Annotated in this window: 97 protein-coding genes, 1 tRNA gene, 1 rRNA gene and 1 pseudogene (1 of these 100 running past the window's edge); 22 read left to right on the top strand and 78 right to left on the bottom strand. The window is 53.1% G+C overall.

The window, feature by feature from the left end:
- Together AC0YNU_RS26145 and AC0YNU_RS26140 are read right to left on the bottom strand one after the other, a co-directional pair.
- Window positions 1–1,308, bottom strand: the 5' portion of a protein-coding gene (locus AC0YNU_RS26145; protein WP_475761739.1) for an ABC transporter ATP-binding protein. The gene continues 561 nt to the left of window position 1, outside the view; 1,308 of the gene's 1,869 nt are visible here — the first part of the coding sequence; the start codon lies at window positions 1,306–1,308; the stop codon falls past the left edge of the window.
- Window positions 1,298–3,046: an ABC transporter ATP-binding protein gene (locus AC0YNU_RS26140; protein WP_475761737.1), complete on the bottom strand. Its 1,749-nt coding sequence runs from the start codon at window positions 3,044–3,046 to the stop codon at window positions 1,298–1,300. The genes AC0YNU_RS26145 and AC0YNU_RS26140 overlap by 11 nt, the downstream gene beginning before the upstream one ends.
- Before the next feature lie 224 nt (window positions 3,047–3,270).
- Between AC0YNU_RS26140 and AC0YNU_RS26135 the strand changes: the two genes are divergently transcribed.
- Both AC0YNU_RS26135 and AC0YNU_RS26130 read left to right on the top strand, forming a co-directional pair.
- A complete protein-coding gene (locus AC0YNU_RS26135) occupies window positions 3,271–4,200 on the top strand; it encodes a phosphodiester glycosidase family protein (protein ID WP_475761735.1) in 930 nt (309 codons plus the stop codon).
- Between the two features lie 20 nt (window positions 4,201–4,220).
- Complete coding sequence (locus AC0YNU_RS26130; protein WP_475761733.1) at window positions 4,221–5,231, top strand: GtrA family protein; 1,011 nt, start codon at window positions 4,221–4,223, stop codon at window positions 5,229–5,231.
- A gap of 66 nt (window positions 5,232–5,297) precedes the next feature.
- Here AC0YNU_RS26130 and AC0YNU_RS26125 read toward each other — a convergent pair whose 3' ends face one another.
- Both AC0YNU_RS26125 and AC0YNU_RS26120 read right to left on the bottom strand, forming a co-directional pair.
- Window positions 5,298–5,951 carry an MBL fold metallo-hydrolase gene (locus AC0YNU_RS26125; protein WP_475761731.1) on the bottom strand — a complete coding sequence of 218 codons (654 nt, stop codon included), beginning with the start codon at window positions 5,949–5,951 and terminating at the stop codon, window positions 5,298–5,300.
- A 30-nt stretch (window positions 5,952–5,981) separates the two neighbouring features.
- Complete coding sequence (locus AC0YNU_RS26120) at window positions 5,982–7,193, bottom strand: multidrug efflux MFS transporter (protein WP_475761729.1); 1,212 nt, start codon at window positions 7,191–7,193, stop codon at window positions 5,982–5,984.
- 142 nt (window positions 7,194–7,335) lie between these two features.
- Here AC0YNU_RS26120 and AC0YNU_RS26115 point away from each other — a divergent pair, with 142 nt between their 5' ends.
- The gene (locus AC0YNU_RS26115; RefSeq protein WP_475761727.1) at window positions 7,336–7,944 is read left to right on the top strand and encodes a TetR/AcrR family transcriptional regulator; all 609 of its coding nucleotides are present in this window, start codon (window positions 7,336–7,338) and stop codon (window positions 7,942–7,944) included.
- 130 nt (window positions 7,945–8,074) lie between these two features.
- Here AC0YNU_RS26115 and AC0YNU_RS26110 read toward each other — a convergent pair whose 3' ends face one another.
- From AC0YNU_RS26110 to AC0YNU_RS26010, 21 genes are all read right to left on the bottom strand, one after another.
- A complete protein-coding gene (locus AC0YNU_RS26110) occupies window positions 8,075–8,572 on the bottom strand; it encodes a DUF2798 domain-containing protein (RefSeq protein WP_475761725.1) in 498 nt (165 codons plus the stop codon).
- A gap of 167 nt (window positions 8,573–8,739) precedes the next feature.
- Window positions 8,740–9,270: a hypothetical protein gene (locus AC0YNU_RS26105; RefSeq protein WP_475761723.1), complete on the bottom strand. Its 531-nt coding sequence runs from the start codon at window positions 9,268–9,270 to the stop codon at window positions 8,740–8,742.
- A gap of 254 nt (window positions 9,271–9,524) precedes the next feature.
- Window positions 9,525–11,039, bottom strand: a complete 1,515-nt coding sequence (locus AC0YNU_RS26100) for a sulfatase family protein (RefSeq protein WP_475761721.1) — start codon at window positions 11,037–11,039, stop codon at window positions 9,525–9,527.
- Window positions 11,040–11,136: 97 nt separating this feature from the next.
- Window positions 11,137–12,702 carry an extracellular solute-binding protein gene (locus tag AC0YNU_RS26095; RefSeq protein WP_475761719.1) on the bottom strand — a complete coding sequence of 522 codons (1,566 nt, stop codon included), beginning with the start codon at window positions 12,700–12,702 and terminating at the stop codon, window positions 11,137–11,139.
- Window positions 12,703–12,785: 83 nt separating this feature from the next.
- Complete coding sequence (locus AC0YNU_RS26090; RefSeq protein WP_475761717.1) at window positions 12,786–13,667, bottom strand: carbohydrate ABC transporter permease; 882 nt, start codon at window positions 13,665–13,667, stop codon at window positions 12,786–12,788.
- Between the two features lie 24 nt (window positions 13,668–13,691).
- Window positions 13,692–14,615, bottom strand: coding sequence for an ABC transporter permease (locus tag AC0YNU_RS26085; RefSeq protein WP_475761715.1), 924 nt, complete (start codon window positions 14,613–14,615; stop codon window positions 13,692–13,694).
- A gap of 145 nt (window positions 14,616–14,760) precedes the next feature.
- Window positions 14,761–15,621, bottom strand: a complete 861-nt coding sequence (locus tag AC0YNU_RS26080) for an AraC family transcriptional regulator (protein ID WP_475761713.1) — start codon at window positions 15,619–15,621, stop codon at window positions 14,761–14,763.
- Between the two features lie 198 nt (window positions 15,622–15,819).
- Window positions 15,820–16,596, bottom strand: a complete 777-nt coding sequence (locus AC0YNU_RS26075; RefSeq protein WP_475761711.1) for a TerC family protein — start codon at window positions 16,594–16,596, stop codon at window positions 15,820–15,822.
- Window positions 16,597–16,865: 269 nt separating this feature from the next.
- Window positions 16,866–18,233 carry a DEAD/DEAH box helicase gene (locus tag AC0YNU_RS26070; protein WP_475761710.1) on the bottom strand — a complete coding sequence of 456 codons (1,368 nt, stop codon included), beginning with the start codon at window positions 18,231–18,233 and terminating at the stop codon, window positions 16,866–16,868.
- Window positions 18,234–18,399: 166 nt separating this feature from the next.
- Window positions 18,400–19,959 (bottom strand): SAM-dependent methyltransferase, encoded by a 1,560-nt coding sequence (locus AC0YNU_RS26065; protein ID WP_475761708.1) that lies wholly within the window; start codon window positions 19,957–19,959, stop codon window positions 18,400–18,402.
- 232 nt (window positions 19,960–20,191) lie between these two features.
- Window positions 20,192–20,896 carry a DUF5666 domain-containing protein gene (locus AC0YNU_RS26060; RefSeq protein WP_475761706.1) on the bottom strand — a complete coding sequence of 235 codons (705 nt, stop codon included), beginning with the start codon at window positions 20,894–20,896 and terminating at the stop codon, window positions 20,192–20,194.
- 127 nt (window positions 20,897–21,023) lie between these two features.
- Window positions 21,024–21,521, bottom strand: coding sequence for an RNA polymerase sigma factor (locus AC0YNU_RS26055; protein WP_475761704.1), 498 nt, complete (start codon window positions 21,519–21,521; stop codon window positions 21,024–21,026).
- 404 nt (window positions 21,522–21,925) lie between these two features.
- The gene (locus AC0YNU_RS26050; RefSeq protein ID WP_475761702.1) at window positions 21,926–22,282 is read right to left on the bottom strand and encodes a VOC family protein; all 357 of its coding nucleotides are present in this window, start codon (window positions 22,280–22,282) and stop codon (window positions 21,926–21,928) included.
- 153 nt (window positions 22,283–22,435) lie between these two features.
- Complete coding sequence (gene abc-f / locus AC0YNU_RS26045; RefSeq protein ID WP_475761700.1) at window positions 22,436–24,367, bottom strand: ribosomal protection-like ABC-F family protein; 1,932 nt, start codon at window positions 24,365–24,367, stop codon at window positions 22,436–22,438.
- A gap of 404 nt (window positions 24,368–24,771) precedes the next feature.
- Complete coding sequence (locus AC0YNU_RS26040) at window positions 24,772–25,365, bottom strand: YdeI/OmpD-associated family protein (RefSeq protein ID WP_475761698.1); 594 nt, start codon at window positions 25,363–25,365, stop codon at window positions 24,772–24,774.
- 170 nt (window positions 25,366–25,535) lie between these two features.
- Window positions 25,536–26,960 carry a DHA2 family efflux MFS transporter permease subunit gene (locus AC0YNU_RS26035; protein ID WP_475761696.1) on the bottom strand — a complete coding sequence of 475 codons (1,425 nt, stop codon included), beginning with the start codon at window positions 26,958–26,960 and terminating at the stop codon, window positions 25,536–25,538.
- Window positions 26,961–27,283: 323 nt separating this feature from the next.
- Window positions 27,284–28,201, bottom strand: a complete 918-nt coding sequence (locus AC0YNU_RS26030; protein ID WP_475761695.1) for an RNA polymerase sigma-70 factor — start codon at window positions 28,199–28,201, stop codon at window positions 27,284–27,286.
- A complete protein-coding gene (locus AC0YNU_RS26025) occupies window positions 28,191–29,510 on the bottom strand; it encodes a phytoene desaturase family protein (RefSeq protein WP_475761694.1) in 1,320 nt (439 codons plus the stop codon). The genes AC0YNU_RS26030 and AC0YNU_RS26025 overlap by 11 nt, the downstream gene beginning before the upstream one ends.
- A 93-nt stretch (window positions 29,511–29,603) precedes the next feature.
- The gene (locus AC0YNU_RS26020; RefSeq protein ID WP_475761693.1) at window positions 29,604–30,101 is read right to left on the bottom strand and encodes a DinB family protein; all 498 of its coding nucleotides are present in this window, start codon (window positions 30,099–30,101) and stop codon (window positions 29,604–29,606) included.
- 15 nt (window positions 30,102–30,116) lie between these two features.
- Window positions 30,117–30,929 carry an alpha/beta fold hydrolase gene (locus tag AC0YNU_RS26015; RefSeq protein ID WP_475761692.1) on the bottom strand — a complete coding sequence of 271 codons (813 nt, stop codon included), beginning with the start codon at window positions 30,927–30,929 and terminating at the stop codon, window positions 30,117–30,119.
- Window positions 30,930–31,018: 89 nt separating this feature from the next.
- Window positions 31,019–32,353: a YbfB/YjiJ family MFS transporter gene (locus AC0YNU_RS26010; protein ID WP_475761690.1), complete on the bottom strand. Its 1,335-nt coding sequence runs from the start codon at window positions 32,351–32,353 to the stop codon at window positions 31,019–31,021.
- 115 nt (window positions 32,354–32,468) lie between these two features.
- Here AC0YNU_RS26010 and AC0YNU_RS26005 point away from each other — a divergent pair, with 115 nt between their 5' ends.
- Window positions 32,469–33,362, top strand: coding sequence for a LysR family transcriptional regulator (locus AC0YNU_RS26005; protein ID WP_475761688.1), 894 nt, complete (start codon window positions 32,469–32,471; stop codon window positions 33,360–33,362).
- A 135-nt stretch (window positions 33,363–33,497) separates the two neighbouring features.
- Here the strand turns inward: AC0YNU_RS26005 and AC0YNU_RS26000 are convergent, their stop codons facing one another.
- The gene (locus AC0YNU_RS26000) at window positions 33,498–33,962 is read right to left on the bottom strand and encodes a phage tail protein (RefSeq protein ID WP_475761687.1); all 465 of its coding nucleotides are present in this window, start codon (window positions 33,960–33,962) and stop codon (window positions 33,498–33,500) included.
- Between the two features lie 192 nt (window positions 33,963–34,154).
- Between AC0YNU_RS26000 and AC0YNU_RS25995 the strand changes: the two genes are divergently transcribed.
- Entirely contained in the window at window positions 34,155–34,838 is a 684-nt protein-coding gene (locus AC0YNU_RS25995; RefSeq protein WP_475761685.1) for a TVP38/TMEM64 family protein, read from the top strand.
- 44 nt (window positions 34,839–34,882) lie between these two features.
- Here the strand turns inward: AC0YNU_RS25995 and AC0YNU_RS25990 are convergent, their stop codons facing one another.
- The 8 genes from AC0YNU_RS25990 to AC0YNU_RS25955 form a co-directional block, all read right to left on the bottom strand.
- Complete coding sequence (locus tag AC0YNU_RS25990; RefSeq protein ID WP_475761683.1) at window positions 34,883–36,847, bottom strand: AraC family transcriptional regulator; 1,965 nt, start codon at window positions 36,845–36,847, stop codon at window positions 34,883–34,885.
- 137 nt (window positions 36,848–36,984) lie between these two features.
- On the bottom strand, window positions 36,985–37,905 hold the full coding sequence (locus tag AC0YNU_RS25985) for an MBL fold metallo-hydrolase (RefSeq protein ID WP_475761681.1): 921 nt from the start codon (window positions 37,903–37,905) through the stop codon (window positions 36,985–36,987).
- 25 nt (window positions 37,906–37,930) lie between these two features.
- Window positions 37,931–38,977: an ABC transporter substrate-binding protein gene (locus tag AC0YNU_RS25980; RefSeq protein WP_475761680.1), complete on the bottom strand. Its 1,047-nt coding sequence runs from the start codon at window positions 38,975–38,977 to the stop codon at window positions 37,931–37,933.
- A gap of 27 nt (window positions 38,978–39,004) precedes the next feature.
- Entirely contained in the window at window positions 39,005–39,769 is a 765-nt protein-coding gene (locus tag AC0YNU_RS25975; RefSeq protein ID WP_475761678.1) for an ABC transporter permease, read from the bottom strand.
- Window positions 39,702–40,541 (bottom strand): ABC transporter ATP-binding protein, encoded by an 840-nt coding sequence (locus tag AC0YNU_RS25970; protein ID WP_475761676.1) that lies wholly within the window; start codon window positions 40,539–40,541, stop codon window positions 39,702–39,704. Before AC0YNU_RS25970 ends, AC0YNU_RS25975 begins: the two co-directional genes overlap by 68 nt.
- 28 nt (window positions 40,542–40,569) lie before the next feature.
- Window positions 40,570–41,250 (bottom strand): Crp/Fnr family transcriptional regulator, encoded by a 681-nt coding sequence (locus AC0YNU_RS25965; RefSeq protein ID WP_475761674.1) that lies wholly within the window; start codon window positions 41,248–41,250, stop codon window positions 40,570–40,572.
- A gap of 436 nt (window positions 41,251–41,686) precedes the next feature.
- Window positions 41,687–45,370 (bottom strand): InlB B-repeat-containing protein, encoded by a 3,684-nt coding sequence (locus tag AC0YNU_RS25960; protein WP_475761672.1) that lies wholly within the window; start codon window positions 45,368–45,370, stop codon window positions 41,687–41,689.
- 206 nt (window positions 45,371–45,576) lie between these two features.
- A complete protein-coding gene (locus tag AC0YNU_RS25955; RefSeq protein WP_475761670.1) occupies window positions 45,577–46,497 on the bottom strand; it encodes a DMT family transporter in 921 nt (306 codons plus the stop codon).
- Between the two features lie 112 nt (window positions 46,498–46,609).
- On the opposite strand from AC0YNU_RS25955, the gene AC0YNU_RS25950 reads away from it, so the two are divergent.
- Window positions 46,610–48,010, top strand: coding sequence for an aminotransferase-like domain-containing protein (locus AC0YNU_RS25950; RefSeq protein WP_475761668.1), 1,401 nt, complete (start codon window positions 46,610–46,612; stop codon window positions 48,008–48,010).
- Window positions 48,011–48,053: 43 nt separating this feature from the next.
- Here AC0YNU_RS25950 and AC0YNU_RS25945 read toward each other — a convergent pair.
- Window positions 48,054–48,350, bottom strand: a pseudogene (locus AC0YNU_RS25945) (BBE domain-containing protein); the annotation flags it as partial.
- 261 nt (window positions 48,351–48,611) lie between these two features.
- Entirely contained in the window at window positions 48,612–50,492 is a 1,881-nt protein-coding gene (locus AC0YNU_RS25940; RefSeq protein ID WP_475761666.1) for a discoidin domain-containing protein, read from the bottom strand.
- Window positions 50,493–51,111: 619 nt separating this feature from the next.
- Here AC0YNU_RS25940 and AC0YNU_RS25935 point away from each other — a divergent pair.
- Window positions 51,112–53,022, top strand: coding sequence for a copper amine oxidase N-terminal domain-containing protein (locus AC0YNU_RS25935; protein ID WP_475761664.1), 1,911 nt, complete (start codon window positions 51,112–51,114; stop codon window positions 53,020–53,022).
- Window positions 53,023–53,107: 85 nt separating this feature from the next.
- On the opposite strand, the gene AC0YNU_RS25930 is transcribed toward AC0YNU_RS25935, so the two are convergent.
- The gene (locus AC0YNU_RS25930) at window positions 53,108–54,565 is read right to left on the bottom strand and encodes a DHA2 family efflux MFS transporter permease subunit (protein ID WP_475761662.1); all 1,458 of its coding nucleotides are present in this window, start codon (window positions 54,563–54,565) and stop codon (window positions 53,108–53,110) included.
- Window positions 54,566–54,727: 162 nt separating this feature from the next.
- Here AC0YNU_RS25930 and AC0YNU_RS25925 point away from each other — a divergent pair, with 162 nt between their 5' ends.
- A complete protein-coding gene (locus tag AC0YNU_RS25925) occupies window positions 54,728–55,423 on the top strand; it encodes a TetR/AcrR family transcriptional regulator (protein WP_475761660.1) in 696 nt (231 codons plus the stop codon).
- A 75-nt stretch (window positions 55,424–55,498) separates the two neighbouring features.
- Here AC0YNU_RS25925 and AC0YNU_RS25920 read toward each other — a convergent pair whose 3' ends face one another.
- Window positions 55,499–57,238 carry an ABC-F family ATP-binding cassette domain-containing protein gene (locus AC0YNU_RS25920; protein ID WP_475761658.1) on the bottom strand — a complete coding sequence of 580 codons (1,740 nt, stop codon included), beginning with the start codon at window positions 57,236–57,238 and terminating at the stop codon, window positions 55,499–55,501.
- Between the two features lie 417 nt (window positions 57,239–57,655).
- Here AC0YNU_RS25920 and AC0YNU_RS25915 point away from each other — a divergent pair, with 417 nt between their 5' ends.
- Window positions 57,656–57,895, top strand: coding sequence for a hypothetical protein (locus AC0YNU_RS25915; protein WP_475761656.1), 240 nt, complete (start codon window positions 57,656–57,658; stop codon window positions 57,893–57,895).
- Window positions 57,896–58,053: 158 nt separating this feature from the next.
- Here AC0YNU_RS25915 and AC0YNU_RS25910 read toward each other — a convergent pair whose 3' ends face one another.
- From AC0YNU_RS25910 to AC0YNU_RS25880, 7 genes are all read right to left on the bottom strand, one after another.
- On the bottom strand, window positions 58,054–58,521 hold the full coding sequence (locus AC0YNU_RS25910) for a phage tail protein (RefSeq protein ID WP_475761654.1): 468 nt from the start codon (window positions 58,519–58,521) through the stop codon (window positions 58,054–58,056).
- 138 nt (window positions 58,522–58,659) lie between these two features.
- Entirely contained in the window at window positions 58,660–59,073 is a 414-nt protein-coding gene (locus AC0YNU_RS25905; RefSeq protein ID WP_475761786.1) for a DoxX family protein, read from the bottom strand.
- Between the two features lie 422 nt (window positions 59,074–59,495).
- Window positions 59,496–65,210 carry an InlB B-repeat-containing protein gene (locus tag AC0YNU_RS25900; protein ID WP_475761653.1) on the bottom strand — a complete coding sequence of 1,905 codons (5,715 nt, stop codon included), beginning with the start codon at window positions 65,208–65,210 and terminating at the stop codon, window positions 59,496–59,498.
- Between the two features lie 206 nt (window positions 65,211–65,416).
- A complete protein-coding gene (locus AC0YNU_RS25895; RefSeq protein WP_475761651.1) occupies window positions 65,417–68,515 on the bottom strand; it encodes a winged helix-turn-helix domain-containing protein in 3,099 nt (1,032 codons plus the stop codon).
- A 262-nt stretch (window positions 68,516–68,777) separates the two neighbouring features.
- The gene (gene rlmH / locus AC0YNU_RS25890) at window positions 68,778–69,257 is read right to left on the bottom strand and encodes a 23S rRNA (pseudouridine(1915)-N(3))-methyltransferase RlmH (protein WP_475761649.1); all 480 of its coding nucleotides are present in this window, start codon (window positions 69,255–69,257) and stop codon (window positions 68,778–68,780) included.
- A gap of 3 nt (window positions 69,258–69,260) precedes the next feature.
- On the bottom strand, window positions 69,261–69,434 hold the full coding sequence (locus AC0YNU_RS25885) for a CxxH/CxxC protein (RefSeq protein WP_475761647.1): 174 nt from the start codon (window positions 69,432–69,434) through the stop codon (window positions 69,261–69,263).
- A 155-nt stretch (window positions 69,435–69,589) separates the two neighbouring features.
- Complete coding sequence (locus AC0YNU_RS25880; RefSeq protein ID WP_475761645.1) at window positions 69,590–71,032, bottom strand: S1C family serine protease; 1,443 nt, start codon at window positions 71,030–71,032, stop codon at window positions 69,590–69,592.
- Window positions 71,033–71,262: 230 nt separating this feature from the next.
- Here AC0YNU_RS25880 and AC0YNU_RS25875 point away from each other — a divergent pair, with 230 nt between their 5' ends.
- Window positions 71,263–71,484: a hypothetical protein gene (locus AC0YNU_RS25875; RefSeq protein ID WP_475761643.1), complete on the top strand. Its 222-nt coding sequence runs from the start codon at window positions 71,263–71,265 to the stop codon at window positions 71,482–71,484.
- On the opposite strand, the gene AC0YNU_RS25870 is transcribed toward AC0YNU_RS25875, so the two are convergent.
- From AC0YNU_RS25870 to AC0YNU_RS25805, 14 genes are all read right to left on the bottom strand, one after another.
- The gene (locus AC0YNU_RS25870; protein ID WP_475761641.1) at window positions 71,453–72,259 is read right to left on the bottom strand and encodes an MBL fold metallo-hydrolase; all 807 of its coding nucleotides are present in this window, start codon (window positions 72,257–72,259) and stop codon (window positions 71,453–71,455) included. The genes AC0YNU_RS25875 and AC0YNU_RS25870 overlap by 32 nt on opposite strands.
- Before the next feature lie 71 nt (window positions 72,260–72,330).
- Window positions 72,331–73,056: a two-component system regulatory protein YycI gene (gene yycI, locus AC0YNU_RS25865; protein ID WP_475761639.1), complete on the bottom strand. Its 726-nt coding sequence runs from the start codon at window positions 73,054–73,056 to the stop codon at window positions 72,331–72,333.
- Window positions 73,057–73,119: 63 nt separating this feature from the next.
- Window positions 73,120–74,568 carry a YycH family regulatory protein gene (locus AC0YNU_RS25860; RefSeq protein WP_475761637.1) on the bottom strand — a complete coding sequence of 483 codons (1,449 nt, stop codon included), beginning with the start codon at window positions 74,566–74,568 and terminating at the stop codon, window positions 73,120–73,122.
- Window positions 74,565–76,442, bottom strand: a complete 1,878-nt coding sequence (walK, locus tag AC0YNU_RS25855) for a cell wall metabolism sensor histidine kinase WalK (protein ID WP_475761635.1) — start codon at window positions 76,440–76,442, stop codon at window positions 74,565–74,567. The genes AC0YNU_RS25860 and walK overlap by 4 nt, the downstream gene beginning before the upstream one ends.
- Window positions 76,439–77,194 (bottom strand): response regulator YycF, encoded by a 756-nt coding sequence (gene yycF / locus AC0YNU_RS25850; RefSeq protein ID WP_475761634.1) that lies wholly within the window; start codon window positions 77,192–77,194, stop codon window positions 76,439–76,441. Before yycF ends, walK begins: the two co-directional genes overlap by 4 nt.
- Window positions 77,195–77,398: 204 nt before the next feature.
- Window positions 77,399–78,793: a peptidoglycan DD-metalloendopeptidase family protein gene (locus AC0YNU_RS25845; RefSeq protein WP_475761632.1), complete on the bottom strand. Its 1,395-nt coding sequence runs from the start codon at window positions 78,791–78,793 to the stop codon at window positions 77,399–77,401.
- A 269-nt stretch (window positions 78,794–79,062) separates the two neighbouring features.
- Window positions 79,063–79,857: a hypothetical protein gene (locus AC0YNU_RS25840; protein ID WP_475761630.1), complete on the bottom strand. Its 795-nt coding sequence runs from the start codon at window positions 79,855–79,857 to the stop codon at window positions 79,063–79,065.
- A gap of 219 nt (window positions 79,858–80,076) precedes the next feature.
- Window positions 80,077–81,363 (bottom strand): adenylosuccinate synthase, encoded by a 1,287-nt coding sequence (locus AC0YNU_RS25835; protein ID WP_475761629.1) that lies wholly within the window; start codon window positions 81,361–81,363, stop codon window positions 80,077–80,079.
- A gap of 172 nt (window positions 81,364–81,535) precedes the next feature.
- Window positions 81,536–82,900, bottom strand: a complete 1,365-nt coding sequence (gene dnaB, locus AC0YNU_RS25830; RefSeq protein WP_475761627.1) for a replicative DNA helicase — start codon at window positions 82,898–82,900, stop codon at window positions 81,536–81,538.
- 31 nt (window positions 82,901–82,931) lie between these two features.
- Window positions 82,932–83,375 carry a 50S ribosomal protein L9 gene (gene rplI / locus AC0YNU_RS25825; RefSeq protein WP_475761625.1) on the bottom strand — a complete coding sequence of 148 codons (444 nt, stop codon included), beginning with the start codon at window positions 83,373–83,375 and terminating at the stop codon, window positions 82,932–82,934.
- Window positions 83,372–85,333, bottom strand: coding sequence for a DHH family phosphoesterase (locus AC0YNU_RS25820; RefSeq protein WP_475761623.1), 1,962 nt, complete (start codon window positions 85,331–85,333; stop codon window positions 83,372–83,374). Before AC0YNU_RS25820 ends, rplI begins: the two co-directional genes overlap by 4 nt.
- A 19-nt stretch (window positions 85,334–85,352) precedes the next feature.
- Window positions 85,353–86,255 (bottom strand): DUF2232 domain-containing protein, encoded by a 903-nt coding sequence (locus AC0YNU_RS25815; protein WP_475761621.1) that lies wholly within the window; start codon window positions 86,253–86,255, stop codon window positions 85,353–85,355.
- 276 nt (window positions 86,256–86,531) lie between these two features.
- On the bottom strand, window positions 86,532–86,969 hold the full coding sequence (locus tag AC0YNU_RS25810; RefSeq protein WP_475761619.1) for a CBS domain-containing protein: 438 nt from the start codon (window positions 86,967–86,969) through the stop codon (window positions 86,532–86,534).
- A 66-nt stretch (window positions 86,970–87,035) separates the two neighbouring features.
- Complete coding sequence (locus tag AC0YNU_RS25805; protein WP_475761617.1) at window positions 87,036–88,130, bottom strand: LCP family protein; 1,095 nt, start codon at window positions 88,128–88,130, stop codon at window positions 87,036–87,038.
- A 205-nt stretch (window positions 88,131–88,335) separates the two neighbouring features.
- Here AC0YNU_RS25805 and AC0YNU_RS25800 point away from each other — a divergent pair, with 205 nt between their 5' ends.
- Entirely contained in the window at window positions 88,336–88,689 is a 354-nt protein-coding gene (locus AC0YNU_RS25800) for a DUF4870 domain-containing protein (RefSeq protein ID WP_475761615.1), read from the top strand.
- 61 nt (window positions 88,690–88,750) lie between these two features.
- Here the strand turns inward: AC0YNU_RS25800 and rpsR are convergent, their stop codons facing one another.
- The 3 genes from rpsR to rpsF are packed head-to-tail and all read right to left on the bottom strand — an operon-like array spanning window position 88,751 to window position 89,924.
- Entirely contained in the window at window positions 88,751–89,029 is a 279-nt protein-coding gene (gene rpsR, locus AC0YNU_RS25795) for a 30S ribosomal protein S18 (RefSeq protein WP_090649321.1), read from the bottom strand.
- Between the two features lie 18 nt (window positions 89,030–89,047).
- Window positions 89,048–89,596: a single-stranded DNA-binding protein gene (gene ssb, locus AC0YNU_RS25790; RefSeq protein ID WP_475761613.1), complete on the bottom strand. Its 549-nt coding sequence runs from the start codon at window positions 89,594–89,596 to the stop codon at window positions 89,048–89,050.
- A 43-nt stretch (window positions 89,597–89,639) separates the two neighbouring features.
- On the bottom strand, window positions 89,640–89,924 hold the full coding sequence (rpsF, locus tag AC0YNU_RS25785; protein ID WP_475761611.1) for a 30S ribosomal protein S6: 285 nt from the start codon (window positions 89,922–89,924) through the stop codon (window positions 89,640–89,642).
- Window positions 89,925–90,160: 236 nt separating this feature from the next.
- Here rpsF and AC0YNU_RS25780 point away from each other — a divergent pair, with 236 nt between their 5' ends.
- Window positions 90,161–90,340, top strand: coding sequence for a YjzC family protein (locus AC0YNU_RS25780; protein ID WP_475761609.1), 180 nt, complete (start codon window positions 90,161–90,163; stop codon window positions 90,338–90,340).
- A 447-nt stretch (window positions 90,341–90,787) separates the two neighbouring features.
- Here the strand turns inward: AC0YNU_RS25780 and AC0YNU_RS25775 are convergent.
- From AC0YNU_RS25775 to AC0YNU_RS25765, 3 genes are all read right to left on the bottom strand, one after another.
- Window positions 90,788–90,878: transfer RNA gene (locus AC0YNU_RS25775), tRNA-Ser, on the bottom strand.
- Window positions 90,879–90,943: 65 nt separating this feature from the next.
- Window positions 90,944–91,180, bottom strand: a complete 237-nt coding sequence (locus AC0YNU_RS25770; protein WP_475761608.1) for a DUF951 domain-containing protein — start codon at window positions 91,178–91,180, stop codon at window positions 90,944–90,946.
- Between the two features lie 46 nt (window positions 91,181–91,226).
- Window positions 91,227–91,466, bottom strand: coding sequence for a putative Se/S carrier protein (locus tag AC0YNU_RS25765; protein WP_475761606.1), 240 nt, complete (start codon window positions 91,464–91,466; stop codon window positions 91,227–91,229).
- Window positions 91,467–91,640: 174 nt separating this feature from the next.
- On the opposite strand from AC0YNU_RS25765, the gene yyaC reads away from it, so the two are divergent.
- Window positions 91,641–92,234, top strand: coding sequence for a spore protease YyaC (gene yyaC, locus AC0YNU_RS25760; RefSeq protein WP_475761604.1), 594 nt, complete (start codon window positions 91,641–91,643; stop codon window positions 92,232–92,234).
- On the opposite strand, the gene AC0YNU_RS25755 is transcribed toward yyaC, so the two are convergent.
- The 12 genes from AC0YNU_RS25755 to rpmH form a co-directional block, all read right to left on the bottom strand.
- On the bottom strand, window positions 92,206–92,700 hold the full coding sequence (locus tag AC0YNU_RS25755) for a DUF4446 family protein (RefSeq protein ID WP_475761602.1): 495 nt from the start codon (window positions 92,698–92,700) through the stop codon (window positions 92,206–92,208). The two genes, yyaC and AC0YNU_RS25755, sit on opposite strands and share 29 nt — an antisense overlap.
- Window positions 92,701–92,728: 28 nt before the next feature.
- A complete protein-coding gene (locus tag AC0YNU_RS25750) occupies window positions 92,729–93,952 on the bottom strand; it encodes an aminotransferase class V-fold PLP-dependent enzyme (protein WP_475761784.1) in 1,224 nt (407 codons plus the stop codon).
- A gap of 57 nt (window positions 93,953–94,009) precedes the next feature.
- Entirely contained in the window at window positions 94,010–94,864 is an 855-nt protein-coding gene (locus AC0YNU_RS25745; RefSeq protein ID WP_475761600.1) for a ParB/RepB/Spo0J family partition protein, read from the bottom strand.
- Window positions 94,845–95,618 carry a ParA family protein gene (locus AC0YNU_RS25740; protein WP_161700148.1) on the bottom strand — a complete coding sequence of 258 codons (774 nt, stop codon included), beginning with the start codon at window positions 95,616–95,618 and terminating at the stop codon, window positions 94,845–94,847. The genes AC0YNU_RS25745 and AC0YNU_RS25740 overlap by 20 nt, the downstream gene beginning before the upstream one ends.
- 146 nt (window positions 95,619–95,764) lie before the next feature.
- Entirely contained in the window at window positions 95,765–96,592 is an 828-nt protein-coding gene (gene noc, locus AC0YNU_RS25735; protein WP_475761598.1) for a nucleoid occlusion protein, read from the bottom strand.
- 159 nt (window positions 96,593–96,751) lie between these two features.
- Entirely contained in the window at window positions 96,752–97,474 is a 723-nt protein-coding gene (gene rsmG, locus AC0YNU_RS25730) for a 16S rRNA (guanine(527)-N(7))-methyltransferase RsmG (RefSeq protein ID WP_475761596.1), read from the bottom strand.
- Window positions 97,475–97,477: 3 nt separating this feature from the next.
- Window positions 97,478–99,367, bottom strand: a complete 1,890-nt coding sequence (gene mnmG, locus AC0YNU_RS25725; RefSeq protein ID WP_475761594.1) for a tRNA uridine-5-carboxymethylaminomethyl(34) synthesis enzyme MnmG — start codon at window positions 99,365–99,367, stop codon at window positions 97,478–97,480.
- Window positions 99,368–99,397: 30 nt separating this feature from the next.
- Complete coding sequence (gene mnmE, locus AC0YNU_RS25720; protein WP_475761783.1) at window positions 99,398–100,777, bottom strand: tRNA uridine-5-carboxymethylaminomethyl(34) synthesis GTPase MnmE; 1,380 nt, start codon at window positions 100,775–100,777, stop codon at window positions 99,398–99,400.
- Between the two features lie 85 nt (window positions 100,778–100,862).
- Complete coding sequence (gene jag, locus AC0YNU_RS25715; RefSeq protein ID WP_475761592.1) at window positions 100,863–101,570, bottom strand: RNA-binding cell elongation regulator Jag/EloR; 708 nt, start codon at window positions 101,568–101,570, stop codon at window positions 100,863–100,865.
- On the bottom strand, window positions 101,567–102,343 hold the full coding sequence (locus tag AC0YNU_RS25710; protein ID WP_475761590.1) for a YidC/Oxa1 family membrane protein insertase: 777 nt from the start codon (window positions 102,341–102,343) through the stop codon (window positions 101,567–101,569). The genes jag and AC0YNU_RS25710 overlap by 4 nt, the downstream gene beginning before the upstream one ends.
- A 136-nt stretch (window positions 102,344–102,479) precedes the next feature.
- Window positions 102,480–102,827 carry a ribonuclease P protein component gene (gene rnpA, locus AC0YNU_RS25705; protein WP_475761588.1) on the bottom strand — a complete coding sequence of 116 codons (348 nt, stop codon included), beginning with the start codon at window positions 102,825–102,827 and terminating at the stop codon, window positions 102,480–102,482.
- 78 nt (window positions 102,828–102,905) lie between these two features.
- A complete protein-coding gene (gene rpmH / locus AC0YNU_RS25700; RefSeq protein ID WP_090574515.1) occupies window positions 102,906–103,040 on the bottom strand; it encodes a 50S ribosomal protein L34 in 135 nt (44 codons plus the stop codon).
- A gap of 647 nt (window positions 103,041–103,687) precedes the next feature.
- Between rpmH and dnaA the strand changes: the two genes are divergently transcribed.
- From dnaA to gyrB, 6 genes are all read left to right on the top strand, one after another.
- The gene (gene dnaA, locus AC0YNU_RS25695; protein ID WP_475761585.1) at window positions 103,688–105,040 is read left to right on the top strand and encodes a chromosomal replication initiator protein DnaA; all 1,353 of its coding nucleotides are present in this window, start codon (window positions 103,688–103,690) and stop codon (window positions 105,038–105,040) included.
- Window positions 105,041–105,291: 251 nt separating this feature from the next.
- Entirely contained in the window at window positions 105,292–106,434 is a 1,143-nt protein-coding gene (gene dnaN / locus AC0YNU_RS25690; RefSeq protein WP_475761583.1) for a DNA polymerase III subunit beta, read from the top strand.
- Window positions 106,435–106,450: 16 nt separating this feature from the next.
- Complete coding sequence (gene yaaA / locus AC0YNU_RS25685) at window positions 106,451–106,666, top strand: S4 domain-containing protein YaaA (RefSeq protein WP_475761581.1); 216 nt, start codon at window positions 106,451–106,453, stop codon at window positions 106,664–106,666.
- Window positions 106,667–106,712: 46 nt separating this feature from the next.
- Entirely contained in the window at window positions 106,713–107,822 is a 1,110-nt protein-coding gene (recF, locus tag AC0YNU_RS25680; protein WP_475761579.1) for a DNA replication/repair protein RecF, read from the top strand.
- A gap of 32 nt (window positions 107,823–107,854) precedes the next feature.
- Window positions 107,855–108,103, top strand: a complete 249-nt coding sequence (gene remB, locus AC0YNU_RS25675) for an extracellular matrix regulator RemB (protein WP_161700170.1) — start codon at window positions 107,855–107,857, stop codon at window positions 108,101–108,103.
- A gap of 104 nt (window positions 108,104–108,207) precedes the next feature.
- On the top strand, window positions 108,208–110,124 hold the full coding sequence (gene gyrB / locus AC0YNU_RS25670) for a DNA topoisomerase (ATP-hydrolyzing) subunit B (protein ID WP_475761577.1): 1,917 nt from the start codon (window positions 108,208–108,210) through the stop codon (window positions 110,122–110,124).
- 44 nt (window positions 110,125–110,168) lie between these two features.
- On the opposite strand, the gene AC0YNU_RS25665 is transcribed toward gyrB, so the two are convergent.
- A complete protein-coding gene (locus AC0YNU_RS25665; protein ID WP_475761576.1) occupies window positions 110,169–110,921 on the bottom strand; it encodes a YheC/YheD family protein in 753 nt (250 codons plus the stop codon).
- A gap of 386 nt (window positions 110,922–111,307) precedes the next feature.
- Between AC0YNU_RS25665 and gyrA the strand changes: the two genes are divergently transcribed.
- The 3 genes from gyrA to AC0YNU_RS25650 form a co-directional block, all read left to right on the top strand.
- The gene (gyrA, locus tag AC0YNU_RS25660; RefSeq protein ID WP_475761574.1) at window positions 111,308–113,797 is read left to right on the top strand and encodes a DNA gyrase subunit A; all 2,490 of its coding nucleotides are present in this window, start codon (window positions 111,308–111,310) and stop codon (window positions 113,795–113,797) included.
- A 44-nt stretch (window positions 113,798–113,841) separates the two neighbouring features.
- The gene (locus AC0YNU_RS25655) at window positions 113,842–114,927 is read left to right on the top strand and encodes an HD-GYP domain-containing protein (RefSeq protein WP_475761572.1); all 1,086 of its coding nucleotides are present in this window, start codon (window positions 113,842–113,844) and stop codon (window positions 114,925–114,927) included.
- 310 nt (window positions 114,928–115,237) lie between these two features.
- A 16S ribosomal RNA gene (locus tag AC0YNU_RS25650) occupies window positions 115,238–115,343 on the top strand; the annotation flags it as partial.

Raw genomic sequence — 115,343 nt, 5'->3', positions numbered from 1 at the left:
CCGCCCGGACTGGATGTCGTAGAATCGCGTCAGCAAATTAATGATCGTCGTCTTCCCCGCGCCCGTCGGCCCTACCAGCGCGATCATCTGACCCGCCTCCGCATGCAGAGACAGATTCTTGAGCACCGGCACATCCGGCTTATAACCGAAATGGACATGATCGAACCGGACCTCTCCCCGGATCGGGGAATTCGAGACAACGTCTGCCTCATCCAGCTGCTCCGGCTGCATATCCAACACCTCGAACACGCGCTCCGCGCCGGCAATGGCGGACTGAAGCATATTATATTGGTTGGCCAGCTGATTGATGGGTTGGCTGAACAAGTTCGAATAATTCAGGAAGCTGATGATCACGCCGATCGTAATCATGTCATGGTAGGCGAAGAAGCCGCCGGAGACGGCAATGACGACGAAGCTCAGATTGCGCATCGCGTTCATGAGAGGTCCCATCGAGCCGGAGAAGCTTTGGGCTTTCACGCCGATGGTCCGCAGTTTCTCGTTCATCTCGCGGAATCGTTCAACGGACTGCGCTTCCCTGCCGAACACCTTCACGACCTTCAAGCCCGAGATGTTCTCCTGAACGAAGCCGTTCACTTCCCCTAGACGCTTCTGCTGTTCCGAAAAATACTGACGGGTGTACTTCGTGATTCTCGTCGTGATATAAGCGATGACGGGCACCGTCAGCATCGTCACGAGCGTCATCCACAGGCTCAGGCTGAGCATCATGACCACGCTGCCCACCAGCATCAAGACGCTGGAGATCAGTTGAACCACCGTTTGGTTCAACGTATTGGACACATTGGAGATATCGTTGGTTGCCCGGCTCATCAGCTCGCCGTGCGTCCGCCCGTCGAAGAACGGAATCGGCAGCCGCTGGTAATGGTTGAACAGATCCTGCCGCATGTCGCGAACGGTATTCTGGGCCAAGCTCGAAGCCATGTATTGCTGGATCCACGTGCAAACGGCCGCAAGCAAATACACGCCCATTAATAGCATGCCCATGCGCACAAATCCGGCCCAACGATGCGGAATGATATAGTCGTCGATCGTCTTGCCGATCAGATAAGGCCCGAGTAGGGTGAAGCAGGACGTCAGCGCCGTAAACGCAACCACGACCATTAAAGCGCGGCGCTGCAGCTTGAGATATATCCATATTCTTCGCAGCGTGCCTTTGGCATCCTTCGACCTGACCTTCGGAGCGCCCCCTTGGTGAGGACCCGGGCCATTCCGAAAGCCCATTTGGGCAAAATCCGCCGCGGCCGGTTTCTCACTCGCATTAGCGTGATTCGAATGCTTGCTATCGGACATAAGACGTCGCCTCCTGTCTGCCGAATTGGGAGCGATAAATATCTTGATACACGTCGCAAGTCTCCAACAACGCTTCATGAGTTCCATTGCCGACAATAGCGCCTTCGTCGATCACGACGATCTTCTGGGCGTCCATGACGGATGTGATGCGCTGCGCGATCAAGAACGTAATCGTGTCTTTCATTACGCCCTGGAGCGCGGTCCGCAGCTCTCTCTCGGTTCCAAGATCGAGCGCGCTCGTGCTGTCATCCATAATCAGGATCGGCGGCTTCATTAACAGCGCCCTTGCAATCGAGATTCGCTGTTTCTGTCCCCCGGACAAATTGACGCCTTTCTGACCGAGTCTCGTGTCATACCCTTCAGGCAGCTTGGCGATAAAATCATGCGCCTGCGCGATCTTGGCGACCGCCTCGATCTCCTCTTGCGTCGCGTCTGTTTTGCCGAAAGCGATATTGTCCCGAATGGAGCCGGTGAATAGAAAGGTATCCTGGAGAATCATCCCCACGCTGCACCTTAGCTCGGCAAGCGGGATGTTACGAATATCCTTCCCGTCGATCTGAATCGAACCGGCCGTGACATCGTACAGCCTCGGAATCAATTGAACGAGCGAGGATTTCCCGGACCCCGTAGCCCCGATGATGGCGATCGTCTCCCCGTGGCAAGCTTCGATATGAATCCCCCGGATCACCAGGTCCTTGGCATTAGCCGAACCGGTGTACGAGAACGCCACGTCTTGAAACCTCACCTGCCTGGCCGGAATCGGTTCGGCCTTCTCTTGCCGCGCGTTTTCGATCGTTGCCTGGGTGTTCAGCACCTCATGGATGCGCTTGGCGGAGACGTTGGCCTGGGCAACGTTCATCAGCAGACCGCTCACCATCAGCAAGGAAGAGAGCACCTGCACCACATAGTTGACGAATGCGACCAGATCCCCCACCTGAACCGTGTCATTCCACACGAGATTGCCGCCATAGAGCAGAATGACCACCAAGCACAAATTCATAATGAAAGTCACGATCGGGGAGTTGAGCGCAATGAAGCGCGCCGCGCGAATCGAGATGTGCGTGTAGTCCTCATTGACCTCTTGGAACCGCTTCGTCTCGTGCTTGGATCGGACGAAAGCTTTCACCACCCGAATGCCGGCCAAATTCTCCTCGATCCTGGTATTCACGGCATCAAGCTTGGTCTGAATGCTTGCGAATAAAGGAGAAGAGAATCGGATGAGTACGGCGAGCACCGCAACGAGAACGACCAGCGTACCGAGCAAAATCAGACCGAGCTGCAGATTCATGAGCAGTGCCATCACCACGCTGCCGATGAGCAGGCTGGGCGCTCGCACGAGACCTTGAAGCGCGATCTGCAGCAGGTTCTGCACTTGCACCACGTCGTTCGTCATCCGCGTAATGAGCGACCCTGCCTTAAAATGGTCTTTATTCTCGAACGAGAAGGTTTGCACCTTCGTAAACAGCGCCTCCCGGATGTCGGCGCCGAAATTTTGCGAGGCGCGGCTGGCGAATAAATTGCAGCCCACGCCGGTGACGAGCGAGAGCAGCGTCACTCCAAGCATAATGAGTCCCGTATGCTCGATCATCGCGAAATCGCGCTTCACGACGCCGAGATTCACAATATCGGCGGCTAACCGGGGCTGGAGTAAATCGAAAAACACTTCGAAGATCATGAAGAGCGGGCCGAGAATAATGAATATCCAGTACGGCTTCATATAGGTTTTCAATCCCCACATGCAGATGTTTTCCTCCTTTGCATACATTTGTATACAAATTAATGTATACAAATGTATGCATGGTGTCAAAGAAAAATTACGCCTTCGCTCCGGTCAGCCTTCCACCCCTCCGGTTATCTCTTCGTCCTCCGTCCTGCTTCCTTCATCTTCTCGATCACAATTAAGTTTCGCTAAAGGTAGCCGCTCTAAGATAAAGGCAAGAACCGCACGAAGGAGTGATACCCATGTTCCGCCGACGAAAGAAAACCAAGATTATCGCCATCATAGCCTTGTTCCTGCTGATCGTCGCCGCGATCCTGTATCGGCTGGCCGATCGTTATCTGATCGAGCATGTCGAGGTCGTCGTCGCCCCGAGCACCCCCGCCGCCCAAGAGGCATCCGCGGCACCGTCCAGCGCCCAATCGGACGATTGGAATTATGAAGATGACAACCAAACGATTCGGATCAAGCAGGTGCAGACCGGATCCGGATCGGATACGATCACGTATTTCGTGGCTGATGTGACATTCGACAAAAACAGCAATCTATCGACCGCTTTCGCCAAGAATGCTTTCGGGACAAATATCATCGAGGACACCTCGACGATCGCGGCCAACAACAACGCCGTGTTCGCGATTAACGGCGATTACTACGGCTTCCGCAATGACGGCGTCGTCATACGCAACGGCACCGTTTACCGCGACGATCCTGCGCGAGACGGCTTGGCTCTGCTCGAGAACGGCACGCTTCAGCCCTATAACGAAGAGGAGACCTCTTCGGACGCGCTGCTTGCCGAAGGCGTGACGGACACCTTCTCCTTTGGTCCAATTCTGATCAATAACGGCAAAATCGCCAGCGATTTCAGCAGTGTGCGAATCGACAAAAACTTCGGCAATCATTCGATCCAAGCCGCCAATCCGCGCACGGGTATCGGGATGATTGCGCCGAATCACTTTCTGTTTATCGTGGTCGACGGGAGGAAGAGCGGCTACAGCCGGGGCATGACGCTGACCGAGTTCGCGAACCTATTCCATGAGCTGGGGGCCACAGAGGCCTATAATCTAGACGGCGGCGGCTCGTCCACGATGTATTTCATGGGCAGAGTGGTGAACGATCCGCTGGGCCGAGGCAATGAGCGGGGCGTCAGCGATATTATCTACATTCCCAAAACCTAAAAAAGAGGGAGGCTAACAGCATGACGATCATTATCCCCTCCTACGAGCCGGACGAGCGGTTAATCGGACTCATTCACAAGTTGAAGGAAGTGAGCGATACTTCGATCCTTGTCGTGGACGACGGCAGCGGCGAAGACTATCGGGGTATTTTCGATTCGGCCGAGCAAGCAGGCTGCACGGTGCTGACGCATCGGATCAACCAGGGCAAGGGCAGTGCGCTCAAGACAGGATTTGACTATATAAGGCAGCATGGCAGAGGCGAAGGGGTCGTCTGCGCGGACAGCGACGGACAGCATCTGCCGAGCGATATCCTGCGGATTACGGACGCCGTTCGCGAGCACCGAGGTCACATCGTGCTGGGGAGCAGGCAATTCACGGGCAAAGTCCCCTTGCGCAGCCGCTTCGGCAACTCCGCTACGCGGATGGCGTACACGCTGGCGACGGGCAAGCCCATTCAAGATACGCAGACCGGCTTGCGGGGCTATTCTTCCGATATGCTGGACTGGTTGTGCCGGGTTCCAGGCGATCGCTTCGAGTATGAGATGAACATGCTGCTCGAGGCTCGGCATGCCGGATACGAACTGGTGGAGGTGCCGATCGACACGGTGTACCTGGACGACAATAAGTCTTCTCACTTTCGTCCGCTCGCCGATTCCGCCCGCGTCTATTTTCCGTTCCTGAAGTTCTGCACTTCTTCGGGGTTCGCCGCCTGCTTGGACTTCGTGCTGCTGTTCCTGCTGCAGTGGATGACCTCGAATCTGCTCGCGGCCGTCATCGGAGCACGCGTATGCAGCTCGATCTTCAATTACGCGATGAATCGCAGATTCGTGTTTACGCATGCGGGAGGAGCCGCGATTCGCAAGTCACTGCCCCGATACTTCTCGCTCGTGATCGTTATCCTCGTGTTGAATTACGGGATCATGCACTTCTTTCACGAGAACATCGGTCTTCCGCTCATCGCGGCCAAGCTCCTGACGGAAGGCATCTTATTCTTGTTCAGTTACGGGGCGCAGCGCCGATTCGTCTATTGACGACGAGCGCCGAACAGCACGCAAGGCATCCTTCGGCCAGGATGCCTTGCGTGCTTGTTTGTGTATTTAATGATACTGCATCGTAACGACACCCGCATATTGGGTCAGGCTTTCCCTGGATAAATTCAGAAGCTGCACATTGGGCGTCGTCCGCGTGCCGGCCGCCGTCAGGAACGGATCCGCCTTCGCGAAGATGATTCTTCCGAGAAGGCCCAGCGCCTTCGTGCTGTAATGCATCGGAATCGCCACGGTCGCCTCCAGCTGCCGCATAACGTGAGCGGCCTCCGCTCCATCCAGTGTCATCCTCCCGCCTACGGGAACGATGAGCACGTCCGTCCTGCCGATCGCTTCGACTTGTTCCGCCGTTAGCAAGTGCCCCAAGTCTCCGCAATGGCAGATCGTCAGACCGTCGATTTGGAAACGGAAAACAATATTCGGCCCCCGCTTCTTCCCGTTCACCTTGTCGTGGAACGTCTTGAACCCGCTGATCCGCACGTCGCCGCGGCTGTATTCCTTCGGCTCGTTCACGAGCAAGTAATCGCCCGATGCCGCTTTAATTTTATTGTGATCGCTATGATTATGCGTGACGACGACGATATCCGATTCCACCGGAACCGGCATCCGATAGCCGAGAAACTTATAGTAGGGATCGATGAGAATCCTCATTCCGGCATCCGAAGTGAGAAGAAATGAAGAGTGACCAAACCATTTGATCTGCATGCATGCAGCGCTCCTTCTCCTTCGTTTGAGTTAGTGGGCGATATTCGCCGTTTGGCGGCTTTGCAGCTTCTTGAACACTTTCTGATACACCCATACCGCGTTCGCCAACAGCAGCACGCCCGTCACGATAAATACGTACCGGCTGCCGAACCAATCCGCTACCTCGCCTCCGAGGATCGCTCCTCCGAAGACGCCCAGGTAACCGGCCGACATCGTGAAGCCGAACACCCGGCCAGTGATGGCAGGCGGCGTAATTTTCTTGATCATGATATTGACGGCAGGGGTCAGTCCCGCCGATGTAAGCCCCAATAAGAACCGAAGCGCCATTAACTGCCAGGGACTCGTCACGAAAGCTTGCGGAATGAAAATAATGCCGGCCGCTATGAGGGCGATCAACATCACTTTATGCGCGCCTATCCGGTCGGACAGCTTGCCAAGCCGCGGGGCGGCTACGATATTCGCAAGTCCGGAAGCCGAGAACGTGATGCCCGCGATCAGCGCGACATGACTGAGATTGCGGGACAGCTGGGTAATATAGACGGTAATGATCGGCTCCACCGAATACAGGGCCACCGTCAAGACGAAGAACGTCACGAACATCGTAATCGTCAAGCTTTTCTCGGGCAGCAATGCCCAGATTTCCTTGGCGCCTTGAACCTGCTTCGTTTGTCGCGTGAACGATTCCTGGACGAATAGCGCCGTCGTCAGGAAGGCGATCAGCATCAGCGCCCCCGTGATGAAGAATACGTTTTGCATGCCGAAATTCTCTTCCACGAATCCGCCGACCATCGGTCCGAGCAGCGCGCCCGCGATGCTTGCCGTCGACAGCGTGCCCAGCGCATAGCCTGCGTGCTCCTTATCGGTCTGCGTCGCGATCAACGTCGTGCAGGCCGTACCGTATCCGGTGATGATGCCCTGTACGAATCTTAGCGCGATCAGCACGTACACATGATGGGCGAAGCCCATGCAGCCGATCACGATTGCCATCCCGAGACTGGCCCGCAGCAGCATCGGCTTGCGCCCGAATCGGTCTGCTGCCGCTCCCCAGATCGGGGAGAATATCGCCGAGATGATGAAGGTCACGCCGAACGCGATACCGGACAATTCTGCTATCGATCCCGAATCCTGAACGCCAAGATGCTTAATAAACAGCGGCAATACGGGCGCGATCTGACTCATGCCAATGCCGGTCACGAACATGCCGAACCAGCAGACGATTAAATTTCTTTTCCATATCGGCACGGATAAAGCCTTCTTTCCGCATAGGTTGTACCCGCCTATATCGTATGCTACAATCAAGCGGAGACGTCTCCACTTGATGATAAACGGAGACATCTCCGCTTGTCAAGGCGTTGACTTCGCATGCAAGGAAGTGAGCTTATTCATGTTTGATTCGCAGACACCCCCGCCCCGTTCCGAACGCCGCGATGCCGCGGAGAACCGCCAGCGCATCCTGGATGCGGCGCTTCGGCTGTTCGAGCAGCATGGCGTGGAACAGGTCAGTATGAACCAAATCGCCGCGGAAGCGCAGATCGGTCCGGGCACGCTGTACCGCCGTTACCGCAACAAAAGCGAATTATGCACGGACTTGATGAAGGAGAACATCATTCTCCTCTTCGATAATATCGAAGCGTACTTGAACGACAACCGGACGGAAGCGCCTATCGGCCGCCTAAAGGGCATTCTTAACTTGTTCCTCGGCTTCCGGGAGAAGAAGTCCCAGCTGCTTGCGGGCGTCGAGGAATCCACGCCCGCCAACCGGTCGCGGTCGCGCACCCATGGCCCGCTCTATCTCGAGCTGCATCAACTGCTGGTCGATCTGTTCGACGAGATGGCCGTTCAGGGGAAACCGCAGCCGAACAGCGTCTTCAAGGCCGATATGCTCTTGATGGCGATGAGCAGCGACTCGTACTCGTTCCAACGCACGGAGCGCGGCTATTCGCCCGAGTCGTTTCTGGAGCAGATCTGTCTGACGTTCGATTTGAACCTTTGATCCTCGCTCAAACTGATCAAACCGCACAAACCGCTCAAAAAAGCGCCGATCTAAGATGATCACTCTCATCTAGATTGGCGCTTTCTTAGCGTCCTGCTCCATCACGAAGCATAGCGGTTCATAGTTGCGACTATCCAACTCGCAGCTTATTGTCTTGGGCATCATGCAGCTTGACCATCACATAACGGGCAAAGGGTTGAATGGCGATCGCTTCGGCAATCAATGCGACCAGGAAATTCCTAGGCCAGCTCGATAGGAAGTGACGGCCGATGGCATCGTGAAATCCATTGCCAATAATATCGCCGATCAGCGTCATGCAGATCGACATGCCGATGACCGTGAACAAGATGCGGAACATGATTCGCGCATTGAAGCTGTCCGTAGGCGCCGTGAATGCTGCAGCCAGCTTTTCCGCCAGCCGTCCGATCAAGACGGGCTCGATCACCATCACGATGACCCAAATAATCGGCAATGCCTTCACAATTTCCTTGGCGACATTCGAATTGAACTCCCCTGCCGACAGCATGATATTCAATGACGTCATCAGCAATACGGTCAACGTACATATAATCGCGCCGTACAACAATCCTTCTTTTCCGTTTCTAGGCAGCCTGGCTTCCGTGTTCATGGTGTCGTCCTCTCCGGGTGTTCCCTTAAGTCTGTGTGAAGTATAGCAAAATCGCAAAACGCGGTGTAAGTGACAATTTCTTGTCTTTCGCCAATATTGCGATAGCATCAAAAAAAGAGATGACCCCCTGGTTGCGGGAATCATCTCCAACCGTTCCACACGGCCTGCTACACCGACCAATATCGAATTAAACCTAGCACCGCGAAGACAAACAGCGACGTGCCGGAGCCGATTCCCGTAATCGCGCTGCTTGCTACCCGAAGCAGGGGCGCCACGATCATCGCGAGGATGGAGACCAGCACCAGCAGTCCGGCCAGCACGTACAAGCTCGGATCGTCGAAGACGTTGACCAGTCCGATAAAATGGATGCCGACGATGAACGTGATCCAAGGCGCGACGTATTCTTTTGCCTTATTGCGAATGAATACGTACGCCCCTATACCGGCCACGATAAACTCCGCATAGACGGTGATGATATAGACGGTGAGCGACGAATCGTCCGATAAGGCCGAGGGTTCATTCCAATTGTTGATGCTTAAATACACGCCCAGCAGGCAAACGAGAAGCGCACAGCCGGAAGCGATCCCGAGATAGAGGCGCCAACTGTCCCTCGGCCTCTCCTGCGCCCACCCGAACCAGCTGAAGCTGAACATGCCGAACACCGCCGCATACATCGTATAATCACGAATATAGTCCATGATTCGCCCCCTGTAACGAATTCGCGCTGCCCGCATGCCAACGGGAGACACAATAACACCCATTTCCTTCCTGTCTTATCACCGATCATAGCATGATTGGCACCTGCTCGCATCGGTCTCGCCGGATCGGACACCGTACCTGCACATAAAAAGGGCCGCCAGCAAGGGCGCCCTTATCCAATCTTTTAATCACAGAGATGACCCTGAACAACTGAACAGGATCATCTCCATAGGAGTTGAAGCTAACTCCCCATCTAAGCCCCAGAGACCCGAGGCATCCACATCGGCTCCTTGCCCAGCTCCGCCCAGATGTAACGGAGCAGGAGCTTGGACTTCAGCTCCGCCGCCTCCGGATCGCTCCACAGGTTGCGCAGCTCCCCGGGGTCGGCCTGAAGGTCGAACAGCTCGCCGTATTCTTGGTTATAGTAGACCGTCAGCTTGTACCGGTCCTCCACGTACGTTTTCAAATGGATGGTGGTCGGCTCGTGATGGTTCTCGCACAGGATATGGTCCCGAAGGCGAGCCTCCTCCCCTTGCCATACCGCGCTTTGGTCAAGGCCCGTCATTGCGTTCGGAATCGGTAATCCTGCCAGGCCGAGGAACGTCGGCGCGTAATCGACGAGCGACTGCAGCGCGTCCGAGACTTGCCCCTGCTCCTGCTGATCCGGATGCCTGACGATCATCGGTACGCGGATCAGATCCTCGTAATGGAAAGGGCCCTTCGCGATCAGGCCGTGATGACCGAACGCGTGCCCATGGTCGGAGGTGAACACGACGACCGTGTCGTCCGCAAGTCCGAGCCGCTCCAGCTGATCGAGAATCGTGCCGATGTACTTGTCCATCAGGCTGATCATGCCATAGTAAACAGCGATGTTCTTCCGCAGCTCCTGCTCGTCATGCAAGTGGGAATGCATCCCATGGATGCCTTTGCCCGATTCGCGGTAAGCCGTGAAGTCCGGATCGCGCTGCTGCGTCAAGCCGAAGTGCGGCGGATTGGCCTCATGCTCGCCCGGAGCAACGGCAGGAAGCGTAACCTTGTCGGGATCGTACATCGTATCCCAAGGCTCAGGAACAAGATACGGCGGATGGGGATCGAAGAAGCTGGACCAGAGGAAGAAAGGCTCCTCGTTCTCGGTATATTCCGCCAGCAGCGCGTTCGTCCGCTCGGCAATCCAGGCGTCGTAATGGTACTGCTCCGGGATCCGCCACTTATGCTTCTCCGACGGATCCATCGTACCCGCCGGCTGCAGGAAGTAATCGCGCCAATTATCGCAGCCGTTATCCTCCAGCCATATTCCGTAATGCTGCCCCGCATGTCCTTCGTTCGTATGGTTCCGCGCCAGCTCGACGCGCTGGAAGCCGTAGAACGGTCCGGTGAACGTCCGCCAGTAATCGAGGTCCTGAAGCAACGGGTACGACTCGCTGGACGCGTATTCTTCGGTGGTTGCAAGCGGCTGGAAATGCGCCTTCCCGACGAGCGCCGTCCGATAGCCAGCGGCCGTGAAGTCCTCGCCGACCGTATGCTGCGCTTCGGACAGCTTCGTGCCGAGCGTCCATGCGCCGTGCTGGCTCGGGTATTGGCCGGTGATCAGGGAAGAACGGGTCGGCGTGCAGGTCGGATTCGGGCAATAGGCGCGGCTGAAGGTCGTCCCCTGCGCCGCGAGGCGGTCCAAGTTCGGCGTCGACACCTCCGAATTACGAAATCCAAGCGTGTTCCAATGCTGCTGGTCGCTCGTAATGAGCAAAATATTTTTACGTTTACGTGGCACGGTTCGCGCACTTCCTTTCACTAGGTCAGTTAGCTGATCGTCTGCATGGAAAGCTAGATTAGGCTGATCGTCTCATCGGGTCGTCGGCTGCAATCGATTAGGGGTTCAGCTTGGCGTTCTCGGCTTCGTACTCCGCGATAACCTTGTCTCCGCCTTGCTTGCGCCATTGCTCCACGGCCTTATTCCAGCCCGCTTCGTCCAGTGCTCCCGTCACGTATTGCGTTCTGGCGTCGTTAATGATCTTGTCGAGCTCCGGACCGTTCTGAACGAACGTATCGGAGATAAGCGCCTGCACCGGATTCGATATCGCGTTCGGCAGGTTGTCCTTCTGCATCTGCAGCGCCTTCTCCACGACCGGCTCGAGCGTTCCCGGGGTTGCGGCGTCGTATTCCGTGTACTGAAGGAAATCCAGCTGGGACACGTCCTGCGTGAATTTCTGCGCATCCGTCCGGACCGCCTTGCCGTTATCCAGCTTGTAATGGACGCCTTCGATTCCCCACTTCAGGAGATTCTGCGCCTGCGGATCGGCCAGCTTGTCCATGTAACCGAGAATTTGCTTCAATTGCTCCTCCGACTTGATGCTCGTTCTCGGGAACATGAACTGCGGCGGGAGCACGCCGCGCGTCGGTACCCGTGCGCCCTGCGGTCCTTCGATTAAGCTGACGACCTCAAGCTTTGCCTCCGGGTGGCTCTTGTACAGGTCCGCGTACCGGCTCTGCACGTCATCGAGCGCGCCGATGATCATGCCCGACTTGCCTTTGTTGAACAGCTCGAAATCATTGGTGACGCTAGGGAAATCTTGATTAATGATGTTCTTCTCGTAGAAGCCCCGATATAAGTCGAGCGTCTGCTTATAAGCGTCGGTCAAGAAACTCGGCGTCAGCTTGCCGCCGTCCTGCGTGCCCCACTGGTTCGGGCCGCCGTTGAACAGCACGAAGTTGTTAAAGCCGTTGATACCCGAACCCGATCCGATGGCGTAGGTATCATTCTTCCCGTTCTTGTCGGGGTCCTGCAGCGCGAAGGCTTCCATGACCTTGACCAGTTCGTCAAGCGTCTTCGGAGCCTGCAAGTGAAGGGCATCCAGCCAATCCTGGCGAATGGTGATGCCGTCGCGGGCTTGCGGGAACGCCTTGAAGATGCCGTACACCTTGCCGTCGATGGCGCTCTGCTTCAGCAGATCGTCGCTAATCTTGCTCAGGTTCGGATACTCCTTCAAGTAAGGGCCGACTTCCCAGAACATGCCCGAGCGCACGGCGTTGATGAGTCCGGAATTTTTGTTGCCGTTGGCGAGTACGTAGACGATCTGCGGCACGTCCTGGGACGCGATCAGCGCGTTCAACTTATCGTTGTACGAGCTTGCCGGCACCCAGGATACGTTCAGCTTCGTGTTCGTGAAGGTCTGCAGCTGCTGGAACACCTCGCTGTCCGCCTTCGGAGCCTCCGGATTCCAGTACGGAATCATCAGGCTGATCGGCAGCGGCTCGCCCTGCGGGGCCGGATCGTTCGTAGTCGCCGACTCATTCTGCGGTGCATTGGCCGGCGGGGTCGATGCCCCTTCTCCGTTATTGTTGCCGTTGTTGCTGCCGCAGCCCGCGAGAAGCGCGGCTGTCAGGGCGAACACGGCGGTCACGCCGAGCGACTTGCGTTTCCATGCTGTTTTCATCGGTTTTCTCTCCCTTACATTCTCTTCTTCCCTCTTGAAAGCCTGTCTGATCGAGCCTCTGGTCGAGCTTCTGGTCGAGCCGGCTACCCTTTCATCGCGCCGAGCATCATCCCTTGCGTGAAGTGCCGCTGCAGGAACGGATAGATAAGCAGCACGGGCGCCGTCGCCACGACGATCGCGGCCAGCTTCACCGTCTGCGCCGGCGGCACGAAGTTCACGTCGAACGCGTTGGAATCTCCGATCCCGCCCATGGACAAAATCACGATTTGCCGAAGCAGCACTTGGATGGGCCATTTCGTCGAATCGTTGATGTACAGAATGGCATTGAAGTACGTGTTCCAATGCCCGACCGCGTAGAACAGCGCGAACGTCGCGATAATCGGCATCGACAGCGGAAGCACGATCCGGACGAGAATCTGCAGATCGTTATAGCCGTCGATCTTGGCCGATTCCTCCAGCCCGTCGGGCAGCTGCTGGAAGAAGTTCCGGATGACGATCAGGTTGAAGGCGCTGACGGCGCCGGGAACGACGAGCGACCAATACGTGTCCAGCAAGCCGAACGATTTTACGACGAGATAAGTCGGGATCATGCCGCCGCTGAATATCATCGAGAACACGATGAGCATCATGACGAGCTTCTGGCCCCTCAGCTCGCTCTTCGACAACGGATACGCCGTCAGAATGGTCATCATAAGATTGATCGCCGTGCCGAGCACCGTAATCCAGACGGTCACGAGCAGGCTGTGCGAGAAGGTCGACGTCGAGAAAATATACTTGTAGCCGTCCAGCGAGAATTGCGTCGGGAAGAACACGACTCCTTTCTCGAGCAGCTCCTTCGTCGAAGCGAACGATCCTCCCAGGACGAGCAGCACCGGGATGAGCGTCGCGAGCGTCATCAGCAGCAGCAGCGCATAAACGACGGTATCGTACAAGTTGAAGCGGAGCGTTCCGCGTCCGTTCGGCATAGCGGTTTCACCTCAATTGCGGGATTAGTAGATGCCTCGTTCCCCGAAGCGCTTCGCCAACTGGTTCGACGAGACGACGAGCGCGAGGCCGATGACCGACTTGAACACGTTCACCGCGGTGCTGTAGCTGAACTGTCCCGTCGTAATGCCGACCCGGTAGACGTAGGTGTCGAACACCTCTCCGACGTCGCTGTTCGTGGCGTTGAGCATGAGGAAGATCTGTTCGAAGCCGTTGTCCATGAACTTGCCCAGCTGCAGAATCAGCAGGATGACGATGACCGAACGCATCGCCGGCAGCGAGATATGCCAGACGAGCCGAAGCCGGCTGGCGCCGTCCATTCTCGCCGCCTCGTACAGCTGCGGGTCCACGCCGGCGAGCGCCGCGAGGAAGATGATCGTGCCCCATCCGGTTTCCTTCCAGACGACCTCGGACGTAATCATCGTGCGGAACCATGCCGAGCTCGTCAGAAATTCGAACTTGACGCCGAACCAGCTTTCCAGGAGCGAATTAACCGTCCCGTCCTCCGTCGTGAAGAGAACGTACACGATGCCGACGACGACGACCCAGGACATGAAGTGCGGCAAGTAAATAATCGTCTGCACCCATCGCTTGAAGGCCGCCTTCCGGACTTCATGCAGCAGCAAAGCGAGCACGATCGGCAGCGGGAAGAAGAAGACGATGTTATAGATCGCGAGCACGAACGTGTTCCGAAGGAGCCTCGGGAAGCTCGGATCGTCGAACAACCGCTCGAAATGCGCGAACCCGACCCACTCGCTGCCTCCGAATCCGAGAAACGGCTGATAGTTTTTGAAGGCGAGCAGAATGCCCCACATCGGCAAATATTTGAAGAGGATGAAGTAGGCCACGCCCGGCAGCAGCATGAGATAAAGCCAGCGATTTCTGCTAGCGGACCGCGCGAATCGGACAATTCCTCCGCTTGGCGACATGGACAGGTTCCCCCTCTCGAATTGCGAACGAATGCGCAAAAAGTTTGCTTATTATTCATACCTATTTACTGTGGATTATTGGCATGACTCTATCTTAATCGGATATTTCGGGGAATAAAATATCACGATGTCTAGTCAGCAATTGTCATTTTGTTGGGTCCTGGTCATGAGGATATCGGCTGGGCGGCGTCCCGTAATGCTTGCAGAAGGCGCGCGAGAAGGAGTACAGATCCGGGTACCCCAGCGACAAAGCGATCTCCGTGATGCTGTACGCCCGCAGCTTCAGCATCTCGGCGGCCCGTTCCATGCGCAGCTTCGTCAGGTATTGCTGCGGACCCATACCCGTTAGGCGCGTCAGCTCGCTGTACAAATGAGAGCGATGAACGCCGGCCACCCGCACGACGTCCGCGACCGTAATGCCTTCCATGTAGTGCGTGTGCATATGATTAAGCGTTCTAGCCGTCCATTTCTCTTCGCCCGTGTCCGTCTGCGCGCAAGCCGACGTGTCGTGCAGCGCTCCGAATACGCGATAAATAGACGCCGACAAGTGGTACTCTTCGCCGGCGTTCCCACTCCGCATGAAGCGCAGCATCTCCTGCAGCTCCGCTTCCGTCTCCGGCGTCAACCGACTGCGGAGGTACGGCTTCTCGCGGCTTATGCCGAGACGGTCCAGCAGATATGGCGCCTGCGTACCGTTGAAGGCAAGCCAGTACATGCGCAGCTGCGCGACTTCCCTCTTGTTGAGCTCATATCGGTATTTGTGGTGAGGATACAGGCAGAACAAGTCGCCGGCCTCGAGCGTCACCGCGCCGTCTTTGAATTCGAATTCGACGGCCCCCGCCACGACAAAATGAATCGAGTAGCACTCGATGATCTTCGGCCCGATGGAATAACCCGGCTTCGCTTGATTCCTGCCAGCGCGAATGGGCCAGATCCCGCCTTTCTTCTCGAATTCCGAGGCCGTATAGTACAGGCTCTCCGCGAATTCGTGTTCGAATTCTCTCATATCCGTCGCCTCCCCGATTGTTCGAAATAAGAAAAGAGACCCTTCACGTTGCGTGAAAAGCCTCTATCGGTTGTTATCTTTTGCTTATGCTTGTTCGAGCTTGTTCGCGTTTATTCTGCTTTATCACAGTATAATGCTTGGTTTTAACGATCGTACCATGCCGCATCGCGATTTCGCAACCCATGATCGTATACGGCTTTAGTTCGCGTCCGCTTGCACTTGTTTCTTGTTCGAAGGCGTAAACCACCCGATAACGGCAATGGCGATCAAGACACCGTAGAAGATCAGGGTCCAGGCGGTGCTATGCGGGAACTCATGGTCGAGCGCCGCGATATCTTCATGGGCTAGCGTAATGACGGCGAGCTTCACGCCGACCCATGCCACGATCGCATACGCCGTGGTCTCGAGTGCCGGCCGCTCCGCGAGCAGCTTGACGAACCATGTTGCCGCGAATTTGATCAGGACGAGTCCCGCGATTCCACCAAGCAGGACAATCAGGAATTTTCCGCCGTCCATGCCGCCGAAATCGCCAAGCGGCGAATCCGGGAGACCCAGCGCCAGCGCGACTGCCGCAAGAATGGAATCGATCGCAAACGCGAGATCCGCAAGGCCGATTTTCCCGACGGTCGGCCAGAATGCTTTTCCGGCCGCATCTTTCTTGACGTCCTTATGAATATCCTCGTTCTTCTTGCCGAAACGCGCTTGGATGATGTGCTTTAACCCCAGGTACAGCAGGTAAGCGGCTCCGATCGCTTGAATTTGCCAGACGTTCGCGATGAAGGAAATCGCAAACAAAGCCGCGAAGCGGAAAACAAATGCCATCAGAATCCCGTAATTGATGGCCTTCTTCTTCTGTTCCTCCGGCAAATGCTTGGCGATGACCGCCAATACAAGGGCATTATCCGCCGACAGCAAGCCTTCCAGTCCGATAAGAATCAATAAAGCCCATGCGTACTCCAACCAAAGTGAATCCACGAATACCTCTCCTCGCTATTTCTAAATGATAGCTGAACGAATCGTCGCTTATATCACGTATTACGGCGGTACCGGCCTTCCGTTTCAGGAGGAATGGCGAATCGATCGTAATCCTGCTCTTCTCCTCCTTAGACTGTCCTTGATGAACAGGACCTATCACCTGTCGGCCAACGCAAAAAGAGGGGTTACCCCTGGCGGTCCGATTGAACCGCCATACGGGTAACCCCTCTAATGTCCTCTACGTTCGATTCAAAAAGCGCGTGCCCCGCTTACTTGCCAGCGTTAGGGCGTCTTCCGCGGTGGCGGAAACCGCTTTTGCTGCCGCCGGCACTACTGCCGGAACCGCCGCCGTTTCCTTCTTTTCCCGATGCTCCTCCGCGTGGAGTGCCTCCGCCTTTGCCACGGGGAGCGCCGCCGCCATTGCCGCGCGGCGCGCCGTTCCCGGACGGTGCCCGGTTAACATTGGCTGCCGCGGCTGCTACGGGAGCAGGCGCCGTCATGGACATCGGATACGGATGATCCTGGATCACCGGAATCCGCTGCTTGATTAGCTTCTCGATATCCTTCAGGAACGGAATTTCCTCGTGCTCGCAGAACGAGATCGCGATCCCGCTTAATCCGGCGCGTCCCGTACGGCCAATCCGATGGACGTACGTCTCCGGAATGTTCGGCAGGTTGATGTTGATGACATGCGACAGCTCATCGATATCGATGCCCCGCGCCGCGATGTCCGTCGCCACCAGCAGGCGCGTCGAGCCGTTCTTGAAATTGTTCAGCGCCGTCTGGCGGGCGGTCTGCGACTTGTCGCCATGAATCGCCTGCGCGGTGATATTCGCCTTCGTCAAGCCGCGAACGATCCGGTCCGCGCCGCGTTTCGTGCGGGTGAAGACGAGCGCGCTGCTGATCGATTTGTCCTGCATGATGTCGATCAACAGCGGCAGTTTATTCGTCTTATCCACGTAGTAAAGCGATTGTTGAATGCGCTCCGCCGTCGTAGAGACGGGCGTAATCTCGATTTTCACCGGATTGGTCAGCAGCGAATCGACGAGCGACTTGATTTCGTTGGGCATCGTCGCCGAGAAGAACAGCGTCTGCCGCTTGGCAGGCAGCTTGGCGATAATCCGCTTCATGTCATGAATGAAGCCCATGTCGAGCATCCGGTCGGCTTCATCGAGCACCAGAATCTGCACATGCCGCAGATCCGCGAATCCTTGATTCATCAGATCGATCAGCCGGCCCGGCGTCGCGATCAGAATATCCATGCCTTGCGCGAGCTCCTGCTCCTGCGCCCTCTGCGAGACGCCGCCTACGATGACGGCGCTGCGCAGATTCAAGAAACGGCCGTAGGCCTTGCAATTATCGGCAATCTGAATCGCCAGCTCTCGCGTAGGCGTCAGAATCAACGAACGAATGACGCGCTTGCCGTTCGGGCGGTCCTGCTTCGCGCTCAGCTGCTGGAGAATCGGCAGCAAGAAGGCCGCCGTCTTGCCGGTTCCCGTCTGGGCGCAGCCAAATATGTCGCGGCCTGCCAGCACCGGCGGAATCGCCTGCGTTTGAATCGGCGTCGGCTCCGTATAATTTTCCTTGGTTAACGCTTTAAGAATAGGCGGAATAAGTTGCAATTGTTCGAATGTCATAAGCTCTCCTTCGTTCAGCCGCCGTCCATGCGGAGGCTTCCTACTAGCATTATACACTAGATGAGGCCCGGAGCTTGCTTTAACAATTATCCATCGGTTATCGTGCTGCCTATTTTAGGCCGCATTCGCGCCAGAATGCCGTCCGTTTCGTTAAAGCGATCCCAATTTATACCGACTCGAATCGGTGGATCAACGCCAACGCTTCTTCATGATCCGGCTCGAGCTTGATTAATTCTCTCGTGTACTGCAGCCCCTCTTCCTCCATGCCCATCTCGAAGCAGCAAATCGCGAGGCAATAATAGACGGTAGGTACGATCTCCTCCTGGTCTTGCCGTACCGATATCTCGAGGAACCGCTTGGAATCCGCGTACATGTCCATTTCGAACAGCAGCAAGCCGGCTTCAAGCGCCAAGTCGTACCGCTGCTCCATGACGTAGTACGACGTCCACATGATCTCAATGCCTCTGACGATATCCTCTAGTTCTTTGTCCGCGGCCTCTCCGAGCAGACTCGAGATCCGCTCCGTGCTCTGCATGAAGAATTCCGCGTCATAGCCGCCCAGCCGCCAGAAGCTTACGAGCTGCTGCAGCTCCATGCCCTCGATATTGGGGTCTATCCATTCCTTCAAGCTGAAAAATTCGTCCGGCCCGAAACGTTCGATCACCCGACGATAGGCCAGTCTGGTCTGGACGCAGCTCATGGGCTTGTCCACCTGGATGATACAGCCTACATTAATATTTCGATAATGATGCGGAGGGAATAACGCGAGCGCGCCGTTCCCCTTCATTACCTGCTCGATCGCATGGTAGTTGGCCGTCAGAGAAAACGCGCTTCCGTGCAGCGTCAGCTCGGGCGGCTCCATGAAGGTCCAGTCTTCAAGCAGGTGATCCCCTTTGTCCGCGGTAAGTAATACCATGCCCGCCTGGGACAGCCGGTTCAAGCGCGCCAAGCAATTCAATCCGGCATCCGGAAATAAAACATGCGAATCTTCCAATTGGTCCCGATAGAGCGCGATGACATCCCGGTAGGGATACGATTCCTGCTCATATTCCGGCGCCTGCCGATGCGTATAGTGAAAGGAGAGCTGATCGAGCAATTCGGCGGAATGAAGGGTATCGCTGCGTTCCGGATATTCGATGAGCACATCGGCTTCATAAATGCGGCCATCCTTCACGTAAAGCAGCTCTTGCGGAATGCTGTCGAAGAAATAGTTGGCCACGACGACCATCGGCTGCTTCAGATCCCCTCTGCGAATGGTTTCGCCGGACACGATCAGATTCAGCTCCGTGTCTTGCACCGCATCGAATCCAGCGAAATCGAGCACGCCTCGGGCAATGAAAGATTGCAGCGCGGGATGCTCCCTCCAAGCTAACACATTGCTCATCGCCAAATCCGTCATGATATATCGAAACGAAGGCAGGTCGATCCCCGCATAGTCGATCAACCGGCTTAGCTCATGGATCACATGGAAAGCGAATCGACCCGCTCCCGCGCCAAGCTCCACGATTTGAACGGCCGCGGCGTGATCCTCCTTATTGGCCCGATCTTGAAGAAACCCGAATATCATTTCCGCATACGCCCCGGCAATTAGGGGATTGCTTGTCGCATACTGAGGAATTTGGTCATTGTTCCATGCTTGCAAGCCCAATTCTTCATAGTACGTGCGCTGCATATTCCAGATCGGCGCTTCGCTGAAGCGGTAACGCTGTTTATGATCAACTGTCATGTCAACCTATCCTGTCCTTGGAGGTTAATCGATCCCTGTCCATTATTTTGTCTAACCTAGGTCAATAATAACCTTTACGCCGCGCAATGCCATCCCCTTTCTTGGGAACGCCAAGAAAACGACGACGAACGCAAAGAAGAACCCCTGCATGCAAAGGGTTCTTCCTCCGTACTCTGATTCTAATCTGCCGCCAGCCTATGAATCACATGGCGCTCCGGCAGCCGTGCTTCGATTACTTTTGCGGAGCAAAGTTGTTGTAGATGCGCGTTGCATTCACTTTACCCGTGCTAACGTCTTCGGACGTAAATCCGGATACGAAGTTGCCGACTTTATATTCTTTCTGCAGCAGCTCTTCGGATGGTGCCGCAGCCGTTGGACCATCGATGCCGAGTTGCGTGTCCGGCGTTACCGTTACCCACAGATCGCCAACCTTGAAGCTCTTGCCGTCCGCGCTTACTTCCGTGATTTGGCCGTCGATATTGGCTACGGCTTTGCCTTTAATCGCCGTGTTCGAAGCCGCGTCCTTCTGAGGCGCGATGTTGTTATAGATCACGTCTGCAGTCACCTTGCCGGTGCTGATATCCTGGGAAGTGAAGCCCGATACCGTGTTGCCTACTTTGAACTCTTTGCCCAGCAATTCTTCCGTCGGCTTCGCCGCCGTAGGTTCTTTGCTGCCCATCGCCGTTTGATCCGTTACCGTTACCCACAGATCGCCGACCTTGAAGCTCTTGCCGTCCGCGCTCACTTCGGAGATCACGCCATCGATATTGACGGCCACTTTACCCATGATCGGCGGCTTCGTGCCTACATTGGTCGTTGGAGGCGCCGTAGGCGTCGCCGAATGCGGCAGCATCGAGAATACCCCAACCGATAATACTGCTGCTGCTGCAATTCCGACTGTCCAACCTGTTAGCTTTCTTTTCATTACGTTTTCCATTTTCACTCTCTCCTTTTGATTGCTTGTATTTGTATGGGTTTGCGTTGTCTTATCCATCTCCGACATCAACTTCTCATAAGTGGCTTCGTTGAAATCTTCGCTTGTTTTCAAACGGTCCATTGCGGATTTATATAACGACTTCTTCATCCCCCTGGCCTCCAATCTGTTCTTTCAGGATAAACCGTCCTCTGGCCAGCCATGTCCCGACCGTAGCGGGTTTGGCTTGAAGGATCTCCGCGATTTCCTGGATCGAATAACCCTCGTAGTAGTGCAGATGAATCGGAATGCGATATTTCTTGTCCAGAGCAAGCACGGCCTGCAGAACCTCGCTTTCTTCTCTGGGGAGGTAGCTCAGGTCCTCGGGAACTGGATTTCTGCTTTTGAACCAACCGGCTTTCAGCATGTTTTTGCTTTTATTGATCGTCGTGCGAATCAGCCACGCTTTTTCATGCTCGCTATTCTCGAATACGGGCCGTTTCTGCAAGTAAGCGAGGAACACTTCCTGCGTCACTTCTTCCGCATCCGCTGTGTTTTTCAAGTAGGCAAAGGCAATTTTTATCATGCTTTGAGAGTATAGCTCCAAGGCCTTTCGTACAGATTCATTGAGCTCATATGAATTGTACACCTCAGCACCTCCTTTCACTTGTAATACAACTGAGCGCGCTCTTATTTTTCATTGCGGTCAAAAATTTTTTTAGGATGCGATTTAACTAGTGTGCCCGCCGAAGATATTGTCATATCCGAGATCGAACAACGCATAACGCCAAAAAGGCCACCCTTTGTCGGATGGCCTCTCGCTATGTTTCGTTTTAACTAGCTGCGTGACGATTGAAATTAAAAGCAATTACTTCATCGACGGCCTGACGGTACCCGCCCGTTCGGCGAAGGGCTTCCCCCACGGCGGCGGCCGCCTGCTTGAACGAGGGACGGCTCAACACGCGATCGGCGGCTTCGCGCAGTTGATCGGCAGTCAGGCTTTGCTTGGCGGGATGGCCTGCTCTGATTATTACAAGCCCATCGGGCTTCAACTCAACCCTTCAAATTATAGGCTGTCGGATGGAGCGGCTGGTAGATGGGAAGATCGGCACCGCTCGGCAGCTTGATGGAAGCAAGCAGCCCCCAGCGCTGGTCGCTGATCGGCTCCGAGATCGTGACGCCCTTGGCGGTCAACTCCTTCAGCGTGGCCTCGATGTCCTCGCACATAAAATAGAACTCCTGCTTGCTTGGCCCATCCGTAGGATGCACGGCGATCTCGGCAGGAGGCAGTTTGTAGATCAGCCAGCCGCCTCCGGCGTCGATGCCGGCTAATCCGAGCACATCCCGGATGAACACACGGTCCGCCTCAGCGTCTGAACTGTAAAGAATAATGTGTGCCGCGTTGATCATGCGATTTTCCTCACTTCCTTTTCCATCGATTGGTTTCTATTCGTTGCTTGGCCGTTCACAACACTAGGATAACCACTCTTCGCGAAACTTGAAAGTCGGCACGAAAAAAAAAGGCGCAGCCTCGTCAAACCGCGAGGAACTGCACCTTAGCTATCATTCTCCCTGCTCCGCCATCCACTGCTCGATCAGCCGATCCAGCTTCTCCTGAAGCGCTTCTCTCTCCGACCAAGCCTTCTCCATGCGCTCGGTTAGAGATGCCGGTTCCGCACCCTGCTCCGTCTCCTCATAGAGCGCAGCGTCAAGCTCGGCCAGCCGTCGCTCCGTCTCTTTGATTTCGGCTTCAAGCTTTGTGCTGTCCCGGCCGCTCTTCTCGTTAGGCGCGCTGATCGACGGCGCACGGCTCGGCTCCGGCCGTGATCGGCGACGCTCTTCCGCTTCGCCGGCAGCGGCCAGGGCCTTCCTCCGCCCGCTCTCCGTCCTGTATTCGCTGAAGCTGCCCAGGTAGACGCCGAGACGTCCAAGGTCCAGCTCCCAAATTTTCTGCGCCAGCCGGTTGATGAGATACCGGTCGTGCGTCACGATCAGAATCGTACCCGGATAATCCTCCAGCGCTTCCTCGAGCGCCTCCCTCGACGCGATGTCCATATGGTTCGTCGGTTCGTCCAGAATGAGCAGGTTCGGCTTCCGCAGCACGAGCAGCGCCAGCCTCAGACGCGTCCATTCCCCGCCGGACAGCAGGCCGACAGGCTTGAAAACATCCGCGCCGTAGAACAGGTAAGCCGCCAGCCGATTGCGGGCTTCGCCTTCCTCCATCCCGGCTTCCCCTCGGAAGTAGCCCAGCACGGACTGTTCCGGATGCTCGGGGAGCTGCTGCTGCGCGAGATAGCCGACTTCGACTCTCGAACCGAGCCGCGCTTCTCCGCTGTCCGCAGTGTCCTCCCCAAGAATAAGCTTCAATAAAGTCGACTTGCCGGAACCGTTGTCGCCGATCAGCATCACCTTCTCGCCATAGAGAAGCTCTCCCGTCACTCCGCCCAAGACCGCTTTCGTCCCGAATCGCTTCTCCACGTCATGCAAGACGACGACTTGTTTGCCGGACCGTTCGGAAGGCCGCAGCTCGAACTCCGCCTCTTTGCGGTCGACCGGAGGTCGCTTCAGCTTCTCCATCCGGTCGAGCGCTCGCTGCATGTTGGCCGCCCTGCGGAAGAATTTCCCGTTATCGCCCATTCTCCCCCATTCCAACAGCTGCTTGATCGTCTCGCGCATTTTCTTGAGCTTCTTCTGCTGCTCCTGGTAATCCGCGAACTGGCGGAGGATCAGCTCTTCCTTCTCCTTCGTGTATCTGGAGTAGTTGCCATGGAACACCGTCGACTCCCCGTCCTCGAGCTCCACGATCTTAGTGACGACCCGGTCGAGGAAGTAGCGGTCATGCGATACGATCAGGCATGCGCCCGCATACTTCAGCAGAAATTCCTCCAGCCACTCTACGGCACCCATGTCGAGATGATTCGTCGGCTCGTCGAGCAGCAGAAGCTCAGGCTCCCGCAGCAGCTGCGAGGCGAGGCCTACCTTCGTCTTCTCCCCGCCGGACAGCGACGCGTATTCCCTCGCATACCACTCCCGGGGGATGCGCAAGCCTTCGGCAACCTGATCGATCCGGGCCTCGAGCTCGTAGCCTCCGTCCCGCTCGAAGCGTTCCTGCAGCTTCGCGTACTCCGCAAGCAGGGACTCCAAATGTTCCGGGCTCAGGTCCGGCGACGACATCTCGGATTCGATCCCCGTCATCCGCTCCCGGCATTCAATCAAGTCCTGGAAGCCCGCCACCAGCAGGTCGCGGACCGTCATGGCGGCTTCCAAGCTCGGAACTTGCTGGAGATAGCCGATGCGCGCGTTCTTCCGGACAGCTACCGATCCTTCGTCCGGGCTGTCCAGCTTGGCAAGCATGCGCAGCAGCGTCGTCTTGCCGCAACCGTTGCGGCCGACAAGCCCCGCCTTCTCGCCGTGATGGAGCTCGAAGGTGACGTTTTCCAGCACAAGCTGGGCGGCATTGTATTTTTTGACGCGTTGGCAATTTATCGTTAACATGAGGGTTCCTCCTAATTTGGAGGCCCTACCGCTCTCTATAGACCCATATAAAAAGGACGCAGGGAAAAATCCCTACGTCCTCTCCGGTTCGATCCGTTCAGGTTAAGGTAGGAGCCTCTTCGCGAGTTGTGAAATCGTATGGTTAGAAAAAGACAGAGTTCTCGCGTCTTGAGCAAAACCATGAACGATGCCAGCCATCGCGATGGGCAGCCGGCTTACTTGATTATTCACATACTCCCGATTCATCCTACCTTCACCTCCTTGTATATACTTAGTTCGAGTATACTACATCCTTGTCTACTGCCGCAAACCCTCGTACCGCGCCACGGAGCGCTTTCCTTCAGGTAATAAATACCATCCATATATATTGATATTCATCCGTTCACGATCCTGTTCTTCTTCCTCTAATCATTCAGTCCCTTTCCATCAAGGATGTGCGGCATGTATTTCTCCACCCTTGCCGTACGCGTCTTGGATTGCTTCGGCTCCGAGAAATGAAGCAGGTAGGCTCTTTGCCGTCCCGGCGTCAACGCTTCGAAAGCCGTCTTCAATTCAGGGACCTCGTCTAGCTTCGCTTGAAACTCCTCGGATACGGCGAATTCGGTCGGCTTCTTGAATTCGACCTCCAGGCCGGCTTTCTCGACCTCGATCGCTTCGTAGATATAGGCTCTTATGGTGAGTTCCAGGTCGACGATTTCTTGCGCGTTCTTGAATCGAATCTGGCGCGCCGACTGTACGTTCTCCGTTTGTTGAATGAGGATACCATGCTTGTCCTTCAACAGGACGCCTTTGTGGAACAGGAGCGCGCAATATTCTTTGAACCCATGGATCAACACGATGTTCTTATCCTCGTACATGTAGCAAGGATGCATCCACTTGATATCCTCGGCCAGCCCGCAGTCCAGCACGATATTTCGGAGCAGCTCGAATTCTTCTTTCCATTGCTTCGCTTTCCTTATGAAGCCGTCCACCTTGGGATTCCTGACTTGCTGCGTCATCAACGAACACTCCTCTTCCGCATCATCATATTTTCAGCATACACCGTTTATTTCTAAAAGCCTATCCAAAACGCGAGGCCAGCTTACGCATGAAGGTTCCGCGAGAATAAACCAACAAAAAAAGCCTTATGAAGGCTGCGATTCTCGCGGCCATCATAAGGCTTTTCGCTTTATTGATCGGCTTCTCGTGCTACGGCACCGGCTTTCGCGGAAGAAACCCACCAGAACGGAAGCACCATGATGACGACGAGTATTCCAAGCAAGAGGAACAAGCCATTAGCCGCCTTCAAGCTCGCTGCTTCCAAGGAAAGATGCCGAGTGGCCACGGATACGCCTCTCCATGTGACGAAGGCGACCAGACAAATGACGATCGCCGCGGCAGCCGCGAGCTGCTCGACCAGATCATTCAATACGGATCCTTCTACCAGGTCGTTCTCCGGCAAAGCTCCCATTCCGGCGGTAGTGGCGGGAATGCTGGACAGCCCGAACCCGGCTCCGCGTATGGCCATCAGCAAGGTGACCCACCAGAACGGCGTGCGGGGAGTTAAACACCCGAGCAGCACTGTCGTTACTCCCGTTATCGCCAAGCCCCAGGCAACGACGCCCCTCGCGCCTTTTCGGTCCAGCAGTTTGCCGCCCGCCAGCATGAATAGTCCGGTCATCACCGCATCGGGAATAAACAGCAGTCCGGTCGTCGTCGCACTGTAATGATAGACGTTTTGCATCAAGATCGGGATCAGGAAGAATGATAAATAATAACCGATGGCGATCGAAGTCGTTACGATCGTGGCCATCCGAAACTGCCTGATTTTCAGCAGGGACAACTTCAATAAGGCGTGCGCATTGTTCCGCCGTCCTGCCACAAATAGCAGCATACAGGCTATTCCAGCGCCCAGCAGTCCCCAATGAAACAGATTCATGACCTGCTCCATCGTATTCATGGCCCCAAGCGCATACAGAGACAATCCGATGCCGGCCGATAAATATGCATATCCCTTTGCATCGAACGGAGATGTTCGTGCTGCCTCGGCAGCCGAGGGCTTCAGAAACCATGCGCCCATGATCAATCCGACGATTCCCGTAGGAAGGTTAATCAAGAACAACAGCCCGGGCTCCCCATGATCGATAATCAAACCGCCCACGGTGGGACCGATTGTCGGGGCCAGCATGCTGACCACGCCCCAAATTCCGGTTGCAATCCCTCTTTCTTCGGCGGGGACGGCCGCGAAAATAAGCGTAATCGACAAAGGCGTCAACAGTCCCGCACCGAATCCCTGCAGTCCTCTGCACGCAATAAGCGCCGCCAGGTTCCCGGCCGCCGCTGCTGCTGCGGAACCAATCAGGAACAGGACCAGGCCTGCCAAGTACACCTTCTTGGAACCGAAGCGTCTGCTGCAATACCCGGTTAGCGGGAGCGTGAGGCCCATGACCAGTACATAGATGTTAATCACCCAACCGACGACTAATTCATTCGCTTGAAATCGTTCCGCAAAAGCAGGCAAGGCCGGATTAAGCAGGCTCGTATTTAAAATAACCGTAAACGTTCCTAGCAGCACGGCCAGAATGACCGGCCATTTTCGCATTTCTTGTTTCATGTTTTCTCCTCCAGGCGGTACCCCGGGGAAAAAGCGAATCCACGATTTCGTTCAGCGCTGACATGATGCGCAACGTAGAATAATATGCTATTCGCCCGAGGCCCATTGAATGTATGAATGGGTTCGCTCTGGCGAAAAGATGATGAGCTGGTACATAGACCGGGTCACTTCCTTCCTCGACAAAGTATAAAGAGCGGCTATGCATAAGTCCACCGGAAAGATTGTTGCCTCGCAAGCAAATTCTTCATGCTTGGGAGAGCGGAATAATAGCAAATTGAAAAGGCCATCCCCGGTCGGAATGGCCATTGTCTACTGCTCCTTATTCAACTTAAAGCGCTCAAATTCAAATGCCGCATTTTATCCGGGTTGCGCAGGACATACATTCGCTGCACGCGGCCGTCTTGCAGCTCCAGGCTGACGATCGTCGGATACGTCTCGGAAGGGTTGCTAAGCACAACGCCCAATTGTCCGTTGATCTTGACCAGCTTCATGCTGCCCAAGCCATTCGCCTTGGACGCGAGCCCCTGGATAAATGCAAGTACGCGCTGGCTCGATATAATCGGTCTGACCGCCGCGAATACTTTGCCGCCGCCGTCATTGTACAGCACGATGTCGTCGGCGAGCATCGCGAACAGCCCTTCCATGTCGCCGGTAGCCGTCGCATGGAGAAATTGCAGGACGAGCTGCTCGGACCGTTCGCTGGCCGATGCTTCCGACTGCGGCCGATCTTCTTGGATTTTAGCTTTGAGGCGACTGTAGATTTTGCGGCAGCCGAGCTCGGTTTTGTTGACGAAGTCCGCGATATCGCGATACTCGAACTCGAAGGCCTCCCGCAGAATGAATACGGCCCGTTCGATCGGGGTCAGCCTCTCCAGCAAGACGAGGAAGGCGTACGATATCGTATCCTCGAGGACGATCCGTTGGAGTGGATCCTGTCCCGCGGCAGCGCCCGGGCGGAGCTCGTAGCTCTGCACGAGAGGCTCAGGCAGCCAAGGTCCGACGTAGACTTCCCTTTTCTTCCGTGCGGATTTCAAATAATCGAGACAGCGGTTCGTCACGATTTTGCACAAATACGACTTCAGGTTGCGGACGGAACCGCCCTCTTGATGGATGTCCTGCTGCTGTACCGTTACGAACGCGTCCTGCACCAAATCCTCGGCATGCGTGACTGACCCCAGCATGCGGTACGCGATGGAGAGAAGAAGCGGTCTGTACGTCTTATATACGGAATCAAGCTCCACGGTGCATCCCTTCCTTAACGGTATCGTTCCATGCCAGTATACCACTTGCCGCTTCTTTGGCACTGGCCAAGGAAGCGTTAAGCAGCATCCCGGATGCTCCGACCCAATCGCCGCATACGTATAATCCCGGCCGGCCATCGACTGCAGGCCCTGGTCTGCCCGGGAGTCCGCCGTTCGCGGCCGCGACGAGGCCGTGCGAGACTGTCATATGCGGCAGGAAGCGCTGCTGAACGACGTGCTTGCGCCATCCCGGCTGAACGGTATCGAGGAAGCCTTCAAGCTCCCGTTCATCCTGCTTGGGATCCGAGTTATCCCCCGGGGTCAAATACTTCATGACATGGATGACCGCATGCGCCGGATGATCGGAGAACGTCGCGACGGCGGAATGATTCGAGTAATACCACGGATAATCCGCGCCTAAAACAAACTTCACTTTGGGCTGCGGCATCCCGTTTACGACGAGATCCAGGCAGGCGGCATGCACCGGAACGAGCTGCTGATAAACGGCGGCTTCCTTCGGGCTAAGCGCGGGTTGGAGGAGCGCCATCGTGTCCGCCGGCCCGGCGGTAGCGATCACATGGCGGGCCATCAATCGTTCCCCGTCCTTGAGCGTGACGGTCATGCTGGGATTGCTGCCTGCAATTTCCTTGACCGGCGCGCTTGTGCGGATCGTTACCCCTGCCTGCTTCGCTTGATCCGCCAGATCGTTCACGATCGTCTGCCAACCTCTGTCGATATACAAGACCTGAGCTTGTTTCAGCTGCTCGATCACGGCTCCGGCGCTTATCCGGTCAGGAGCCTCGCAGTAGGTGGATACGCGCACGAGCGCGCCCACTGCGCTGCGCACGCGAGGACTGGTGATATGGGCGTCCAAGTAGGCCTGAAGCGTGACATCATGCAGGGCGGAGGCATCTTCCTTGCGAATGCGGCCATAGAAACGGATCAACTGCATTTTCTCGCGAAACGACAGGAACGATCCGAGCAATAATTGCAATAGCGGCACAGCCTTGCTCTTGCCGTTTGCGCCTTTGAATAGGAGCAGGCCTTGTGGTTTCGCAGCCGCTCCTGCAGGCTTGACGCCTACTTCCTCTAAAATGGTAAGCGCGCTTCTATAGAGCGCATGCGCACCCATATTCACGCGCGCAGCCGCCATCTCCGTGGAAGCGGCACGGCCTCCGACATGCGTGCCTCTCTCAAGCAGAAGCACGGACTTGCCTGCCCGTGCCAGGTAGATGGAGGCCGTTAATCCCGCCGCCCCCGCTCCGATAACGACCACATCCCACGCGGTCTCGCTGCTATTGTGCGTCATGTACATCATTCCTCTCCAGACGGATACGTACATGACGATTAACGGAATCGGTTTGTGACGGCGGGGCTTGTCATCATCGTCCTTGCCGAGCCCTCAAAGCGGCGGCGTCACGCCCATTTTCTCCCATCCCTCCTTGGAGGGACCGTATACGGCTGGAATAAGCAGCCCCGCTTGGCGCATCAGCACCGTAACCTGGCCCCGATGATGAACGATGTGCTTGATCAATCCCATAAAGATCGTCGCGTTGGATTCCGTTCTTCCGAACGCTCGTTGGGTATGCGTCAACGTATCGTCCGTCCATTGCGCTTGAAGCGCACTGACGACCTGAGCGCTTACCGCCGTGAACACGTCCGCGATTTCCTTGGCGGGCGGCACATCGTTCGAATGCGGCACTTTCGCGATCGAGACGCCGAATTCTATCAAATAATCCGGAATATTCGATACGAAATGCCATGCGATCCTGCCCATCGTGCGCCCCTCGGGATAAACCTGCTGCGAGAGCGCCTCATCGGTCAAGCTGTCCAAGATCTTCTGCGTCAGCCCGGCTTCCCGCTTCCACTCCGCGATCATATCTTCGATTGTGCAATACATCGTGTCATCTCCTCCTTAGTTCAGTCCCGTTAGAAAATCGTTCGCCGCGCGATAATAACCGTTCAAATCCTCGGCGTGGACACCATGACCGCATTGTTCGAACACGATCAGCTTCGTACCCGGTCTTCGCGCCTCCATCCGTCTTGCCTGTTCGGTATCCAGAATGAAGCTCTTCCCGCCATGAATAAGCAGAATCGGGCAGCTGGAGCCCAACCAATCCGTCCACCACACCCCATTGGACTGGGGAACGGATACTTGCAGTCCCTTCAGGTCCGTCCGGAATCCCCAGCCGCGTTCATCCTCCAGCACGCTTTCCGCAAAATAATCGATGGTCCGCAGCCCTGCGCTTGCAAGCGAGGCTCGCAGCTCCTTTAAGGAAGCCGACCGGAACGGAAGCTTGTCGGCGAAGGAGAAATCGGCGTTAATCTCCGCCCCGATATCCTCAACGATAACGGCTTGCACCAATTCCGGATAACGCGCCGCGAATTGATACCCATTCAGCCCGCCCAAGGAATGCCCGAGAATCGTGACTGCCTGCCCCCCAAGCTCCGATTGGATCAAATGCAGAATATCGTTCACGTAATCCTCTCTTGCGTAGTCGCTGGGAGAGTGGTCGCTCCAGCCGTGTCCTCGTTGATCGAGCGCAATGACCCGCCAATCGTTGAACCGCACGGCCAACTCCGAGAAAGATCTCGCATTAGCCATATACCCATGCAGCATAAGGAGCACTCGTTCGCGATCCCCGCCAAAATCAAGGTACGAAAGCCGCAGCTTGCCCGAGTGAAAAAACTTCCTTACCGGCAAATCGTTAGGACTGGCATGTACCATCGTAGTCACTCCTCTTGGTTCATTTGTAATCTCCACAGACCCATCATAATCGTTAATAGTGACAGCTATTGTCATGGTTATGCTTATCATTAACCGCCATGGGGAAAACCTTGGCTGTCTAGCCGTTGTTGGCTTTGTTGTCGGTGTTCTATTTCTTGTCGGTGTTGTCTTTCTTGTCGTTGTTCTATTTCATATCGTTGTTCTCTTTCTTGTCGCCGCTGTATTTGTCCATGGATGCCAGCCAGCACGGCGGCGATCGCCATGAAAATCGCACTGGACGCGACCCCGAACTGCAGGCCGTACCTTCCAACCGCGGCGCCTCCAACGATCGGACCTATAATCTGCCCGGAAGCAAAACAGGCCGTGGCCAGGCTGAGGCATGCCGCATAGGCATGATGAGGGACATGGCGCCGAAGAAGCGCGGTCGTCATCAGCGGAGGGGTGATAAAGGAGACCAGCCCAATCGTAACGGCGCCCACTGCCGTACAAATCATATTGCCGGTGGTCACGCCGAACACGCCGATCGTCCCCAGCGTTAACCCCACCGCAAGCGTATAGCCGCTCGGCCAGCGGTCGATCGCCTTTCCTCCGATCCATCCGTTGAATAACCCCGCGGCTCCTATCCCCGACCAGACCAACCCGGCATCGAGAGACGGAATACCTTTGCTCACCAGATAAGGAATCAGATACGTGAAATAGATGATGTAGCCCCAGCCGAAGAAGAAATACGAACCGATTAAGAAGAGCAGCTTCTTCGGATGCAACAGAAGACGGTACACATTGATGCGCTCACGGTCTCGCGGACTCGATTCCGCACTTGAGGGCATAGGCGCGGATCCGCGCTTGCTTGTTCTTGTGACGCACTCGAAACCGAATGCGGCGATGACGCCGAACACCCCCATGGCCGTCCACGCATACCGCCAGCCCTCCACGTGCGAAGGGTCGATGGCAAAGGGGGCGAATACGCCCGTCACCAGAATGCCGGCGGAACCCCCCAGCCAGATGAGACCCGACGCCGCGCCTCGTTCGACAGGTCGGACGGCATCCATGGCAATGGACAGGACGAGCACCGTGGCGATGGCCGACAACAAGCCGATCACGAACCGCCAAAGTCCGAGCTGAATGAAATGCTGGCTGCTAGCCGAGCCGATCATGGCCAATCCGAGCAGGAAACACGTGATGCGATTGAGAATCGGCTTGCAATCCGGGAACCGCGAGATGAAGGGAGAAAGGCACAAGGTACCGACCAAATACCCGATAAAGTTGACCGTGCCCAATATGCCCAATTGACTGTAGCTCCCCCCGATTTCCCTCTGTATGCCTGGCAAGAACATGCCATAGGAGAGGCGGGAGAAACCGAGAATGACGACAAACATAAGCGATGCCCATAGCGTGATCCAACTGAATGCCGATTTCGTACCCATAGCCCATCTTCCCCTAAAAAAATTTGATGACCCTAGTGTAAATTTGTAGGGAAGTTTTGTAAAATTGAATTATATGAATAAATCGTTCATAAAACTTAAATCAAAGGTGATGACAATGGATCTTCGAGCGCTCAAAACCTTCGAAGCTTGCGTGCGACTTGGCCATTTTCAGAAAGCTGCCGAGGAGCTCCAATTTGCGCCTTCTACGGTAACCCTCCAGATTCAGCGTCTCGAAGCCGATCTCGGCGTATCGTTATTCGTGCGCGACGGCAAGCGCGTGATCGTGTCCGAGGCCGGCCGCTGGCTGCATCAGGAGGCAGCGGTGCTGCTGAAATCGATCGGGGCCATGAGGCAGACCGTCTCCGATATCGCGACGGGCGACGACGGCTCCGTTCGTTTCGCGGCCATCGAGCCCATCGCCAGCCAGGGGCTGGCGGCCGTTATCGCCGACTTTTACAGGGCGCGTCCGAAAGTGGCGTTAACGATGGAAGTGGGCGGCAGCAAATCGATCTTGGACAGGGTTCGAGCCGGCGAATTGGACTTCGGCCTATGCTCGGCTCCGCCGGCGAATCTCATGCTGGAATTCGAGCCGCTGCTCGAGGAACGATTAGGGGTTATGCTGCCCGTGAATCATCCTTTGGCCGAGCAGGACAGCATCGCGGCGAGCGACCTCGCTGGGCTGACCGTTCTGGTCAAAGAACCGACTTGCATCTACAGGGAGCTTTGGGAAACGACGTTAAGTCCATCCGGCCAAAATCGATTCACGAGCATCGAGGTCGGCAGTTTCTTCGTGATTCAACAAATGGTCAAAGCAGCGGTCGGCGTGGGCATCGTTCCGATTTACAGCGGTCTGGAGCTTGAGGGCTCCTCGGTCATCAAACCGTTCGCCGACCTGAATCCTGTACTCGGGATAGGCATCGTATATAGAGACAAGAACCTCTTGGGGAAGGCAGCGTTGTTATTGATCAACGCCATAAGAGACGTCTGCGTGCCCGAATCTGTCACGTAAAGAAGCTTGGCATGCGGTTGCAGGCACAAATAAAGCCTCTATTCCACACTCGGAATAGAGGCTTCTATTTCGTGCTCTCATAAGGAGCGAGTAAGAATTAGCTGGACGAGTCCTCCAATAGCGCTTCGGCTTGGACTAGTATTGCCCTTTAATGACAAAAAACGAGCCCCGAATCGTTCCCGCCAGCTTGGACTTCTGCCGAGCGAACTTGAATTTCTCCGCCAGTTCGGCCGGAATCTCCATCCCCTCGGAAAGCTTGAAGCCGACGGCCCGCTTCTTAGGGTCATCCACCGTATACATGACATTGATCGAAAGGCCGTCCTCATAAAAAACATAGGTAAATTGGATATTTTCCACTTGAAAACGCGACGTTTCCAATGGTTTGGCCGCAAATACGATATCGCGTTCTTCTTTCAAAATGCGGTGCGCGTAATCAAGGTCCTCCTGGCTTTCGCTAGCGGGGACAACCGTAAATTCATGCTTGTATTTGTTCATAAAGTAACGGGCTTCATTCGCGCGTAAACCGGCAAGCGCTTCTGCTACGGGCGAAGACTCCAGCCCTACCGTGGACACGTTTTTAAAATCAACGATATACGACATTTCCATCCCTCGTTTTCTCAAATGATTTCCCAAAACAGAAACTGAATCTTCTTCATCTACCAAATATTATACCAAAAATGATTCGATATAAACGTTTGCTTCGAATTGCTGTTAATTGTATCTTACATCTGCCTGGCGTTTCGATATAATATAGTTAGTTAGTTTGGTAACCTAAAGGAGTTCGAGTTCAATATGAATAAACGCAAATTGATCCTTCGCGCGGTCGGCTACCTCGCCTTTCTGCTTTGCGTTTTCTTGTTATTAAAGAATAGCGGTCTTACCGTCGCAGACATCACGCCGGATACCATCCGAGAGATCGCGCACGATGATATCTTGCTGCTCATGCTTATCATGCTCGTCATTATGACGCTGCAGAACATCTTCACCTTCATACCGCTTATTCTCGTCATCACGGCGAATATCACCTTATTCGGTTTTTGGCGAGGGTACTTGTTCGGTTGTTTATGCAGCGTTATCGGCAGCACATTGGTCTTCCTATCGATTCGTCATTTGTTCCGCGGCGTATTCGCGGACTTGAAGAAGCTGCAGCAGTTCCAAGCGAGGATCGAGAAGAACGGCTTTGCCTTCGTTCTATTCGGTCGTATTCTGCCGCTCATGCCCACGAACCTCATCAATATTACGTCCGGACTAAGTTCGATCAAGACGCTGCACTTTATTTCCGCCACGACGATCGGCAATTTAGTCTACGGTCTTGTCCTCTCATCCGTGTCCTTCGGCATGCTGTCCGCGACCGACCATCATCGTTTGTATCTGCTGCTGACGGTCGCTGCGGTCTTAGCGGTCGTGGCAGGCTATCGATTAAACAAACGCAGGCTGAAACAAATAACGGCAATGGACACAACAAAGGCGCCCTAACGGGCGCCTTTGTTGTGTGCTGCTGTCTGTCTCCGAGTGCCCTGTTAGAGGCTCGTCAGCCAAGCAGCCAATTCCTCGGTCTGACTCAATATCGCGATCGGATCCCAATAGCCGGAGCGATCGCTGGTCCATAGAAACACGTGATCGTTCTTGACTGCCGGAAGCGAGCCCCAGATCGGGTCTGCTTTAATATCGGCCAGCTTTTCCGTATCGGAGGTAAGGATGATATAATCCCCCGCGTACTTCGTCAACACTTCGGCAGAGAATGCAGCCCAGCCGGGATCGGCCATCTCGGCGGCGATCTCCGCAGGAGGCTTGAAGCCGAATCCATTGTAGATCGGCTGTCCTCCTTTGCCGTAATCGGTTCCGACGGCCATCAAGCTTTTATCGCTGGCGATTTCAATGACGGAGAACGTGCTGTCCGCGGGAATAACCTTCAATACGTCGGCCTTGGCGTTCGCGATTCGACTGTCATAGTCCGCGAGCCAGCTTTTCGCTTTATCCTCTTGGCCCAGCAGTTCGCCGAAATAAGCAACCTCTTCGTGTACCGTTTTCAGGGAAGCATACGGAATGACGACGGTGGGCGCTATCTTCGCCATCTGCTCGTTCAGCTCCGGATACATGTCGTCCATAATAATTAAATCCGGTTTAAGCGCCAGTATCTTCTCTACATTGCCATTGCCGTCGCCAATATTCTCAACGTCCTTCAAGTATTGTTGGAAATACGGATTCTTGATATGGTGATCGGATGTGCCGATCGGCGTAATGCCAAGCGCGATCAAGCTGCCGAGATACTCGCCTGCAACGATACGTTCGGGATGCAAAGGAACCTCCACCTCGCCGTTGACCGTTTGAACGGTTTTCGTCTTCGGCTGCTCCGTGTTTGCCGGCAATGTATTATCGCTGGGACTTGGCTGCGAGGCCGTCGTCTCCGCTGCGCCGTTCGTACCGCATGCGCTTAGCAGCAGCATGAGGCTCAGCAGCAAGGCCGCCAGCGCAGGTCTTGAATGATTAAGCATGAACAAATCTTCCTCTCCGTCACCCTGAGACTGATAATCGTTTTCAATACCATCAGTATAGTGAACGGGCTTGAAGGGGACAATGGACGATTCCATGATTATAGCCGGACAATCTGCTTGCTCCTTCTTCGCGTTCTTCGCGTTCTTCGCGTTCTTCGTGGCCCGGGCTTCTCTGTAGCTGATCGGAGAAACTCCCTTGTGCTTTTTGAACAGCCTGCCCAAGTAGCTCGGGTCCTGATAACCGACGCCGGCCGCAATATCCTTCAAGGCAGCATCCGTTTCAAGCAGCAGCGCCGCCGCCTTATCGATGCGTATTTTGATCAAGTAGTCGATCGGGCTAAGCCCCGTGCGAATTTTGAAATAGGAAGAGAGATGAGGCACGCTATAGTTCAGACTTTCCGATAACGATTCGAGCGTAATGGGATCCGCATAATACTCATGAATGAAGGCCGCTACCTGGGCGGCCAAATCGCGCTTGGCCAAGCCTGCGCCGTTCGCCGAAATTTGATGAGCCAGCTCATGCACGAACTGATATAGCAGCGTCCGAACGCGCAAATTCGCAAGCGGCGACTGCCTCCCCCATTCCTTGTGCATGTCGCTCACGATCCGATACAGCTTAACCGCATTGTCCGGCGTTATGCTATACGCATGATCAAAGGGCTTCGTTCGCTCTGCTAGCTCGGCAATCTCTGCGGGTAACGGGGGATTCAGACTCGCTTTATAATAGATGCTATAGTAATCCACGCCTTCGCTTCCGGCGACGATGTCGAGCAAGGCGCCTTTGCCTGCATGGAGCACCGTAAAGCGCTGCATGCTATGATATTGGCCTCCGCAAGCAGCCGTAGCATGACCGCGAACCGACATCAGATATAGGCTTGAGGGCACCTGATAAGCACGCAAGGCTTCGCCGGCTTTGAGCGTGACGCGCCGAACGTCCATCACTTTTCCGTTCGCGTGATTCCATAGCACGATAAGCTCGTTGATGTCCATATCGTCGCCTCCTCCCATTCACCGGCAATCCGGTTGGCGTTCCAGACAGATTACCGCCTATTATACCAAAACGATTCCATCCATAGCGCGAAAAAAGAAGGGCACCCGGCCGGTGCCCTTCCTCGAGCGGTTACCCGCTATTTTAATTCGAAGACCATCAAGTCGCGGCCGACCGTGATCGGTCCGTCGTAAATGTCGGCCATCCCTTCGATATAGGCTTGCTCCGCCGCCTCGTTGGGCTCCGGCGCGGGAATGTGATGCGTGAGCACGAGATGCTTGACGCCGGCCCGCTTCGCGATATCCGCCGCTTCCAGCGTCGTCGTATGATACTTCGCGGGGTTCGACAGCGCCTTCTCGTGCGCCGGATATTGCGCGATCAGAGCGTCGAGCCACGGCTTGTTGTACGCTTCATGAACGAGCAGATCCGCCCCGGCCGCTTGTTTCTCCATGCTGGCCACCGGAATCGTATCGCCGGAGATCACGACCGTCTTGCCGTTATATTCGAACTTGTACGCGATCGCCGGATAGACAGGGCGATGGTCCACTTCGAAGGCGGTAATCCGGATGCCGTCCTTGTCGTAGACGACGCCCTCGTTGCATTCCGTATACTCGATTCGCGAGCCCGCTTCGTCCGACAGGTTATAGCTGATGCGGAGCTTGACGTCGAACTCGAAGGACTCCCGCATTTTGCCGATGATCGCCTTCGTCGTGTCCGGACCGTACACTTGCATGGGCACCGAACGGCCCTCGAAGACGCGTTCGGCGGTAATATGCGTGCGCCAGCTCGTGATGAACACGTCGAAGAATCCGCCGTTATGATCGTAATGGTGATGGGTGAACAAGACATCGGATATCCGCTGGGGCATGATGCCGGCTTTGATTAGTTGGTCCACCGCGGCTCCCCCGCAATCGACGAGAAACGTTTTGTCTCCCGCGAGCACCACGGCTCCGGGCTTCGCTCGCCCATAGAAGGCGCGCGGAGAACCCGTTCCGAGCAGAACGACGGTCAGGTCCGGGTGGTAGTCTGGCCGCAAATTCTCTTGTGGTTGGATATGCATCGCTGTCACTCCTCTCCGCTTCGCTTTATTTGCCTTCCTGCGTCTCCTCCAGCAGCGACAGATCGTACAGGCCTGACAGATCCAAGCCATCTGCTTTGACTCCCTTGATGTAGCCGGCATCTGCCGCTACCTGAGCCATGACCTTCAAGGCGTCTTGGTCGATGTTCGTCGTCAGGGTTAGATGGGCAAGCGCGGCCTTGATCAATTCGGTGTCCAAGCCCTTGCCTGTCAGTTCTTTCAGCTCATCGCTGACGAGAGGATACGTATCGTCCGGACTATCCTTGATAAACTTTATTGCGTCCTCGTTGGCGAGCAGAACGGATTTGGCCAGATCCCGATGATTCTTCAGGAAGTCGTCGCTCGATACGATGATCGTGAGCGGGTAGTTCCCCTTATTCGGCGGAACTTGATCCCAATCGACGGCGATCTCGCCGATGCCTTCGTTCGCGATCTGCGTGCCCCATGGTTCCGGCAACAGCGCCGCGTCAACCTGACCCTGCTTCATCGCCGTCAGCGTATCTGCCGGAGCCATCGCGATGAGCTGCGCCCCGCTCTTGTCCGTCGTCACCTTCAGGCCCTGCTCTTGAAGCAGCAAACGGAGAGAGATCTCGTTCGTGCTTCCCTTCGTCGGGATGGCGACCAGCTTGCCCGCCAAGTCCTTGACGCTCTTCACGCCGGAGCCCTTCCTCGCCACGAGCACGGCACCGCCGTTGTTCGCCCCGGACAGAATCTTGATGTTCTTGCTCCTTACGTATTGGTTGATTACCGGGCTTGGACCAACGTAGCCAATGTCGATCTGGCCTGTCGCCATCGCGGTCGAGAAGTCGGAGCCGTTATTGAAGCCCTGTACTTCGATCTTTACATTAGCGCCAAGACGTTCCTGCAGATAGCCCTTCTTGATCGCTACGAAGGCCGGTGCATGGGTCACGTTCTTGAGCACGCCGATCTTCACCGTAATGGGGCTGGCCGAATTGGAGCCCCCGTTATTCCCCGAATCAGAGGAGCCGCAGCCGGATAGCAGAGTCAGAATCAAGATGATTGCAAGACTAGAAAACACCGCTTTTTTGAACATGGACCATTCCCCTTTTCTTAAATGAGCTTACGTTTTGGCAGCATTCAGGCCGTATTGGGTCCAGATCCGGTCCTCTATGCGCTTGAAGACGAGATGGTCGGAGATCGTGCCGAGAATCGCGATCACGAGCACGATGCAGAGCATGAGCGAGGTGTCGCCGAGGCTTCGTCCCTCCTCCAACAGCTGCCCCAGCCCTATGCCTCGCGCAATGAGTTCGCCGGAGACGAGCGCGCGCCAAGCGAACGCCCAGGCCATGCGCATGCCCGTAATGAGCTGAGGAATAGAGGCGGGAATCATCACTTGGTAGAAGAGCTTGAACCCGCGGCCCGTTCCGAACATCTGCGCCGACTTCAGATAGATCGGAGGAATGTTCTTGATCCCGCTTCGGCTCGCGATCGTCATCGTCCACGTGGCCCCGATCGTCGTAATGAACACGACGGCGAAATCGTTCAGCCCGAACCAGATAATGGCGAAAGGCAGCCAAGCGATGCTCGGTACCGTCTGCAGCGCGACGACGACAAAGCCGAATGTCTCGTCCAGCACTCGGCTCCGAGCGAACAGGACCCCGAGCGTCGTGCCGATGACGCACGACAGGGCGAACGCGACGAGGATTCGCCTCAAGCTGCTAAGCGTCGCTTCGAGCAGCTGGCCATTTGCCATCCCATCGTAGAACGTATGCATCGTCTGCAGCGCCGACGGGAAGCGCCAGCCCCAATGCATCGTCCTATATGCCGTCTCCCAGATTACGAGCAGCAGAATGAGAAAGAGGGCTTTTCTCAAGCGTGTAGTCATTGCCGTATTCCTCCTTCGCCACCTTCTCCAGTTCGGCGGCCAACGTATCCATGATCTGACTCTCGATATGGTGCAGCACGGAATCGCCGGGCGCCCGCGGCCGTGACGCCTGTACGCGAAACTCCTTCTTGATCCGTCCCGGCCGGGTGGACATCACGAGCACCCGTTCCGACAGCGTGACCGCCTCCCGGATGTTATGCGTAATGAACAGAATGGTCTTCCGCGTGTTCAGCCATATCTGCTCCAATTCCTTGTGCAGCAGCAGCCTCGTCTGTTCGTCGAGCGCGGCGAACGGCTCATCCATGAGCAGAATCTCAGGATCCATGACGAGCGCCCGCGCGATCGCCACCCGCTGCTTCATCCCGCCCGACAATTCATGGGGATAACGGTCCGCGAACTTGCCCAAATGAACGGCCCGGATCTGCTCCATGGCCCGCTCGCGGCGCTCCTTCTTGTTGATCCCCTTCTGCTTGAGACCGAAAGCGACGTTCTCCAGCACGGTGAGCCACGGATACAGCGCATGGTCTTGGAACACGACGATACGGTCGGGCCCCGGGGCCGTGACTTCCTTCCCGTTCGCTTCGACGCGGCCGCGATCCGCGAGCTCCAGCCCAGCCACCAAATTAAGCAGCGTAGACTTGCCGCATCCGGAAGGACCTAGAATGGAGACGAACTCCCCCTTGCTTATCTCGAATGAGATGTCATCCAATGCGGTGTAGCCCGCTCCGCCCCGTTGCGCGAACGTCTTGCCGACTCCTTCTACCCGGATCATGCTCCGCCCCCCTTGGCTTCCCATATCGTTACGCCTGCTGTTCGAACTCGTCGGTATCGAGAATGACAACCAACTTCTTCTCATAGCGAATGCGGCCTTCGTCCCGCCATCGTCCCAATGTCTCCGTAACCGTCTGCCTGCTGCAGCCGATGACGTAGGAGATTTCCTCGTGGCTAAGCGGAAGCGTGACGACCGTCTCCTTCCCCGCGCGAACTCCGAGCTGCAGGAGCAGTTGAGCCAGCCTCCAGGCAACCGGCCGCGAGATGAGCGTTTCCACGTACCGCTGCGTCTGCAGCAAACGGCTGGCGTTGGCCACCGTTAGCGCGTAGAGGGCATCCGGATGTCTCTTCAGCAAGTCGGTGAATTGGGAAGCCGGAATCGAGAGGATGCGACTGTCGGTGATGCACCGCGCATAACGCTGCCTCTTCTGCCCCGTCAGCACCTCGGCCGCGCCGAACACCTCGCCCTTGTGCCGCAGGAACAAGGTGATGCTCTGGCCCTCTTGGGCAAACTGCGAGATCTTCACCAGTCCGTCCTGGACAAAATAGATCTCCTGGCTTTCCTCTTCGCTCCTGAAAATAAAGGCGTTCTTCTTCATCACGCGAGAAGTGCCGAATTCCTCGAAGAGCTTCGCTAACGCGAGTTGCTCGGCTTCACCGTTATCCGTTACGGTTCCTTCCGAATAGGAGGACATTCCCTCTTGGTCCATCGTCGCCGCGCCCCTCTCTAGCTGTCTAGGTAATCCTTAGTTTACTTATCGGTATTTACGATTATAGTTCATAGTTTATAACAAAACAGTCGGCTAGCCGACAAAATATGAAGCATGGCATCGGTTTATTGGTCGGAGACGGCAGTGAAGGCAGAAAAATAAGGTTGTCCCGAAGGCCTGCAGAACCTTAGAGGCAACCAATATGAGATTCATAGGAGCTTTACTTGCTTAGCAAACCTTACATCCACTAAGATGCATCCCAGCGATTTCCCTTTAAAAAGCTTCCACCCGTGAGTATCGCACTAAACTCCGCATCTATACGGAACCCCAGTTTACCGTTCAGAGTTAAATTCCAGCCATGCGGAGCTGCGGATTTATAAAAATAGAGCAAGGCTGCTTTGAATTTGACTTCAAAGCAGCCTTGCTCTGCATTTCTTTACTTGCTCTTTTGCGCCAGCATTTTCAAGAGTACCGTTACCGCTTCTGCTCTTGTAGTCTTATCTTGAGGAGCAAATCGGTTCGCTCCCTTGCCTTCGATAATGCTCAGGTTTTTCATTGCCACCACTGCGCCTTTCGCCCAGTCCGGAATGTCTTGGTCATCCGCAAAGCCAGACGCCGCAGCCGTTGCGCTAGGCAGGCTTAAGGCCTTTGCAATCATCGAAGCCATTTCCGCACGGGTAATTTCCGCATTCGGGCGGAAGGAGCCGTCTTCGTAACCGCTAATGATACCCGCGGATACGGCCTGCGCGACGGATTTCTCCGCCCAGGAGGCGATTTGCGCCTTGTCGGTGAACGCCACCGGCGTTCCGTCTGCTTGCGGTTGGAGCGCGTTCATCAGCATGACCGCAAATTCCGCGCGCGTCACGGTACGACCCGGCTTAAACGTGCCGTCCGGATAGCCGCTGGCGATCCCCGCGCTTACCGCTTGCTTGATGCTGGCTTCCGCCCAGTGTGCGGCGATATCGCTGAAGTTTATTTCCGCTTTGCCGTCCGTTGCCGGAGGGGCAGTATCGGCTATCGCAAATATAGCGTACTTCGTGAAGTGATTTACATCTACGCTAATTCTGCTGCCGCTCACTTCGCCGCCGACCTTCACCCATTCCTTCTTCGCTTCGTCATAATAGAAAACGACCGGCTTCTCGTTGCCTTTCAAGCGATTAAGGTCGAATTTGAAAGAGAGCGTGACCGGTTTGTCGAAGTTCCCGGCGAAGCTCTTGAGAACTTCAAATACCGAGCTAAGCAGAACATCCTTACTTGTAACCAACGTCTGTACGTCCGGGACGATCTCGATCGTGAATTGCTGCTCTTTGCCGGTAGCGTTAACCGGAATGACGATTTTGATCGCATCACCGAGGCTAACTTCTCCCGCTTTACCCGCGGGAAGCGTTAAATGACCGTCCGTAGAGGTGACCTTGGGATCATTCGTTGGCGGGGTTGTTGTGTGCGAGCCGCCATCACCGTTTGATGTCCACTGCGCATACAGCGTGACATCGGACGAGCCCATGCTGAACGTAGCAGCTGCTGCATAAGCCGTCCCGGTTCCATCCGCTTTCGTATTCCAACCCGCAAACGCATAGTGCGCTTTCACCAAATTTCCATCGTTGCCAACTACCGAGACCGAAGCGCCTTGTTCGTACGAGCCACTGTCAGTCGGTACGCTTCCACCCGTACTGCCGTTGCCGTTATACGTCACCGCGTACGTCGGGTTTAATGTCCACTGCGCATACAACGTGACATCGGACGCCCCCATGCTGAACGTAGCGCCTGCTGCATAAGCCGTTCCGCTTCCCTCGGCTTTCGTATTCCAGCCTGCGAAGGTATAGTGCGTTTTCACTAAATTTCCATCGTTGCTGGCTACTGACACCGTAACGCCTTGCTCGTACGAGCCGCTGTCGGTCGGTACGTTTCCACCCGTACTGCCGTTGCCGTTATACGTCACCGCATACGTCGGGTTTAGTGTCCACTGTGCATACAGCGTCACATCGGACGTGCCCATGCTGAACGTAGCGCCTGCTGCATAAGGCGTTCCGGTTCCATCGGCTTTCGTATTCCAGCCTGCGAAGGTATAGTGCGTTTTCACCAAGTTCCCGTTGTTGCCCAATACCGACACCGAAGCGCCTTGCTCATACGAGCCGCTATCGGTCGGTACGCTTCCACCCGTACTGCCGTTGCCGTTATACGTCACCGCATACGTCGGGTTTAGTGTCCACTGTGCATACAGCGTGACATCGGACGTGCCTATGCTGAATGCGGCACCTGCCGCGTAAGCCGTTCCGCTTCCATCGGCTTTCGTATTCCAACCTGCAAACGTATAGTGCGTCCTGACTAACGTCACCGCATCGCTATATACGTTGACTATCATGCCCCGCGAGTACGAGTTGCCGTCGGTCGGAGCACTCCCGCCCGTGTTTCCATTCCCGTCGTATGTCACGGTCTTTTTTACTACCTGCAAATAAGGATATCCGTTATTGAGCGATGGACTTATCGCCCATAGGTTTGAGAAGTCCCAGCTTGAATCTGCATACGTGCCTTGTACCTTCATCTCTGCGGTCGTTCTGCCAACGCCCTTGCCGGTATCCGACTGTCCCGTTGTACCCGAGTCGTAGAAGCTGTTAGTAATCGTCCCACTACCGTTATTGCCGATCAAGCCGCCTATCTTAGTGCCGCTTCCCGTTACGCTTCCTGCTGCATAGTCGTAGCTGATCGTCCCGGTATTGTTGCCAATCAAACCGCCTACATTTGAGCCTCCCGTTACATTTGCCGTGGAGAAGCTGTTACTAACGGATCCATAATAATTGTAGCCGATCAAGCCGCCTGCGTTGGTGGTTATCCCTGTGATGCTTCCTGTAACGTAGCTGTTGCTTATCTCTCCGTTATTGTTACGGCCCACCAAACCGCCTACGTCTTGTTTGCCGGTAACATGTACGTCTTCCAGATTCATGTTGGTGATGCTTGCACCATAATAGGTGTAACCAAACAATCCTGCATAGTTGCTATCCGGTCTATTAATCGTCAAGCCTGTGATCGTGTGTCCATTGCCGTCCATATGCCCCATAAATCTATTGCTGGAATCGCCAATCGGCAACCATTCTTGTACACCGCTTACGTCAATATCCGCCGTTTGTTTGAAATACAGATCTTGATTCAAATAATTGCGGATCGTATCCAGCTCCTCGCTGGTTCTGATCAGATAAGGATCGCTTTCGGTACCCGTTCCAACGTCTAATATTTTCGCCCATTGCGCGTACAGCGTCACATCGGACGTAATCGTACCCTCGGTCTCTGCCTCGAAATGCGTTCCTCGACCGTCCGCCTGCGTGTTCCAGCCCGCGAATGCGTAGCCCGTCTTCGCCAGATTTCCGTCGTTGCCCGAAATCAATGCCTTCGTGCCCTTATACGAGCTGCCGTCGGCGGGTACGTCTCCTCCCGTGCTGCCGTTGCCATTGTACGTTACCGTGTAGCTAGGGTGTACGGTATACGTGACGGACGCTACGCTCGCGTCATGGGAACCGTCCCCTGGGAAAGCAACGGTAATGGCATGCGAACCGACGGTCAGCTCGGATGTCTTAAAGCTGGCGCTGGACGAGGCGCTTAGTAGCTCTCCCCAACTAACTGTTACCGTAAAGTCATCTTGGCCCCAGAAGGTGAAGGTCTTCGCAGCGGCATCCATCGTAATCCGCGATAAATATCGTGCGCCCGGCTTTTCCCATTGACCAACAACGTTGCGGGAAGCATCGTAAGCAACGATGTTGAACGCAATGCGATTATCCGCGTAACTATTAGCCCAGTACGTGTATGCGCCCCATTGAATAACGGGGGTTACGCCCGATGTCGTAATCACCGGCTCAGCCGTCGTTAATTCATCTGTCATAAGGTCCTGACCGTTATCTCTCAACGTGACTGTTCCGCCGGGGGTAGATCCGCCGATTGCCGGATCGAGTGCCATGACGTCGAAGGCGACTTCTTCCCCATAAGTCGAATCCAGGGAAGCGGTTGAAATCTCCAATGCGGCCGTACCCTGAGCCGCAGCGATCCCCGAATATAGGTTAATAAATAATGCCAAAGCAAGGACGACCATGATGATCTTTTTCTGTTTTGCCATGCCGAAATTATTGTGCACTCCTGTTTCCCCTTTGCTTTAAATCGAGTCGAAAACCAAAAATAAACAGACCAATGCGGAACAGTATTGAAAGCTCCAGGCAGAGCAGGCCCAATAACTGTCAATCATTTACAATCATTTTTATATCATTCGACAAATTTCAGCTTTTTCCTGCAAATTGTAGAACAATAACTCATCCAAACTAAACTTTATCACTAGCGTGACTGTTAAGAATGATTAGCAACGCTCGAACCTCTCTTAGAAACCAATTGCTTCAAACTGTCCAGATTGATCCAGATCGTTCCGGCAATGATCGTAATCACGCCCATTACCGATACCCAAGTGATCGTCTCGCCATACAATAGCACTCCAATCGCGAGCGCAATCATCGGGGAAACATAGAGGAACGTCGTCGGAAAGACGGGATTCGTTTTGGAGACGAGCCAATAGACGAGGCTTTGTCCGACCATCGAACCGATAACGATTAAGTAAAGAAGAGATCCGACCGCTTTCGTCGTCAGCAGGCTCTCGATGTATACGTGCTCCGTGAAAGAAGACAGAATAAGAAGCATCAAGCCTCCGTACAGCATCTGGGTCGCGTTAATCGCAGTAGACGAAGCCTCCGGAAATCGCTGAATGACCCGTTTGGAATAGATGACGCCGAAGGCATAGAAGATCCGGCCGGCCAAAATCGCCACGCACCCGACGATCCACTCTGTATTGGCGGTTACGGTCAGGCGCGGGAGCAGCAACAGGACGATTCCGGCGAATCCAAGGATGCCGCCGAACGCGGCACGCGCCGTCGGCTTTTGCCGCACGACAACCGTTTGCAGCGTAAGGATCATCATGGGAGCCGTAGCGGACAGCGCAGCCGCAAACCCGGAGGAGACATACTGCTCGGCCCAATATACGGTGGAGTAGGTTCCGAATGTAAGACCCGACCCCATAAGCAGAATTTCTTTACGCCATAATAACTTTAAGCTTGCTTTATTCTTCCATGCTATGAACAAGAGCAAGATCAGGCCTGCAATGAAAGACCTTATTCCCGCCGAGAAGAAAGGCGGCGCGGACGCGTCGACGCCTAGCTTTATCGCCAAAAACGTTGTACCGAAAATTAGACAAACCATCAGGTAATTAAAAATAATCATGGATACTCCCCCTTGTAACAGGAATTATACAAGGGAGCCATTAGAACAGATGGTTACTAGCAGAACAGATTATCGGGGAGAGCGATATAATAGGAGATGGGAGGGACAGGCATTGACGAATGATACGCTGTTCAGACAGACGTACGATTATATTGTCGCCAAGATCGAACGCGGGGAATTGCATGCCCATGACAAGCTGCCTTCGATTAGACGGCTCGCCCAAGAACTCGGGGTACACCGGCTAACGGCATTTCGAGCCTATCAGTTGCTGAAGCAAGACGGGAAAGCCTATGTGAAGGATAAATCGGGTTACTATGTAAGTCCGGATCTTCCGCAACAAGTCACACTCGAACATGCAGAGCGTAGCCCCAACGCCGCTTCCGGCTACTCGGAGTACTCTCTATCGGATATTAAGCAGATACCCGTCGCTTATCCATTTTCCAAAGCGCTGATCGATCCGAACTTGCTGCCGAATCTTTTCCTGTCCGACTACGTGAAGAAAGTCTTCGATTTATATCCGAAAGTCATGGGGACCTACTCCGATTTGCAAGGGGACGTGGAGCTTCGTGAATTCCTTTGCCGCTACATCATGCAGCACCACGGTTTTCGGCTGACCGGAAGCGACCTGTTGATCACGACCGGAGGGCAACAGGCGATCGACTTGGTTTCCCGCGTATTCGTCAGGCCGATGGATTTCGTCATGATTGAAAGGCCGACCTATAGCGCCGCGATCGATATTTTCCGTCAACAAGGCGCGCGGTTTATTACGGTCGATATTCACCCCTACGGCTACGATCTGGAGAGAGTCGAAATGCTCATGGCGCAGCACCGGCCCCGTGTCTTTTACATGAATCCTACCTTTCATAATCCGACGGGGTACACCGTTCCGGCCGGCCAACGCAAGCGGCTTGTCGAGCTGGCCGAACGATATCGCTGCTTGCTGATAGAAGACGATGCGGTTCACGAAATGTATTTTGACCAACCTCCTCCTAAGCCCATGTTTGCTTACGATACGGATGGGTGGGTTGTCCACATCCGCAGCTTCAGTAAATACGTAGCGCCAGGGCTGCGCATCTGCGCCGTCATCGGCCGGCCGACCGTGTTAAAACCGCTCATTAACGCCAAGTGGCTGGCCGATAACGGAACCCCGCTGGTGAACCAGAAAATTTTCCTTCACTATTTCGAATCGGAGCGAATGCAGCAGCACTTGGAGAAGCTGCGCATCGCTCTGCAGGTGAAAAAAGAAATCGTCGAAGAGGAATTATCCGCTACGGGATGGAAGTGGGTCAGTCCAACAGGAGGCTTGAACCTTTGGATCGAGCTTCCCGCAGCGTTTCCTGCGGAACGGTTTTTGAACGAGAGCTTCCGGCAATCCGTCTCCGTGGTTCCGGGGGTACTTTGCGATCCGCTTAGAGAGATGCGATCATGGATCCGTTTAAGCTATTCGTTCGCCAACGAGGAGCAATTGCGGGAAGGCGTCAAGCGGCTCGCGGATATCGCTCGACGATACTAGGGAACCGAAGCGACTGCATGCCGCGTCCCCAGTGTGAGCAGCATCATTTTCCGACCGGTTGACCCACTGGAATGCTCTGCGCAAACCGAAACACATTATGAGGGTCGTACTTTCGTTTCACTTGCTTCAATCTGCCGAAGTTCACGCCGTAATATGCTTTGGGCCAGTTCTTAATCTGTAGATTGGGAAAGTTCACGTAATCCCCTTGCACAAAGGGGCGTAACGCTTTGCGGAACCTTGTCACCCACTGGATATTCCGCTGCTGCTCTCCGCTGTTCCTCCATCGAGCCGACAGTTCGTAGATGGTCTCCGCCTTCCGATGAGGATAGGCCGTAGCAGTGCCATCCCCGTCACACCATCCCTGTCCATGGCATAAGCCTTGCTCCTCAGCTCAGCTTATGTCTATGTAGGGACACCCGTCCTCGTAACGGCAAACGCCTTGCAGGCCGCATAAAACAGATCGAATGCTTATCTAATCGAAAACAAAAAGCCCCTGAAACTTAACGTCTCAGAGGCCATGCCGCAATACCGCCCGCGTTGTTGGTTATGTTGACGACCGTCTTCAAGTTCGAACCGTCGACCGTCGCGGGTTTATTTCATGTCAATTTGGAGGTCCGTACACCTCGAACTCAAAGATTCTTGCCGCGGCGTTTGTGGTTTGCGTAGGCGTCGTGACGTCTAGCTTGATATAGCGAGCCGATACGACGGTAATCTTGTTTACCGAAATGCCGCTCGTATTGTTCGTTACGTTCACTACCGGAGTCCAACTGGTACCGTCGGTGCTGACCAGAATCTTATAAGCCTTCGTGTTATAGGAGGCGGTCTCTCCGCCCTCCGATGCGTGCTTGATGACGAATTGGTTCACTTGCTTCACGGAGCCGAGATCGAGCTGCAGCCAACGGTTGCCGGACTTGGAGCACCATTTGCTATCGTTGATGACGCTGCCGTCCACGGCTTTGGCCGCGGTTTGCGAGGCGTTGCACGTGCTGTCGACCGTCGCCGGTTTATTGAATGCCAAATTCGATGGTCCGAACACCTGAAGCTCATAAATCCTTGCCGCCTGGTTTGTGGTTTGCGTAGGCGTCGTGACGTTCAACTTGATATACCGAGCCGATACGGAAGCGATATTATCTACTGTCACGCTAGCCTTATTATCGGTTGCTTTGACTACGGTGCTCCAAGTCGTGCCGTCGCTGCTGACCTGGATATTATAAGCCTTCGAGTTATAGGAGGCGGTCTCTCCGCCCTCCGATGCGTGCCTGATGACGAATTGGTTCACTTGCTTCACGGAGCCGAGATCGATCTGCAGCCAACGGTTGCCGGACTTGGAGCACCATTTGCTATCGTTGGCATCGCTCCCGTCCACGGCTTTGGCCGCGGTCTGCGAGGCGTTGCATGTACTGTCCGCCTTTGCGGGTTTATTAAATGCCAAATTCGGATGCCCATAGACCTCGAACTCATAGATTCTCGCCGCAGCATCCGAAGTCTGCGTTGGGGTCGTGACGTTCAATCTGATGTATCGGGCCTGCGCGTCCGATATGTTGTCTACCGTAACGCCGCTTGTATTATTGTTTACGCTAACCACCGTACTCCAGTTCTTAGCATCGGCACTCACTTGGATATTGTAAGCCTTCGTGTTATAGGAAGCCGGCTGTCCGCCTTCCGATGCGTGCTTGATGACGAATTGGCTCACTTGCTTCACCGCGCCAAGATCGATCTGCAGCCAGCGGCTGTCGGACATGGAGCACCATTTGCTGTCATTGGTTACGCTGTCGTCCACGGCTTTGGCCGCGCTTTGCGAGGTCGTGCACGTGCTGTCAGCCGTCGCGGGTCTATTCAATGCTACATTCGGAGAAGTCACCGTTATCGTGTATGTCGTCTTGCTCGATCCGGTCTGCGGGGTGACGATGATCTTCATGCCCGTCTCCAGCGTCGTCGCTTTCGTCATGCCGTCCGCATTGTAGATCTCGAACGTTGCATTCGCTGACGGCGTGATCGCGGCCTTCAAGTCGGCTAACTTGACGTCGCTCCCGACAGAGATCGTCTCGTTCGCCGTGCCGCCGGTGCTTACCGTGCCGATCGTCGAGGTCAACGCAGCAGCGCCGCACGCCCCGTTTGTTCCCGTGGCCGTCCATTTCGCATACAGCGTCAGGCTTTGATAAATCAAATCGGATGCCGTGTAGGCTTGCGTTAGCGCACTGTCGTAGTACCAGCCCGCGAAGCTGTAACACTCCTTCACCGGCGTATGCTGGAACGTCACCTTCCCTCCGGATGACGACACAAACTCGGGGGCAATCGGCGAGCCGCCGTTCGAGTTGTAAGTCACGGTCACTTGGGCGGTGACGCCCCCTACATCTAATCCGGCAAATGCCGTTGCCCCGAATGTCATTAACGAAACGATGATTACTACCGCCAGCAAATAACCTCTTAGCTTCGCTTTCAACCTTTTCTTCTCCTGACTGCGTCCTGGCCCTTCCATCATTCATGCCCCTCTCTCCTACTCGAATAATTAGCGCTATTGGTACTGCGAGCTCGCCCGCAGAAGTAGCCTGTAAGGTTTCGTTCGTACAGCATCGTACAGTCGCATCAACTGGCATGACATGCGGAGAGTGGGGCACATCGGAAGGATACGGACCGTTGCACCAATCCTAATGGTATTCGCGGAAACGCAGAAGAATGCTTCGTGATCATGGATCTATAACCGTAGGTGTAGAAAAATCATGGGTTAGACTAGGGCGTGCGACGGGCAAAACAAAAAAAGCCCAAGAATGGATTCGTGTAAACGGAGGCCAGCACGACCATCCATTTTTTACAGTAAAATCCTTTTTGCGCTTCTCTCATCTTAGCATAATGGAACGCGGACAACTAGTGGCCTAACATGACTGGCCGAACGAAGAGAGCAAGGGGCGAGAGGCTTCGTCGTCATGATTGCCGCGATTACCGGTGAACTCCTCCAGTGGCTTAGAAATAAGGATTAGCAATGACATATCGCTTCTTTTGTGGTAGGGTCTTCCAAGAAAGAGGTCGCCGAATTTGACTAAGAATCATAATGCTTGTCACATGAACTCCTATATTCAAACTCGGAAGGAGCACACGCCTTTATGTTCAAACTTATTTCCAGTAAATTATTGCTCTCTGTGCTCGCGTTACTAATCGTGATATCATCGCAGCCTTTTGGCGAAGTTTACGCGGCGGACGAGAAGTCAGCCCTCTCGTCCGCCAACGATTTGAATCTGACGGTTAACGGTCACATCATAAAATTTCAGTTCGGGCAGCCGTTTACCGATCAAGGAAGAAGCCTCGTCCCGCTTCGCGACCTGCTTGTCGCGCTCGGCGTTCCGAACGATGATCAGCACATCGTCTGGGATGGGAAGTCGCAGAGCGTTACGGCGATCCTGGGAGATACGACGGTGCAGCTAGGTGTCGGGGACAAGTCAATTACAATGAATGGCAAACCGTATGCTGAATTAGAAGTGCCTGCCCGCAGCGTGGGAGGGCGCGTCTACCTTCCCGGTCGTGCCGTTGCCGAAGCTTTCGGGTATCGCGTCAATTACGATCCGGCTACCAACACGATACTCGTAACCAGCCCGCCGAACGATCAGTCAGCTCCGACGGAAGCAGAGGCAGCATATTCGCTGACCGACATGGGGTATCAGGACGTAAAGAGCGTGGTCTTGCACCCTGACTATACGTTTAAAGGATTCCGCCGGTATGACCTTGACCTCCACGCAGGCGGTTCACCAGTCGAAATCTATGTGACGGATGCGTTTCAGGATAGTTACGGCTACGGGTACGCGGTTCAAGAAATCGGACCGATGATGCTCGCTCTTGCCAAAGCCCGCCAATTAGAACCTTATGCGCAAGATAACCAATCTTTGAAAATATTCTTCTATTACAACGAGCCTTCAATTCCATTCGCGCTCTCAAGCGACGCCCAAACGGATTGGCAGTACAATAATCGGGGGTCAAGTGGCTTGGATGTCGAGATTCGCTTCAACGGTGGAGAACTGCAGTCCGATTTTCGCCCGCTCGTTATGCAGCAGTTGAGCTATTATTTTGATTATTACCGCTTTGATATCGCCGATCCGCACCAAGATAAGCGCAAGGCTTTCAATCAATACTGGGGGGCATCCGACAGGAAATGGATGATGGAAGGCGCGGCGGCTTACAGCAGCCAAATGGATTACGAGTATGATGCAGCGAAGGCGCCAACGCAGCTCCCTCCTCTCCGGCTGGCGAAAACCAAAGACGACGTAATACGAATGGTCAAAAACAATACCTGGCGGAGAACGATCGTCGATGCAGGCAATGCCGACTCCTTCGGCAAGATTCTCGAAATTTACCCGCCCAGCTTCGATGACTACAGAAGCATCCTTTACTCTCTTTACTGGTATTTGGCTTTTACATATGGCCAGGACCGCATCTATGCTTATGCCGATCAGGTCGCGCGGGATTACGCCGGTGGCCAAACCGTGACGGAAGATATGAAAAATCAATCCGCGATATCGGCGTTCGGCAAAACCGAGGCTGAAATCATTCGCGACTGGATGGCCTTCTTCGATAACTTCAATCCTTTACATGAAGTCACATCCGCAAGCATCGTTCTTGCCGCAGCAAAGGGCAGCCCTCTTCCCTACGGGTTGAGCTGGGAGTCGATCTCCAAACAGGATCCGCGCGTCTCGCTGCTTCTATTCTTGTCATCGGATGCGGAGTCGTCGGAGGAAATGATGGAATTCCTCAGGTACGCCCCCAAGACGTTCAAGCTTCATGCCGACGGCAAAGCAGAGGTGACCGTCAAAACCGATTCCGGCACAGGGTCGGATATGAAGGTGACCTTCAATATGGAAACGGGTTTGCAAGCCATCTATCTTTATGTCACTTCGGGGACGATCGAGGCAGGTGTCCCCTATGAGATCAATCCGGTAGACAACTTGGGCAGTTACGCCAAATCACTCCCAGTCGCGAGCGGCGTCAATGTTGTCTCGCAACAATCGCTGCCGCGCCAGGGATAGATAACGAATAAGAGCCGTCAAGGAGAGATTCCCCTCCCCTTGACGGCTCTTATGTTATGACGACCAGAACTGTTGACTAGATCACCTAATGGCCTGCGTCCATGACGACTGTCGGCTGGGTAGCTTGCGCCTTTGCCGGCCTTCTGAGCGTGAATGCGAGCAGCAAACCTGCCGCGGCGAGCGTGGCGATCAAGAGATACGCATTGTGGAAAGCGTGCGACATCGCGTCCGGAATCGGCTTCTCGCCTTGGCTCGTATAATGATTCGTACGGCTGACGAGCAGCGTCGTCAATCCCGCTATGGCGAACGATCCGAAGACCTGCTGGGCAGCGCTTGTCAGCGAAGTCACCTTGCCGACCAGCTCCTTGGGAGCCGTCTGGATCAAGTGCGTGTTCAAGGCGATAAAGGACATGCCCATTCCGAACCCGATCAACGCACGGGGAGCCAAGAACAACCACGGGCTGTCGCTCGGATCAATGAGCGAGAACAAGTAAGCGCCCACCGTAATTAAGATCAACCCGCCGACGACTAACGGACGCGCGCCGATTCGGTCGAACAACCGCCCGCTGAACGGCATCATGGTCGCGGAGGCCAACGCCTGCGGCAAGGTCCATAATCCGGCCTCGAACGCGCTCATTCCCATCAGCCGCTGCATGAAATACGGGATGGCGAAGATTAGCCCGAACATGGTGAATTGCATCACCCACTGCACAAGAATCCCGCGAGTAAATTGCATGGATCGGAATACCCGTAGCTCCAGCAACGGCTCTCTCTTCCGGCGAAGTTCGATGACAACGAACAAGATCATGGCAACGGCGCCTACGGTTAGACCGACGATCGTCTTCGCGGAAGACCATCCCTCTCCCGCTTCGCTTAACCCGTACGACAATCCGCCGAAGGCGAATGGCGCAAGCGCGATGCCTGCGTAATCGAGCGGCGCCGATGCTTTTTTCGGCAGATTCGGCAATGACAGGACGCTCATGACCACGCCGGCGATTCCGACCGGAATATTGATGAGGAAGATCCATTGCCAATTGACGTAGTCGACCAGATACCCGGATACGACCGGACCAAGCGCTGGCGCAAGCAGGACCGGCACGCCCATCATGCCCATAATTTTGCCCACCGACTCCGGAGGGCTGATCCGGTAGGTCATCGCGAACGCGATCGGCATGACCATCCCTCCGCCCAGGCCTTGCACGATGCGGAAGGCGATTAACTGCTCCGCCGTGCCCGCGAACGCGCAAAGAATCGAACCGACAGTGAACAAGATAATGGATACGATGAACGTCTGCTTCGCCCCGAAGCGGTCGGAGAACCATCCCGCCATCGGAATCACGACGGCTTGAGCCAACGAATACCCCGTGATCGTCCATTGAATGAGGCTTAATGAGCTGTGCAAATCATCCGCAAGCACCGGAATCGCAACATTGACCGCCGTCGTATCCAAGATCACCATGAACATCCCAACGACAATCGCGATCAGCGGAGCCAGAATCGAACGAACGGGCGTTGACCCGTTGGCTTGAACTTCAGTGGACATGTTAAACTCCCCCAAGCATAATCATTTTCTTGCCAATAAAATACCACATCCTTTTATACAAAGTAAACTAATTTAATAAAAATAGTTAAATTTATAAACAGTGTTTCTAATACCCGCGAGATGTTCTATACTAGGAGTTGGTCTTCCTGGAGGTGTTGCGATATGTCGGAAACCGACTGTGACCCGTTATTCGACAAACGGGAGAAGCTTGTGATGCGCTTGATGCCCTACGTTCAAAAGAACGGCTTAAGCTCGTTGAAAATGGACGATGCAGCCAAATATATGGATATCAGCAAACCGACGATGTATAAATATTTCGCGTCGAAAGCCGAGATCGCGGAGAGTCTCATCGATAAGTTTGTCTTATACGTGTCCCATCAAATGTTGTCGGAAGCCCCGCCCACGCTGTCGCCGGAGCAGCCGTCCGCCGAAGAGCTGAAGTTCTACGGCGACTCTTTCGCCCGAGCGTTCAAGCTCACGATTAAGATGTCGTTCTATTTGACCGACATCCTGCTTCAGGATCTGAGCGGGGCCTATCCCGATTTGTACGCCAAGCTTGCCGGGGCCGTTGAGCTATGCAAGAACAAGCTCGCCGACTACTTCGACAGCGGCATTGCGCTTGGCGTTTTCTATCCGATCAATGCACGACTTTACTTGACCCAAGTGGATCTCGTCTTCCGGAAGCTTTTGGACCCCAAGTGGCTCATGCTCCAGAACATGACGATGAAGCAGGCGTTGATGGACTTCTACAAGACGATGAAACACCAGGTTTTCTACGAGAAATGGTTGGATGAAGACGACTCCGCGATGGGCGCCTATTTCGATGCCTTGATCGCTGGAATGCGCGCGTACGAATAAGAAGAGCCCTCCTCGCTGCGCGAAGAAGGCTCTTCTTATCTTATCACTCGTTGATGCGGTAATCAGTGTGGTCCTTTAAAGCAACTTGATCAGCTCTTCCAGCTCTTCAACCAACCCTTTTGCAAGTTCAAAATTCGTATCTTTTAAAGCCAATTCGATTTTCATTTCAACCGCTCTTTTATTTTGTTCCTTTTCTAGATAGTCCCGATCAAAATGGCTCGCATAAATCATCTGCCTGAATTTTCGCATGCTCATTTTCCTCATCGTCTTATCGTCGATGATCAGCACATAATCCATGCCGTTTACGACGGAATAGAAATCATGAGAGATCATGAGAATCGCGCCTTTGTATTCTTCAATGGCTTTCTCCAGCGCGATTTGCGTATAGGTATCTAAATGGCTAGTCGGTTCATCAAGAAGCAATACGTTTGCTTTGCTGGCAGAAACTTTAGCGATTTGAAGCAAATTTTTCTCTCCGCCGGATAACGAGGCGATCCGTTGATCAACGATTTCTCCTTCAAAGCCATAGCTTGAAAGATACGATCGAACTTCATCGTACGTTTTAAAACCGGCATCGATGAATTCTTCTAGTATCGTATTCGAATCCTTTAGCACTTCGCCCTGATTCTGAGATAAATAAGCCACTTTTGCGTCCGCATGGATTTCAATGGAAGCATGGTTATTTTTGAAGATATCTCGGAGTAACGTCGTTTTCCCGGTACCGTTTGGACCAATAATGGCTACTTTATCGGTGGATTTTATCTCGAAGCTCACATTGTCCAAGAGCAACTCATCAAAGGCAACGCTATAACGATCGACATTTATAAGCGTGCTGTCTTCGATTTCATTATCCATTCCGAAACGGATCGTCGGCTGCTTGATAGCAACGAATGGCGCTTTAATTCTTCGCGCTTCCAATCGTTCTTGAAACCTGACACGAGCTTTTAACGCTCTCCCTCTGGATGCTTCCGAATTATAAGTTGCGATCGCTCTCAGATTGTTGATGATTTTCTCGTTTCTCTCGCTTTCTTCTTCCTCGGCGACCGCGAGCTCTTGCAACTCGATTTTCGTCTGAAGCAACGAGAAGTTATACTCCATATAGCACCCGTCAAACTCTTGGATTTCCGTGTTTTCAAGATGTAAAATCTTGTTGAAACAATGATTCAATAGATATCGGTTGTGCGTAACGACCAGCAAGGTTCCTTTGTGAGCATTGATAAGATTTTTAAGCGCATTCAGGTTTTCAAAGTCTAAAAATACATCCGGCTCATCCATAATCAAGACGTCCGGACTGCCAAGCATTTCCTTCATCACTTGAATAAGCTTGAATTCCCCGCCGCTCAGGTCGGATACCTTCTGATCTTTTAGCTTCATGAGGTTGGCTAGATTTAGCTTCTTGTTCATGTTGCTTTCAAAATCATCCCCGCCGATTGCGTCGAATGCGTCTAAAGCGATTTGATACTGTTCTAACAACGGTTCAATATCCGATGAGGTTTCCATTTCCGTACAAACCGATGTGATTTCATTTTGTATTTTAATGAATTCTTCCGCTATATATTCAACAACCGTTGTTTCTTTCGTTTTATCCAGCTGCGAGAATTGGCTTACATGCCCGATTTTGCAACTCGGATCTATTTCTAACTTACCCTCGAACAGATATCTTTCCGGGTCCATCAGGATGTCTATCAATGTGCTTTTGCCATTGCCGCTTGTTCCTATAAACGCGCAATGCTGCGCCTCTTCAAGCGTAAATGAAATATTTTTATAAAGTTCTTTTTGCGGAAACGAGAAGGATAATTGATCCACTTTTATCATCGTATGACCTTTCTTTATAACTAAAATGGTGACTCTTAGTAGATGTATCGCAAAACATAGAGTTTGGTTTGCCGTTGTTAGAGTAACACTGTTTGCAGCCAACTACAATCGGATTTGTATCCCATCCCTCGGGGGCAACGTCATAGGCTCTCGACTGACATCATTAACGGTCCATGCAAATGGCCTACTTTCTTTTACCGAGTTCCCTGTTGAATGAACCGGCACGATATCTTACTCCCCGAATCGCGTCCCGTCAAGAGATAATGTGCGATTGAGCGACAGAGTGGAGAGTCCCCCCTTAAGCTATCTAAATACGCATGAATTTCCGAGTATGCAGGACCATTTGGGTTTTTTCAATTCATCCGGTGTCACGTAAAATATTCTTCAGACGAGGAGCGATAGGGAAGGAGATTCGGCATGCACAGCGTGGACAAAATCAGATTTTTGCTTCTGTACGGCGAAGCGCCCGAGGCAGCTTGTTACGGGTACGTGGAGCGGAATCGGGATGGCGATATGATCGCTCTCTACAATAGTTACGGCGAGGAAATCGATATGTTTGGCGGACATGAATTCGTCAAGGTACGGGCGCTTGGCAAATTCGACGATGAAGACCGCGATAATTTTTACTCTTTGTTGGAAAGCGATGGCGTCGGATAACCTGCCACCCGTTTGATTACCTTTCAATTCGCCCAACTTACGGTACGCCTCAGCCTAACGGTCATATCGGCGAAAAAATGGCGGCCTTATGGCCGCCAGCGTTATGATTAAATTTTTCTTGCTGCAAGGCCATTCTTCGTCTCGACGGCTGGATTTCTTCAATATTGTCCCTTAATTACGAAGAACGTACCTCGGATGGTCCCTGCAAGTTTAGACTTCTGTCTGGCAAATTTGAATTTCTTCTCTTCCAGCTCCTTTGGCACCTCCATCCCCTCAGATAGCTTAAACCCTACGGCCCGCTTCTTAGGATCATCAACCGTATACAGGACGTTGACCCCTAGACCATCCTCATAAAAGACGAAGGTCCAGTCTATATTCTCCACTTGAAGACGCGCCGTTTGCAATGGCTTGGCTTCGAACTCAATACCACGTTCTTCTTTCAAAATGCGATTCACATAATCCAGAGTCTCCTTGCTTTCGCTAGCTGGTACAACCGTAAATTCATGCTTGTATTTGTTCATGAAGTAACGAGCTTCATTCGCGCGTAAACCTGCAAGTGCATCTGCTACAGGGGAAGACGTTAAACCAACCGTAGACACATTTTTGAAATCAACCGTATAAGACATTTCACTCTCTCCTTTGGCGATCTTCATCTTCATCAAACTTAATAGGGATTATTCTTCCAAAATTTTCTCAAGCGTGCCGCACATTCATAACACGCCCAAGAACCGGCAACTTGTCTTGTAACATTAACGCCTTGTCCGTTAAAGTTTGCGGTTCTTCGGACGCGATGCCCACGAGACGATCGTCAGGACTGCAAAACCAATGGTGGTGAGCATATGGTACGCATACGCCCCATAGTCCTCCGCGAATGCATGCGATGCGGCAGCGCCACTCATTTCGAAGAAAATACCGGCGTATGCCCATTCTTTAATCCGCGGAAAACCCGGTACGAGAATGGCGATTGCCCCAAGTACCTTCCAAATCCCGATCACGGTCAGAAAATACGACGGATACCCTAGTATGTCCTCCGTCTCGAGCGTCCCCCATTGATGGGTGATATCCCCGATTCCACCGCTCCCCACCACAAAGGCAAGCACCGCCGTCGCAACCCAATAAGCAATCGCTTTTCCCCGAGGGAGTGTTTCTACGCCCACGGTTTGTTCCGTACCCGTCATTTTGTAGTTTTCTGAGGTTTCGATAGCGTAGTTAGCCATTTTATTTCCTCCTTGAGGATTTATTTCTTACAAGATTGAGTCTATTTATTAAATGTATCAAAAAATGATACTTTTTATCGAGTTAAGAAAACAGAACAAGTCAACAGCCATATTTTATGGATGGTTATTCAAACCGCTGCTGGAGAAAATCATGCAATACCAAATCGGAACACATTGTCGACTTTGATACACAAAAATCCCCCTAGAGCCTATCTCTAGAGGGATAAACATATTTCTATAGCAGCTTTCATTACTTTTGAAGGCTTCGCGCGCTCGTGCGCGGCCTGATACTCGCCGTATGCGACCGGCATCTAGAGACGACGCGGCACCTAAACGGCAAGCTGACGTTGTCTGGGTGCCTTACGTATAAAATCACTTTAAACTCAGCCTAGCTCCGGCATCATGAACTGGGCATTATCATTACCGCTCTGAATCGTCTCGCTCAAGTCACTGGACTGAACGTTGGACACTTGGACGCTTACATAGACGCCTGGCTCAACGCTTGCCAAGCTGTCGACCTCAAGCATAACCTCATTCTCATGACCAACGCCTCCCCAAGTCACGGAATGAACCATCACCGGTTGGATGAACATGCCGTTCTGGATTAACACCACGTAGTTCCCATTCTCAGCCGACAATTGATTGACGGCCTTGTTAAACGTTACTTTCAGCATACTAGCGGATGAGCCGGATGCTTCGCCAACATACGCCACACCGGAAACGGAGATAGGCAGCGTGCTTGTATTAATCGTATAGCTTAGCGTCAACACGTCGCTAGCCTGTGCGCCGGCTTTGAAGGCAACGGCTTTGATGGTCATATTGTCTACTAAGTAAATCGGCGAACCGTCACTATACGTAAAGCTATTCAAATCGGTGATATCCTCTGTCGGCATGCTGCCGTTCGAGGTGTAGCGAATGGTCGCGCCGCTCTCTGCGCTCAGATGGACGTAAGTTCCGTAGGGTACCTCTCCGCTCGACACATCAACCGTTGGCGTCTTCGCCTTCAATACGCCAAGCTCCCACTGCGCAGTAAAGGTGATATCGTGTGCCGGCATTGTAGCTGGCTTGGCGGCAGGTAACCAACCCTTGAGCAGGTAGCCTGTCCGCACCACTGCTGGCGTAGTTACACCGGACATGGATGCTCCATACGCAACATCGGTAATCGTTCCTCCTGTCCCTCCATTAGCATCGTACGTCACCTTGTAGGTGTTTCGTTTGTAATACAGCTTTAGTTGCAGCGGGCTACTATCCGAAACTAGGCCAGATGACACGGTCCCGGGCACGCTGCTGTCGTAAGTAAAGCCTTCATAGCTCTTAGGAGTTGCTATGACCACTTCATTAGCCGTAGAACCGAGCGTTTCCGTTTCAATTATGGTATAGGCGCCACTTAAATCTTGCTTAATATGGGTCACCGCATATGGAGTTGCCCACTTGGCCGTGAATGACAAATTACTGGCAGGCATGAATTCGGGAACTTCTGGTGTCCATCCGTCCAATATAGCCGTTCCATTCGTCACCTCGCTTGCGCCTAAGGCATTCGTACGGGCTCCATATTGAACTTCTTCAACGTACGGCTCGGATCCGCTATAGATCGTGCTGCCTCCGTTTGGATTATAGGTAACTTGATACTGGTTGCGCGTGTAGTACAGCCTTAGAACCGTATTCCCATCTCCGTCAATTGTGCTGGATCGAAGTGTGCCAGGATTGCGGTTGTCGAAGGTAAATCCTTCATACGCCTTAGGAGCTGCTGCAATCGTCGCGGTATCCGTTGTACCTCTCAGCGTTTCTTCTTCTACAACAGAGTATCCAGGGATATGTGAACGATCCATTTTAATGTTCTGTTGCAGATGGACTACTTTATAAGTCGTATCGGTTCTTGCCTTCCACATCGCTGTATACGTTGTTCCTTGAATCGGAACTGTGTTCGGAACGGCTGGCGACCATCCGGTGAACGTATAGCCTGGTCTTGACAATACGGGTGTCTGTTTCGAGATATCTTTACCGACATACTCCGTTAGCGTAGTCCCGGCAGACGGATCCCCGTAGCCTAATTTAAACGTCAACGTACTCGTCTTGGGCTGATAATTGAACTTAACGACGGTCTTGCCATTTCCGTTAATACGCACTCTTACAGGAGTACCCGCTAAATAACCTTGATCTGCGTATTTGTCTGAGGTTAGGGTGAACTCGTTATCTGTTTTGCCTTGAAAGTTCTCTGTGGCCGCAAGCTTATACGACCCGATGTTAGGATCAAACAGATAATGTTCAACTTTATACGGCGTATCTATTCTCGCTTGCCAGTGCGCGTATATCGTTTGGGTACTAGCCGGCATCTTCTCGGGAATCGTTACCTTCGTCCCGCCTTCCAATTCCGTATACCAACCCAAGAAATCATATCCCGGACGTACGAAAGTCGGAATGGTGAATTTCTCGTTATATTTCGCAAGAATGACTTGAAGGGGGTCGCCATTAACCGGATTGATCCATTGGGCCACTTCTCCTGAATATTTCGCATAGTACAAGGTGAATGTACGCTTAATCGGAGAGGAAGTGAATGCCAACGGCACATTCTTCCAGGTGATCGTCAGGTTTCCGACGCTCCCTGCTTTACTCTGATCTTTAACTTTAATAGACTTAGAGACAGGATCATACACAAAATCGGGATTATCGACCTCGACCGTAAAATTCGATTGATCAAATAACGTTTCACTCGTATCTCCTGTTTTCATATCCATCACGTTCATCGTGAAATATTTATCCGGCACTAGGGCAGAGTAGGTTTGATTGACGAGTTTAAACCCAAGCTTATCCTCCTGCGGATATACAAAGTCGTAGACATTATCTTGTGCCCCAACCGTATAAAGCGGCCATTCTTTCTCATAGATAGGGACTGTGCCTGTGAGCCAACCATTACCTACCTGCGCTACGAATGCGGAATCCAAGTAAAACCCCATCTCCATAAACAAGGCTCCAAGTGACTTGGCTTGCTTGCCGTTGGCCGAATTCGTCAGTTGGTAGTAGAAATATCCCCACAGCTTCAAGTAAGGACCCGCCTCTACTGTGAACCCGATACTGTCCAGATCGACGCTTAATATACCTGCCTTAAGCTCTACTTGAATTCCCGCTCGCAACCCTAGCGTACCCAAGACATAGAGCTTAAACTGATAATCCCCATCGCCTGACAAGCTTACGGTGTCGCTGCTGCCTGAAGCGCTTAGAACGCGCACCGTGACCGAGTAACGCTTCGCGCTCTTATAATTGAGATCAATACCCACAGTCAGATTCGGATTTAAACTGATGACGAAGTTGACCCCGAATTCAATCTCAATGATACCCAGGCATACTCTTTGGCTTACTTTAAGGAGTTCTTGGCTTAATAACGGTACCCATTCCGTCTCCTCCTCCAGTATGCTTTGATACTTGCTTCTCAACGTATCGGCGTTTACCGTGCCTGTATCACCCACGCCGTCCAGCAGTGCTTGAATTTCACTCGCGATGTTTTCCACATTGTCGGCTTTACTCCAGTCGGCTAACTTTTCCTTCTCGATCGTGCCGATCTCAGCAGTTACCGTGATTCCTGTATACGTATAGGCATCCAAGTTAGCGGTTATCGCGTAGTCCCTTATGACAGGGATGAACCAATACCACTCGATTTGGGTATCCCCGTTTACGCCGAGTTCGAAGCGCATTTCTTCGACAAACGTGCTTGTCAAATGGATAATGATATTATTAGGATCGCCATCGTCCGTATGAATGACAATATCGCACTGAACCTGGAGATTAACGCTTGCGCCCGTGTACCCCGGAAAATGCTGCAGTGTCTTGCTCACGGAAGGAACGACGGTCAGATTCTCCACGCTAACTTGTACACCCTCGTCCGCCGCAGCCGCTAATGCGCTCACTCCGTAATTCTGTTTGAACGTATCGGTTTGCAGGGCCACCGCCGACAGATAATTAGCCGCTTCTTGCACGAATCCGCTCTTTACCGCTTCCCGCTTGATTTGCCCTTCCAGAGCAGCGACATCCGCATCTGACAATAACTCATCGTCATCGATTTGTCGTTTTTGATAGAAATCGAGCGCGTTCGTTATTTGCTTCGATGTTACATCCGTATAGGCGATGACATCCATTCCTCCATCATGAGAGATGGACGTAATTCGGGCGTATCCTGCGGTAGTAGATTCGCTGCCGAATTCACCATTATAGAAGGCGATAAAGTCGCCGTCATGCACAACCGTAAGCTCACTCAAACCTAAAGGTGCAAACTTACTATCCTTGAAGTTCATCGTTTCATGATTGACCGTAATGGAATGATTTGTCTGGTCCCCGTCCGTATCCGCCGCCATGCTAACCGGTAGAACGTTGGGCTTCGCTAACACATCCTCGGCATTGGCATTGGTATAGGTGTAGGTGCTGCCGCTTATCGCGGTAATCTGTACATAGGCTATATCGCCGTTATCAGCATCGCTTGTATCCGCCGTACGCTGATCCGGCCGAATTCCCTCATAGATGGCGACGGTATCGCCAACTTGAATGCTCGTACCTCCATTGTATGTAAAGGTTCCGCTCGTGACATCGGCAGCGTCTAAAGCTGTACCACTGTCTCCTAAGCTCGCAGATAGTACAGAGATCGAAACAGAAGCAACCTGCGTACCATTGCGAGTCATATTTGATACGTCCGCGAACGGTACATAGATCATGCTGGCATTAAGCGGTACGTTTACGACTTCTTGCTTTGCAATACTAAAAATAAAGATCGTGGTTGTTTGGTCTTGTCCTGCAAAAGAAAGGTTGGTGTCCGTCAACGTTACTCGGTAAGTATTACCCTCTTCAAACGCCCCGCCTTTAGCAGCTACGGTAAAATGACTATCGGAGCCCGTTACCTCCATACCGGCAAACTGAGGGTCAGCTAGAGATTCAACCTGCATTCCCGATTTCACTTGAGCTGTCGTCATGCTGCCGGTAGCATCGATGACTTCGATCGTGAAGTTCGGTGCTTGATCAAGTGCCGTAATACTAGGAATACGTTGTACAGCATCGTCGGCGCTTTCAATATATTTGGCATACAGCGTCAAGTTGCCGGTCACCGCATCATCATTAAGCACTACTTCTGTAAGATGACTATCTTTATACCAGCCTTGAAAAATAAACCCTGACTTGAACGGCACCGGAAGATCATTCAGCGGTTTACCCTGTTGTCGCTTAAGGCTAGCAATCGCCGAGCCGCCATTGGTCTCGAACGTAATGGTATACGTTCTAATGGAATTACCGCTCGAGCCACTGTCTCCTGTCGTTGGCGTCGTTGGCGTCGATGGCGCCGATGGCTCGGTAGTTGTATTCGTTAGATCTGGGTTTGCCCCCGCCTTCACAACCTCGTTGCTGCGCATACAGAACGTGGCTGCTTCAGCGCGTGTTGCACTGGCGCGTGGTTTGTAATTACCGTTGGCATCTCCAGTAAGCAACCCTGCCTGCCACAGCTTGACGATCGCATCGACCGCCCAGGGAGAAATATCGGATAAGTCATTTGGTTTAGTGGTTAGGCCGGCGTTCGTCTGGTAGGGGATGTTGTACACTTCAAAAAACCTCAAAGTAAATGTCGCCATCTGCTCTCTGGTTATCGCCGTGTCAGGCGAAAAAATATGGTCACCGACACCACTTGTAATGCCTTTGTCGACGGCCCATTGCACATATGGCGCATACCAAGCAGCCGTTTGCACATCTGTAAATGAATCAGCTGTATATTGACTGGCATCAACTCCCGCCATACGCCCAAGCACAGTGACATACATCGCACGAGTCATTGTACCGCCGGGCGAGAAGCTTTTGTTACCTGTGCCGCCGAATAATCCATTTTGCTCGGCATACGTAACAGCACGATAGAACCAGTCCGTTGGTTTAACGTCGGCAAAAGGAGCCGGAGCTGCTTGCTCTTCATCCGAACCGTTCCCGGCGGCTACCGCTATGTCCTGCGACTGGTCTTGCCAATTGATGCTCGAAGGCAATCGGGCAGTTTGAGATTCAGCAGCGAAGATGTCAGCTGGAACTAAGGATACGAGAATAACGAATGATAGCAATAAACTGATTAACCGTTTATACAAAGTGTATTCCTCCTACGATTTTCATCAAAATCAACGATTACTCGTCAATTTCCGAGCCATTTACCTCACCGTAACGCAGCCAGTCTAAACAAATCCTCAACAAGCCGCGGTTTATGAAGAATCTCGTCGATTTTTCAAATCAAAAAGGGAGCATCCCTCCGTCATCTTCGATGACCGAGGAATGCTCCCTTCTTGGAACAAATGTATTAATTCATACGCAAATGGCTCCTACCTTCGAAATCCAGCAACCTCCTGACCCATTCTTTCGGCTCAATCCTGAATTCAGTCAGCAGCATCATTCTTAGTACCTCATATTGCTTGAACGCCGAAATGCGATCATCCGCCAACACGAAAACGCGAATGAGCAATTCATGGATGGACTCGTTCAGCGGATCGTGCGCAAGCGCCTTCCCCAGCAGTTCAGCAGCGGCATCATATTGCCCCAGCTCCTTCTCTCGTTCATGAAGGCGAAGCAGCAACGCGACGTATTCGCTTTCCAGGCGAACTCGCATCGGCAATGCCCATTCATATGAAGTGCCTGCCAAATACCCGTCGCCATAGCATTGAACAGCCTCACCGGCATAGTCATGTAACATGATGTGATCGAGCTTCGCACCGCTTAATAGCAAGCGATTCCACTCGTCAAGATCACAATCCAATTGGCTCCAATCAACACGGTAACCGCCCTCCACATGCTGAAGAACATCATCAAATCCGATTTGGCTTAAAGCCTTTCGCAAGTAGTAAGTCGTTGTATGAAACTGGGCCCCTGCACGATCAGCCTCCACCTCTCCCCACAAAGAGTCGAGAATGCGGTCTCTGCTCACCGCCTCGCCGCGGTGGTGAACAAGAAATGCCATCAACTCCTCGGATTTGGATGTCCGCCACTTAATCGCAGCGCCCTTCTCCGACACTACGCTGAGCCGCCCAAAACATCGGATTTGCATTCTCGGGAGCTCGTAATACCCATCGAACGCTTGCAGGATGAAGCGCGCATAATTCGCCTCATCCGTCGATCCAACTCCCTTGTTTTCATTAGACCGCACATACGCAGACAACAGCTCCGATATCACCGAGCCTTCGTCCACGAAGCTGCGGATGAATCCTTGTGGTTTAGCAAGACGCAAAGCGGTAGCCAGCTTAACAAGCGCCTGCTCGGCCTGGCCGCCGCGGTACAACGCCGTACTTTGCAAGATCAGAACCTGAATGCTATCGCGCAAACGCTCTTCCTTGCTCAATAGATGATACAGCCGCTCTGCAAGAGTCAACGCCGGTTCGAATTGCCCACAGGCAGCCAGCACGCGAACAAGCGCCAACTGCTCGGAAGCTTTGTCCAGCGTCGCCTCATCCAAATGCGACATTCCACATTGCTCCATCCACCGCCGGGCAGACTCCATATCGCCTTGACGCATGGCCAAGCTTGCCTGCTCCGCTTCTATTTTACGCATGAATATATCATAGTCAGGTGAATCAATCTTCAGCTTGAGCTGTTCGAGCAACATCGTTGCTTCCAAGGGGTTCCCCTTTGCTTGCTGAATTCTCGAAGCCGCTAAGTAAAGTTGATACCGATTGCGAGGAACCGGCGCGAATCTAACTGCATGCATAATGCCATCTATCCATTCCTGCGCTTCCTCCAGCCGATTCCACTCGTACAATACCTTGGCATAGGAAGCGTACATTGGCGTTGCATACGGATGGTTCACGCGATCCCGCCAATACGCGATCATCCTCATGAAAAATTGTGCTGCACCATGATAATCGTTAATGTAACTTAGATGATCATCAAACTCTTCGACCGAATAGTGCTTATTGTTGCCGCCTTGTATAAACAAACTTTGCTCGGGTGCATATGCATCCCCGCGGATAAAATAATCACCCGTACCGGAAAGGTCTCGATTCAAATAGGCTGCAACACTGCAAATATAGTAGATGTCTCCCATCGTCAAGCGCCACACGTCAGCGTCCAAGCCATCCTTCATCGCTTCGAAACGGATTCGAAGCCGCTTCGCTCGATCCGGAATGTTACGAAACTGCCGAATGCCGACCATCACTAGCAAATAGAACAGCTCGACATGCGGCCTGCTCGCTACATAGGACTCAGGCACTTGCATCACCCAACGGGCAACGGTGGTGTTCTTACCCCCTATAAGTTCGTATAGATGTGCTTCAATCAGCCGAACGACATCCTCATACTGCCGTCCCGCCAAATAATGCTCGGCCGCTTCTACGATAAACCCGTTATGCTCGAACCATTGCGCGGCACGCGTATGGACCTGAACCCACAGCTCAGGGGATGTTCGAGCAAGCATCGACTGTAGGAAATCAGACAACAGATGGTGATAACGATACCAGTTGCGTTGATCGTCCAGCGGAAGGATGAATAGCTGATGCTGTTCCAGCTGCTCGAGCTGCTGCTGACCTCTCGCTTGACCGGTTACCGCCTCGCACAATGCATAATTCATCTGGCTTAATACGGAAGTTTGCATCAAAAAATCGCGCATTGCCTCCGGCAGATCGCGAATAACTTCCTCAAGTAAGTAATCAGATATGTGCTGCTGATGGCCGCTGAATTGACGAATCGATTCTGTTATATCTCCGCTTCGTTTCAGTGAGATTGCCGCAAGCCGCAGGCCGCAAATCCATCCCTCCGTTTGATCATACAGCATATGGAGCTGCTCCGCCGATAGTTGCAACTGCGTTGTCTCGCGGAAAAACTCGTTAGCTTCATCTAGTCGGAACCGCAATTGCTCGATCGTAATTCGTCGCATCTCACCTTTCGCGAACAATCTTGCTGTCGGAAAGGGAAGGTCGTTGCGGCTTGCAATATATAAATGAATATGGTTTGGGAGATGCTCCAGTAAGTAACTCACTGACTTCTGGATTGCTGGCATCGTCGCCAGATGATAATCGTCGAACATGACGACCAGCTCGCTCGGCAGTTTACTTAACTCATTTAACAGCGCAGTCATCGCCGGCTCCATCGATGCTGAAGAGGCAGATGGCCCCTCCGCCAGCAGTGGCACGACGGTTTGGCCAAAGGCCTCGACATGATTCCGAATCGAAGCGATGACCATGTTCCAGAAGGTGATCCAATCATCGTCCTGCCTGCTCATCGACACCCATGCGACGAGCTTGCCGCATTGTTTGGCCCATTCGCTTAGCGCCGTTGTTTTCCCATAACCAGATGGGGCAAATAAGAGTGTCAGCTTCGCGTCCATGCCCTCATCAAGCAGAGTAAGCAGCTCCGTACGAGCAACCAAGGTATGCCGTTCATAGGGGATGAGTATCTTTGTTGCGGCAATCATCCAAAGCCCTCCATCATACAGAAAATCAGTAATTAGGAGTAGCTTCGACATTCTATTGGTAAATTCCTGTGCATTAGACTTTGCTTCAATCTATAATAATCAGACCACTGTAAACGCTGGAAACAATCCCGACCAAAGAAGCGTCAAGGGCATTGAATTTGTCTTTGACGCTTTAATTAACGATGACTTTGTGCTTACTTATGGTTCAGTCAGTTTACTGAAAACGAGTCTATCGGTGAAAATAAGCTAAAGCGCTTTGAATTCATTTATGGTACGGTTCCCCCCGGTTAATCTTCACCGCCCGGTACACCTGCTCCAGCAGCACGAGCCGCATCAGCTGGTGCGGCAAGGTCATGCGCCCGAAGCTGAGCTTCTGCTGGGCGCGCTTCAGCACGGCGGGCGCGAGACCGGTGCTCCCGCCAATGACAAAAGCCACGTGGCTCCGCCCATACGTGGCTAACGAATCGAGCTGGCCGGCGAGGTCCTCGCTCGACCAGAGCTCCCCGTCCAACGCCAGCGCGACGACATGCGCGTCCGGCTTGATCTGCGCGAGCAGCCGCTCGCCCTCGCGCTCGCGGACTTGGGCCTCCTCGGCGGCGCTCATCGTCTCGGGCGCCCGCTCGTCGGCGACCTCCGTGAGCGTGAGCCTCACGTAGGGACCAAGTCGCTTCGCGTATTCGGCGATCCCGAGCACCAGGTATTTCTCCTTCAGCTTCCCGACCGCGGCGATTTGAATATGCATCCGCTACACCACCAAATATTCCGCTATATGATCGCACTGCCCCATCTCGCAGGTTGCCGGCGCTTCCCACTCGGCGAACTTCGTCTTCACGAGATCCACGATATCCGGTGCGTCCTCGTACTCGTCCACGAACTTATCGATGGCCAATTCCACATGCTCTTTACATACACAATACATGAAAAGGTTTCCTCCAGCTTCCACTCTGATCTGCATTTGCACTTCGTCTAGCCGTTAACCGCTACTGCCCATTTTACGCGAAAAAATCAGCCCGTCAAACGCAGGTCCCGCTTCCGGGCGCTGCACGAGCTGATCCGCCTGCATGATGATAGTCCTTAGTCTTCCGTCTTCTCCTCCAGCTTAAACGTAGTCGTTTGCTTCTGCCCGTCGCGGTAGAAGGTGACCTTGATGTCGTCGCCGATTTTCTTCTTGCCGTACAGGTACTGGCGCAGATCCATCGTGCTGGTAATCGACTGATTGTCCAGCTTCACGATGACGTCGTTGAACGCCAGTCCCGCTACCTGAGCCGGCCCAACGGCCTGAAGCACGATAACGCCATCCTGCACATCGGCTGGAAGCTTCAGATCGCTTCGCGGCACGACAATGGTATCGTCGTCTCCCGCGCCAGGCAGCGTACCGTCTTCGCCCGCTTCAGGCGCTTTCGCCCCCGGACCTTCCGTTGCTGCGCCGCCGTCATCATTGCCTTTCGAGCCACTGCTGCCGCTACCATCGCTGCTGCCCTCGCTACCGCCATCCGGAGTACTGCCGACGCTATCATCCTCGGCTGCGGACTGCTGGGCGAAATACTGCGCCAAATCCATCGTATACACACCTAGGTACGGTCGTTTCACTTTGCCGTATTCCAGCAAGCTCTTCACGATCGGAAGCGCTTCGTGAGACGGAATCGCGAACCCGACGCCCTCAACGCCGTAATCCGCGATCTTCATGCTGTTGATGCCGACGACATTGCCGTCGAGGTCGATCAAGGGGCCGCCGCTGTTGCCCTGGTTAATCGAAGCGTCGATCTGGATGACTTCCTGCTGCCAGTCGTAGTTGCCGTCCTGGCTGAGCGACACCGGAATGATCCGTTTCGTCTTGCTGACGATCCCCATGGACAGCGAGTCGCTTAAGCCTAATGGATTGCCGATGGCCATGACCCATTGCCCCGCGCGCAGATCGTCGGATTCCCCGAAGGACGCCACCGTATCGATGCCGCGGTCATCGATCTCCAGCACCGCAAGATCGGTAATCTCATCCTTGCCGATGATTTTGGCATCGCGCGTGTCCCCGTTGCTGAGCACGGCTTTCACGGCCACCGCGTCCGCGATGACGTGATTGTTCGTCAGAATATGCGCCTTGCCTTTGACTTTCTCGAAAATAAACCCGGATCCCAGGGCGGCCTGCTCCAGCCCCGACCCATCCCCGGACCCCGGCGCCGCGCCCTCGGGCAAGGCCTGCTCGTTGATAATGCTCACGACAGCGGGCCGTACCTTGGCCGCGGCGGAGATGGTTTTCTCCAGCGGATTGTTATCGTTCAAGCCTACCTTCGTCACGCCGGCCACCGCGCTGACCGGGTTGTCGCTGTGATCGAATCCGGTGAAGAGCGCGAATACGATTACCACCGCAACCGCGCTGATGACCGATGAGGTCATCGCCACCTTCAGCGGCGTCCAGCGAATTCTGCGGCGCTTGAACGAGGCGTCCTTCTGTGCCTGGAACGTGACGCGCGCCCGCCGCGATATCCGCGTCGAGTAAAAATCATCATCGAATAAGCTCATCTATAATCGCTCCTCTCGACGCCCGGGGGACATCAAGATCATTATTTTACGAATCTAGGAATGATATCGGTAGATTGGACTACAATGGTAATAGACAGGATGAACCGTTAGCGGAGGTAATTGCCGCTCGGATCATCCGATAGGAAGAACCGCTAGTGGGGAATCTCACCACTCGAATCTTCCCACAGGATGAACCGCTTAACTCTCTCACCCCAAAGGAGGACTACCCTATGGCCCACAAAGCCGCTATCGCGCTGGAACAGCTCAATCTCGCCGCCAAGCTGGCCGATTTGAAGGAAGACCATTACCGCACGCTGCTGACGATCAGTGCCGTCACGGAGCTGCTCATCGACAAAGGCATCATCGCCCCGGACGAGCTGGAACGGAAGATCCAATCGCTCGACTCCGAACTGGACGAGCTTATTTCCGCCTCACTTCATCCCATGCCGTAGGCCGGTCATGGTACGTTTCCCGCAGCGGATGCTCATCCCGTTTGAAGAAGAAGCCATTGCTCTCTAGTACTTCATTCACCGTCATGCGCGCCAAATCTATCAAATTGTGGTCCAGGCTCAAGTGAGCCAAATAGACCCGCTTCGTCCGGTCCGTCATCAGCTGGCAGAGCGCTTCCCCCGCCGCCTCATTCGACAAATGCCCGACATCGCTCAAGATGCGCCGCTTGATGTTCCATGGGTAGCGCCCCATGCGCAGCATGTTCACGTCATGATTCGACTCTAGCACGAGTACGTCGGAATCTTCTATCATCAGCCGCACTTTATCGCTCACGTACCCGAGATCGGTCGCGAGGCTCAGCTTCAGCCCATCTTCCTCGAACACATAACCGACCGGCTCGGCCGCATCATGCGAGATCGCATACGACGTTGCCCGAAGCATGCCGAAGTCCAAGCTCTCCCCCGTCTCGAAGACGACGCGCAGCTCGCTGCCGAGCTGGCCGACATGCCGCTCCAGCGCACCCCAGGTGGCCTCGTTGGCATAGATCGGGACGTTGAATTTTCGGGCAAAAGCACCCAATCCCTTAATATGATCGGAATGCTCGTGCGTCACTACGATTGCATCGATCTCATGGCCGGAGACGCCCTGTTCCCGCATCAGCTCATCGAGCCGCTTGGCACTCAAGCCCGCATCGACCAGCACCGTGGCGTCCTGCCCCTTCACGACCGTCGCATTCCCCGTCGAACCGCTTCCCAGTACCGTAAATCGCATTCCCATGCTCCCCAAACCTGTCCTTTCCCACTGCCGCCCGCCGGCCCATGCCCGCGAGCAGCCTCCCCTAAATCCGCTTATTCCGTTACGACTTCCCCGCTGATGGCATTCATGTAATACTGTCCGCCATCCTCCAGCAGCACGCGCCACGTCGGCGCCGAAACCTGGATATCCGAGTTGAAAATCTGCCCGTGATAGCCCAGCTTGATTTCTTTGATCACCGCGCCGTTATGCATCAAATTCTTGTTCTCGATCAAGCTCGCGACCACCTTCGTCGCCGGCAGCACCGACTGCGGCGCCGCTTTCCCCGAAGGCAGCAGCTCGATGAGATCCTGCTTGTAGGCGACGATTTTCAAATTGCTGTAGAAGAGCTCCAGCTTCGCGTCGAACATCGGACGGCCATCGACCATCCGATAGAAGACGAACTCGCTGTCGCGGTCCTCGCCGAACGTATATTGATCCAAGTCCGGAATGATGCCCCCCAGACTCGCCTGAAATTCTTTCTTGTCCGTATAGACCACTTTGCTGTCCACCGGCTTCGCGAGCTCATGCCGCACGCCCTGCCCCAGCTTCGTCTGGACGCGGAAGGTCAGATCTTTCAGCTCCGGCGTCTCCGACGGGATGCTCGTCCCGATCTTGATTCGCTTCTCTTTCATGATCTGCTGCGTTTCCGGCCGCAAATCGCTCACGTCCGCGCTCGAGTTCAGCCCCTCCCGGATATTGGACCAGAGCTGGTAGCCAAGCACGAGATTCAGCAGCAAGAACGCGATGATCAGCACACTCTTCGCCCTGCCCCAGTCCATTCCGACAACGCCTCCACCTGAGCATCTATACATGTACCTCGGCCATCGAGCAGGGTCGTCCGCCTATTCCTGCGCGACCCCGCCCTGTCCGTAAAGGTTGACCATCGCCGTGCCGCCGCCCAGACCTGAGCCCGTGCCCAGGCCCGAGTTGCCGCTCCCCGCGTCCTTCGCGGCGAGCGGTGCCCCGCCCGGCTCGCCCGGCAGCGGCTTGTAACCGCCCGGGATCGCGTCCAGGAGCTTCTCTTGCGTATCGTCGCTGAACCGGACCGCCCAGATCGGATCCAGCGCAAGCGTGTTGTCTCCGGACGGCGTGACGAGCAGCGCCGGATAGACCGCCACGACCTCCGCCCTGCGCGCATAGTTCGCGAACGCGTCCGCAAGCAGTTCTCCACCCGGCAGCCAGCGAATGCTACGCTGCTCCGGCTTCTTCTTGAGCGTCAGCATCGACCGCTCGTATTCCGAGACGGTACCGTCCTGCAGGCGCAGCTTCATATTGCCGAACAAGAACGGATTCATGGGCACGAGCGGGAACGAGCCGTAATATTGCTGGAACTTCAACACCTGCGCATCCCCGAACTGATCGGCGTACACGAACCGGTGCAGGCCGTCCCATCCGCCGTGTTGATTGACGAACTGAATGGCCGTATAAACATTCTCGCTCTCGTTGTCGCCTTGCCCTTGGGCCGCCACGGAATCGGTATAACTGAGCCAGCGACCGTTCTGTTCAATCTGCAGGCCGCGCTTGCCGTCCGTATAGATCTGCGAGCCGTTACGGTCGCTGATCGCCCGCGTTACGCCTGGATCGAGGAAGAGATAGCTTTGCATCGTTTCCGGCGTATAGCTGTCGAACCCGACAATGGTCGCACTTGATTCCACCGGTCCTTCCGGCAGATAAATATCATTGCCAAGCCGCTTGTAATTCACCTGATACTCGCCGTAGCCAACGTACATCTGCACGTCCTGCGCGGTCAGATCGGCCTTGACCGATTCGTAGACCGTCAGCTTGTCGGCGCTGAAGAAATACGTCCTTACCTCGTCGCGATCGCTGCTCTTATAGATCCAGATGCGGTTCACCACGTCATTCATGAACGGCGCATCGCCTTCCAGCTTCAGCACCTTGCTGAGCAGCTCCATCGGAACGCCGCGGCCGAAACGAAGCTCGAGCCCCTGATCGCGGTCGCGAATCTCGTCCCAATCCACCGAAGCGGATGTCATCCGCTGGAAGCCTTTGAACTCGCGGCTCTTGATTTTGCCGAAGATCAGATTATAGAAATTCGATGCCGGATATAGCACCGTATGCTTGGATTTGCCTAAGTGGAGAACCATATCCTCCGGAAAAATCACGTTCTCCGCCTTGCCCTCTTGTCCTATCGGCTCCGAGGGCAGATAGCCCTCCTGCTGCGGCGATCTCGTAACGCCGAGACCCGGCATGCTGTACGCGAGCAGATAGCTCTGCACGAGGCTCAGGACGACCAGTGCGGTGAGCAGCAGCGTCTTCGCTTTATCGATCATGCCGTCTCACCTCCGGTAATCAGAGGAAGAACGACCGTGACCGTCGTGCCTTCATTCAGCTCGGAATCGAGCGTGATGGATCCGCCGTGAGCCTTGACGATTTCCCGGGCAATGGAAAGCCCGAGACCCGTGCCGCCCATGCTCCGCGAGCGGGCCTTGTCCACCCGGTAGAACCGGTCGAATATCCGGCCCAGATCCCGCTTCGGAATGCCGATGCCGGTATCCTTCACGCTGATCGCGATCGATGACGGCCCTTGCCTCCCCTGGTCGCCAGCTTCGCTGACTGCTCGGGTATGCATCCTACGCGCCGCGATCTCGATGCGCCCCCCGTCCAGCGTATACTTGATCGCATTGGACACGAGATTATCGAGCACTTGATCGATTTGGTCGCGGTCGAGCCAGACCGTCGTAATGCCGTCCTCTACATGCACGGCCGCACGAATCGCCTTCTTGCGCATTTGGAAGGAGAAGCGATCCGCCACCTCTTCCAGCATTTCCGGCACGTTCGTCTGCTGCCTGCGAAGCAGCCCTTGGTTGGAATCGAGCCGCGACAGATGCAGCAGATCGGTCACGAGCCGAATCATCCGTTCCGTCTCGTTGCGAATGACGCCGACGAACCGCTGTCCGAGCTCCCGCTCGTCCATCGCGCCTTCATCGAGCGCCTCCGCATAGCTCTTGATCGTCGTGAGCGGCGTGCGCAGCTCATGCGAGACGTTCGCCACGAACTCGCGCCGCGATTGCTCCAACCGCTCCTGCTCGGTAATATCCTGCAGCACCGCGATCGTACCGGAAATGCCGTGCTCCCGGCGATGGATCGGCGTCAGCGTCACCCGCAGCAGCTCGTCCTCTTCGCCCTCGGACTGCACATGGTAGATTACAGCCGGCTGATCGCTTCCTTTGGGCAGCGACGCTATCGGCGACTCTTCCATCTGAAACAGCTCGCTCAGCCGCAAACCCTCGCAATCGTCCCGGCGCAGCATCTCCCGCGCCCGGCGATTCGAAATAATCACGATGCCCCGTTCATCCGCCGCCACGACGCCATCGCTCATGTTGGAGAGAATCGAAGCGATCTTCTCCTTCTCCTCCTCATTGGCCGATAGCGCGTCGCGCAGCCGCATCGTCATATTGTTGAACACCTCGGAGAGGCGCCCGATCTCGTCATCTCCAAGCACGGGCACCTGCTGATCGAACCGCCCTTCGGCCACGCCGGCAGCCTGCCTCGTGAGCGCCTTGATCGGATTCGTGATCGTATGCGCCAGCAGGATGCCAAGCACGCCCGTAAGCCCCAGCGCAAACAGCATCCCGGACATGAAGATCCGGTTAATGCGGTCTACCGTGCGGTATAAGTCCTTCATGGATGCGATCAGATAAACCGCGCCCACGATTTTATCGCTATATACGACCGGCTTTGCAATAATCTTCTTGCGCTGCCCGTCATCGTCGATGATTTCCTCTTCGTTGTCCGGAATGCCCTGCAGCGCGCGGCTGACCGCGAGCGAGGTATTCTTCTTCCCAATATAGGATTGATGAGATTGTGAAGACGTCGCCAGCACTTTGCCGCTCACGTCCATCACCTGGATCTCCGCTTCGTTAATGCTAAACAGGTTGCTGACCAGCATACCGAGGTACTCTTCGCGCGTCTGTTCGCCGGGATTGCCCGGCTTCTCCGGCTGGTTGGACAGCGTCTGCGCCGCGATATCGGTCAACAGGTTGGCCTGCTCGTTCATATTGTTCGTGAACGTCGACGTCAGCGACGTTTTCATCGTGCTAATAAAGTACACGCCGATCAGCTGCATCGCAATCAGGATCAGCAGCACGTAGATAATGATCAGCTTGACTTGAATGGTGCGGAAAAAGCGTATGCCCCCGTTCATCCGAAGCCGAAACCTCCGGATTTCGGATTGCGCATGAGATAGCCCAAACCGCGGCGGGTCAAAATATATTCCGGACGGCTCGGATCATCCTCGATCTTCTCGCGAAGCCGCCGAATCGTCACGTCCACGGTACGCACATCGCCGAAATATTCGAATCCCCAGACGGCCTGCAGCAAATGCTCGCGCGTCATGACCTTGCCGTTATTGCGCGCCAGGTAGTACACGAGCTCATACTCGCGGTGGGTCAAATCAAGCGGTTCGTTGTCCTTGTAGACGACATACATATCCGTATCGATAAACAAATTGAATATCGCGAGACCTTGCTTGTCCGCTCCGGCCGTATCCGTGCTTGAGGTATTTCCGGCAGAGGCTGCTGTCGCAGCCTCGTTCTTCGTCCGGCGTAAATGCGCTTTCACCCTTGCCAGCAGCTCCCGCGTGCCGAACGGCTTCGTCACGTAATCGTCGGCACCGAGCTCGAGACCCAGCACCTTATCCAGCTCCGTGTCTTTGGCCGTCAGCATGATGATCGGCGTCTGCAGCCGGGTGCGCACCTCGCGGCACACATCCATGCCGTCCTTAACGGGCAGCATCAGGTCAAGCAATATCAAATCGGGTAATTCCTCGAATGCCAGCCGCACCGCTTCTCCGCCGTCGAACGCGCAGATCACCTGGTAGCCTTCCTTTTCGAGGTTGAATTTTATAATATCCGCAATCGGTTGTTCGTCGTCGACCACTAGTATTTTCCCGTGCATCGCTACACCGCCATTCGATTAAGCAATCTGCCTCTATTCTACCATAGGAGGCATGCGCGTTCCCAATGAAAGTTCCCTCATATCAGGGGAGATTTAGGCGAATAACGGCGAATTCGCGCCTTTTCGGCACTTCCATCCGTTTATATAACAAAACACCGCCGCGGCCAAGGAGCCGGGCGGTGTTTCAATGATAACCTTTCCAGATTATAGATATTTAAGCGGGTTTTGCAATTGGCCGTTCTTGTGTACTTCGAAATGCAAATGCGTGCCGAAGGAATGGCCGGTATTGCCCATGATGCCGATGGTTGAACCTTGGCTGACGGTCTGGCCCTTCTTGACCGAAATCTTGCTCAAGTGGCCGTACCAGGTCTCGTACCCGTTCTTATGGTCGATAATGATGCAATTGCCGAGCCCCGGGCGCGTACCCGTAAAGGTAACAACCCCGTTGTCCGCTGCCATGATGGTATGACTGCCGACCATATCCACGCCGCGATGCAGCGCGCCCCAGCGCATGCCGAAGAAGCTGGTCAAGCGGTGGCCGGTGACCGGCCAAGCGAATTGTCCGGTGCCCTCGCTGAGGTTTACCTTCGTGCCCTTCATGATGATCGCCGGCACGGATGGCTCGAGCACGACTTCGCTGATCAGCTCTTCGCTCATCAGGTAGCCGTTCTCCTTCACCAGCCGGTAGACAAGCTGCTTCTTGCCGCTCTGCCCTTGGCGGATGATCTTCTGCTCGCCCGACTTCATGTTGCTGTTCTTTTGGAAGACCGTCTTCGGTTCGATCGATTCCGTTTCCGTCACGTTCTCGACCGTCTGGACCGTCACTTCCGGCTGCAGCACGGTCAGATCGAGCACATCGCCGACCTTGATCATGTCATCCTTGATCCATTTGTTTCGTTCATAGATCACCTGCGGTGAAATATTGAACTTCTGCGCGACGCAGCCGACGCAGTCGCCTTCTTGCACGGTATACGACTTCGGCTTTACCGTTCCTTTAATCAGTTGCAGATAGAGCTGCTCCGGATCGGCAATATCCGTCGGTTGAACGTCGGCTTCATTCGTTGCGATCTTCTCGACGAATTTCACCGATTTGAGCGCCGTCTTCGATTTCATGCTGCCGTCAGCCGAATAGGAGAGCGCCGTCACTTCCGTCTTCGCGGACTTCGTCTTCGGCGCGTATTTGCCTTGTACCCGATTGAGCAGCGCGGTCGCGGTCGCCTTGTCCTTCACCACGCCGACTTGCTTGCCGTCGACGACCAGCGCGACGCCCGTCGCGTGCGTAACGAACAACCCTTCAAGCTTCTGCAATGTCGCCGTCGTCTGCGGATGCGCGTTGTAAGCGCTTTTATCCCCATATGTGATCTTACCCGTATCGAGTACCATATGTAGGCCTGGATGGTCCGTCTCCAGCTTCTTCTGCACGTTGCCGATCAGCTCCGTTACCTGCTCCTTGGAACTGACCTCACCGATCAAACTGCCGTTCTGGAATACCTCGAGATAGTCTACTGTATGTGCCTTCACGTAGTGCGTACCGCTTAATGCGGCGGCGACAAGCACGACGGCTGCGCCTCCCGTAAGCAGAAGCGGTTTCTTTCGCAACCCGCGTGCTTGCGTGGATGAATGATGCTCTATATCAGTCTGCGAATGAATGTGTGTGGGCCCTACGCGCCGAAAAGTCTGCCGGAATGAATTCCATGCTTTTCGGAATCGACCCTTGTCCGTAAAAAAGGTCATGATCGTCTCCTTTTCGCGTTATGCTTCCTTAAAGTGAGCGGATCCGACAATGAAAATTCTACATTATCAGGCCACGATTTCTACTTTAACATAACGCGATAGGCGGGTTCAACCGGACGCCCTTTTACATGACATTAATATTTGCTCAGAATTGACGACATCTTATCGTACTCTTCCCGATCCAAATATTGCGCCATCAGCTGATTCACCTTGGTCATTTCTTCGGCCGTCAGCCCTTCCTCCATCATCGCCGATATCTGCTGCCACGCGTCCTGCGGGAGCTTCTTCAAGTCGTTGAACAGCAGCTCCTTGTCCGCCTCGCTCAATTGCGACTTGGTCGCATTGATCTCGTCCGTCGACATGGCCACTTCGTCCTTCGACGACGATCCGCTTGTCCCCGTGGTACCCGTACCGCTCTCCGTACCTGCGCTGTTCTCTTGTCCGGCAGCCGCGCTGCTGTTGCCCTTCGGACCTGTTCCGCCGCCGATGTCGCTCAATTGCCCGTTCGACAGATCGCTGAACGCGTCTTCCGAATCGTCGCTGTTCCCGCTTCCGCCAGTCCCTTCCGATGTCGTTCCTTGACTGCCGCCTGTTCCGCCGCTGCTGTCCGCAGACGAATCGCCCGACGTATCGTTGTTCGAAGAATCATCTTTGTTCGAGGAATCATCCTTGCTGGACGAGTTATCCGCCGTATTCGATTGCGAATCCTTCTCCTGCTTGGCAACGGGATCTGCCCCCCACATCTCGCCCCATAAGCCGCTGAGCGCGAATGGCTGCTCCTCCATCGGGATATGAAACTGCTTCAGCAGCGTCTCCACGTAACTGTTCACGACATAGCCCGTCGTCCAAATCGACAGAAAACTGATGAGCAGCGCTGCCGCGACGAGCTTCCCGAAGGCCGCCGCTACTTTCCCTGTTATCTTCCACATTTCTATCACCCTTTGCTGCTGCCGCCTATCAAATGCTGAATGCTGCCATTGCGTCTCGCGACGCAAAAGCAAATCTGTCAGCTTAGGCGACTAGATTGGCAAGGGCATTTCGCCCATACTTCTTAGTATGGGCATCGAGCCGACGAAGCATTCATCAATTCCCCGTTAAAAATCAAAAGAGGAGGGCGATTGCTCGCCCTCCTCTCAAACATGCGTGAATTAGATATAAATCGGCGCTACCGGGTTCGTCTGCTCGCGGTTGCGGCCGACGGAGAAGATCGCGATAGGAATGCCCGTCAGCTCGGATACGCGCTCCACGTAACGGCGCGTGTTTTCCGGCAGGTCCGCCAGCGTCTTCGCGTTCGAGATGTCTTCGCTCCAGCCCGGAAGCTCTTCATAGACGGCTTCGCACTCGGAGATCAGCTTGAGGCTGGCCGGATAGTGCTCGATGATTTCGCCGCGCAGCTTGTAGCCGGTGCAGATTTTGACCGTTTCCAAACCGGACAGCACGTCCAGCGAATTCAGGGACAAGCCCGTAATGCCGCTGACACGGCGCGCATGGCGGACGACGACCGTATCGAACCAGCCAACGCGGCGCGGACGGCCGGTTACGGTACCGTATTCATGGCCTTTTTCGCGAATCCAGTCACCGGTTTCGTTGCTCAGCTCCGTTGGGAACGGACCGTCGCCGACACGCGTCGTGTAAGCTTTTGCAACGCCGATGACCTGTTGGATCTTGGAAGGGCCTACGCCGGAACCGATACATACGCCGCCCGCAGTCGGGTTGGACGAAGTAACATACGGGTACGTACCTTGGTCAATATCCAGCATGACGCCTTGCGCGCCTTCGAACAGGACGCGTTGGTTGCTGTCGATCGCATCGTTCAGCACGACGGACGTATCCGTGACGTAAGGACGAAGCGTCTCCGCATAGCCAAGGTACAGGCCCAGGATTTCGTCTGCATCGAGCTTTTCCCCGCCGTAAACCTGTTCGATTACTTGGTTCTTCTCCGTTACGAGACGGCGAAGCTTCATTTCGAATTCTTCGGCATCCAGCAGATCCGCCACGCGAATACCGTTACGAGCTGCTTTATCCATATAGCAAGGGCCGATCCCTTTGCGGGTCGTGCCGATTTTGTTATCGCCTTTGCGTTCTTCTTCCAAACCGTCCAGCACGAGGTGGTACGGCATGATCAGATGAGCGCGGTCGCTGATTTTCAAGTTTTCCGTAGAGAACCCGTTATCATGTATATAATTGATTTCGTCGATGAGTGCGGATGGATTGATGACCATGCCGTTGCCAATGACGCATACTTTATTTTCGTTAAAAATACCGGATGGGATCATCGTGAGTTTATATTTCTTGTTACCGATCATGATGGTGTGGCCTGCGTTGTTACCGCCTTGGTACCGGGCTACAACATCGGCGCCGTCCGCCAAAAAGTCGGTGATTTTACCTTTGCCTTCGTCTCCCCACTGGGTTCCGACTACAACTACCGTTGACATGGATATACCCCCATTACATGTTTTGCGCGCAAACAAACACAACAAATGGCTGCCTGTGCTCGGCAGCATTCTTAGTGTACCGTTTTAGTCCACTAAAGTCAACGAAAAGCGAACAATTGCAGGGTTGCCCCTACAATTGTTCGGAAATAGAAATATGAGGTCGTTCCTCGCTTTAGGAGGCGTGTCCCGGTTCCTGATGCGCCCGATCCAAACCGACGAATTTATTGAAGTTCTTCAAGAAGGCCAGCTCGACCGTTCCTACCGGTCCGTTCCGCTGTTTGGCGATAATGATCTCGATGATATTCTTCTTCTCCGATTCCTTATCGTAGTAATCGTCCCGGTATAGAAACGCTACGATATCGGCATCTTGCTCGATGGAACCGGATTCCCGAAGGTCGGACATCATCGGACGCTTGTCCTGACGCTGCTCGACGCCCCGGCTCAGCTGAGACAGCGCGATTACCGGCACTTCCAGCTCCCGTGCGATTTGCTTCAATGTACGCGAGATTTCGGATACTTCCTGCTGCCGGTTCTCGCCTGCTTTGCCTCGCCCTTGAATGAGCTGCAAGTAATCGATCAGAATCATGCCAAGGCCGCGTTCCTTCTTCAACCGACGGCATTTGGCCCGAATGTCCGCTACCGTGATACCCGGCGTATCGTCGATATAGATTTGGGCCTCGGATAGCGACCCGATCGCCATCGTTAGCTTTTCCCAGTCGTCGCCTATTAATTCCCCTGTCCGCATGCGGCCGGCGTCGACGTTCGATTCGGCACAGATCATCCGCTGCACGAGCTGCGCCGCGGACATCTCGAGACTGAAGATGGCAACCGTTTCGCGGGCGCGGACGCCGACGTTCTGCGCGATATTCAGCGCGAACGCCGTCTTCCCTACAGAAGGACGCGCCGCGACGATGATGAGATCGTTACGCTGGAAACCGGATGTCATTTTATCCAGATCGCTGAAGCCTGACGGAATGCCCGAAGCGCCGCCTTTATTGGAGTATAGATGCTCGACCCGCTCGAACACTTCCATCAGCACGTCGCGGATGGAGATGAAACCGCTGCTGGAGCGCCTGTTCGACAGCTCCATGATGCGTGCTTCCGCATCGCTCAGCATCAAGCCGACATCGTCCGCTGCTGCATAACCATCGGAAACGATATTCGTCGCCGTGCGGATAAGCCGTCGCATCATCGATTTCTCTTCGACGATTTGCGCGTAATAGTCGACATTGGCTGCGGTCGGTACCGCATTGGCCAGCTTCGATAAATAGCTGACGCCGCCGATCTCTTCCAGCTGTTGTCTGTCTTGCAGATAGGACATCAGGGTAACGAGGTCAATGGGCTGACTGGATTCGCCGAGCTCGACCATGGCATCATAGATCAATTGATGCGACGGCAGATAGAAGTCTTCGCTCCGCAGCCGTTCCATTGCTGTGATGAGCGCTTCTGTTTGCAGCAGGACGGCACCCAGTACCGCCTGCTCCGCTTCCATGTTCTGAGGCGGAACGCGGTCAAACATCGTCAGCTCCTCGCTCATGTCTCTGTTGTCTCCCCTGGCTCCTTCGTTATTATTCTTCCGAGGCATGTACGCTCAGCTTCGCTTTCACTTCAGGATGCAGCTTGACCAATACTTGCGTGACGCCAAGCGTGCGAATCGGCTCTTCCAGCTCGATTTTGCGTTTATCGATCTTCACGCCTTGCGATTCCAGCGCTTCAGCGATTTGTTTGCTCGTAATCGCGCCGAACAGACGGCCGCCTTCACCGGCTTTGGTCTTTACGACGACTTTGGTTGCCTCCAGACGGCCGGCAAGCGCCTGCGCATCCGTCTTCTCTTGTTCCTTCTTGCGCTTCTCGGCGGCGTTTTGAGCATCCAACGTTTTCAGGTTGCCGTCCGATGCCGGCTTCGCCAGGTTCTTCGGAAACAGGAAATTGCGCACGTACCCTTCCGATACTTCTTTAATCTCGCCCTTCTTGCCTTGCCCCTTTACGTCCTGCAGAAAAATAACCTTCATTCGAATAGCCCCTCTTCCTTTTCGATTTCTTGCAGCACCTGCTTGAGGCGCTGCGCGACCTCCGTTACGGTGCCTTCAAGCTGTGCGGCCGCGTTGGTCAGATGACCCCCGCCGCCCATCCGCTCCATGACGACCTGTACATTCATATGGCCGAGCGACCGGGCACTGATGCCGATCAAGCCGTCCGGCCGTTCGCCGATCACGAAGGACGCCAAGACGTCCGTCATGTTCAGCAGCGTATCCGCCGTCTGCGCGATGAGCAGCTGGGAATATTGGCGTCCCTGCTCCGTCACGGCAATCGCGATATGTTCATACATGATTTCCGCGAGCTTGATCATCTCTGCCTTCTTGATGTACTCAGCCAGATCTTCCTTCATCATCCGCTGAATAAGCGTCGAATCGGCGCCGTTGCGGCGCAGGAACGACGCGGCCTCGAACGTCCGCGAGCCCGTGCGCAGCGAGAAGCTCTTCGTGTCGACCGTAATGCCGGCCAGCAGCGCCGTCGCTTCCCGCACGTCCAGCAATACCCGGTCGTGAATATATTGAAGCAGCTCCGTAACCAATTCGCATGTGGACGATGCGTAGGGCTCCATGTACACCAGAATCGCATTCGCAATGAACTCTTCGCCGCGGCGATGATGATCCACCACGACGATTTTATCCGTCAGAGAGAGCAGGCGCGGCTCTTTGACCATGGACGCTTTATGCGTATCGACAACGACCGCCAGCGTCTTATTGTCCACGATGCCGAGTGCCTGATCCGGCGTAATGATCCGTTTGATGATACGCTCGTCTTCCCGCAGCATCTCCATCATCTTCTGAATCGCGGGATTTACGCCTTCCAGCACGATATACGCTTCTTTATTAAAGAGCAGCGCCGCTTTGAGCACGCCGATCGAGGCACCGAGCGCGTCCATATCCGGCATCTTATGCCCCATGATGATGATTCGCTCGCTGTCGCGCATCAGATCGCGCAGCGCATGCGCCACGACCCTCGCGCGCACGCGGGTGCGTTTCTCGACCGCGTTGGACTTGCCGCCATAGAACGACTGGCGCTGGCCGACCTTGACCGCCGCCTGATCCCCGCCGCGGCCGAGTGCATAGTCCAGACTCGTCTGCGCCCAATGGCCGAGCTCCACGATGCTTTCCGCGCCTGCTGCGAAGCCGATGCTGAGCGTCATCGGGATTTTGTTCTCCGCGACAATCTCCCTCACCTCGTCGAGCAGCACGAACCGCGACAGTTCCAATTGCTTCAGCGTGCGTTGATCCGTGATGACCAAATACCGGTCCGATGTGAGACGCTTCAAATACACATGGAACTTGCTTGCCCATTCCGTGATCTCGGCCGTGGCTCGGGACAGCAGCGTACTGCGCTGCTGATCGTCCATGCCCTGCGTCACCTCTTCGAGGTTATCCATCATGACGATACCGATCGCCATCTTCTCTTCCTCGTAGCGCTTGGCCAGCTGCCACTGCTTCGTAATGTCTCGCACGTACAGCAGCCGCTCATCGAAGCGAAAGCTCAGCTCGTAGATGGCGTTGCCGATCGTTGCTTCCATCGTGCCTTCGCGCACTTTCGCCTGCGACAAGGCCGGGAAGAGATCGTTCAACGACTCGCCGACGATCGAATCCCGTTCCATCATGTTGGTGATGAACACGTTATGCCACTCGATCGTTTTGTCTTCGTTGTACAGAATGATCCCGAACGGCAGATCGCTGATGACCTCGCGGCCCGCTTTCTTCACGCGATAGGACAACGTGCCGAGGTACATCTTCAAATCCCGGCGAAACGCCCGCTCCGCCATAACGGAATAGACTCCGACGGCACCGGCCAGCACAAGTCCAATGACGCCCAGCTTCCATTCGTACGTCGCTAGCGTAATCGCCATCAACAGCATCAGCACGAGTGCCCACAAATGGTGCATTCCGTGCCATCGTTTAATCAAAAACTTCGGCATGTTCAATTCCGCCCCTGTGTCACGATTTCTTAAACGCTCTTCGGATCGGGAACGCCGCATCCAACACCCCGACCAAGCTTAACGGCGGGAAGATCGCGACAATCACGGACAATATGACCGGGACGGCTTTGTTCCATTTCCGTTCGTGCGCCAGGAAGAAGCAAAAGCCCATCGCCTGGATGGAGAACGCCAGCTTCATCAGCGGCAGCAAGTTGTGGAGCATGACCGTCATGAAGGAGGTTCCTTCGCTCGGCACGGCCATATCCATCAATAGAACGATTAAATAATAAAGGACGAAGAAGCGCGGCAGCATCCAATTGTGCGCCGGCTGCAGCTTGGGAATGGAAAGGCCAGAAGCGCGAAGCGCCCTTCCCGCGATTGCGTGCGCGATGACCGTAAAGACGAACGATACGACGATCAGCGCCATCGGAATGGCATGAATCAAATTCTGAATGTACGATTCCGTAACTTCCGCCGTCCACGTGCCCGGCATCAGTCCCTCGCTGTTCAGATTGTCTATGGTGTCTGTAATCGTGCTGCGGATTTCGTGAATCAAGGAGAAATCAAACCACAGATCGGCAAGCAGGAGCTCCAGCAGCGACTCCCCGAGCAGCGTCAGTATGACGGCAGTCAGCACTTTGCGCGCCGGAACGCCCTTGCGGTAAAGATGCCCCATAACGACGGACGGAATTAAGAAAAACACGCCGATAATCAAGGCGGCCGGCCCGAGGACGACAGTGCCGATCGCGTATACGACAGCCATATGCACGGCAAAGGACCGTCTGGATAACGTCGTATACAAAATGACCGTAGGCACCATCATAACGGCGGCAACAAGCGCATTCACAAGCGGTACGGCGACAGCGAGCAGCAGCAGCAGAGCCGCGGCGCTCCATAGGATAGATTTTACACCGGTCTTCAAACCGTTCACCTCTTGCTCTAGTTACTAGTGCGCAGCCTAAGCTTTACTCCCCATTATATCATAAATCAAGTTCGGGAATACAGGAGACCATGTCCAGCAGAACGCTTCCGAGCCGCTCAATTTTCCTCGTCCTCCGCTTGTTCCTGCTGATCAATGGCGGCTTAGGATGCGACCGGGCTTCTTGGGATACAAAAACGCCGCCCTCTTCCCGAGGACGGCGTCTATTGTCGTTTAAGCGGTTTGCATTCGCCTCAGTGACGGCAGCTGCTTGCCTGCTTACCCTGCTGCCATTTCTTTCTTCGCTTCAATCCCATTTACGATGAGTGCTTCACAATAATCGATAATATCGCTTCGGCGCACAATGCCGATGAACCGGTTCATGTCGTCGACTACCGGCACGAAATTTTGAAGCTTCGCCAGGGACAGGAGGTCTTCCATGTTGGCGTCGATCTGAACGGCTTTATTGGTCAATCGCATCTGTACGTCAGAGAGCTTCACTTTATTCGTCTGATCGAATGAGATTTGCGGGTTATTCTTCATATGCCAGAGCAAATCGCCCTCGGTCAACGTACCGGCATATCCGCCGGCATTGTCTAGAATCGGCACAGCCGTATAACGGTGATGCTCCATCCGCTCCAGTGTTTGCCGCAATGTGGCGTCCATCGTTAACCATACCACTTCTTGCTTCGGTAATAAGAAAAATGCAATATTCATGCGTTTAATGCCCGCCTTCCTTCTTCTTCTTTCGTTTGCAGAAAGAACCTGGGCGTTCGCACTGCCTTACTGCTTCGCGGATGCATCCGCCGGCTTCGCCGATAGGGTTTCCACCGGTTTTTGGACGTTAGGCTTGGTTTGGGCCTCTTCCGGAAGCGGCAGCTCCGCTTTCGTCTTGGCTGGATCCAGCCACGCCGCAATCAGCGCTTTGGTTGTCGCCAAATCCTCTTCGTCCGCAAAATAATACCATGCGCCGTGAGCGACTTTGCGGTGCCCGTTTCCTTTCAGCGTATGACTGTAAATCGTGCGGTTATCGCTTTGAAGCATACTTTTTGCAAGGTCAATCATATGCTCTGGTGTTAAGTCCGTGCTGAAGTTCCCGCCCATGATGTCCATCATTTGCGGAATTTTCGTCCATTGTCCAACGCTGGATGCCTTGTTCATGATCGCGTTCAAGAACACCTGATGGCGTCCCGCGCGGCTTGTATCGCCGCCGGCATCTTCGCGGTAACGAACGTAATTAAGCGCCTCCGTGCCATTGTAAACGTCCTTGCCCGCCTTCACGACGAACTTCTCGTGATCGGCATCGTCGTTAACGAGATCCGCCGTGATCGGCAGCGGAATGCCGCCCATGGCGTCAATGACATCGCGGAAGCCCTTGAAGTTTATTGTAGCATAATGGCCAACCGGTTCGCCAAACAACTTCTCGACCGTTTCGACCGACATCTTCGCACCGCCGAATGCATACGCATGCGTAATCTTGTCTTGCCATTGACGTCCTGCCTTGGTCTGCTTACCGACGATATCGACGTAGGTATCGCGTGGTATGGACACCATCAACATCGCGCCATCGATCGGTCTGACGACCGTATAAATCATCGTGTCGGAGCGGCCGATCTCCTTATCCCGCTGATCGACGCCAAGCAGCAGCAGCGAGAACGGCTGCTCCTTCTTGTAGGCTGCCGCGACCGGGGGTTTGCGTCCCTCGATCGGCTTGTACGAATTCTCCAGCTTCTTCTCTACGCTGCCGGACAGAAACGTATCAAATCCCCATAACGCCAACGCGCTGCGATTGTAATAACCCGCCGCTCCGCCAGCAATGACGAGAATCAGCAATGCTGCCAGCCATTTATTTCTTCGTGCTCTTCTGGGTTTCGTCATGATGCATTCATGCTCCTGTCTTTCAACCATCTATTTAAACGTTCTACCACTAGTCTAAACGATCGTTTTCAGGGGAAAGTTACAATTCGTTAACGAACCATTATTGACAGGATTGGGGATCGTTTACAGGACAAATTCCTGCGATTCCGCATAGTTCGGCTGGCGTTTGAATACATACCTAACATAAGGAAGGGGTGGCTCTACTATGCAAGCACCGCGTTTTGCACCGGATCGTTCATCCACCGGCATCGATTCCAAGATCGTCGGGCTGCTCTGTTATTTGGGCTTCTTCATAACGGGTTTGTTGTTCCTCGCGCTGGAGAAACGAAGCACGTTCGTCAAGTTTCACGCCATGCAGTCCATCCTGCTTTCGGTGGCCTTGTGTGTCCTTAATATTGTACTCGGCTTCCTTCCGTTTATCGGCTGGTTTCTTGGGTTATTGCTAGCACCCCTGACATTTATTTTATGGATTGCCTTAATGCTCCTCGCCCTGCAGGGAAGATGGTTCAAACTTCCGCTCATCGGCGATTTCGCGGAACAGCAGGCGGCCAAATTTTAAGTCCTTACCCTATTGCAAGGCATAAGAAAAAGGCAGCCGATTGGCTGCCTTCTTATCTATACTATTCCGTTGTGTAAGGCAACAGCGCAACTTGACGCGAACGCTTGATAGCGATCGTCAGCAGGCGTTGGTACTTCGCGCTAGTTCCCGTTACACGACGTGGCAAGATTTTGCCGCGCTCGCTGATAAATTTACGAAGCAAGTCCGTATCTTTATAGTCAATGTGTGTAATTTTGTTAGCTGTGAAAAAACATACTTTACGGCGCTTGTTACGGCCTTTACGGCCGCCGAATTTGCGTTCTGGACGCTCGTCGCCACCATCTCTTTGTTTAAAGCTCATGTTCATCCGTCCTTTCGTTTAGAATGGCAAATCATCTTCCGATATATCGATCGGGCGCCCGTCATCCGAGAAAGGATCACGGCCGTTGTTGTTCCGAGGTGTGCCTCCTGAACGTCCGCCTCCGCCTTGAGAGCCGCCGCCTTGGCCTTGGGAACCTCCACCGCCGCCGTAGCCGCCTTGACCGCCACCGCCGAAATTGCCGCCGCCTTCTTCACGCGGGCCATTGTTGTCCCGATTCGCGGATTCCAAGAAACGCACGTTGTCGGCAATAACTTCCGTCACATAGACGCGCTTGCCTTCGTTGTTCTCGTAATTCCGAACCTGGATACGGCCTTCAACCGCTGCTAAGCGGCCTTTGCGCAAATAATTGGCGCACGTCTCAGCCAGCTGCCGCCACGTGACGATCGGAATGAAATCCGCTTCACGTTCGCGTTCTCCGCCTTGGCCGCCGCTCGAAAACGGACGATCCACTGCAAGCGTAAATTGCGTTACCGCAACGCCCGCAGGCGTGTAGCGCATTTCAGGATCCCTTGTTAGTCTACCGATTAGAATAACGCGGTTCAACATCGTTTATCGCCTCCAATCAAAACATCGCTTGCGTTCGATGAGACTAAGCTACATCTTTAGTGATCAAGAAACGGATAACTTCATCCGTAATTTTCATGACGCGGTCAAGTTCATTCACAACTTCTGGAGTTGCGTTGAAATGAACCAGTACGTAGATACCGTCACGAACCTTATTGATCTCATACGCAAGGCGGCGTTTACCCATCACGTCATGCTTCGTGATTTCTCCGCCGTTTCCGATGATTGCTTGGAACTTATCAGTCAGGGCTTGAACCGATTCTTGTTCCACTTCCGGACGAATGATGTACATCACTTCGTATTTGCGCATTTGTTTCACCTCCTCTTGGACTATGCGGCCCCCATATGGGAGCAAGGAGCGAGTATAAAAAGCTATCTCGCATACCTGAATACTATATCAAACTTAGTACCTGCTTGACAAGTAAGGAATCCCTGCTTGTCTTCCCTCATTCTTCCGCTCATGCCCTCGCTGTTTCTGAAGCACACTAGTAGCCGGGGTTTTCTCCCCCTTTTCATGCAGTAATCTTAATGGAGGTGCAGACAGCTATGGGTGAATGGACGGAATTCCGACCGGGCGACCACGCCCCGAATGATGGCACGTACATCGAGATCGGCGAAGCTTCGTTCCACATGGGCGTGAACGATCCGCAGAAGGTTCATTTAAAGAAAGGCGAGCGATTCCCGTCAACGTCGAATTCGGATCGCAAGTGGAAACGAATGCATTAATCTTGGCATACGACACGCATGAAATGTTTTTGGAGTATTGCCGTATAAATCCGCTGCGTGCGGAGCATTATAATTCATGACGGTGAACAAGTGAGAGGTGTGGTTCCATTGAACGTCAATGTGCTTGAACCTCAAGGAGATTTTGTCCACTCAGCATAGAAGCGGAGGGTTGTGCCAAAGACACTTGTCTGTAACACACGCGAACCGAGTCAAATCGGTGAACCAAGGTTTCTTTCCGAAAGCTTTGTGATGACTGTTTTCTACTAAACACCGTCGGGAGAAGGGCTCGCAAGAGCCCTTTTTTCCTGTCCAGCGAAAGTTGTTCATCCACATGCTCATCCACTTACTTGCTCGCTCGTGTCAGGAATCCACTCATTCGCACGCTGCTTAAATGGCCTGAAAATCAAAAAAGCGATCCGTTAGGATCGCTTTGCATGTTAGGGATTATGGCGGAGAGGGTGGGATTCGAACCCACGCACGCTTTGACACGCCTAACTGATTTCGAGTCAGCCCCCTTGGGCCTCTTGGGTACCTCTCCATGTGTGTTTCTCAGTCAGCAAGGATTATATTAACATGCGGCTCGTCCGATTGCAAGCCTTTTATTTAAATTCCTGGCGGAGCGCTTTCTCCCTCTTTTTGCTGTTGATCCGCAGCGGATCGGAGCACCTTTTTCAGGTTTTTTTCGAACTTCGCACGCGGGATCAGCACACTATGCTTGCAGCCTACGCATTTGATGCGAATGTCCATGCCCATACGGATGATTTCCATTTCGTTCGTACCGCAGGGATGCTGTTTCTTCATTTGAACGACATCGCCCAGCTCAAATTGTTTTCTCTCCATTTAGCTCCACTCCTCCTCTTTTTCCCCGCGCCGCTGTCTGTTGTATCTATATGTCGACAGCTTCGTAACGCTCTTCGACTTGCTTGTAGATGCCGCGAATTTCAACGTGTTCCTGTACGATAACCTCTTGAACCGCTACCAAATCTTCTTCCGGAAAATGAATAGATAGCGCGCAGCCTGCCGTAATCTGCTTCGGCGTCGGACAGATATCTATTTCAATCTCCGCATATTCTAATAGCATCTCAGCTCGCAGCGCCTGCTGGGTGGAGTCAAATGCGATCAGCACGTTCTCCGCCTCCTGACTGATTGTAGTGAAGATTTCTCCTTCCGGGCAAGTATAAAATGGTTGTCCCATCCATATACTAGTAACCAAGCGTGAGGGCAGCTCCTCTATTAAATTATGATAGCAGAACTGCGGCTTACCGTGATTATTTATAGCGTTTTTGCGGGAGGGGAATCTATGAAACTGCCAGGGATGAAAGAAACGCCGCTCAAAGTACCTTATACGGAGCCCAACATCACCGGACTTCTGATGAACCGCATGATGTATCTGCTGGACAATGTGGCCCACGATCGCAGAATCGTTGTCGTCTGCGTTGGGACAGACCGCTCTACGGGCGATTCCCTGGGACCGCTTGTGGGTACCTCCCTCAGCAAATACAGAAGTCCATTCTTCGACTTGTACGGAACATTGGAAGAACCAGTTCATGCGATGAATTTAGATGAAACGCTGATTGACATCAACAAGCATATCCGCAAGCCGTTCGTAATCGGCATCGATGCTTGCCTCGGTCAGGCTGCCAGCGTCGGCTGCATCCAAGTCGGCACAGGACCGGTCAGGCCAGGAGCAGGCGTCAATAAAGACCTTCCCCCTGTAGGGGATATCCATATTACCGGCATCGTAAACGTTGGCGGATTTATGGAATATTTCGTTCTCCAAAATACGCGCCTTCATCTTGTCATGCGCATGTCTGAAATTATCGCGCACACGCTTTTCTCTTCCATCATGAAATGCACGCGTTCCGCTACTTATCCTGCCGCAACGCCAGATTGATGGCTTCGATTTCTTCAGGTGTCAGCGTATAGGCCGACTGACCCTCTTTTAACGGTTTGGCATAAACGAAGGTTTCGTCTCGTCCATGGATGCCGCTTAGTACCATGCCGTCCTTCTCGTCATTAATGAGCGCGATGGAAAAACTGAGGTCGCTCCCTCTTTCAGCGAATGCATTATAACGATGAATGCCGATGTTGCCTTTCTTCCTCTTAAGCGTCTCGTTCAGGGTACTAATGGATTGATTCAGGCTGCGTTGATGCTCATCCTGTACACTTAGCCGTTCTTGCATTTGAATTATGATGCCTTCGAGTCCTTCAACGCCTGTCCCGCTCATGAATTGCGTATAGTTCTTCCTCAGCTTCTTCAGTTTGCTGCCCAGCACGAAATTGCGAATAAGAAGTAATAAGACAACTGCAGCCAGCCCAACGGTTACCCAGTCGAACGGCCGTTCAATCCACTGATCCATGATGTGTTTCTCTCCCATTCGTGCTCTCTTAGCTGTAATGTTGAACGATTTCTTTCACAGCCTGGGCGAACGCCTCCACCTCTTGTGAAGTCGTAAAGCACCCCACGCTCGCACGAATCGCCCCTGTCTCCAATGTCCCTGCTGTCCGATGTGCCAACGGTGAACAATGGAAGCCCGTCCGCACCGCCATGTTATAATGCTGATCCAGAATAAAACCGATTTCCGACGGATCCGCGCCTTCGATAACGAAGGACACGATACCCGTCCGTGCTTCGCCAAGCTCAGGCCCGAGAATCCGGACACCCTTCGACTCAAGCAGCTTTTGCATCATGATCTGTGTCAAAGTCCATTCTTTAGTATGGATGTTTTGAACGGTCTCATGCAATACATGCTTGACCCCTTCCCTCAGCCCGTTTATTCCTGCCGTATTTTGCGTACCCGCCTCATAGCGGTCCGGCCTTACCGAAGGCTGCTCAATGGACTCCGACTGACTGCCCGTCCCACCGTGCATGAGAGGCTCCAAATCAATTTCCGGGTGAATATATAGCCCACCGGTCCCCTGGGGCCCTAACAGCCCTTTATGGCCCGGAAACGCGAGCATGTCGATCCCCATTCCTTCTACGTCAATGTCCAGTACTCCTGCGGACTGTGCCGCATCCACGAGCAGCTTCACGCCGCTTTTCCGAGTGACTTCCCCAATATCTCCGATTGGCAATATAGACCCCAGCAGATTCGAGCTGTGATTTACAACCGCCAGCTTCGTATTCTTACGGATAGCAGCCTGTACCTGCTTCGCATCCAGGATTCCCTGCTCATTGAGCTCTACATAGGTAACCTCAATTACCCCGATGTTCTTCAAATACTCTAATGGCCTGCGTACCGAGTTATGCTCGACAGCCGTTGCGATGACATGATCTCCAGGCTTCAAGATCCCCTTTATTCCCGTATTCAATGCCATCGTTGTATTCAATGCAAATGAAATATCATTTGGATTCTTAACGACAAATAGCTTGGCCAGCGATTTGCGCGTTTCGAACAAAATACGGCTCGCCCGCACAGCCATTGCATGACTGCCTCTGCCGGGGTTTGCACCATCGCGTTCCATCGCTTCCGTTACTGCCTCAATAACGGTTGCGGGCTTGGGCCACGATGTCGCAGCGTGATCCAAATATATGAATGGCTTGTCCTGCTTATTATCCAACATCCCATCACCTCTCCCGCTTGATCCTATCCTAACAATAGCATACTTGATCGGCGGCCCTGCTTCAAATCCCGCCAATCAAGTATGCTATTTAGACCGTGCGTATAGTTATGATAATTGCTGGAGCAGTTCGAGCAAGCGTTCAAGGTCTTGCTTGTTGTAATACATCAATTCAATGCGTCCTTTATCCTTCTGTTGCTTGATCTTCACCGTTGTTTTGAAGCGCTCGCGCAGCGACTCTTCCACTTCATTAATATACGGATCTTTTTTCTTGTTGGACGGTGTTTCTTTCGTCTTGGAAGGCGCCTGCTGATCCAGGTTTTTAATCGCTTCCTCCAATTGCCTTACGCTCCACTCATTTGCAACCGTCAGTTCAGCCAGTTCTTTCTTCCGAGCATCTTCTTTCACACCCACTATCGCTCTCGCATGACCCATCGATAATGTTCCACGTGAAACATTTTCTTTGATCTGCTCCGGCAGTGACAGCAGTCTAAGGAAGTTCGCAATATGTGATCTGGATTTGCCAACCTTCATGGATAGCTCTTCTTGCGTAAGATTGAACTTGTCCATCAGCGCTTGGTAGGCTACGGAAAGCTCGATCGCATTCAGATCTTCACGCTGCAGGTTCTCAATCAATGCAATTTCCATGACCTGAAGATCGGAGAAGTTTCGCACGACCGCTGGGATCGTTGTATTGCCGCATAGCTGAGATGCACGGAAACGACGTTCACCAGCAATAATCTCATAGCCTTTAAGAACAGTGCGAACGATAATGGGCTGGATGACGCCATGTTGTTTAATCGACTCCGCCAGTTCTTTAATGGCATCGTCATCAAAGATTTTTCGCGGTTGATAAGGATTCGGTCTAAGCTGCGTAAGCGGCACCTCAACAACTTTATCCTCTTCGCTGACAGCTAGCGATGGAATTAACGCATCAAGCCCTCTACCTAGCCGCTTGCTCATACGTGATCACTTCCTTCGCGAGTTCAAGATACACCTCTGCCCCTTTGGACCTTGGATCATACGTAATGATAGACTGCCCGTGGGAAGGAGCCTCGCTCAAACGAACATTACGCGGAATGATGGTCTGATAAACCTTCTGTTGGAAATACTTCTTGACCTCTTCAATGACCTGAATGCCGAGGTTGGTTCGCGCATCGAACATCGTGAGCAGTACGCCTTCAATTTGAAGGGTCGTATTCAGATGCTTCTGCACAAGACGAACTGTATTTAAGAGCTGGCTCAAGCCTTCCAGCGCGTAATATTCACATTGAATCGGAATGATAACGGAATCCGATGCCGTCAGTGAATTAATCGTCAATATCCCTAGCGAAGGAGGACAATCGATAAGAATATAATCGTATTGATTTTTTACAAGCGAAAGGGACTTCTTCAAACGCTGCTCCCGCGAAATCGTTGGCACAAGCTCGATTTCCGCGCCAGCCAATTGTATGGTAGCTGGAATAATATTCAGTCCATCGATATTCGTCTGACAAGTCGCTTCATTCGGATGCACATCGTTAATAAGCACATCGTAAATACAGTGCGCAACATCCGCTTTATTGATTCCGATCCCGCTTGTCGTATTACCCTGCGGGTCAATATCGACCAACAATACTTTCTTGCCCAGCGAAGCTAGGCAGGCGCCCAGATTCACGGACGTGGTCGTTTTCCCGACACCGCCCTTCTGGTTCGTAATTGCAATCGTTTTAGACAAACTGTTCACCTCTATGCTGATAACTTGGTTGATCCGAATCAAATGCGACTCTATTACGCTGCCGACTCTATCAAATGGACTACATGAATTCCAATAGACAAAATGACGATGCCGTCCCATAAACCGGACGGCTGTCAGCAGTGCTATTATCGTTTAGGAATCTTGATCACGATCTCATAATGATCTTCATAATCCTGTTCATTGGTTTTAATTTGCAAACCTGAGCCCGATACCATATCAATCGATTGACGAATGGTATTCAAGGCAAGCCGTACATCCTTCGTAAAGGATACCCGTTTAGCTTTCTTGGAAGTGCTTGCCACCGCTTCATTATAGAAAGCGACTCTTGCTTCCGTCTGCTTCACATTAAGCTCTTTAGTAATAATATCGTCTAGCACTTTCAGTTGCAACTCTTCGGAATGAAGAGATAACAATGCTCTTGCATGACGCTCCGTAATTTTACGTTCCATCAAGGCATTTTTGACCGTTTCACCAAGCCCTAGCAGCCGAATCTTGTTCGCAATGGTCGACTGGCTCTTACCTAATCGCTGCGCCAAGCTCTCTTGAGTCAGGTTGTGCAGATCGATCAGCTTCTGATAAGCGATCGCTTCTTCGATCGAAGTAAGTCCTTCACGTTGAAGATTTTCGATTAATGCAATGGATGCCGCCTGTGAGTCATTAAACTCCCGAATGATTGCAGGAACTGTGTCGAGGCCCAACTTCTTAACGGCCCTGAATCGGCGTTCGCCGGCAATGATTTCAAATCTGCCATTACGCGCTCGTACGACAATCGGTTGAATTACCCCATGCGTTCGAATCGTTTGGCTAAGTTCTTCGATACGGTCGTCATCGAATACAGTCCGCGGCTGATAGGGGCTAGTGTCCACCTCAGTAATCGGAAGCTGTTTGACTTCATCCTGGTTCTGACTCTTCTGATCACTTAAACCGAATAAACGCGAAAATTGTTCTTTCATAGCGTCAACATACCACCCGATTTCAAAATGCCGAGTTTGTCGTTTCTTTATTATTCGTCGGCTGCAAGCTGATCTCCTGCTTGACAGGACTCCAATTCGAACAAATATACGGTGATATCATTGTTCCACGTGAAACATTTCCAGTATGCTTCTACGTGATCAAATGATTGGCTGCTTGAGCGGCAAACCCGCCTTGCGCGGATATTTAGCTGGTGTTTCTCCAAGCTTGTTGATGACAATAATATGGCGATCCGATTGTTCAAACGGCAGTTTCATATGATGAACTTCCGACAGCTTGCCTTTCAGCTCCGACAAGCTTCGTTTGGCTTCTTGAACTTCTTCGGCAGGATCAGCACCCTTCATAGATGCAAACACGCCGCCTTTCCTTGCAAAAGGAAGACAAAGCTCATTCAATCCGCTTAAGCGCGCAACCGCTCTTGCCGTGACAAGATCGTATTGATCACGATGTGCCGTGAGTCTCCCGATGTCCTCTGCCCGGCCATGGACACAAGTAACATCTTGTAGGCCAAGCTGTTCAACGACATGCTGAAGAAACTGAATGCGTTTATTCAGTGAATCGACGATTGTGACTTTGAGATGAGGGAAACAGATTTTAAGCGGAATACTCGGAAATCCGGCACCGGAACCGATGTCCGCTATAGTTGTAACCTTATCCATATTTAAAAAGAAAGAAAGGGTTGCGGAGTCGTAAAAATGTTTCTCGTATACCGCTTCCCTTTCCGTGATACCCGTTAAGTTCATTTTATCGTTCCACTCGACAAGCAGCTCGTAATACGTTTGGAATTGCTGCAGCTGGAGCGGCGATAACGCCGTCCCCCGCTCCTGAAGCAGCTGTGTAAACCAAGTTTCAGTTGAATTCATGCTTTACCCCCGTGCTGCAACAACTCGATTGTAATGTTCCAAATAAACCAGCAAAATGGAGATGTCGGCAGGCGTTACGCCGCCGATTCTGGAAGCCTGGCCGATCGATAGCGGACGGATGGTGGACAGGTTCTGTTTCGCTTCCTTGGATAGGTTCGTGACGATCGAATAATCGATATCATCCGGAATACGCTTGTTCTCCATTTTGGCAAGCCGTTCGACTTGGAGCTGCTGCTTCTCGATATAACCGGCATACTTGATCTGAATCTCCACTTGCTCCTTCATATCGTCGGTCAACGCCTCCGAGGAAGACGATAAACGTTCAACATGTTCATACGTGAATTCAGGACGACGAAGCAGAGACAACGCATCGGTCACTTGTTGAAGCGGCGCAGTTCCGATTTCCTCGAACATCGCTCGTACATCCTCATCAGGGCGTACCTTCACGGTTTTGAGCCGTTCGATCTCCTGCTCTACCATCGCTTTTTTGATATTGAACTTGTTATACCGCGTTTCAGAGATCAATCCAATCTCGTATCCGGTCGGTGTAAGGCGCAAATCCGCATTGTCATGACGCAGCAGGAGGCGGTATTCCGCACGGGATGTAAGCAGGCGATAAGGTTCAGTCGTCCCCTTGGTCACTAGATCATCGATGAGCACACCGATGTATCCTTGCGAACGGCCGATAATAACCGGCGGCTTATCCTGCACCTTCCGAGCTGCATTAATCCCTGCCATAATGCCTTGTCCAGCCGCTTCTTCATAGCCGGACGTGCCGTTGATTTGACCAGCTGTGAACAACCCTGGGACAAGCTTCGTCTCCAATGATGGCCACAACTGAGTTGGAATAACGGCATCGTATTCGATCGCGTAGCCCGTACGCATCATCTCAACATTTTCCAAACCTGGAATGGAACGGAGAATGTTCAGTTGCACGTCTTCCGGCATGCTCGTTGACAGGCCTTGAACGTAATACTCCGAAGTGTTCTTCCCTTCCGGCTCCAAGAAGATTTGATGCTTCGGCTTATCGGCGAAACGGACGATTTTATCTTCAATGGAAGGGCAATATTTCGGACCTGTACCCTCAATCGCACCAGAGAACATTGGAGCGCGATGCAAATTGTCGCTAATAATCCGATGCGTCTCCTCCGACGTGTACGTCAACCAGCACGGAAGCTGCTCATTATCGGAGGATTCCGTTTCATACGAGAAGAACTTCGGCTTCTCATCCCCCGGTTGAATTTCCGTCTTGGAGAAGTCGATCGTATCCCCGTGCACGCGCGGAGGCGTACCCGTTTTGAACCGTACCAGCTGCAGACCCAATTGGCGCAAGCTCTCCGACAATTTAATGGAAGGCTGCTGATTGTTCGGGCCGCTTTCATAGATCAGCTCGCCCATAATCACTTTGCCGCGCAAATATGTGCCGGTCGTGACAACAACCGCTTTAGCCCGATATTCCGCGCCCGTCTTCGTCACGACACCTACACAAGTGCCATCCTCAATAATGAGATCCTCGACCATTCCTTGACGCAGTGTCAGATGCTCCGTCTCTTCGATCGTCTGCTTCATGAAATGCTGATATAGAAATTTATCGGCTTGCGCTCGCAATGCATGAACAGCTGGGCCTTTACCCGTATTCAACATGCGCATCTGAATAAACGTTTTATCGATATTGCGTCCCATCTCACCGCCGAGTGCATCGATCTCCCTTACCACATGACCTTTAGCCGGACCGCCGATTGACGGATTGCACGGCATAAAAGCAACCATATCCAGGTTGATCGTCAGCAGCAGCGTCTCCGCGCCCATTCGTGCAGAAGCCAAGGCCGCTTCACAGCCGGCATGTCCGGCACCGATAACAATAACGTCAAAATTCCCTGCTTGATAACCCATTCCTCTATCCCTCCTTGCCTTTCAGAACAATTATTTACCTAAACAGAACTGAGAAAAAATTTGATCGATAAGCGACTCCGCTACCGAATCCCCTATCATTTCGCCTAATTGTTCCCACGCCGTTCTGACATCAATTTGCACAATATCAATCGGGATGCCGATTTCTGTCGCCTCAATTGCATCCACCAGCGATTGCTTAGCTTGATTCAGCAGCGAGATATGCCGAACATTGCTGACATACGTCATATCCGCTGACTCTAATTCACCATCGAAGAACATCCGCTTAATGACATGCTCGAGCTCATCAAGCCCCTGTTCATGAAGCACGGATAATCGGACGATCGCTTCCGCAGGGAATCGTGCCTCGATTTCCGTCGCATCCACCATAGTCGGCAAATCCGTCTTATTAAGCAGTACCACCACCGGGCGGCCGCTCAGCGTATCCATCAGTTCACGGTCATCGGGATGAAGCGTCTCCCCCGCATTCAGCACGAGCAAGATTAGATCCGCTTCGTCGAGCGCCGTACGCGATCGTTCGACACCGATCCGTTCCACGACATCAGCTGTTTCGCGAATGCCGGCTGTATCCAGCAAACGCAGCGGCACGCCTCCAAGCGTAATATATTCTTCGATCACATCCCGCGTGGTTCCGGGAATATCGGTCACGATCGCTTTATTTTCTTGAACAAGCGCATTGAGCAACGAGGACTTCCCTACGTTCGGGCGCCCTACGATGGCAGTAACAATACCCTCACGTAATATTTTGCCTTCCGCCGCGGTTTTTAGCAATCGTTCGATTTCGGCACGCGCCTCGCCGCAGCGTTCCCGAATGTAAGCACTCGTCATGGAAGCAACATCATGCTCCGGATAATCAATGTTGACTTCAATATGCGCCAGCAGCTCGATCAGACCATGTCGCAGCGTCTTCACCTTTTTGGAAAGCATGCCTTCCGATTGCTTCAGTGCAACGGAGAATGCCCGGTCCGACTTCGACCGGATTAGATCAATGACCGCCTCGGCTTGCGTCAAGTCAATCCGCCCATTAAGGAAGGCACGCTTCGTGAACTCGCCTGGCTCGGCCAGTCTAATCTCCCCAGCTCGCAGCAGCAGTTCTAGTACACGCTTGACGGCGACTACACCGCCATGGGTACTTAACTCCACCACGTCTTCCGCTGTAAATGATCGCGGCCCCCGCATAATAGTCAGCAGAATCTCTTCAACCGTTTCGCCGGAAGCCGGATCCACGATATGGCCGTAATGTACGGTATGCGAAGCGACATCGGCAATATTCGACTTGGAACGGAAATAACGTGCGCAGGCCGATACGGCCTCAGGTCCACTAACCCGAATAACGGCAATGCCGCCCTCTCCGACAGCTGTCGAAATGGCGGCAATCGTGTCTTGAATCATCATCATCTAGTCCCTCATTACTTGGTTCAAAATAAAAAATGAGCAATGACCGGTAAGAGCCATTGCTTGAATTGAGCAGTATGCATCATGATTTCAGCGTAATAACGACGCGCCGGTTGGGCTCATCGCCTTTGCTGAACGTCTTTACTTTGGCGTGATTCTGCAGCTGCGAATGAATGATCTTCCGCTCATGCGGCGCCATCGGCTCAAGAACGACTTCTTTTCGAGTCCGAATGACATGTCCCGCCAGGCGGTCCGACAAATCCTCGAGCGTCTTACGGCGGCGCTCGCGAAAATCTTCCGCATCAAGCACGATACGCAGATGACTGTTAGAGTAACGGTTGGCCACGATATTGACCAAATATTGCAAAGCATCGAGCGTTTGACCACGGCGTCCGATTAACATGCCGAGATCTCCGCCGCCGGATAAAGCGAGAACCAATCCATCTTTTGAATCGTTACGAGCAATCGTAATGTCAAGCCCCATCGTTCTTGCCACTTCAATAATGAATCGTTCCGTTTCAAGGATTGCATCCTTCGCAGGCGCCGTACTCTTGTCCACCGCAGGGGCTGAACCGGCCGATACGAGAGGCTCAGCTACTGCGACCCGATCAGTTACAGGCATCAGAGTGAGCTCCACTTTGGCGGCACGAACTCCGATCAGGCCGAACAATCCTTTACTCGGCTTCTCTAGTACGGTTACACTCACGCGTTCCGCGGATACTTGCAATTCCGTTAAACCACTCTTTACAGCATCTTCGATCGTTTTACCCGATGCTACGATTTTCTTCATTTCGCAGGGACACTCTCCTTATCTTTCGGTGAGGTGCGCACATAAAGGAAATAATTTTGCACAATGGTATACGTGTTACTGAAAATCCAGTAGAGCGGCAATGCGGCCGGGAACGAGATGGCCATGACGAAGATCAGTACCGGGAAGATCATCATGATCCCCTGCATAGCAGGCATCGTTTTTTGCTGGGACGACATCATTTTGGACTGAACAAACGTCGTGATCGCGGCTAGGATCGGCAGAATATACGTATGATCCTTCTCGCCAAGCTGCAGCCAGAGGAATGTATGCTCACGAATATTTTCATTCATATAAATCGAGTTATAGAGCGCGATAAAAATAGGCATTTGTACAAGCAGCGGCAAACAACCGGCCAGCGGGTTAACTTTGTGCTGCTGGAAGAGCTTCATCGTTTCTTCTTGCTGCTTCTGAGGGTTGTCTTTATGCTTCTCTTTCAGCTTCGCCAGTTCCGGCTGCAGTGCCTGCATCGCTTTCGAGCTGCGGTACTGCTTAATCGTAAGCGGAAGAATCAATGTCCGTACGATAATAACCATCAGCAGAATCGCAATGCCGTACTCGCCGCCAAACCATTTGGCGAAGTGCTCCAGCGCTTGAGAGAAATAATAAACGACGTTCCGCTGCCAGAAGTTGCCGTGCGATAGATCATCCATGGAAACCGGGTGAGACGCTGAAGAACAGCCGCTCAAGAAAAACATGACGGCGATCAAAGCGAAAGCCGTTAACCAGGTTCGTTTCGAAATACGGGACAACATGTAAATCTCCTCTCTGCGTACCATAAGCGCGGACCTTTCACAGGCACACGCACTGCATAATCATTCACGTTAAACTATATCACATTTTATGGCACAAAGAAACAAGCCCGCCTCAGTGGTTAAGCGATTACAAGGGTCATCGATTCTGTTTCAATAACCCTGCTCGCTTCAGCACGTGAAGCATGCTTTTTTCGAGTTCCTTGATGCCAAGCCCGACAGCCGGTTTGCGGACAATAATGATGAAATCGAGCTGCTCGGCGATTCGGTCCGTCTGATGGCGGACAATCTCCTTCACAAGTCTCCTCATCCGATTGCGCACGACGGCATTGCCGATTTTCTTGCTGGCCGAGACGCCGAGCCTGAACGGTTCCGCTTTATGCTGGCGGGACCAGTACACGACGAATTGGCCATTCGCGAATGATTTGCCGTTTCGATAGATCCGGCTGAAATCCTCGCGCTTACGTAATCGCAGTTTTTTTTGCACGGCGCATCTTCACCGAACCTTTATTGCATAGTATGACCCTTATAAATGAAAAAAAGACCACGTAAAGTGGTCTTAAAGTTACGCGCTCAGTACTTTTCTTCCCCGTTGACGACGGGCGCTCAGCACTTTACGTCCATTTGCGGAAGCCATACGTTTACGGAAACCATGAACTTTTTTACGTTTGCTAACATTCGGTCTAAATGTAGGTCTCATTGATCGATGCACCTCCTATCCTTACTTAACTAACTGTACGTACATGCTATTTCTGATCGTCTTCACGATTAGCAATCGTCGGTTTTCCTATTCGAGGATGCTGCAAGGTCGATAAGAACACTCGAACGATGAGCATTCTCCGTAAAAAACGCCTTTTTAAATTAAACCACGCCCCCATGCAAAAGTCAACCTTCACGACTGCTGAACAAGAGAACGAGGGACTGCCAAATTCAAACTGTGGATAAACTAAGATTTAGCCGAACTGTGCGCAAAATTAATAACATGTGGATGAATTTATCGCACATTCCCGAATTTTGTCGAACTGGTAACAAGATATTAACAATATCTAGTGTTGTCGATAAGTTTTGTACACAACCTATTGAATTTGTGGATAAAATGACCGGAATCGTTGAATATCAAGGGTTATTTTGCTATGATAATTATGTTTTCTGTGTGGATGACTTTAATCCCCCGCAACATTATTAACAGCCTGTGGATAACAATGTGAACAACATTCATCCCCTTCTGATAAGTTTATTTTCCATCCCTTAATAATGTGGACACATTATCAACAGCCGAATTCCCCCTTTCGACATTTTCAGCAGGATAGCGCCGTTCTCGGCGATTTTGATAAGGAGTGACCATTTGTGGATAGCCATACGCACGAAATGTGGCAACAGGTGCTGTCTATCATTCAAACCAAGCTTAGTAAGCCGAGCTTCGATACTTGGTTTAAGGCGACGAAAGCTTCGTTCAGCGGAGATTCCGTCGTCGTCGTGACAGCTCCGACGACTTTCGCGGCCGAATGGCTCGAAAGCCGGTATACCAAGCTTGTGCGGACAACGCTGCAGGAATTTATGGGGCGTCAATTCGACATAAAATTCGTCATCGAAGAGAATAAGCCGCCTGAGCCCGCAGAAATTCATCCTATTGTCGTGCCGCAAGTTCAGGTCGGTCCGGAAGAGCCGTATTCGCATATGCTCAATCCCAAATATATGTTCGACACGTTCGTCATCGGCGCCAACAACCGATTTGCTCATGCCGCATCGCTCGCTGTTGCCGAAGCACCTGCCAAAGCCTATAACCCGCTCTTTCTATATGGTGGCGTCGGTCTCGGCAAAACGCATTTGATGCATGCGATCGGGCATTATATTTTAGAACACAATCCCAATACGCGGGTGCTGTACCTGTCTTCGGAGAAATTCACCAATGAATTTATCAACGCCATCCGTGACAACCGCGGTGAATCCTTTCGTAACAAATACCGAAATATCGACGTGCTGCTGATCGACGATATTCAGTTTCTGGCCGGTAAAGAACAGACTCAAGAAGAGTTTTTCCATACGTTCAACGCCCTGCACGAAGAACGCAAGCAAATCGTCATCTCCAGCGATCGGCCGCCCAAAGAAATTCCGACGCTCGAGGAGCGGCTGCGTTCCCGTTTCGAATGGGGGTTGATCACGGATATTCAGCCGCCCGACCTGGAGACGCGGATCGCGATTCTTAGGAAGAAAGCGAAAGCGGAAAACCTGGACATTCCGAACGAAGCCATGGTTTATATCGCAAGCCAGATCGATACGAACATCCGTGAGCTGGAGGGCGCGCTCATCCGTGTCGTAGCCTATTCATCCTTGATTAACGAGGATATTTCGTCTCATTTGGCAGCTGAAGCGTTGAAGGATATTATTCCGACCAGCAGGCCGAAAATGATTACGATGCAGGACATTCAGCAGAAGGTAGGCGAGCTTTACGGCCTGAAGCTGGAGGAGTTTAAAGCGCGCAAGCGAACGAAAGCCGTTGCGTTCCCAAGGCAAATCGCCATGTACTTGTCCCGGGAATTAACCGACCATTCGCTGCCCAAGATCGGGGAAGCCTTCGGAGGGCGCGACCATACGACGGTCATTCACGCTCACGAGAAAATAACGCAGCAGCTTAAGAATGATACCGAGCTGTTCAAGATCATTCAGACGCTTACCGAGAAGGTTAAGAACCATACGTGATATGAATAGGAAGAATCCTGAATAATAAGCGAAAAAGTTATTCACTTCTTCAACATTTAAACAGCAAGCCTATGCACACGCTATACACATGTGGATAGGCTTGCTTTATCCGTGTTATATACACTTATCCACATATTCAGCGCCCCTACTACGACTTCTACTATTCTTTATTAATAAACATCATCAAAATACGGGTGAAAACGACGCCATCTTCTGCAGCCGTGATCCCCTTTCCTTTAGGAGTGACACTTATGAAATTAACGATCCGAAAAGACCAACTGAACGACGCGATTCAACAAGTATCCAAGGCCTCTTCGACACGTCCGGCAATCCCGATTCTGGGAGGCATCAAAATCGACGTCAATCACCAAGGCGTTACGCTGACAGCAAGCGACACGGATATTTCCATCCAAAGCTTCATTCCCGTCGAAAACGGCGAATTTGTCATCGCCAAAGTCGAAAAACCCGGGAGCGTCGTGCTTCCAGCCAAATTCTTCGTTGAAATCGTCAAGAAGCTGCCTTCGGACGAGCTGGAAATCGAAGTCAAAGACCATTTTCAAACGATGATTCGCTCCGGATCCACGGATATCCAAATGGTTGGACTGGATCCAGAAGAATTCCCTGTTCTGCCGACCATCGAACAAAGCGAATCGATTGCGGTTCCAGGCGATTTGCTGAAATCCATGATTCGTCAGACCGTTTTCGCTGCATCCACAAGTGAACAAACCCCGATTTTGACGGGAGCGCTTTGGAATATGACAGAAGGTCAGCTCAAATTCGTTGCTACGGACCGTCACCGGCTTGCCAGCCGAACGGCGACCGTCGAAGCGCCGGAAGGTTATCGATTCTCAAATGTCGTCATTTCGGGTAAAACGCTGAACGAGCTCTCCAAAATCGTTCCGGACGATCATACACATGTGGATATCGTTGTCGCGGAGAATCAAGTCCTATTCAAAGTCGGCAACGTGCTGTTCTACTCCCGTATTTTGGATGGTACTTACCCGGACACTTCTAAGATTATTCCGCAGCATTTCAAAACAGAACTCGTCCTGCCGACAAAAAAATTGACGGACGCGATCGATCGGGCGTATTTGATGTCGCGGGAAGAGAAAACGAACATCGTTCGGCTCGTCACCCAGGAGGACGGAAGCATCGAAATCTCCTCCAGCTCCACGGAGCTCGGCCGCGTAACGGAACAGGTAGAAGTGAAAGAAATGACCGGCGAGCAGCTGCGCATCGCCTTCAACTCCAAATATATGCTGGATACGCTCAAAGTTATCGACAGTGAATATATATTCATCGGATTCACGGGTGCGATGAGCCCGATCATCATCAAGCCGACGGACCATCCGCACAGCTTGCATCTCATTCTTCCATACCGGACGACAGGCTAAATAAGGAGCTATGACCATGAAAGAAATTGGGATATCAACGGAATATATCGCGCTAGGGCAATTTTTGAAGCTTTCAGAGTGCATCGATTCCGGTGGAGCCGCGAAGTTTTTTTTGCAGGAACATGAGGTTAACGTGAACGGGGAGCCCGATAATCGCCGCGGCCGCAAATTGTATGTCGGGGACAAGGTTGACATTAAGGGATACGGCTTGTTCACGATCGTGACACGGTAATGCGGCAGCCTGCTGTTTTTGCAGCCGATGACCGGGGGGCCATACTATGCGATTAAATTCCATTCAGCTGCAAAATTACCGCAATTACGAGCAGATCGAACTGAAGACCGATAGCCAGGTCAATCTGTTCGTCGGGCGCAACGCGCAGGGCAAAACCAATCTGCTGGAGGCTATTCTTGTCCTTGCGTTAACCAAGTCTCACCGCACGAGCAAAGACAAGGAACTGATAGGCTGGCAATCGAACGAAGCACGCATACGAGGAGAAGTGGAGAAGCGTTACGGCAACGTGACGCTTGATCTCATGTTATCGCAGCAAGGGAAGAAGGCTAGAATCAACGGATTGGAACAACGCAAATTAAGCGATTTTGTCGGCTCGCTTAACGTCGTCATGTTCGCTCCGGAGGATCTTGAAATTGTGAAGGGCACGCCGGGCGTGCGCCGCCGGTTTCTCGACATGGAAATCGGACAGGTGCAGCCCGGTTATTTGCATGCGCTCGGCCAATACCATAAAGTGCTGCAGCAGCGGAATAATTACTTGAAAGCCACGCTGCCTGGCAACGCCAATCCGGCGATGTTGGAAGTTTGGAACATGCAGCTTGCAGAGTATGGTGTTAAAATCGTGAAAAAAAGGCAAAACTTCATAGAGAAGCTTCAAAGATGGGCACAGACCATTCACTCGGGCATAACGGCCGGTTCCGAGGAGCTGACGATCGTGTACCGCCCCTCCTTCGAAAGCGACGCCACCGAAGAAGAATCTATTTTATTTGAGCAATTTATGATAAAGTTAACACAAGTAAAGGATCAGGAGCTTCGTCGCGGGATGACGCTCGTTGGTCCTCATCGTGATGACATGGCCTTTTATATTAATGGCAAAGAAGCCTCGGTTTACGGCTCCCAAGGACAGCAGCGAACGACTGCATTGTCGCTTAAACTAGCTGAAATCGAGCTCATTCATGAAGAAATCGGCGAGTATCCGCTGCTGCTGCTCGATGATGTTTTATCCGAGCTTGACCAGCATCGGCAAACGCAGCTGATTGAAACCTTTCAGAGCAAAGTTCAAACGTTTATTACGACCACGGGGCTTGAGAGCGTTAATATCGGCAAACTGCACGACGCCCGAATTTATCAGGTTCAGGACGGAAATGTAGCGCTGTAATCGCAAGTGACGAAGAAACGGAGGGCGGGTTTATGTATATACATTTAGGCGGAGAGAAAATCATTCGCGCCGCGGAGCTCGTGGCGATTTTCGATATTTCGATCGAGCAATCCTCCAAGCTTTCCAAGCAATTCGTCGCGCAAGCCCGTAAGCGGAAAGACGTTGAAGTCATAGGAGAAGAAGAAGCGAAATCGATCGTAGTGACCGAGCATAAAATCTACTATTCGCCCATCTCATCCTCAACGCTGAAGAAGCGTTCGCACCATTTTGCGACTAATTAGAGGGTTAACGGGCTGTCAGTTTGCAAAGTGGCAAGTAGGTTGCAGGCCCAAGCCGCGAACGAAGTTCGCGACCAGGGTAGTTGAGAGGAGCAGTGAAACCCAGCATGTCGTCGAATCAGCATACGTACGATGAAAGCCAGATTCAGGTTCTTGAAGGGTTAGAGGCGGTACGCAAACGCCCCGGGATGTACATCGGTTCCACGAGTGGAAAAGGACTTCACCATCTCGTATGGGAAGTCGTTGACAATAGCATTGACGAAGCACTGGCAGGTTACTGCACGCGCATTCAAGTGATTATTCACGAGGACAACAGCATTACCGTTATCGATAACGGTCGGGGGATCCCTGTCGGGGAGAACGTGAAGCTTAAGAAATCGACGCTTGAGGTCGTTATGACCGTTCTCCACGCCGGCGGTAAATTCGGCGGCGAAGGCTATAAAGTATCCGGAGGTCTTCACGGCGTCGGGATTTCGGTCGTAAATGCCTTGTCCGAATGGGTCCAGGTTACCGTCAAGCGGGAAGGCAAGGTCTACCGCCAAGAATATCGTCGCGGTGCACCACAATATGACTTGAAAGTCATTGGCGACGCTGAAGAGTCCGATACCGGCACGACGACAACCTTCAAACCGGACGTCGAGATTTTCACCGAAACGCTCGTATACGAATACGAAGTGCTCCAATCGCGGATCCGCGAGCTGGCCTTCTTGAATAAAGGCATTGAAATCGCGCTCACAGACGAGCGTACGGGCACGAGCAATTCGTACAAATACGAAGGCGGCATCATCGAATTCGTCAAGTATTTGAATCGCAGCCGGGAAGCGCTGCACGAAGCGCCGATCTACGTCGAAGGCTCCAAGGACAATATTCAGGTCGAGGTTGCGTTGCAATATAACGACAGCTATACCGAGAATATTTACTCCTTCGCCAACAACATCAACACGCATGAAGGCGGTACTCACGAGTCTGGCTTCAAGAGCGCGTTAACAAGAATCATCAACGAGTACTCCCGTAAGATAAACGCCATCAAAGACAGCGACTCTAACCTGTCCGGCGATGACGTGCGTGAAGGATTGACGGCGATTATCTCTGTCAAGATTCCTGAACCGCAATTCGAGGGACAGACGAAGACGAAGCTTGGCAATAGCGAAGTGCGCGGTATCGTCGAATCGTTCTTTGCCGAGAAGTTCCAGGAATTCTTGGATGAGAATCCAGGCGTCTCCAAGAAAATCGTCGAGAAAGGGCTGTCGGCTTCCCGTGCTCGTGAAGCCGCGCGTAAAGCCCGCGAGCTGACACGCCGCAAGAGCGCATTGGAAGTCAGTGCGCTTCCAGGCAAGCTGGCGGACTGCTCTTCCCGCGATGCATCCATAAGCGAAATTTACATCGTCGAAGGAGACTCCGCAGGCGGATCGGCCAAACAAGGGCGCGATCGTCATTACCAAGCGATTTTGCCGCTCAGAGGTAAAATTCTGAACGTCGAGCGCGCGCGTCTCGACCGGATTCTCTCCAATACGGAGATTCGGGCTATCATTACGGCGCTTGGAACGAGCATTGCGGATGACTTCGATCTTGCCAAAGCGCGTTACCACAAAGTTATTATCATGACGGATGCCGACGTCGACGGCGCCCATATCCGTACACTGCTGCTTACGTTCTTCTTCCGCTACATGCGCAAGATCATCGAGGCAGGTTACGTATATATCGCCCAACCGCCGTTGTTCAAGATTGAACGAAATAAAGTCGTCCGTTATGCGCAAAGCGAAAAAGAACGCGATGCGATTATCGCCGAGTTTGGCGAAGGCGCTAAGGTCAACGTGCAGCGGTACAAAGGTCTCGGCGAGATGAACGCATCGCAGCTATGGGAAACGACAATGGATCCGGAGAGCCGGACGATGCTTCAAGTTACCATCGACGATGCCATCGAAGCGGATAATATTTTCGAGACGCTGATGGGCGACAACGTGGAACCACGCCGCGAATTCATTCAAGAGTTCGCGAAATACGTCAAAAACCTTGATGTCTAGCATATGCAGCAAACAAGCCGTCCGAAGTATCGGGCGGCTTGTCGTTATTTCATGCGCCTGTCGTAGGCGAGGCAATACCGGTAAATGCGGCGAAACATCGTCTTATCGTCCAACTTGCGGAAGATGTAGGGGTCCGGAAGTGTGTTAACTTCAAGAATCCAGGGGCGGAGCGACTCGTCTATAGCCACGTCGATCCCGAGCTCCTTCAATCGGGGATAACGCGTTTGCAGCTGCCTCGCGACAGATGTGCCGATTTCCGCGAGCCACATTTTGTAACTATCAATTTGAGGCTGCGATAGATGAGGATCCATCAGCTTGTCGAAGGCCATAGGAACACCGCCGCTATGATAGTTCGTTACGATTTTTTTGGGATGACTGAGCCGTCCGATGATACCGGTGGTTTCCCATTCCTTTTTGGGATTGCACTGCACCATGACGCGGATATCGAAGCGCAGACCCTCATAAGAGAGCAGCGGAATCCCTTGTTGAATCAGGTACTTCCGGCTTCCAATACGGCTTTGAAGCGAAACAGCCATCTTGTCGAATGAAGAGAAATGCTGCAGATGGGTCCCGGACTGATACGTATACGTGCTATCGGCGAGCTTCTCGACTCGAACGACGCCTAGTCCAAAGGTACCTTGATCGGGCTTCACATAGACCATGCTATGCTGCTCGAGCATAGAAGCCAGTTGCGGAATTTGCCATCGCTTCGTTACCGGAATCCGTTCGCGCAGCGGTTCCGAGAGCAGCAATACTTTTGTTTTTGCCCACTTGCTTTTCACGCGTTGGATGGCCAACAGGGCTCCACCTTTCATGTTAGCGTTCGGGTAGCGGGATTACGAGCCTGCAGGAGACAGGGTTATAAATGAATGGTATAATAGAGATAATGCCTATTTTTAGGTTTTTCCAATTTGCGACCCTATTCGACGCCAACATCATGTTAGTTTATGGCGAAAAAACGGGTTTGGAGCGTGTATTAACCTAAGACCAAAAAGTTTTGGGCGCATGGATCGGTTTGTAACAAGTTTCGGGTATGCAAACGTTTAAGGATGGCAAGAATGTGCCGAAACTATAAGGGATTCTAGCAGTGTCTGATGATTTTTTCTGCTTGCCAGCTGCGTTTGTCATTCCAGGGGCAGCGGCCATTGAAGCTTAACATACGCAAAACATTAGGAGGTTTACGATGGCAGAAGAGAAAAGCCTGCAAGTGCGGGACCGCGATATCGGCACCGAGATGCGCGAATCGTTCATGGATTATGCAATGAGTATCATCGTCAGCCGCGCGCTGCCGGATGTCCGCGATGGTTTGAAGCCGGTTCATCGACGGATTTTGTTCGCGATGTCCGAGCTCGGCATGTCGCCGGATAAGCCTTATAAGAAATCGGCTAGAATCGTCGGCGAAGTCATCGGTAAATACCATCCGCATGGTGACTCGGCTGTATACGAGACTATGGTACGGATGGCACAGGACTTCTCGCTCCGCTATATGCTTATTGATGGACACGGCAACTTTGGATCCATCGACGGCGATATGGCCGCTGCAATGCGTTATACGGAAGCACGTCTTTCCAAGATTGCGATGGAAATGCTGCGTGATATCAATAAAGAAACGATCGATTTTGCACCCAACTACGACGGCGAAGAGCATGAACCGACGGTTCTGCCAGCCCGTTTCCCGAATCTGCTCGTCAATGGTTTGACCGGGATTGCGGTAGGGATGGCAACGAACATTCCTCCGCATAACTTGACGGAGGTTATCAATGGCGTTCAGGCGCTTATCCGCCAGCCGGATATTACGCCAATCGAATTGATGGATTATATCAAAGGTCCGGATTTCCCGACTGCCGGTTTCGTCATGGGACGCGAAGGCATGCGTCAAGCGTATACGACGGGCCGCGGCTCCGTAACGATGCGTGCACGTGCAACCATCGAAGAGAATGGCGGCAAAGCGCGTATCATCGTGCATGAATTGCCGTATCAGGTTGTAAAAGCACGGCTTGTCGAGAAAATCGCCGAGCTTGTACGCGAGAAGAAAATCGAGGGCATCACGGATCTCCGCGACGAGTCTGACCGCAACGGTATGCGTGTCGTCATCGAACTTCGCCGCGATGTGACGCCAACAGTTGTGCTGAACAACCTGTATAAGCAAACCCAAATGCAGATGAATTTCGGCTTCAACATGCTGGCGCTCGTCAAAGGAGAACCGCGCACGCTCAATCTGCGTGATATTCTCTATTACTACTTGGAGCATCAAGTCGAGGTTATACGCCGCCGTACGGAATTCGATCTGAAGAAGGCGGAAGCACGTGCGCATATCTTGGAAGGCTTGCGCATCGCGCTCGACAATCTCGATGAAGTCATCCGATTGATCCGTGCCTCGCAAACGACCGAAGAAGCACGAGAAGGATTGATTTCGCGCTTTGGTCTTAGCTTTGATCAAGCTCAGGCGATTTTGGATATGCGTTTACAGCGCCTCACCGGCTTGGAACGCGACAAGATTGAAGCTGAGTATGCCGAGCTGCTTCGCAAAATCACCGAGTACAAAGCGATTTTGGCAGATGAACAGCTTGTGCTTCAAATCATTAACGAAGAGCTGGAAGAAGTGAAAGAAAAATTCGGTGACGAACGTCGTACAGAGCTGATGACAAGTGAAGACGAGATTCTCGATGAGGACCTGATCCCTCGCGAAGACGTGATCATTTCCGTTACTCACTCCGGCTATGTCAAACGGTTGCCGGTTAAGACCTACCGCAGCCAGAAGCGCGGCGGCAAAGGCGTTATCGGGATGGATACGAAGGATACCGACTTCGTCGAGCATCTCTTCGTTTCCAATACCCATCACTTCCTGCTGTTCTTTACGAATAAAGGCAAGGTTTACAGGCTGAAAGCCTACGAGATTCCAGATCTCAGCCGCACCGCGCGGGGAACGCCGATTATCAATCTGATTCAGATCGAGCAAGGCGAGACGGTCAATGCCGTTATTCCGGTCGAATCCTTCGAGCCGGACCGCTTCTTGTTCTTCGCGACCAAGAACGGCATCGTCAAGAAGACGCCGCTGGATGATTACGCGAACATTCGCAAAGTCGGTCTTATTGCGATCAACTTGCGCGAAGACGATGATCTGATCGGCGTGAAGCTGACAGACGGCAACCAGGAGATCATCATGGGAACAAGCCAAGGCATGTCGATTCGATTCCCCGAGCAAGATGTGCGACCGATGGGCCGTTCTGCTACGGGCGTAAAGGGCATCAGTTCGGATGATGAAGATGAAGTTATCGGCATGGACGTTGTGGCACCGGGCAGCGAGATATTGATCGTAACGGCCAACGGATACGGCAAACGGACCCCAGAAAGCGAATACCGGTCTCAGAGCCGCGGCGGCAAAGGAATCAAAACGCTTAACGTTCAGGAGAAGAAGGGTCTTCTCGTCAGCCTGCGCGTCGTGCAGAATGATGAAGATCTGATGATCATGACGTCTTCCGGTACGTTAATGCGTATGAGCATGGCCGATATTTCGACTATGGGACGAAACACGCAAGGGGTCAGACTGATTAATATCCGTGAAGACGATTCTGTTGCGACGGTAACTCGTGTTGCGCGTAACGAAGAGGCGGACGCAGGAGAAGACGCAGAAGGCAACGAGCCCGAGGAGTTAACCTCGGAGGAAGAATAGTTTTGCGTGGTGTGCTCTTGAGGCATTGATGTGGAGGAGAGGCTATGGGCACGGTATCAGTTTCACAGGTTAAGCTTGGGGACAAAATCATTCAAGATGTCCTTACGCCGCTCGGCAGCGTGCTTTTTCATAAAGGAAAGGTCGTTACGCCCCGGGAATATGACATCTTGCAAGCCTTTCTTGTTCCACATGTAACGATCGACGGGCCAGCGGACAAGAAAGAAGCGGAAGAAGCCGCAAGTGAGAATCAATTAGAAGCGCAGGGGAGCCCTCAAGTCAAATCATCGCTTGCGGAGCAGTATGAGCGTACCGTATTGCTTCTGAAGCGTGTATTTAACCAAATGATGAGCGGACAGCCACTGCCGATTCTAGATATTCGCAATCAGCTGGAATCGCTGCTGCAGCAAAGTCAAGATTACAAGATCCTGACTTTCTCACCGCAAAATGTACCGAGCGAGGATTATCTCTTCCACAAAAGCGTGATGTCGGCATTGAGCTGTTATATGATGGCCCAGTGGAACGGACTACCTAAGAAGGATTGGATGCAATCCGCGCTAGCCGGGCTTCTACACGATATAGGCAATGCCAAGATCGACCGCAACATTTTAAATAAGCCAACCAAGCTCTCGCCAGAAGAAGTTGAAGATATGAAGCGGCATACCGTACTCGGATACCAATTGCTCAAGAATGTCGCGGCAGTTAACGAGGGTGTGAAGCTGGCAGCTCTTCAACATCACGAACGATTTGACGGCAGCGGCTATCCGCTTGGGATCAATTCGGAGAAGATTCACCCTTATGCGAAATTCGTAGCCATTTCGGACATTTTCAATGCAATGACGATGAAGCGTTCCTATCGCAAAGCGACTTCCCCTTATTTGGTGTTGGAGCAACTGCATCAAGATTCCTTTGGTAAACTGGATCCTTCGTACGTGCGCATCTTTATTGAGAAGGCAACGCAGTTTCACAACGGTACGATTGTTCGTCTAAGCGACAATCGTCTTGGAGAAATCGTATTCTCGGATCGTAATCATCCAACGCGGCCATGGGTTTCTGTGAACGGTACAATCGTGAATTTGGCGAACGAGAAACAGCTTTACATTGAAGAAGTTCTGCAACGAACAAAAGCTTAAAAGTAATTCAAAAGAAGGCTTGACCCCTCCCTAATAACTGTGATATATTACTCCTTGCCGCTTTTGAGGCAAAGAAATGTATCACAGTTTTTTAGTAAGTAAAATAAAAAAAAGCTTGCATTGAGACAAGCAACTGTGATATATTAATCAAGTCGCCGCTGAGACATTGGGCGAACGACACTTGAATTTGTTCCTTGAAAACTGAACAATGAGCGACCTGTCAAAAGGTCATAAATCGCGAAATTAACGTTTCGCAAGCTAGTATTTTGAATGAGCTAACAAGCGAATTCATACAATGGCTTCGGCCACTTTTATGGAGAGTTTGATCCTGGCTCAGGACGAACGCTGGCGGCGTGCCTAATACATGCAAGTCGAGCGGAGTTATTCCTTCGGGGATAGCTTAGCGGCGGACGGGT

This window comes from Paenibacillus sp. J31P316, from assembly GCF_056269105.1.
This window is presented reverse-complemented; position numbering and strand designations above follow the sequence as displayed.

What these genes read in the sequence shown, in the direction of transcription:
- AC0YNU_RS26140 (WP_475761737.1), bottom strand. Translation starts at nt 3,046, where the DNA reads ATGTGGGGATTGAAAACCTATATGAAGCCGTACTGGATATTCATTATT.
- AC0YNU_RS26135 (WP_475761735.1), top strand. Translation starts at nt 3,271, where the DNA reads ATGTTCCGCCGACGAAAGAAAACCAAGATTATCGCCATCATAGCCTTG.
- AC0YNU_RS26130 (WP_475761733.1), top strand. Translation starts at nt 4,221, where the DNA reads ATGACGATCATTATCCCCTCCTACGAGCCGGACGAGCGGTTAATCGGA.
- AC0YNU_RS26125 (WP_475761731.1), bottom strand. Translation starts at nt 5,951, where the DNA reads ATGCAGATCAAATGGTTTGGTCACTCTTCATTTCTTCTCACTTCGGAT.
- AC0YNU_RS26115 (WP_475761727.1), top strand. Translation starts at nt 7,336, where the DNA reads ATGTTTGATTCGCAGACACCCCCGCCCCGTTCCGAACGCCGCGATGCC.
- AC0YNU_RS26110 (WP_475761725.1), bottom strand. Translation starts at nt 8,572, where the DNA reads ATGAACACGGAAGCCAGGCTGCCTAGAAACGGAAAAGAAGGATTGTTG.
- AC0YNU_RS26105 (WP_475761723.1), bottom strand. Translation starts at nt 9,270, where the DNA reads ATGGACTATATTCGTGATTATACGATGTATGCGGCGGTGTTCGGCATG.
- AC0YNU_RS26095 (WP_475761719.1), bottom strand. Translation starts at nt 12,702, where the DNA reads ATGAAAACAGCATGGAAACGCAAGTCGCTCGGCGTGACCGCCGTGTTC.
- AC0YNU_RS26090 (WP_475761717.1), bottom strand. Translation starts at nt 13,667, where the DNA reads ATGCCGAACGGACGCGGAACGCTCCGCTTCAACTTGTACGATACCGTC.
- AC0YNU_RS26085 (WP_475761715.1), bottom strand. Translation starts at nt 14,615, where the DNA reads ATGTCGCCAAGCGGAGGAATTGTCCGATTCGCGCGGTCCGCTAGCAGA.
- AC0YNU_RS26080 (WP_475761713.1), bottom strand. Translation starts at nt 15,621, where the DNA reads ATGAGAGAATTCGAACACGAATTCGCGGAGAGCCTGTACTATACGGCC.
- AC0YNU_RS26070 (WP_475761710.1), bottom strand. Translation starts at nt 18,233, where the DNA reads ATGACATTCGAACAATTGCAACTTATTCCGCCTATTCTTAAAGCGTTA.
- AC0YNU_RS26065 (WP_475761708.1), bottom strand. Translation starts at nt 19,959, where the DNA reads ATGACAGTTGATCATAAACAGCGTTACCGCTTCAGCGAAGCGCCGATC.
- AC0YNU_RS26060 (WP_475761706.1), bottom strand. Translation starts at nt 20,896, where the DNA reads ATGGAAAACGTAATGAAAAGAAAGCTAACAGGTTGGACAGTCGGAATT.
- AC0YNU_RS26050 (WP_475761702.1), bottom strand. Translation starts at nt 22,282, where the DNA reads ATGATCAACGCGGCACACATTATTCTTTACAGTTCAGACGCTGAGGCG.
- abc-f (WP_475761700.1), bottom strand. Translation starts at nt 24,367, where the DNA reads ATGTTAACGATAAATTGCCAACGCGTCAAAAAATACAATGCCGCCCAG.
- AC0YNU_RS26040 (WP_475761698.1), bottom strand. Translation starts at nt 25,365, where the DNA reads ATGACGCAGCAAGTCAGGAATCCCAAGGTGGACGGCTTCATAAGGAAA.
- AC0YNU_RS26035 (WP_475761696.1), bottom strand. Translation starts at nt 26,960, where the DNA reads ATGAAACAAGAAATGCGAAAATGGCCGGTCATTCTGGCCGTGCTGCTA.
- AC0YNU_RS26025 (WP_475761694.1), bottom strand. Translation starts at nt 29,510, where the DNA reads ATGACGCACAATAGCAGCGAGACCGCGTGGGATGTGGTCGTTATCGGA.
- AC0YNU_RS26020 (WP_475761693.1), bottom strand. Translation starts at nt 30,101, where the DNA reads ATGTATTGCACAATCGAAGATATGATCGCGGAGTGGAAGCGGGAAGCC.
- AC0YNU_RS26015 (WP_475761692.1), bottom strand. Translation starts at nt 30,929, where the DNA reads ATGGTACATGCCAGTCCTAACGATTTGCCGGTAAGGAAGTTTTTTCAC.
- AC0YNU_RS26010 (WP_475761690.1), bottom strand. Translation starts at nt 32,353, where the DNA reads ATGGGTACGAAATCGGCATTCAGTTGGATCACGCTATGGGCATCGCTT.
- AC0YNU_RS26005 (WP_475761688.1), top strand. Translation starts at nt 32,469, where the DNA reads ATGGATCTTCGAGCGCTCAAAACCTTCGAAGCTTGCGTGCGACTTGGC.
- AC0YNU_RS26000 (WP_475761687.1), bottom strand. Translation starts at nt 33,962, where the DNA reads ATGTCGTATATCGTTGATTTTAAAAACGTGTCCACGGTAGGGCTGGAG.
- AC0YNU_RS25995 (WP_475761685.1), top strand. Translation starts at nt 34,155, where the DNA reads ATGAATAAACGCAAATTGATCCTTCGCGCGGTCGGCTACCTCGCCTTT.
- AC0YNU_RS25990 (WP_475761683.1), bottom strand. Translation starts at nt 36,847, where the DNA reads ATGGACATCAACGAGCTTATCGTGCTATGGAATCACGCGAACGGAAAA.
- AC0YNU_RS25985 (WP_475761681.1), bottom strand. Translation starts at nt 37,905, where the DNA reads ATGCATATCCAACCACAAGAGAATTTGCGGCCAGACTACCACCCGGAC.
- AC0YNU_RS25980 (WP_475761680.1), bottom strand. Translation starts at nt 38,977, where the DNA reads ATGTTCAAAAAAGCGGTGTTTTCTAGTCTTGCAATCATCTTGATTCTG.
- AC0YNU_RS25975 (WP_475761678.1), bottom strand. Translation starts at nt 39,769, where the DNA reads ATGACTACACGCTTGAGAAAAGCCCTCTTTCTCATTCTGCTGCTCGTA.
- AC0YNU_RS25970 (WP_475761676.1), bottom strand. Translation starts at nt 40,541, where the DNA reads ATGATCCGGGTAGAAGGAGTCGGCAAGACGTTCGCGCAACGGGGCGGA.
- AC0YNU_RS25965 (WP_475761674.1), bottom strand. Translation starts at nt 41,250, where the DNA reads ATGGACCAAGAGGGAATGTCCTCCTATTCGGAAGGAACCGTAACGGAT.
- AC0YNU_RS25955 (WP_475761670.1), bottom strand. Translation starts at nt 46,497, where the DNA reads ATGATTATTTTTAATTACCTGATGGTTTGTCTAATTTTCGGTACAACG.
- AC0YNU_RS25940 (WP_475761666.1), bottom strand. Translation starts at nt 50,492, where the DNA reads ATGATGGAAGGGCCAGGACGCAGTCAGGAGAAGAAAAGGTTGAAAGCG.
- AC0YNU_RS25935 (WP_475761664.1), top strand. Translation starts at nt 51,112, where the DNA reads ATGTTCAAACTTATTTCCAGTAAATTATTGCTCTCTGTGCTCGCGTTA.
- AC0YNU_RS25930 (WP_475761662.1), bottom strand. Translation starts at nt 54,565, where the DNA reads ATGTCCACTGAAGTTCAAGCCAACGGGTCAACGCCCGTTCGTTCGATT.
- AC0YNU_RS25925 (WP_475761660.1), top strand. Translation starts at nt 54,728, where the DNA reads ATGTCGGAAACCGACTGTGACCCGTTATTCGACAAACGGGAGAAGCTT.
- AC0YNU_RS25920 (WP_475761658.1), bottom strand. Translation starts at nt 57,238, where the DNA reads ATGATAAAAGTGGATCAATTATCCTTCTCGTTTCCGCAAAAAGAACTT.
- AC0YNU_RS25915 (WP_475761656.1), top strand. Translation starts at nt 57,656, where the DNA reads ATGCACAGCGTGGACAAAATCAGATTTTTGCTTCTGTACGGCGAAGCG.
- AC0YNU_RS25910 (WP_475761654.1), bottom strand. Translation starts at nt 58,521, where the DNA reads ATGTCTTATACGGTTGATTTCAAAAATGTGTCTACGGTTGGTTTAACG.
- AC0YNU_RS25905 (WP_475761786.1), bottom strand. Translation starts at nt 59,073, where the DNA reads ATGACGGGTACGGAACAAACCGTGGGCGTAGAAACACTCCCTCGGGGA.
- AC0YNU_RS25895 (WP_475761651.1), bottom strand. Translation starts at nt 68,515, where the DNA reads ATGATTGCCGCAACAAAGATACTCATCCCCTATGAACGGCATACCTTG.
- rlmH (WP_475761649.1), bottom strand. Translation starts at nt 69,257, where the DNA reads ATGCATATTCAAATCGCCGCGGTCGGGAAGCTGAAGGAGAAATACCTG.
- AC0YNU_RS25885 (WP_475761647.1), bottom strand. Translation starts at nt 69,434, where the DNA reads ATGTATTGTGTATGTAAAGAGCATGTGGAATTGGCCATCGATAAGTTC.
- AC0YNU_RS25880 (WP_475761645.1), bottom strand. Translation starts at nt 71,032, where the DNA reads ATGAGCTTATTCGATGATGATTTTTACTCGACGCGGATATCGCGGCGG.
- AC0YNU_RS25875 (WP_475761643.1), top strand. Translation starts at nt 71,263, where the DNA reads ATGGCCCACAAAGCCGCTATCGCGCTGGAACAGCTCAATCTCGCCGCC.
- AC0YNU_RS25870 (WP_475761641.1), bottom strand. Translation starts at nt 72,259, where the DNA reads ATGGGAATGCGATTTACGGTACTGGGAAGCGGTTCGACGGGGAATGCG.
- yycI (WP_475761639.1), bottom strand. Translation starts at nt 73,056, where the DNA reads ATGGACTGGGGCAGGGCGAAGAGTGTGCTGATCATCGCGTTCTTGCTG.
- AC0YNU_RS25860 (WP_475761637.1), bottom strand. Translation starts at nt 74,568, where the DNA reads ATGATCGATAAAGCGAAGACGCTGCTGCTCACCGCACTGGTCGTCCTG.
- walK (WP_475761635.1), bottom strand. Translation starts at nt 76,442, where the DNA reads ATGAACGGGGGCATACGCTTTTTCCGCACCATTCAAGTCAAGCTGATC.
- yycF (WP_475761634.1), bottom strand. Translation starts at nt 77,194, where the DNA reads ATGCACGGGAAAATACTAGTGGTCGACGACGAACAACCGATTGCGGAT.
- AC0YNU_RS25840 (WP_475761630.1), bottom strand. Translation starts at nt 79,857, where the DNA reads ATGTGGAAGATAACAGGGAAAGTAGCGGCGGCCTTCGGGAAGCTCGTC.
- AC0YNU_RS25835 (WP_475761629.1), bottom strand. Translation starts at nt 81,363, where the DNA reads ATGTCAACGGTAGTTGTAGTCGGAACCCAGTGGGGAGACGAAGGCAAA.
- dnaB (WP_475761627.1), bottom strand. Translation starts at nt 82,900, where the DNA reads ATGAGCGAGGAGCTGACGATGTTTGACCGCGTTCCGCCTCAGAACATG.
- rplI (WP_475761625.1), bottom strand. Translation starts at nt 83,375, where the DNA reads ATGAAGGTTATTTTTCTGCAGGACGTAAAGGGGCAAGGCAAGAAGGGC.
- AC0YNU_RS25820 (WP_475761623.1), bottom strand. Translation starts at nt 85,333, where the DNA reads ATGCCGAAGTTTTTGATTAAACGATGGCACGGAATGCACCATTTGTGG.
- AC0YNU_RS25810 (WP_475761619.1), bottom strand. Translation starts at nt 86,969, where the DNA reads ATGAATATTGCATTTTTCTTATTACCGAAGCAAGAAGTGGTATGGTTA.
- AC0YNU_RS25805 (WP_475761617.1), bottom strand. Translation starts at nt 88,130, where the DNA reads ATGACGAAACCCAGAAGAGCACGAAGAAATAAATGGCTGGCAGCATTG.
- AC0YNU_RS25800 (WP_475761615.1), top strand. Translation starts at nt 88,336, where the DNA reads ATGCAAGCACCGCGTTTTGCACCGGATCGTTCATCCACCGGCATCGAT.
- rpsR (WP_090649321.1), bottom strand. Translation starts at nt 89,029, where the DNA reads ATGAGCTTTAAACAAAGAGATGGTGGCGACGAGCGTCCAGAACGCAAA.
- ssb (WP_475761613.1), bottom strand. Translation starts at nt 89,596, where the DNA reads ATGTTGAACCGCGTTATTCTAATCGGTAGACTAACAAGGGATCCTGAA.
- rpsF (WP_475761611.1), bottom strand. Translation starts at nt 89,924, where the DNA reads ATGCGCAAATACGAAGTGATGTACATCATTCGTCCGGAAGTGGAACAA.
- AC0YNU_RS25780 (WP_475761609.1), top strand. Translation starts at nt 90,161, where the DNA reads ATGGGTGAATGGACGGAATTCCGACCGGGCGACCACGCCCCGAATGAT.
- AC0YNU_RS25770 (WP_475761608.1), bottom strand. Translation starts at nt 91,180, where the DNA reads ATGGAGAGAAAACAATTTGAGCTGGGCGATGTCGTTCAAATGAAGAAA.
- yyaC (WP_475761604.1), top strand. Translation starts at nt 91,641, where the DNA reads ATGAAACTGCCAGGGATGAAAGAAACGCCGCTCAAAGTACCTTATACG.
- AC0YNU_RS25755 (WP_475761602.1), bottom strand. Translation starts at nt 92,700, where the DNA reads ATGGATCAGTGGATTGAACGGCCGTTCGACTGGGTAACCGTTGGGCTG.
- AC0YNU_RS25745 (WP_475761600.1), bottom strand. Translation starts at nt 94,864, where the DNA reads ATGAGCAAGCGGCTAGGTAGAGGGCTTGATGCGTTAATTCCATCGCTA.
- noc (WP_475761598.1), bottom strand. Translation starts at nt 96,592, where the DNA reads ATGAAAGAACAATTTTCGCGTTTATTCGGTTTAAGTGATCAGAAGAGT.
- rsmG (WP_475761596.1), bottom strand. Translation starts at nt 97,474, where the DNA reads ATGAATTCAACTGAAACTTGGTTTACACAGCTGCTTCAGGAGCGGGGG.
- mnmG (WP_475761594.1), bottom strand. Translation starts at nt 99,367, where the DNA reads ATGGGTTATCAAGCAGGGAATTTTGACGTTATTGTTATCGGTGCCGGA.
- mnmE (WP_475761783.1), bottom strand. Translation starts at nt 100,777, where the DNA reads ATGATTCAAGACACGATTGCCGCCATTTCGACAGCTGTCGGAGAGGGC.
- jag (WP_475761592.1), bottom strand. Translation starts at nt 101,570, where the DNA reads ATGAAGAAAATCGTAGCATCGGGTAAAACGATCGAAGATGCTGTAAAG.
- AC0YNU_RS25710 (WP_475761590.1), bottom strand. Translation starts at nt 102,343, where the DNA reads ATGTTGTCCCGTATTTCGAAACGAACCTGGTTAACGGCTTTCGCTTTG.
- rpmH (WP_090574515.1), bottom strand. Translation starts at nt 103,040, where the DNA reads ATGAGACCTACATTTAGACCGAATGTTAGCAAACGTAAAAAAGTTCAT.
- dnaN (WP_475761583.1), top strand. Translation starts at nt 105,292, where the DNA reads ATGAAATTAACGATCCGAAAAGACCAACTGAACGACGCGATTCAACAA.
- yaaA (WP_475761581.1), top strand. Translation starts at nt 106,451, where the DNA reads ATGAAAGAAATTGGGATATCAACGGAATATATCGCGCTAGGGCAATTT.
- recF (WP_475761579.1), top strand. Translation starts at nt 106,713, where the DNA reads ATGCGATTAAATTCCATTCAGCTGCAAAATTACCGCAATTACGAGCAG.
- remB (WP_161700170.1), top strand. Translation starts at nt 107,855, where the DNA reads ATGTATATACATTTAGGCGGAGAGAAAATCATTCGCGCCGCGGAGCTC.
- gyrB (WP_475761577.1), top strand. Translation starts at nt 108,208, where the DNA reads ATGTCGTCGAATCAGCATACGTACGATGAAAGCCAGATTCAGGTTCTT.
- gyrA (WP_475761574.1), top strand. Translation starts at nt 111,308, where the DNA reads ATGGCAGAAGAGAAAAGCCTGCAAGTGCGGGACCGCGATATCGGCACC.
- AC0YNU_RS25655 (WP_475761572.1), top strand. Translation starts at nt 113,842, where the DNA reads ATGGGCACGGTATCAGTTTCACAGGTTAAGCTTGGGGACAAAATCATT.